This is a genomic window from Mesorhizobium sp. WSM4808, from assembly GCF_055811675.1.
This window is the reverse complement of sequence record NZ_JBVVQX010000008.1, coordinates 196,212-310,724: the sequence shown is the minus strand read 5'-3', so window position 1 is coordinate 310,724 and position 114,513 is coordinate 196,212. Positions and strand designations below refer to the sequence as shown.

Annotated in this window: 104 protein-coding genes, 1 tRNA gene and 3 pseudogenes (1 of these 108 cut by a window edge); 69 read left to right on the top strand and 39 right to left on the bottom strand. The window is 62.1% G+C overall.

All coding sequences use genetic code 11. The features are described 5' to 3' along the window. Positions 1-1,064, top strand: partial view of an acetoacetate--CoA ligase gene (locus AC0L2U_RS17270; protein ID WP_473602308.1) — the 3' portion only. Its footprint begins 895 nt before the window's first position; only the last 1,064 of its 1,959 coding nucleotides appear in the window; its start codon lies beyond the left edge, outside the window; its stop codon occupies positions 1,062-1,064. A 327-nt stretch (positions 1,065-1,391) separates the two neighbouring features. On the opposite strand, the gene AC0L2U_RS17265 is transcribed toward AC0L2U_RS17270, so the two are convergent. Continuing rightward, the gene (locus AC0L2U_RS17265; protein ID WP_127807872.1) at positions 1,392-5,156 is read right to left on the bottom strand and encodes a PAS domain S-box protein; all 3,765 of its coding nucleotides are present in this window, start codon (positions 5,154-5,156) and stop codon (positions 1,392-1,394) included. A gap of 248 nt (positions 5,157-5,404) precedes the next feature. Here AC0L2U_RS17265 and AC0L2U_RS17260 point away from each other — a divergent pair, with 248 nt between their 5' ends. The 7 genes and pseudogenes from AC0L2U_RS17260 (at position 5,405) to AC0L2U_RS17230 (ending at position 13,099) form a co-directional block, all read left to right on the top strand. Further along, on the top strand, positions 5,405-5,863 hold the full coding sequence (locus tag AC0L2U_RS17260; RefSeq protein ID WP_127327947.1) for a phasin: 459 nt from the start codon (positions 5,405-5,407) through the stop codon (positions 5,861-5,863). A gap of 370 nt (positions 5,864-6,233) precedes the next feature. After that, positions 6,234-6,310 (top strand) — tRNA-His (locus tag AC0L2U_RS17255). A gap of 167 nt (positions 6,311-6,477) precedes the next feature. Further along, a complete protein-coding gene (locus tag AC0L2U_RS17250) occupies positions 6,478-6,936 on the top strand; it encodes a hypothetical protein (protein ID WP_245481801.1) in 459 nt (152 codons plus the stop codon). Continuing rightward, a complete protein-coding gene (locus tag AC0L2U_RS17245; RefSeq protein WP_245481800.1) occupies positions 6,915-7,724 on the top strand; it encodes a site-specific integrase in 810 nt (269 codons plus the stop codon). Before AC0L2U_RS17250 ends, AC0L2U_RS17245 begins: the two co-directional genes overlap by 22 nt. Positions 7,725-8,224: 500 nt before the next feature. Continuing rightward, positions 8,225-8,603: pseudogene (gene dnaE2, locus AC0L2U_RS17240) on the top strand (error-prone DNA polymerase); the annotation flags it as partial. Between the two features lie 226 nt (positions 8,604-8,829). After that, positions 8,830-10,416 (top strand): FAD-dependent oxidoreductase, encoded by a 1,587-nt coding sequence (locus tag AC0L2U_RS17235; RefSeq protein WP_127395383.1) that lies wholly within the window; start codon positions 8,830-8,832, stop codon positions 10,414-10,416. Positions 10,417-12,343: 1,927 nt separating this feature from the next. Beyond that, positions 12,344-13,099: pseudogene (locus AC0L2U_RS17230) on the top strand (endonuclease/exonuclease/phosphatase family protein). Positions 13,100-13,822: 723 nt separating this feature from the next. On the opposite strand, the gene AC0L2U_RS17225 reads toward AC0L2U_RS17230, so the two are convergent. Further along, positions 13,823-14,683 carry an ATP-dependent DNA ligase gene (locus tag AC0L2U_RS17225; RefSeq protein WP_292693839.1) on the bottom strand — a complete coding sequence of 287 codons (861 nt, stop codon included), beginning with the start codon at positions 14,681-14,683 and terminating at the stop codon, positions 13,823-13,825. Positions 14,684-14,724: 41 nt separating this feature from the next. Here AC0L2U_RS17225 and AC0L2U_RS17220 point away from each other — a divergent pair, with 41 nt between their 5' ends. Next, positions 14,725-14,994, top strand: a complete 270-nt coding sequence (locus AC0L2U_RS17220) for a hypothetical protein (RefSeq protein ID WP_245481799.1) — start codon at positions 14,725-14,727, stop codon at positions 14,992-14,994. Here AC0L2U_RS17220 and AC0L2U_RS17215 read toward each other — a convergent pair. The 5 genes from AC0L2U_RS17215 to AC0L2U_RS17195 all read right to left on the bottom strand — a co-directional run bounded on the left by AC0L2U_RS17215 (position 14,919) and on the right by AC0L2U_RS17195 (position 17,716). Next, positions 14,919-15,143 carry a KTSC domain-containing protein gene (locus tag AC0L2U_RS17215; protein ID WP_189525991.1) on the bottom strand — a complete coding sequence of 75 codons (225 nt, stop codon included), beginning with the start codon at positions 15,141-15,143 and terminating at the stop codon, positions 14,919-14,921. The two genes, AC0L2U_RS17220 and AC0L2U_RS17215, sit on opposite strands and share 76 nt — an antisense overlap. A 692-nt stretch (positions 15,144-15,835) precedes the next feature. Then, the gene (locus tag AC0L2U_RS17210) at positions 15,836-16,024 is read right to left on the bottom strand and encodes a hypothetical protein (RefSeq protein WP_236383367.1); all 189 of its coding nucleotides are present in this window, start codon (positions 16,022-16,024) and stop codon (positions 15,836-15,838) included. Then, positions 16,024-16,164 carry an entericidin A/B family lipoprotein gene (locus AC0L2U_RS17205; RefSeq protein WP_127395386.1) on the bottom strand — a complete coding sequence of 47 codons (141 nt, stop codon included), beginning with the start codon at positions 16,162-16,164 and terminating at the stop codon, positions 16,024-16,026. Before AC0L2U_RS17205 ends, AC0L2U_RS17210 begins: the two co-directional genes overlap by 1 nt. A gap of 929 nt (positions 16,165-17,093) precedes the next feature. Next, positions 17,094-17,291: a hypothetical protein gene (locus AC0L2U_RS17200; RefSeq protein WP_127266529.1), complete on the bottom strand. Its 198-nt coding sequence runs from the start codon at positions 17,289-17,291 to the stop codon at positions 17,094-17,096. A 230-nt stretch (positions 17,292-17,521) separates the two neighbouring features. Continuing rightward, positions 17,522-17,716: a hypothetical protein gene (locus tag AC0L2U_RS17195; protein ID WP_245481798.1), complete on the bottom strand. Its 195-nt coding sequence runs from the start codon at positions 17,714-17,716 to the stop codon at positions 17,522-17,524. 935 nt (positions 17,717-18,651) lie between these two features. On the opposite strand from AC0L2U_RS17195, the gene AC0L2U_RS17190 reads away from it, so the two are divergent. The 3 genes from AC0L2U_RS17190 to AC0L2U_RS17180 are packed head-to-tail and all read left to right on the top strand — an operon-like array spanning position 18,652 to position 24,114. Beyond that, complete coding sequence (locus tag AC0L2U_RS17190; protein ID WP_127807866.1) at positions 18,652-19,416, top strand: ImuA family protein; 765 nt, start codon at positions 18,652-18,654, stop codon at positions 19,414-19,416. Beyond that, positions 19,328-20,851, top strand: coding sequence for a Y-family DNA polymerase (locus tag AC0L2U_RS17185; protein ID WP_127395389.1), 1,524 nt, complete (start codon positions 19,328-19,330; stop codon positions 20,849-20,851). Before AC0L2U_RS17190 ends, AC0L2U_RS17185 begins: the two co-directional genes overlap by 89 nt. Next, complete coding sequence (locus AC0L2U_RS17180; RefSeq protein WP_473602306.1) at positions 20,848-24,114, top strand: error-prone DNA polymerase; 3,267 nt, start codon at positions 20,848-20,850, stop codon at positions 24,112-24,114. The genes AC0L2U_RS17185 and AC0L2U_RS17180 overlap by 4 nt, the downstream gene beginning before the upstream one ends. Positions 24,115-24,177: 63 nt before the next feature. Here the strand turns inward: AC0L2U_RS17180 and AC0L2U_RS17175 are convergent, their stop codons facing one another. From AC0L2U_RS17175 to AC0L2U_RS17165, 3 genes are all read right to left on the bottom strand, one after another. After that, entirely contained in the window at positions 24,178-25,053 is an 876-nt protein-coding gene (locus AC0L2U_RS17175; RefSeq protein ID WP_473602305.1) for an alpha/beta fold hydrolase, read from the bottom strand. Between the two features lie 148 nt (positions 25,054-25,201). Continuing rightward, positions 25,202-25,912 carry a hypothetical protein gene (locus AC0L2U_RS17170; RefSeq protein WP_473602303.1) on the bottom strand — a complete coding sequence of 237 codons (711 nt, stop codon included), beginning with the start codon at positions 25,910-25,912 and terminating at the stop codon, positions 25,202-25,204. A gap of 5 nt (positions 25,913-25,917) precedes the next feature. Then, on the bottom strand, positions 25,918-26,511 hold the full coding sequence (locus AC0L2U_RS17165; protein ID WP_473602302.1) for an SOS response-associated peptidase: 594 nt from the start codon (positions 26,509-26,511) through the stop codon (positions 25,918-25,920). A gap of 476 nt (positions 26,512-26,987) precedes the next feature. Between AC0L2U_RS17165 and AC0L2U_RS17160 the strand changes: the two genes are divergently transcribed. Beyond that, complete coding sequence (locus AC0L2U_RS17160; protein ID WP_473602300.1) at positions 26,988-27,953, top strand: ArdC family protein; 966 nt, start codon at positions 26,988-26,990, stop codon at positions 27,951-27,953. An 81-nt stretch (positions 27,954-28,034) separates the two neighbouring features. Here the strand turns inward: AC0L2U_RS17160 and AC0L2U_RS17155 are convergent, their stop codons facing one another. After that, positions 28,035-28,253 carry a hypothetical protein gene (locus AC0L2U_RS17155; protein ID WP_245486552.1) on the bottom strand — a complete coding sequence of 73 codons (219 nt, stop codon included), beginning with the start codon at positions 28,251-28,253 and terminating at the stop codon, positions 28,035-28,037. Here AC0L2U_RS17155 and AC0L2U_RS17150 point away from each other — a divergent pair. The 5 genes from AC0L2U_RS17150 (at position 28,152) to AC0L2U_RS17130 (ending at position 37,494) form a co-directional block, all read left to right on the top strand. Further along, a complete protein-coding gene (locus AC0L2U_RS17150) occupies positions 28,152-30,212 on the top strand; it encodes a ParB/RepB/Spo0J family partition protein (protein ID WP_473602314.1) in 2,061 nt (686 codons plus the stop codon). The genes AC0L2U_RS17155 and AC0L2U_RS17150 overlap by 102 nt on opposite strands. 163 nt (positions 30,213-30,375) lie before the next feature. Continuing rightward, complete coding sequence (locus AC0L2U_RS17145; protein ID WP_473602299.1) at positions 30,376-34,665, top strand: strawberry notch-like NTP hydrolase domain-containing protein; 4,290 nt, start codon at positions 30,376-30,378, stop codon at positions 34,663-34,665. Next, a complete protein-coding gene (locus tag AC0L2U_RS17140; protein ID WP_473602298.1) occupies positions 34,665-35,726 on the top strand; it encodes a DUF7146 domain-containing protein in 1,062 nt (353 codons plus the stop codon). The genes AC0L2U_RS17145 and AC0L2U_RS17140 overlap by 1 nt, the downstream gene beginning before the upstream one ends. A 339-nt stretch (positions 35,727-36,065) precedes the next feature. Further along, positions 36,066-36,995 (top strand): DUF2493 domain-containing protein, encoded by a 930-nt coding sequence (locus AC0L2U_RS17135; protein ID WP_473602313.1) that lies wholly within the window; start codon positions 36,066-36,068, stop codon positions 36,993-36,995. A 331-nt stretch (positions 36,996-37,326) separates the two neighbouring features. Continuing rightward, positions 37,327-37,494, top strand: a complete 168-nt coding sequence (locus AC0L2U_RS17130; protein ID WP_473602296.1) for a hypothetical protein — start codon at positions 37,327-37,329, stop codon at positions 37,492-37,494. Between the two features lie 133 nt (positions 37,495-37,627). On the opposite strand, the gene AC0L2U_RS17125 is transcribed toward AC0L2U_RS17130, so the two are convergent. After that, complete coding sequence (locus tag AC0L2U_RS17125) at positions 37,628-38,068, bottom strand: Lrp/AsnC family transcriptional regulator (RefSeq protein WP_127327909.1); 441 nt, start codon at positions 38,066-38,068, stop codon at positions 37,628-37,630. 129 nt (positions 38,069-38,197) lie between these two features. Here AC0L2U_RS17125 and rocF point away from each other — a divergent pair, with 129 nt between their 5' ends. The 16 genes from rocF (at position 38,198) to AC0L2U_RS17045 (ending at position 51,325) form a co-directional block, all read left to right on the top strand. Next, positions 38,198-39,133: an arginase gene (rocF, locus tag AC0L2U_RS17120; protein ID WP_473602295.1), complete on the top strand. Its 936-nt coding sequence runs from the start codon at positions 38,198-38,200 to the stop codon at positions 39,131-39,133. Further along, a complete protein-coding gene (locus tag AC0L2U_RS17115) occupies positions 39,130-40,188 on the top strand; it encodes an ornithine cyclodeaminase (RefSeq protein WP_473602294.1) in 1,059 nt (352 codons plus the stop codon). Before rocF ends, AC0L2U_RS17115 begins: the two co-directional genes overlap by 4 nt. 638 nt (positions 40,189-40,826) lie before the next feature. Beyond that, on the top strand, positions 40,827-41,153 hold the full coding sequence (locus AC0L2U_RS17110; protein WP_473602293.1) for a DUF736 domain-containing protein: 327 nt from the start codon (positions 40,827-40,829) through the stop codon (positions 41,151-41,153). A 177-nt stretch (positions 41,154-41,330) separates the two neighbouring features. Continuing rightward, complete coding sequence (locus AC0L2U_RS17105; RefSeq protein WP_127327903.1) at positions 41,331-41,591, top strand: DNA -binding domain-containing protein; 261 nt, start codon at positions 41,331-41,333, stop codon at positions 41,589-41,591. Positions 41,592-41,722: 131 nt separating this feature from the next. Beyond that, positions 41,723-41,971, top strand: coding sequence for a transcriptional regulator domain-containing protein (locus tag AC0L2U_RS17100; protein WP_127327901.1), 249 nt, complete (start codon positions 41,723-41,725; stop codon positions 41,969-41,971). After that, positions 41,943-42,488 carry a DUF2285 domain-containing protein gene (locus tag AC0L2U_RS17095; RefSeq protein ID WP_245486550.1) on the top strand — a complete coding sequence of 182 codons (546 nt, stop codon included), beginning with the start codon at positions 41,943-41,945 and terminating at the stop codon, positions 42,486-42,488. The genes AC0L2U_RS17100 and AC0L2U_RS17095 overlap by 29 nt, the downstream gene beginning before the upstream one ends. Before the next feature lie 141 nt (positions 42,489-42,629). After that, on the top strand, positions 42,630-42,911 hold the full coding sequence (locus AC0L2U_RS17090; RefSeq protein ID WP_127327897.1) for a helix-turn-helix transcriptional regulator: 282 nt from the start codon (positions 42,630-42,632) through the stop codon (positions 42,909-42,911). A gap of 18 nt (positions 42,912-42,929) precedes the next feature. Continuing rightward, a complete protein-coding gene (locus AC0L2U_RS17085; RefSeq protein WP_473602291.1) occupies positions 42,930-44,090 on the top strand; it encodes a replication initiator protein A in 1,161 nt (386 codons plus the stop codon). After that, on the top strand, positions 44,087-44,383 hold the full coding sequence (locus AC0L2U_RS17080; RefSeq protein WP_128287994.1) for a hypothetical protein: 297 nt from the start codon (positions 44,087-44,089) through the stop codon (positions 44,381-44,383). Before AC0L2U_RS17085 ends, AC0L2U_RS17080 begins: the two co-directional genes overlap by 4 nt. A gap of 232 nt (positions 44,384-44,615) precedes the next feature. After that, a complete protein-coding gene (locus AC0L2U_RS17075) occupies positions 44,616-45,137 on the top strand; it encodes a DUF2840 domain-containing protein (protein ID WP_473602290.1) in 522 nt (173 codons plus the stop codon). Beyond that, positions 45,134-45,679 carry a S26 family signal peptidase gene (locus AC0L2U_RS17070; protein WP_473602289.1) on the top strand — a complete coding sequence of 182 codons (546 nt, stop codon included), beginning with the start codon at positions 45,134-45,136 and terminating at the stop codon, positions 45,677-45,679. Before AC0L2U_RS17075 ends, AC0L2U_RS17070 begins: the two co-directional genes overlap by 4 nt. A gap of 67 nt (positions 45,680-45,746) precedes the next feature. Then, entirely contained in the window at positions 45,747-46,082 is a 336-nt protein-coding gene (locus tag AC0L2U_RS17065) for a DUF736 domain-containing protein (RefSeq protein ID WP_128287992.1), read from the top strand. Positions 46,083-46,085: 3 nt separating this feature from the next. Continuing rightward, entirely contained in the window at positions 46,086-46,859 is a 774-nt protein-coding gene (locus tag AC0L2U_RS17060; protein WP_128288005.1) for a lytic transglycosylase domain-containing protein, read from the top strand. A 244-nt stretch (positions 46,860-47,103) separates the two neighbouring features. Then, complete coding sequence (locus AC0L2U_RS17055) at positions 47,104-48,843, top strand: relaxase/mobilization nuclease domain-containing protein (RefSeq protein WP_473602287.1); 1,740 nt, start codon at positions 47,104-47,106, stop codon at positions 48,841-48,843. Positions 48,844-48,870: 27 nt separating this feature from the next. Then, positions 48,871-50,862, top strand: coding sequence for a conjugal transfer protein TraG (locus AC0L2U_RS17050; protein WP_473602286.1), 1,992 nt, complete (start codon positions 48,871-48,873; stop codon positions 50,860-50,862). Positions 50,863-50,869: 7 nt separating this feature from the next. Beyond that, the gene (locus AC0L2U_RS17045) at positions 50,870-51,325 is read left to right on the top strand and encodes a CopG family transcriptional regulator (RefSeq protein ID WP_128287989.1); all 456 of its coding nucleotides are present in this window, start codon (positions 50,870-50,872) and stop codon (positions 51,323-51,325) included. Between the two features lie 59 nt (positions 51,326-51,384). On the opposite strand, the gene AC0L2U_RS17040 is transcribed toward AC0L2U_RS17045, so the two are convergent. Together AC0L2U_RS17040 and AC0L2U_RS17035 are read right to left on the bottom strand one after the other, a co-directional pair. Continuing rightward, complete coding sequence (locus AC0L2U_RS17040) at positions 51,385-52,617, bottom strand: type II toxin-antitoxin system HipA family toxin (protein ID WP_128287988.1); 1,233 nt, start codon at positions 52,615-52,617, stop codon at positions 51,385-51,387. After that, positions 52,610-53,194 (bottom strand): helix-turn-helix domain-containing protein, encoded by a 585-nt coding sequence (locus AC0L2U_RS17035; protein WP_128287987.1) that lies wholly within the window; start codon positions 53,192-53,194, stop codon positions 52,610-52,612. Before AC0L2U_RS17035 ends, AC0L2U_RS17040 begins: the two co-directional genes overlap by 8 nt. A gap of 398 nt (positions 53,195-53,592) precedes the next feature. On the opposite strand from AC0L2U_RS17035, the gene trbB reads away from it, so the two are divergent. Genes trbB through AC0L2U_RS16980 form a run of 11 tightly spaced genes read left to right on the top strand, consistent with a single transcriptional unit; the run spans position 53,593 to position 63,516 of the window. Continuing rightward, a complete protein-coding gene (trbB, locus tag AC0L2U_RS17030) occupies positions 53,593-54,594 on the top strand; it encodes a P-type conjugative transfer ATPase TrbB (protein WP_128287986.1) in 1,002 nt (333 codons plus the stop codon). Positions 54,595-54,645: 51 nt separating this feature from the next. Then, on the top strand, positions 54,646-54,939 hold the full coding sequence (locus tag AC0L2U_RS17025; RefSeq protein ID WP_245486551.1) for a TrbC/VirB2 family type IV secretion system protein: 294 nt from the start codon (positions 54,646-54,648) through the stop codon (positions 54,937-54,939). Between the two features lie 29 nt (positions 54,940-54,968). Next, positions 54,969-55,235, top strand: a complete 267-nt coding sequence (locus AC0L2U_RS17020) for a VirB3 family type IV secretion system protein (RefSeq protein ID WP_128287984.1) — start codon at positions 54,969-54,971, stop codon at positions 55,233-55,235. A gap of 14 nt (positions 55,236-55,249) precedes the next feature. After that, entirely contained in the window at positions 55,250-57,703 is a 2,454-nt protein-coding gene (gene trbE / locus AC0L2U_RS17015) for a conjugal transfer protein TrbE (RefSeq protein WP_128287983.1), read from the top strand. After that, entirely contained in the window at positions 57,700-58,458 is a 759-nt protein-coding gene (trbJ, locus tag AC0L2U_RS17010; protein WP_473602284.1) for a P-type conjugative transfer protein TrbJ, read from the top strand. The genes trbE and trbJ overlap by 4 nt, the downstream gene beginning before the upstream one ends. Before the next feature lie 10 nt (positions 58,459-58,468). After that, the gene (gene trbK-alt / locus AC0L2U_RS17005; protein WP_128287981.1) at positions 58,469-58,864 is read left to right on the top strand and encodes a putative entry exclusion protein TrbK-alt; all 396 of its coding nucleotides are present in this window, start codon (positions 58,469-58,471) and stop codon (positions 58,862-58,864) included. 1 nt (position 58,865) lies between these two features. Next, positions 58,866-60,227 carry a P-type conjugative transfer protein TrbL gene (gene trbL, locus AC0L2U_RS17000; RefSeq protein WP_473602282.1) on the top strand — a complete coding sequence of 454 codons (1,362 nt, stop codon included), beginning with the start codon at positions 58,866-58,868 and terminating at the stop codon, positions 60,225-60,227. A 2-nt stretch (positions 60,228-60,229) separates the two neighbouring features. After that, complete coding sequence (gene trbF, locus AC0L2U_RS16995; RefSeq protein ID WP_128287979.1) at positions 60,230-60,913, top strand: conjugal transfer protein TrbF; 684 nt, start codon at positions 60,230-60,232, stop codon at positions 60,911-60,913. After that, complete coding sequence (gene trbG / locus AC0L2U_RS16990; protein ID WP_245486549.1) at positions 60,910-62,049, top strand: P-type conjugative transfer protein TrbG; 1,140 nt, start codon at positions 60,910-60,912, stop codon at positions 62,047-62,049. Before trbF ends, trbG begins: the two co-directional genes overlap by 4 nt. After that, a complete protein-coding gene (locus AC0L2U_RS16985) occupies positions 62,046-63,290 on the top strand; it encodes a TraB/TrbI/VirB10 family type IV secretion system protein (RefSeq protein WP_128287978.1) in 1,245 nt (414 codons plus the stop codon). The genes trbG and AC0L2U_RS16985 overlap by 4 nt, the downstream gene beginning before the upstream one ends. A 1-nt stretch (position 63,291) precedes the next feature. Beyond that, complete coding sequence (locus AC0L2U_RS16980) at positions 63,292-63,516, top strand: DUF2274 domain-containing protein (RefSeq protein ID WP_128287977.1); 225 nt, start codon at positions 63,292-63,294, stop codon at positions 63,514-63,516. 89 nt (positions 63,517-63,605) lie between these two features. Here the strand turns inward: AC0L2U_RS16980 and AC0L2U_RS16975 are convergent, their stop codons facing one another. Continuing rightward, positions 63,606-64,187, bottom strand: a complete 582-nt coding sequence (locus tag AC0L2U_RS16975; RefSeq protein ID WP_473602281.1) for a LysR family substrate-binding domain-containing protein — start codon at positions 64,185-64,187, stop codon at positions 63,606-63,608. A gap of 62 nt (positions 64,188-64,249) precedes the next feature. On the opposite strand from AC0L2U_RS16975, the gene AC0L2U_RS16970 reads away from it, so the two are divergent. The 4 genes from AC0L2U_RS16970 (at position 64,250) to dhaL (AC0L2U_RS16955) (ending at position 68,895) form a co-directional block, all read left to right on the top strand. Beyond that, positions 64,250-65,230 carry a dihydroxyacetone kinase subunit DhaK gene (locus AC0L2U_RS16970; RefSeq protein WP_473602312.1) on the top strand — a complete coding sequence of 327 codons (981 nt, stop codon included), beginning with the start codon at positions 64,250-64,252 and terminating at the stop codon, positions 65,228-65,230. Between the two features lie 11 nt (positions 65,231-65,241). Further along, the gene (dhaL, locus tag AC0L2U_RS16965) at positions 65,242-65,904 is read left to right on the top strand and encodes a dihydroxyacetone kinase subunit DhaL (RefSeq protein WP_292336085.1); all 663 of its coding nucleotides are present in this window, start codon (positions 65,242-65,244) and stop codon (positions 65,902-65,904) included. A gap of 179 nt (positions 65,905-66,083) precedes the next feature. Beyond that, positions 66,084-68,180 carry a bifunctional sugar-binding transcriptional regulator/dihydroxyacetone kinase subunit DhaK gene (locus AC0L2U_RS16960; RefSeq protein ID WP_473602279.1) on the top strand — a complete coding sequence of 699 codons (2,097 nt, stop codon included), beginning with the start codon at positions 66,084-66,086 and terminating at the stop codon, positions 68,178-68,180. Positions 68,181-68,241: 61 nt separating this feature from the next. Next, entirely contained in the window at positions 68,242-68,895 is a 654-nt protein-coding gene (dhaL, locus tag AC0L2U_RS16955) for a dihydroxyacetone kinase subunit DhaL (RefSeq protein ID WP_473602278.1), read from the top strand. 173 nt (positions 68,896-69,068) lie between these two features. On the opposite strand, the gene AC0L2U_RS16950 is transcribed toward dhaL (AC0L2U_RS16955), so the two are convergent. Together AC0L2U_RS16950 and AC0L2U_RS16945 are read right to left on the bottom strand one after the other, a co-directional pair. Beyond that, positions 69,069-69,227, bottom strand: coding sequence for a hypothetical protein (locus AC0L2U_RS16950; protein WP_292336083.1), 159 nt, complete (start codon positions 69,225-69,227; stop codon positions 69,069-69,071). Next, positions 69,224-69,565 carry a 3-keto-5-aminohexanoate cleavage protein gene (locus tag AC0L2U_RS16945; protein ID WP_473602277.1) on the bottom strand — a complete coding sequence of 114 codons (342 nt, stop codon included), beginning with the start codon at positions 69,563-69,565 and terminating at the stop codon, positions 69,224-69,226. The genes AC0L2U_RS16950 and AC0L2U_RS16945 overlap by 4 nt, the downstream gene beginning before the upstream one ends. 223 nt (positions 69,566-69,788) lie before the next feature. On the opposite strand from AC0L2U_RS16945, the gene nanR reads away from it, so the two are divergent. The 10 genes and pseudogenes from nanR to AC0L2U_RS16895 form a co-directional block, all read left to right on the top strand. After that, a complete protein-coding gene (nanR, locus tag AC0L2U_RS16940) occupies positions 69,789-70,496 on the top strand; it encodes a transcriptional regulator NanR (RefSeq protein ID WP_473602275.1) in 708 nt (235 codons plus the stop codon). An 11-nt stretch (positions 70,497-70,507) separates the two neighbouring features. Continuing rightward, positions 70,508-70,801 carry a putative quinol monooxygenase gene (locus tag AC0L2U_RS16935; RefSeq protein WP_473602273.1) on the top strand — a complete coding sequence of 98 codons (294 nt, stop codon included), beginning with the start codon at positions 70,508-70,510 and terminating at the stop codon, positions 70,799-70,801. A 48-nt stretch (positions 70,802-70,849) separates the two neighbouring features. Further along, the gene (locus tag AC0L2U_RS16930; RefSeq protein WP_473602272.1) at positions 70,850-71,626 is read left to right on the top strand and encodes an HpcH/HpaI aldolase family protein; all 777 of its coding nucleotides are present in this window, start codon (positions 70,850-70,852) and stop codon (positions 71,624-71,626) included. Between the two features lie 13 nt (positions 71,627-71,639). Next, entirely contained in the window at positions 71,640-72,692 is a 1,053-nt protein-coding gene (locus AC0L2U_RS16925; protein ID WP_473602271.1) for an NAD(P)-dependent oxidoreductase, read from the top strand. 119 nt (positions 72,693-72,811) lie between these two features. Next, entirely contained in the window at positions 72,812-74,467 is a 1,656-nt protein-coding gene (locus AC0L2U_RS16920; protein ID WP_127807859.1) for an extracellular solute-binding protein, read from the top strand. An 88-nt stretch (positions 74,468-74,555) separates the two neighbouring features. Further along, positions 74,556-75,497, top strand: coding sequence for a carbohydrate ABC transporter permease (locus AC0L2U_RS16915; protein WP_127380542.1), 942 nt, complete (start codon positions 74,556-74,558; stop codon positions 75,495-75,497). A gap of 41 nt (positions 75,498-75,538) precedes the next feature. Beyond that, complete coding sequence (locus AC0L2U_RS16910; protein WP_473602270.1) at positions 75,539-76,345, top strand: carbohydrate ABC transporter permease; 807 nt, start codon at positions 75,539-75,541, stop codon at positions 76,343-76,345. 12 nt (positions 76,346-76,357) lie between these two features. Then, positions 76,358-77,452 (top strand): ABC transporter ATP-binding protein, encoded by a 1,095-nt coding sequence (locus tag AC0L2U_RS16905; protein ID WP_127380543.1) that lies wholly within the window; start codon positions 76,358-76,360, stop codon positions 77,450-77,452. Continuing rightward, positions 77,449-79,425 carry a D-apionate lactonase family protein gene (locus AC0L2U_RS16900; RefSeq protein ID WP_473602268.1) on the top strand — a complete coding sequence of 659 codons (1,977 nt, stop codon included), beginning with the start codon at positions 77,449-77,451 and terminating at the stop codon, positions 79,423-79,425. Before AC0L2U_RS16905 ends, AC0L2U_RS16900 begins: the two co-directional genes overlap by 4 nt. 27 nt (positions 79,426-79,452) lie before the next feature. Next, a pseudogene (locus AC0L2U_RS16895) lies at positions 79,453-79,542 on the top strand (SAM-dependent methyltransferase); the annotation flags it as partial. A 376-nt stretch (positions 79,543-79,918) separates the two neighbouring features. Here AC0L2U_RS16895 and AC0L2U_RS16890 read toward each other — a convergent pair. The 12 genes from AC0L2U_RS16890 to AC0L2U_RS16835 all read right to left on the bottom strand — a co-directional run bounded on the left by AC0L2U_RS16890 (position 79,919) and on the right by AC0L2U_RS16835 (position 95,325). Then, positions 79,919-80,449 carry a GNAT family N-acetyltransferase gene (locus AC0L2U_RS16890; RefSeq protein ID WP_164895687.1) on the bottom strand — a complete coding sequence of 177 codons (531 nt, stop codon included), beginning with the start codon at positions 80,447-80,449 and terminating at the stop codon, positions 79,919-79,921. A gap of 1,133 nt (positions 80,450-81,582) precedes the next feature. Continuing rightward, complete coding sequence (locus tag AC0L2U_RS16885) at positions 81,583-83,097, bottom strand: SRPBCC family protein (protein ID WP_128288984.1); 1,515 nt, start codon at positions 83,095-83,097, stop codon at positions 81,583-81,585. 9 nt (positions 83,098-83,106) lie between these two features. Beyond that, entirely contained in the window at positions 83,107-83,544 is a 438-nt protein-coding gene (locus AC0L2U_RS16880) for an SRPBCC family protein (RefSeq protein WP_128288985.1), read from the bottom strand. Between the two features lie 17 nt (positions 83,545-83,561). After that, entirely contained in the window at positions 83,562-85,751 is a 2,190-nt protein-coding gene (locus AC0L2U_RS16875) for a flotillin domain-containing protein (RefSeq protein ID WP_473602266.1), read from the bottom strand. Positions 85,752-85,832: 81 nt separating this feature from the next. After that, the gene (locus tag AC0L2U_RS16870; protein ID WP_473602265.1) at positions 85,833-88,040 is read right to left on the bottom strand and encodes a Tm-1-like ATP-binding domain-containing protein; all 2,208 of its coding nucleotides are present in this window, start codon (positions 88,038-88,040) and stop codon (positions 85,833-85,835) included. Continuing rightward, positions 88,033-88,803, bottom strand: coding sequence for an ABC transporter ATP-binding protein (locus AC0L2U_RS16865; protein WP_128288993.1), 771 nt, complete (start codon positions 88,801-88,803; stop codon positions 88,033-88,035). The genes AC0L2U_RS16870 and AC0L2U_RS16865 overlap by 8 nt, the downstream gene beginning before the upstream one ends. Before the next feature lie 41 nt (positions 88,804-88,844). Next, entirely contained in the window at positions 88,845-90,086 is a 1,242-nt protein-coding gene (locus AC0L2U_RS16860; protein WP_206622055.1) for an ABC transporter substrate-binding protein, read from the bottom strand. 55 nt (positions 90,087-90,141) lie between these two features. Then, a complete protein-coding gene (locus tag AC0L2U_RS16855) occupies positions 90,142-91,170 on the bottom strand; it encodes a branched-chain amino acid ABC transporter permease (protein ID WP_127395525.1) in 1,029 nt (342 codons plus the stop codon). After that, positions 91,167-92,216, bottom strand: coding sequence for a branched-chain amino acid ABC transporter permease (locus tag AC0L2U_RS16850; RefSeq protein WP_128288989.1), 1,050 nt, complete (start codon positions 92,214-92,216; stop codon positions 91,167-91,169). The genes AC0L2U_RS16855 and AC0L2U_RS16850 overlap by 4 nt, the downstream gene beginning before the upstream one ends. Beyond that, on the bottom strand, positions 92,213-93,541 hold the full coding sequence (locus tag AC0L2U_RS16845; protein ID WP_292701745.1) for a metal-dependent hydrolase family protein: 1,329 nt from the start codon (positions 93,539-93,541) through the stop codon (positions 92,213-92,215). The genes AC0L2U_RS16850 and AC0L2U_RS16845 overlap by 4 nt, the downstream gene beginning before the upstream one ends. Positions 93,542-93,592: 51 nt before the next feature. Beyond that, on the bottom strand, positions 93,593-94,372 hold the full coding sequence (locus AC0L2U_RS16840; RefSeq protein ID WP_128288991.1) for an alpha/beta fold hydrolase: 780 nt from the start codon (positions 94,370-94,372) through the stop codon (positions 93,593-93,595). Then, positions 94,369-95,325: a fumarylacetoacetate hydrolase family protein gene (locus tag AC0L2U_RS16835; protein ID WP_245481794.1), complete on the bottom strand. Its 957-nt coding sequence runs from the start codon at positions 95,323-95,325 to the stop codon at positions 94,369-94,371. Before AC0L2U_RS16835 ends, AC0L2U_RS16840 begins: the two co-directional genes overlap by 4 nt. A 123-nt stretch (positions 95,326-95,448) precedes the next feature. Between AC0L2U_RS16835 and AC0L2U_RS16830 the strand changes: the two genes are divergently transcribed. Together AC0L2U_RS16830 and AC0L2U_RS16825 are read left to right on the top strand one after the other, a co-directional pair. After that, a complete protein-coding gene (locus AC0L2U_RS16830) occupies positions 95,449-96,120 on the top strand; it encodes a FadR/GntR family transcriptional regulator (protein WP_127807849.1) in 672 nt (223 codons plus the stop codon). Next, positions 96,117-97,070, top strand: a complete 954-nt coding sequence (locus AC0L2U_RS16825; RefSeq protein WP_473602263.1) for a LysR family transcriptional regulator — start codon at positions 96,117-96,119, stop codon at positions 97,068-97,070. Before AC0L2U_RS16830 ends, AC0L2U_RS16825 begins: the two co-directional genes overlap by 4 nt. A gap of 245 nt (positions 97,071-97,315) precedes the next feature. Here AC0L2U_RS16825 and AC0L2U_RS16820 read toward each other — a convergent pair whose 3' ends face one another. From AC0L2U_RS16820 to AC0L2U_RS16810, 3 genes are all read right to left on the bottom strand, one after another. Next, the gene (locus AC0L2U_RS16820) at positions 97,316-97,519 is read right to left on the bottom strand and encodes a hypothetical protein (RefSeq protein ID WP_473602262.1); all 204 of its coding nucleotides are present in this window, start codon (positions 97,517-97,519) and stop codon (positions 97,316-97,318) included. Positions 97,520-97,671: 152 nt separating this feature from the next. Then, a complete protein-coding gene (locus AC0L2U_RS16815; RefSeq protein WP_473602260.1) occupies positions 97,672-97,905 on the bottom strand; it encodes a hypothetical protein in 234 nt (77 codons plus the stop codon). A 1,133-nt stretch (positions 97,906-99,038) separates the two neighbouring features. Then, a complete protein-coding gene (locus AC0L2U_RS16810; RefSeq protein ID WP_348639556.1) occupies positions 99,039-99,842 on the bottom strand; it encodes an ATP-dependent DNA ligase in 804 nt (267 codons plus the stop codon). A 181-nt stretch (positions 99,843-100,023) separates the two neighbouring features. Between AC0L2U_RS16810 and AC0L2U_RS16805 the strand changes: the two genes are divergently transcribed. Together AC0L2U_RS16805 and AC0L2U_RS16800 are read left to right on the top strand one after the other, a co-directional pair. Further along, positions 100,024-100,164, top strand: a complete 141-nt coding sequence (locus AC0L2U_RS16805) for a hypothetical protein (RefSeq protein WP_164895841.1) — start codon at positions 100,024-100,026, stop codon at positions 100,162-100,164. 134 nt (positions 100,165-100,298) lie between these two features. Continuing rightward, positions 100,299-100,487 (top strand): DUF3606 domain-containing protein, encoded by a 189-nt coding sequence (locus AC0L2U_RS16800; protein ID WP_127321696.1) that lies wholly within the window; start codon positions 100,299-100,301, stop codon positions 100,485-100,487. Between the two features lie 154 nt (positions 100,488-100,641). Here the strand turns inward: AC0L2U_RS16800 and AC0L2U_RS16795 are convergent, their stop codons facing one another. After that, the gene (locus AC0L2U_RS16795) at positions 100,642-100,944 is read right to left on the bottom strand and encodes a hypothetical protein (protein WP_128290261.1); all 303 of its coding nucleotides are present in this window, start codon (positions 100,942-100,944) and stop codon (positions 100,642-100,644) included. Positions 100,945-101,822: 878 nt separating this feature from the next. After that, positions 101,823-102,629 (bottom strand): DUF2243 domain-containing protein, encoded by an 807-nt coding sequence (locus tag AC0L2U_RS16790; RefSeq protein ID WP_473602258.1) that lies wholly within the window; start codon positions 102,627-102,629, stop codon positions 101,823-101,825. Between the two features lie 332 nt (positions 102,630-102,961). Between AC0L2U_RS16790 and ctaD the strand changes: the two genes are divergently transcribed. Beyond that, entirely contained in the window at positions 102,962-104,620 is a 1,659-nt protein-coding gene (gene ctaD / locus AC0L2U_RS16785) for a cytochrome c oxidase subunit I (RefSeq protein WP_473602311.1), read from the top strand. A 75-nt stretch (positions 104,621-104,695) separates the two neighbouring features. Here the strand turns inward: ctaD and sdhD are convergent, their stop codons facing one another. Next, entirely contained in the window at positions 104,696-105,085 is a 390-nt protein-coding gene (gene sdhD / locus AC0L2U_RS16780; RefSeq protein ID WP_473602257.1) for a succinate dehydrogenase, hydrophobic membrane anchor protein, read from the bottom strand. A 663-nt stretch (positions 105,086-105,748) separates the two neighbouring features. On the opposite strand from sdhD, the gene cphA reads away from it, so the two are divergent. From cphA to AC0L2U_RS16755, 5 genes are all read left to right on the top strand, one after another. Further along, positions 105,749-108,529: a cyanophycin synthetase gene (gene cphA / locus AC0L2U_RS16775; protein ID WP_473602256.1), complete on the top strand. Its 2,781-nt coding sequence runs from the start codon at positions 105,749-105,751 to the stop codon at positions 108,527-108,529. Then, the gene (locus tag AC0L2U_RS16770; protein ID WP_473602254.1) at positions 108,529-109,431 is read left to right on the top strand and encodes an isoaspartyl peptidase/L-asparaginase family protein; all 903 of its coding nucleotides are present in this window, start codon (positions 108,529-108,531) and stop codon (positions 109,429-109,431) included. Before cphA ends, AC0L2U_RS16770 begins: the two co-directional genes overlap by 1 nt. Next, positions 109,428-109,700, top strand: a complete 273-nt coding sequence (locus AC0L2U_RS16765) for a hypothetical protein (protein ID WP_473602253.1) — start codon at positions 109,428-109,430, stop codon at positions 109,698-109,700. Before AC0L2U_RS16770 ends, AC0L2U_RS16765 begins: the two co-directional genes overlap by 4 nt. Positions 109,701-109,714: 14 nt before the next feature. Further along, positions 109,715-110,251: a cyanophycinase gene (locus AC0L2U_RS16760; RefSeq protein WP_473602251.1), complete on the top strand. Its 537-nt coding sequence runs from the start codon at positions 109,715-109,717 to the stop codon at positions 110,249-110,251. A gap of 125 nt (positions 110,252-110,376) precedes the next feature. Beyond that, positions 110,377-111,366 carry an alpha/beta fold hydrolase gene (locus tag AC0L2U_RS16755; RefSeq protein ID WP_473602250.1) on the top strand — a complete coding sequence of 330 codons (990 nt, stop codon included), beginning with the start codon at positions 110,377-110,379 and terminating at the stop codon, positions 111,364-111,366. Between the two features lie 309 nt (positions 111,367-111,675). Here the strand turns inward: AC0L2U_RS16755 and AC0L2U_RS16750 are convergent, their stop codons facing one another. The 4 genes from AC0L2U_RS16750 to AC0L2U_RS16735 all read right to left on the bottom strand — a co-directional run. After that, entirely contained in the window at positions 111,676-112,158 is a 483-nt protein-coding gene (locus AC0L2U_RS16750; RefSeq protein ID WP_473602249.1) for a DUF2269 family protein, read from the bottom strand. Continuing rightward, a complete protein-coding gene (locus AC0L2U_RS16745; RefSeq protein ID WP_473602247.1) occupies positions 112,158-113,441 on the bottom strand; it encodes an SDR family oxidoreductase in 1,284 nt (427 codons plus the stop codon). The genes AC0L2U_RS16750 and AC0L2U_RS16745 overlap by 1 nt, the downstream gene beginning before the upstream one ends. Positions 113,442-113,844: 403 nt before the next feature. After that, positions 113,845-113,979 carry a hypothetical protein gene (locus AC0L2U_RS16740; RefSeq protein WP_473602246.1) on the bottom strand — a complete coding sequence of 45 codons (135 nt, stop codon included), beginning with the start codon at positions 113,977-113,979 and terminating at the stop codon, positions 113,845-113,847. After that, positions 113,940-114,513 (bottom strand): ATP-dependent Clp protease proteolytic subunit (locus tag AC0L2U_RS16735; protein WP_473602244.1); only part of this gene is annotated, 574 nt, incomplete at its 5' end. The genes AC0L2U_RS16740 and AC0L2U_RS16735, both read right to left, overlap by 40 nt.

Below are 114,513 nucleotides of genomic sequence, written 5' to 3'. Positions count from 1 at the left end.
GGCTGCATGCCGGTCTCACCGATGGCGACCGCTTCTTCTACTTCACCACCTGCGGCTGGATGATGTGGAACTGGCTGGTGTCGGGGCTCGCTTCGGGGGCCACGTTGCTGCTCTATGACGGTTCGCCCTTCTACCCCGACGGCAATGTGCTGTTCGATTTCGCCGATGCCGAGAAGATGACGTTCCTCGGCACCTCGGCCAAGTTCATCGATTCCGTGCGCAAGGCCGGCCTCAAGCCGATCCGCACGCATGATCTGGCCACGGTGCGGGCAATCTCCTCCACCGGCTCGCCGCTGTCGCCGGAAGATTTCCGCTTCGTTTATGACGGCATCAAGAAGGACGTGCATCTGGCCTCGGTCTCCGGCGGCACCGACATCGTCTCCTGCTTCGTGCTCGGCGTGCCGACGCAGCCTGTCTGGACCGGCGAGATCCAGGGACCCGGCCTTGGCCTTGCGGTCGATGTCTGGGACGATGACGGCAGGCCGGTCCGGCAGGAGAAGGGCGAGTTGGTCTGCACCAAGGCTTTTCCGGCGATGCCGATCGGCTTCTGGAACGACCCCGAGGGCAAGAAGTACCGGGCGGCCTATTTCGAGCGCTTCGACAATGTCTGGTGTCACGGCGATTTCGCCGAATGGACCGCGCATGGCGGCCTGATCATCCATGGCCGCTCCGACGCCACGCTCAACCCGGGCGGCGTGCGCATCGGCACGGCGGAGATCTACAACCAGGTCGAACAGATGCCGGAGATTCTGGAAGCACTGTGCATCGGCCAGGACTTCGACAACGACGTGCGCGTCGTCCTGTTCGTGCGCCTGGCCGCCGGCGCGCAGCTCGACGAAAATCTGGAAAAACGCATCCGCGCCAAGATCCGCAGTGGCGCCAGTCCCCGCCATGTCCCGGCCAGGATCGTTGCCGTGTCGGATATTCCCCGCACCAAGTCGGGTAAGATCACCGAACTCGCGGTGCGCGACGTGGTGCACGGCCGCGCCATCAAGAACAAGGAAGCGCTCGCCAACCCGGAAGCGCTCGACCTGTTCAAGAACCTGCCGCAGCTGGCCGAGTAGCTGCTACTGCATGTCGCTCAAAAGTGGTCCGGTTTTGAGACAACGACATGCATGAAAAAGGCCTTTCCGGCATGGTTAACGAAATATCTCGCTAGAATTTACCTAGATTTCATGAGTGGTACACATTCGTAAATTTTCCGGCACTCCGGTAAGGAGTTGTTAAGGTCCGGCGTCGATAGTCGCAGGTAACTTGAGGGAGAAATCCCGTTCCTCAGCCCCGAGGATCCGAATTCGCTCAAGCCCCCGTTGTGACAGCAATCCCATCTCTTAAGGCGCCCTTTGGGCGCCTTTTCTTTTTATCGGGACCGAACCGCGGAGAGGGCTGATCTATTCCGCGAGCACACGGGTCGACGGAAAAGCGACCTCGACCAGAGTGCCTTCGCCCGGTGTCGAATTGATGGTGAACCGGGCACGGTTGGCTTCCACCATCGCTTTGGTCAACGGCAGTCCAAGCCCGGTACCGTCACCGCGTCCGCGCTTCAGCGCGTTGATCTGCTTGAACGGCTTTAGCGCCTGCTCGATCTCGGCATGGCTCATGCCGATGCCGGTGTCGCGCACCCGCATGACGACGTCGCCCGACGTCTCATAGGCGGTCGAGACGATCACCTGGCCGCCGGCCTGGGTGTAACGGATGGCATTCGACAGGATGTTGAGCGCGATCTGGCGCACGCTGCGCAGGTCCGCCACCACTTCCGGCAGCCGCGAAGCGAAGCTGGAGCGGATGATGACCCGTTCGCGGTTGGCCTGCGGCTGCATCATCGCCACCGTCTCGGCCAGCGTGTCGTTGAGCGACACCGCTTCATAGGCCATCTCCTGCTGGCCGGCCTCGATCTTGGAGATGTCGAGCAGGTCGTTGACCAGATCGAGCACATGATTGCCCGAGCGGTTGATATCGCGCAGATAGTCGCGGTAGCGATCGTTGGCGACAGGTCCGAACTTCTCGTCGACCATCAATTCCGAAAAACCGATGATGGCATTGAGCGGGGTGCGGATCTCGTGGCTGATGCGGGCCAGGAAATCGGTCTTCTGCGAGGACGCGCGCTCGGCCACCGCACGTGCCTGCGTCAAGTCCTCTTCGGCCCGCTTCCACTGCGTGATGTCGCGAACGACGGCGCAGAAGCCGCTGTCGTTGGGCAGCCGACCGATGGTCATGAACAGCGGAATGAAGCGGCCTTGCGACTCGCGCCCGATCACCTCGCGGCCGTCGTTCATGACACTCGCCACGCCGGGCTCGGACAGTCCGTTGAGATAGTCGCGCGCCGCGCGCTGGCTTTCGATCGCAAACAGCGAGGCGAACGGCTTGCCGGTCACATCGTCGCTGTCGAAGCCGAACAGCGCTTCCGCAGGCCGGCTGATCGATCGGATGGTGCCGTCACGGCCGATCAACACGACGCCGTCGGTGGCGGTGTCGATAATGGTGCGCATCTCGGCGATGCGCGCCTTGAGTTCGGAAATATCCGGCTGCGTCTGCTCGTCGCCAACCACATGCAGGCTCGCCGGCGCATCATCCTCGCCGGAGCGTCGCACGACCAGCATCAGCGCCTTGCCGTCGCGCCAGGGGACCGAGCGCAAAATGGCCTCGATCGGGAATTCCTGTCCGTCACGCGTTTTCAGCCGCAGCGCGCGATCGGTGCCGTCGGAAACGCCGTCGTCGGCATAGGGGTCGGCAAACAACGCGCCGAGGCCGCCGGCATCCGCCAGATCGTCAAGCGCCTCGTAACCCGTCAGGCTGAGGAATTCCTCATTCGCATAGTGCAACCGGTCCCCGGAATGGATGAGCAGCGGCACGGGCAGCTTGCCGAGCAGCGACGTGTCCGGAGCCTTGTGTTCATCTCCGGCGGAAAACGCCGACGGCACGAACCCTTCGGCCTTGAGCGGCGGAACCTGCAGGCGAGGGCGCTCGAGGGGTATTTCCGCAGAGTCGCCTGCGGTTTCCTCGCCAACCGTCTGCTCGTCGGGCGACGCGGCTTCCTCGTCGGGCTGCGCCCAATCCTCATTGTCTTCGGCATCGCGAAAATCCGCCGACGTCATGCTGTCGTCATCGAGGCTATCATGTGTCGCGTCAGTGGCTTCAGGCTCTTCGCCGGGCGAAACGGCAGCTGTGTTCTCTGGTTCCGCCGCCACGGGGCCACGTTCGTCATCTTGGCCGGCATAGTCGAGCAACGAGCCCGTCACATTCACCCCCGAGCGGGCGTCACGAGGGGCTTCGTCCGCGTGACCGTCAAGCCGTGCCAGATCCCGCTCGTCTTCGGCATCGACATCGGATGCCTCGACCGGTTCGTTCTCTGGCCCTGACGCAGGGATGCCGTCGGTGCGCATCGGGTCGTCGGACGCATTGACCGGAGCCTCGGTCTCCGCTGCCGATGCCTCCACAGTCTCGGTCTCTGGCGGCCCGACCGGAGCGCTATCCTTCTTCAGCCGCTCGCCGATTTCGCGGAACGCGCTGCGTTCCAGGGTCGACAGGCCCTTGTCGTTGGCAGGCTGGCGATGTTCGGCGAGCCGGATCACCTTATCGGCAAAGCGCCGCTCCTGTTTCGGCACGATGGTCAACGCCGGCACCTCGCCCTTGAACGGATCCGATGCCTGCGTGTCCTCGGTCTTGGGCTCTTCGGCGTTCGGCTGTTCGGGCGCGGGTTGGATGATTTGCGGTTCCGGCGTTGCCGGCGCCTGGCTATTGGGCACCAGCGCCATGCCGATGGCCTCCGGATCGACGACCGCGTCGCTGGCGCGGGCGACGCCGAAGCCGCGGAAACCCTCGAAGGCGCGGCTGCGGCCATAGACAGGCAGCGCCGCCAGGTCGACCGGTATCTTCAGATCGGTGCCGACGACCGGCCACAGCACGGAGCGCCCGGACCAGGTATCGCGCCGTTCGAGGAGCCCTGATATCTCGCCGGAGGGGTCGAGGCCGAATGTAGCGGCGACATCCCTGAAGCGGCGGCCGATCACGTCGGCCGCCGGCTTGCCAACGATGTCGGCGAATTCCGGCGACAGCGCGCTGAACTTGCCTTCGGCATCGGTGCGCCAGACGAAACGCACCGGCGCCGCTGCGCGGTCTATCGCCGAGACGGTCGTCGGCGTGGCCGTGGACTGGACTTCCAGGGCGGCCGGCTCTTGAGGCGCTTCAGGTCCGGACGCGGCAGGTCGCGGCGCCTGTTGCCCTCCGTCTTCGCCGGCGTTGAAGTACCAATGGTCGTGCTGCGCGGGCATGCGCTCTGCTGCCGGCCGATCGCTGTTGGCCGCCGTCGGCGCCTGTCCGATCGCATCGGCGATCTCATGCTGCTGCGATGCGGCGATGTCGCCGGCCGGCTGCGAGGCGCTCGGTTCGTCGGCCGGTGCCTCGCGACCCTGTTCCGGCTGGGAAGCCGCGTCGCCAGCAGGTGCCGTCTCGGCAATGGTTTGCGTAGGATGTTCGCCCGCAGGGGCTGTGTCGTCGAGCTGGTCCTCGTCGATCACCACCAGCAGATGCCGCTCCTCGGTCAATCTTGCCAGCCCTGCCGGGTAGGAGGCCGTGCCGCCGGGGACAAGGCGCTTGACGATGCGGTCGCTCTCGGCTGCGACGTCGGCGACCAGTGCCGCCAGCGTCTCCGGGAGGATGCCCAGTGCCGAAAATCCTTCCGAGGCCGCCTCGACGTTGCCCCCGGCATCGACAAAGGCGATGAAATGACCATCCTCGGTGAGGCCGCTAATGGCGCGCGCGGCGATTTCGCCGGCACTGCGTGACCCGGTCTGAGCCGCCGGCACTGCCAGCATGATCGCCTTTTCGGCGTCCGGCATGGTCACCGCACTGGCCAGGAAGCCGACGGCGCGGCTGGTCATGCCGGTCGCCAGCCGCACCATGATGGCGCGGTCACTGCCAATCTCGGGAAATCCGCTGGTCGCCATGATCTGGCGCCTGGCGATCACGGGCAACTGCGCCGAGGCGCCGATGATCGCCTCGATGTCGGGATAACCGAACATCGCGGCTCCTGGCCCGTTGGCCCAGATCACCTGCTCCAGATCCGCCGACAGGATCGCGATCGCGTCGCCTGCCGCAAAGCGCTGGCGGACCGCGTCGAGCACGGCGACATCGAGGAAGGAATATTCGGACGGCATGCGCTTGGCGGACCTCACGGAGCGGCGATTTTGCAGTTAACGCTTTGTTAATAAAAGCCGGAGGCGCGAAGGTCCACAAGCCAGAACGTGCAAAGGCTTGAATCTGGGCTCTTGGTTAACGGCCCAAAAGAAATTTATGGTGCACTGCAACAAAGATATTGCAACGCACAAAATTTGCCTTTATATTGCCATCATACAGGAACGAGACGGCTTTCTGTCAAAGCCGCTGCCGCTGAAAAGGATGGAAAATGTCCAGGACCAAGACCGCCGAGACGATCGAAAACGTTGAATTCCCGAGCTTCGACGCTTCCAAGGCCACCGACCAGATGCGCGCCTTCGCCGAAAAGGGCGTTGAGCAGTCGAAAGAGGCCTATGCCAAGCTGAAGACCGGCGCCGAGGAGACCCAGAAGGCTCTGGAGTCGACCTACGAGACCGCCAAGACCGTTTCCAACGACCTGTCGCTCAAGACCATCTCCGCTTTGCGTGCCAATGCCGAGGCCGGCTTTTCCCACCTCGAAGCCCTGATCGGCGCCAAGTCGCTGTCGGAAGTCGTCGAGCTGCAGACCGCCTTCCTGCGCAAGCGCGTCGAATCGACCGTCGAGCAGGCCAAGGACTTCCAGGCCGTTGCCTCCAAGGCGGCCGAGGACGTCTCCAAGCCGATCAAGACCGCCTTCGAGAAGGCGATGAAGGAAATCAAGGTTGCCTAACATTTGCGCATGATCTGAAGATGCAACAAAAGGTCGCATTTTCTTAAAAACGATCAGGTGTATGATAGCAGCCATCAAGGAATACCCGGTGAGTGGAACCTCCTCCCTCTGCTCCCCGGGGTGACCAGCCAGCACCTCCTCCCGCTGGCTCGTAACAGGAAAAGGCCGGCACCTCCTCCCGCCGGCCTTTTTCTTTGTCCGTCGCCCGGCCCTTGCCTGCGCCTTCTTGCTGGGCAAATGCCGCGTCGATGTGGGGAAGTGACCTTTGCTTTCCAAAAGCCTTGAATTAGAATCCATAAGCCCGTAAGGACGCATCGCCGAACGACAGAGCGGGCGGATGAGTTTCTGTTTCGATCCGCTCAGGCAACGTGCCGTTGTAGCTCAGATGGTTAGAGCGCCGGATTGTGGATCCGGAGGTCGCTGGTTCGATCCCAGCCAACGGTACCACTGGATTTTCCGCTAAATCATTGAGTCTGTTATAGAATTTGTAACATCTGGGGATCGGTCTTGCGGCTATTTCCTATTTTGTGTTACATATTGTGCAACGGAGAGGCGATCATTTCCATTACTACCGTCGTCTGCCCAGAGAGGTCAGGGACCTCGACGAGCGTCGCGTGTTCGTGCGCCGCGCCCTCGACACCGCAGACCGGATAAAGGCGCGCACCGCCCGAGATCTCCATGAGGCTGCTGACAATGCTTTATGGGCTTCGTTGATGCTGGGTGAAAATCCACAGGCGGCGCGTATCCGATACCAACAAGCCATCAAGCGCGCCGAGTCCTTGGGATTCGTCTATCGACCGCTCGCCGAGATCCTGGTCGCCGAGCCCCTCGATACCATCCTGCAGCGGGTAGAGAGCACGATAGGCGAGCCTGCCAAATCACCATCTGTCGATGCGGTCGGCGGGGCGGTCGCTCGCCCTGACGACAAGATATCGGAAGCGCTGAAGCTATACTTCAACGAGATTGCCCGCGACGAAATCCGCACAAAAAGCCCTGACCAGAAGAAGCGCTGGAAAGCAAAGCGCGAAATGAGGTCGAGGTGTTTATCGGCATGGTCGGCGACAAGCCTATGAGCGAGATAACGCGCGACGACGCGCGAGTGGTACACAAATATTGGCTGGATCGAATTGCGCCTGAGAAAGGGAGAGCAGACCGTTCAGCGTCGACAGGCAACCGAAACATGGGCAATCTTCGGACCCTCTACGCCGACTACTTTCGCCATCTAGGTTTCCCCGAACAGAAGAATCCGTTCGCCGATCTGTCATTCGCCGACAAGTCGAAACGCAGTCGACCGCCGTTCCCGACCGACTGGATTCGCGACAAGATATTTGCGCCTGGCGCGCTTGCGACACTCAATGATGAGGCGAGGGGAATCGTGCTTGCCTTCGCTGAGACAGGAGCCCGGCCGAGCGAACTCGCGAACCTGCATACCGGTGTCATCCATGTTGACCACGAGGTGCCGCACATTTCAGTCGAGCCGCGTGACGATCCCGACGATCCACGAGAGATCAAGACCGCCTCGTCGGTGCGCAAGATACCGCTGGTCGGCGTGGCGCTTGAGGTGTTCAAAAAGCACCCCAACGGCTTCCCGCGGTACAAGGATCGCGAGGCGTCGCTGTCAGCCCTGCTCAACAAGCACTTCAAGAGCTACAATTTGTTCCCGACTGACAATCACACTGTCTATTCACTGCGCCATTCATTCGAAGACCGCATGAAGAACGGTAGGCTGGACGAGGAGCTTCGGCGCATGCTGATGGGCCACACGATCGACCGTCCGAAATACGGCGAGGGCGGCGACATGAAGATGTGGCAAGAGGAACTTATGAAGATCGTGTTGCCGTTCGATCCTGGGATCGTATGACACGCTGGCGCACTGCGGCGAGGCGTTCCTCCTTCGCTCGATAATCCTGCAGGGCGCGTTCAAGATAGTCGTACAGCGGGAGCCATATCTCGCCTTGGTCGTCGCGCCCGACGATTATCTCGGCCACGCGATCGAGCGCTCGCTCAATCCGGTGCACGGTGATTGGTTGAAGCGTGGGCGAATATCGCCTCAATGCTTCGCCTTTCTGCAAGACCAGAAATGTACCGTGCCTAATGCGTAGGCGGACTTTCTTGGCGCAGTGAAGGGCCTGCGTTCGGCTCGGGGTGTAGTCGGCGGCTGCGGCGTGCAAATGGGACAGGCTCTTTGCCCATCGGGGATTGGTACGGGAGAGCGCTACCGCCTTTCCCCGCATTCGGAAGACTTGCGGCATCTTCTACGATGTAGGGCGTGATGGACTGTCTTGCTGCTGCAAAACCGAAAAGGCAACGCCGGCCCGAAGCCGAGCAGGTCAGCCGTCTTTTTCCAGTCTACGCGCCGTATTTTTGGCCGTGAACTCGATCGTTCGTATCGCCCGCAGCCAGGACATTCTGTGCCAGGGCCGCGGCTCGGCCGCCAATTCCGCCGTGTGTTACGTGCTCGGCATCACCTCCATTGATCCCGAACGCAGCAATCTCCTGTTCGAAGGTTGAGCAACGAGCGGCGCGAGATCGTCATGCAATGGGTACCAAGGGTACCATCCGCGATGCGGGAAAGGCGCTCGGATTGCCCGAGACATGACCAGACTTCTGTCCTCGCAGATTTGGGGCCATGTCGAAGCCGTCCACGCGCAGCGAGCCACAGGGCTGAATCTGAATCTCGATGATCGGCGGCTGCGGCTTTCCCGGTGGCTTCGTCCTGAGCCATGATCGGCTCGACGAACCCCCTGGGAGCGAGCGCCCGACATCGTCAGGCTCCTTAAACGACCTCTTGTCGCGGCCAACGAGACGCTTTGTCCTAGCCGATGTCGGCCCTCACGATCTGCGACGGTCTACCCCGTTGGTAGTCCCATTTCCGCGCAAGGGAGCAAACAATTTGGATTCGTTTGCACATTTCGGATCAAAATGCAGTTCCGACCGTTAGACGCGCAGCCAGGTTGGAGGCAGCGATGAACGTCAGTGACGAAGCCACGAAATCTTTTTGGATGAAGGACACGGAGTTGCCCTCGGCCCCGCAACTGGAACAGGATGTGCGATGCGATGTGGCGGTGGTGGGGGCGGGCATGGCCGGCGTTTCTATTGCCTACGAACTTGCGCTGGCGGGACAGTCAGTGGTGCTGGTTGACAGGGGGCGGCTGCTCGGTGGGATGACTTGCCGCACGACCGCCCACTTGGCCCCGATCTGCGACGACGGCCTAAGCGAACTCGTCAAAATCCGCGGCGAGGATCTCGCTCGAGGTTTTCAAGAGAGCCAGCAAGCCGCTGTCGACCGGATCGAGGAACACGTCAGCGATCTTGAAATAGACTGCGACTTTCGTCGGCTCGACGGATTTCTTTTTCCCGCAGCCTGGATGGACGAAAATGAAGCCACCAAGCAATGTGATGAAGAGTATGAAGCGGCTGGCAAGGTTGGTGCAATCGCAGACCACGGCCGCGGCGTTCCGTTGAAAGGCCATGAGGCGGCGCCGGTGCTACGCTATCCCGATCAGGCCACGTTTCACCCACTGAAATATCTTCGTGCCCTGCTTGACGATTTCCGGGAGCGCGGAGGCAAGGCTTTTGCCGAAAGTGCCGTCACCGAGATCGAGGAGGGTGAACAGATCCGCCTTCGCGTCGAAGGGGGCGCAACCATCACAGCCGATAACGCCGTGTTTGCCACAAACTCGCCGGTCAATACGGTGGTGGCCATCCACAGCAAGATGGCGCCCTATCGGACCTATGCGATGGCATTCGAGCTGCCCAAAGCAACTCTTCCGGACGCGCTCTATTGGGATATGGACGATCCCTACTACTACGTTCGTCTCCAACCCGGGGAGGGTGACATCGACTATCTAATTGCGGGCGGTCGTGATCATAAATCTGGCGAAGCCGATGACGGCTCGGCGCGTTTCGATGCATTGGACGCCTGGATCCGCGCCCTTGTCCCGGAACTGGGCGAGGAAGCAGCGCGTTGGTCTGGCCAGGTTCTCGACACGATCGATTATTGCGGATTCATCGGCCGCAATCCTTGCAGCAAGAACGTCTTTATCGCTACCGGGGATTCAGGACAAGGAATCACCCACGGAGCGTTGGCTGGCCTGCTCATCCGGGACCTTGTCGTCGGTGGGTCCAGTGTGTGGGAGGAGGTTTATGCCCCCGATCGCAAGCCTCCCTTGGCATTGGCGAACTACGTTAGCGAGAATCTGACGGCGTTGAAGAATTTCGCGGAGTATCTGTTGCCCGGCGAGATCAAATCAGCCGCCGATCTGGAACCCGGTCAGGGCGGTATTCTCCGCGATGGTTTGAGAAAACTCGCCGTGTGCCGTGACCAAAACGGTGGAATGCACATGCATTCCGCCAGTTGCACGCATCTCGGCTGCATCGTCCATTGGAATTCGACCGAGCAGTGCTGGGACTGCCCCTGCCATGGCTCCCAGTTCGCGCCGGATGGAGCCGTTCTCAACGGTCCCGCCATCCGTCCTTTGTCGCGCCGGACCGGAACCGCCTCAGATTGGTCCAAGAGATCACACGCACAATCCCACAGCGGCGCAGACTGAAACTCCCGGTCCGGTCTTGAACACCAACATTTCAACCGGCGGGGCGCTTTCCCACCTGGACACACTTCATCGTTCAAAATATCTCGCTGAACGCGAGGATCGCGAACGCGACGACGGTGTCGCGCTAGACCAATGCCATCGGCATGTAACGGATGATTACCCTGTCTTGCCGGAAACGGCGCTCCAGTTCGGAGCGGCGGGCGCACCAATCGGACAAGTCGGCTTCTTCCGCCATGACCTCGAAGATGACAATTTCATCGATGGCGGAGTCGGCACCCTTTCGCCACAACCCCTCTGCTGGCGCCTGAAGGTAGTGACGCCATCGAACCGGGCAGCCAGCTCTTCCTTGACCCGATCGAAAGCTTCCCGCTCAAATGGCCGGCCGTCATTGTCCGCGCGAGGAAGCAGGATTTGGAAGAGGTGCATGGCGACTTCTCACTGAAAAGCATCCAACGGCCTTCATGGCGCCCCGTTCCTTCCGGGATAGCTCGGCCGGAGTGACACTGGTGAAGCTGACGCTTGAGCGGGGGCCGAATGACGCTCTGTCGAAACTCACGCCCATGATTCAACGCGGGTGACATCGTGCTGCCGTAAACCTGCCTGAAGTCCGCTCGACGGACAGCCCCGATTAGCGACCTTCGTGGCAGCCGCACGGCCGGATGCGAGCGTCACATCTGCCAGCTGCGACTTCGCCTAATACGCTCTCGACTGCGGGCTTTTCGACGCGCAACTCTAAGCTCGGCAAGTGTTGGCCACCACCAACCCCTCAGGCGTTCGGTCGGTCCAGCGGCCACCCTTGCGGGCCATGTCCTTACAAGTTCGCCCAGCGTAGCCGAGCGCCATCTGCCCCAAACCAACTCGCCGTTCGAAGCCATTGCGTGAGGATAAAGGGCAGTTGCGTCTGATGGCACGACCACTTCACCGGAAATGTCAGTGAAGACGACGACCCCGTAGAGCTCGGTTGCGACAGCGCGACCCAGGCGAGGTTGATCGTGAGTTGGCAACGGATAGCGGTGACGCCGGCGTTCAGCAGCCAGTTGGCGCGAGGTTCTGTAGGCTTCAGTATTTCTGGCGTCCACACGTCGCCGTTTCCTTTCCTCCGGCTCGGCATTGCGAGCAGCTTTTTCGATGCTTGGCCACCGGCGCCGGAGTTCGTCATATGAGCGAAATGGAACTCTCCAGGCCCGCAATTCGTCGTCCCAACCCGACCACGGGACGGCGCGCAACTCTTCAAGCACTGTCCTCGAGTAGGGCGTACGAATGCGCAGGTCGTCCGCGATCTCCAGATATTGGCTCGATATTGGATCGAAGGCGAACGCATCTCGTCCCTTGCTGTCCTCGTGGGGCGTCCGTAGCGCTGCCTCTTGCGCTAGCCAGCGTTCAATCCGCCGGGCTGCCGTCGTGCCGGGTACGAACCAGCTCTTGCGCTCGTCACTCCATCTTGCGCGCGGAAAAGCTTGCTGAAACCGCTCGACGGCCATTCGATCGAAGGAAAAGCGGGCTTCGGCGCCACTTGCCTCCTGCTTCTGCGGCCCGGGACGTGGGTTGTGATCCATTGGAATGCATCGTTCGCGTTTTGTCGCAGGGAACGCAGTGACGGCCCTAAAGGTTCATCGGCCTCGCAAGCCTCCGGACCCCTGAACCGATGCCAAATGCCAAAGCTGTAGTGAAACTTTCCCCCCGTCCCGCGGTTAAGGAGCTGAGAGGACTACACCGTCTAAATCGAAACGAGAGATCGGCTGCGGGCGAGCCTCCCCAAAAGGGTCGGTCGCGTGCCAGAAGAGGGGAGGGCGCAGGAGGTGAAACATGGCATCGAGACACATCGGTCGCCAGCCCGGGCACGAGATATGCGCCGGTATGGAAAAGGAGCGGCGGTTATTGGCGAGGCTGCCTGCAAGACTGACAACCCCGCCGCCGGCATAATGCAATGACCCGCATCGCGACCTTTAATTTGAATGGCGTGAACGGTCGCCTGCCGGTGCTCATCAGATGGCTAGGTCAGACCAACTATGACATCGTATGCCTTCAGGAATTGAAGACCTCGGATGAGAAATTTCCCGCCGAAGCCATCAGGAACGCCGGTTACGGTGCCGTCTGGCATGGGCAGAAGTCTTATAACGGTCGTCCGAGGGAAAGAGCCGCTGGAGCGTCGGCGTGGCCTCCCGGGTGATCCTGACGATACTCACAGCCGGTATATCGAGGCGGAGGTGGATGGGAGATCGGCTGTCTGTACCTGCCCAACGGCAATCCAGCGCCTGGCCCGAAATTCGATCGTCTGATCAGTTACAGCCAGGTATTGCTCAGGGAAGTATCCCCGTGCGTTCTGTGCGGCGACTATAATGTCGTGCCGCCGCCGATCGATGCCGCGGTGCCAGGACGTTGGCTAGGCGACGCGGTCTACTTTCCGGAGAGCCGGCAAGCTTACGCCGAAATGCTTGGTTATGGCTGGATCGATGGTGTCCGCCGTATCCATCCGGAGAAGGGCATCTATACGTATTGGAACTTTTCGTATCGTGGCGGTTTCGACAGGAGTTCCGGCCTGCGCATGGACCATCTCCTCGTCACCCCGTCACTTTCGTCCAGGTTACGTGATGCCGGGGTGGACGCTGATTTGCGCGGCTGGGAAAAACCGAGTGATCATGCGCCAGCCCGGATAGAGCTCAACCTACCCGGCCGTCATTGAAGGGTGCCGTTGTTCGCCATGATGCCGGGCTTTCGCTAGTTGCAAAGCTGGTCTCTGCACTGACCTGAGGAACATGCATCTGCAGTCGAAGTTCGGGATGTGCTTGGTGAGGACGACTCCCTCCTTGAAACGACCAAGCTCGGGTGCGAGGGCCCGCCTCTGGTTCCGAGACCCGGTGGCGGGCCTATGCAATGCCAGCAAGCGTTAAGTTTTTTCTGCAGGCCTGGAACCTGTTTCTGAAATCGAAGTTGGGTTTGCAGCTTGGCTCCCCGGGCCAGGTCTCAAAGCAAGGCCCGCCGCTGTTTGTGTCCTCAGTGGCGGGCCTACTTCGTTTCCGCTCAACGCTACATTGCGCTTGACTAAAGCAACGATCATCCACGCAATCTCACATGGCATCGGTCCATGGCCAGGTCGGCACGATCATTTTTTGGGTGACGGTGACCACGCCGACCAGTTGGTCACAAGGAGTGACCAAACGACGAGACCTATAGCTACGGGCACAACGGCAATCCAGCAACAAAGCACGATGTGTCTAGGCTGCTCGTAGCCTCCGCGATTTGTCACGTCGGGCGTCATGATTTTTCCTCCTGATCGCCGCAGCGTCGCAGTGCGACGAGCCGGTGAAATTGCCCAAGACATGACGCCGACGTGCAGATGTCGGCACAACGCCAGCCACACGGTTCTGTTCCGCAACGTGGGCACTCATTGCCAGCAGCCCAAGAATTATTCCTCCCGGTAGTCCAGCAGCTTCGCATGGCGAAGCTGCTCCTCGCCCTTTAGAAACCGCACGCGACCGACCAGACCAGGCTTGAGCCATTCGGCCTTTTCTTTCTTTAGACCGATCGGCACTGGTCCCCCGACCTTCCCTTGCACGCGATCCCATAGTCGCTGACGCTTGTCGGCTTTAAAGGCAACGAACGCGCCGCCAGCATAGCGACCCTTGTCGGCCATGAGCACCATCGCGGGCTTTCCGGCCTCGCGCTGCACGCCAATGATGTCCATTTCCTTTTCGGCATAGCACTTGATCTTGCGCCAGTTCATCGTCGGCCCGCTGCGGTAGACGCTATCCTTGCGCTTTGAGACCATGCCCTCCAGCCCTGCCCTGTCGACTAGGTGATAAACCGCATCGCCAGTGCCGGGCATAGCTTTGCTGGCCTGAATGCGGCCGACGGCTGGTATCAATGCCTGCAGGATCTCGCGGCGGTCTTCCACCGGCATGTTGCGCAGATCGTGCCCGTTCAGGTGCAGGAGATCGAACGCCACCAAATACAGGTCGCGCGACGGCTTACGGCGGGTAACGGCTGATTGCAGGGCGTGGAAGTCGGACCGTCCGGCCTCGTCGACCGTGATAGTCTCGCCATCGATGATGAAACTTTCGGCCTCGATCGCCTCCGCCTCTCCGGCAAGTTCGATGTAGCGGCCGGTCCAGTCGTAACCATTCTTGGTGAACAGCCGGATTCCGTTTTCATCCTTGATAATTTGGGTGCGATACCCGTCGAATTTGATCTCATGGAGCCATTCGTCGCCCTGCGGTGGCGTGTCGACCAGCTCGGGCTCCATGGGCTTGATGAACTTCAGAGGCATGCGCCGACTCGCATAGTGCGATTCAATTAGCGCGCGCTAAAATGGTTCCGGAACATTTTAGACGAATTGAATGTTTGACAGTTATGACGAAGCTATCCGACCTTGGACCGCCGATTCCCGGCAAGCAGCACGGCGGCGAGCCTGCCGACGAGCGCAACAATTTTATGACCTGTCCGGTGTGCGGCCAGCAGTTCGACATGCGCGACTTCCGCCAGGTCGCTTGGCACAATCTGCCTCAGCATGAGCCGCTGGAGCCGGAGCTTGCCACAGGCCGGAACGCGAAATGGTTGCGGATGCGATCGTTGAAATAGCGGCCCTTGGCAAAGGCAGTTTTAAAATCGGCGTAGGTATCAGGCGGCACGTCCAGAAAGTCGTACTGCCTGCCGCCCGCTACAAACCACACCGATAGAACCCTGGTGTCCGGATTGTATTCGAACCTGCGTATCGAGGTTGACGGCATGGTGCACCAGATGCTGCTAGTGAGCGACCCGCGAGATGGCCCGCCCACTGAGGAAGCGGGAGCGGGCCGAGCACGGCTGTACGCCCGTGGCCATCATCGCCTCCACGGAAGGGGCGGTGACAGAATTTCAACTCCCATTGGATTGCGGCGTTCCACACATAAACGAAAAGGCCCGCCACCTCTCGGCAGCGGGCAGTGTAGGTCGCTAGGAAACCCAGCGGTAACTAAAGTACACCCCGTCTCGCCAAAAGGGAAATGTTAGATATCTCTAATGTATGATTCGGACCCCGGGGGCTGACCGTGGCGTATCAAATCCGAGAATATCTTGCGGGCCAGGTGATAGCGGAATACCGGGCTGAGGCCCCGACATCCTATTGCGCCGCCGCACAGGCAACGAAAAGGCCACTGACGCTCCACCGATCCGGAAACTACTTTCTTGAGGTGACCGACGAGAGCAATGGCCGAGTGTTCGCCTACCAATACGCCGACTTGCTCTACTGAGTGGGTCTGAGTAGCGGCTGCTGCTCGCCTCCGGGTCAAAAACCCGCCGCCCCATTCATAGCAGCGGCGGGCCGTGCCTAGGGATAGTTGGACTAGACGGTGTGTTGATTCACCCCTGATGGATGGCTGAGGTGCAAAACCATGCAACCACAAACCCCGATACGCGACAGAAAGCCGTCGCAACGTCAACTTTACTCAAGCCGGAATTCAACCGCATGCTTGTCGGCCTCACTAATAAGGCCGCTGTCCATGGCGGCTTCGAACGCCTTGGTGAAATACTGATCATCGGAAGCCTCGTGATTCTGCTGCGCAAGATCGATCGGCAGAGCTCCGATCACGCGGCCCGTTGTCTTCTCGATGACCGTGACGGTCCTCTGCATCAGGGTTTATTGACCGTGTCGTCGACTGCGTTGGCCGTCGATTTGACGTCCCTGCCGACGCCTCGGACGGTGTTGGCGCAGGCCGCAAGGGCCAAGGCACAGGCAAGAATGACAATCGGTGTGATGCGTAGCAGTCTCATGGACGGGTTCTCCTATTTGTGGTTATCAAGTCCGCTTTGCCGTATCGCACCTGTAACCGCCATCACCTTGTTGTGGGCGGCCGCTTCATCTGCGGTGTCAAAGGGCGTTGCGATGGTCGTCCCATCCAGAGCCAGTATTCACAGCCAGGAACGGAAGGCCGATCAGCGGTGGTGCGTAGACAACGTACGCTGGGCGGGCATTCTTCATCGCCCATGTAGCACCCTTTGTCGGTCAGGACCTAATCCACGCCCTGAAGACCAAAAAGCCCGCCAGCCGGAGCCAGCGGGCTTCCAGTGGTCAAAGACCTGCTCAGGTCGCAGAAAGACCCGACTCGATGACTTGCGCCGTGATTGAGGAAAGAATTCCCCGCTTGGTCAGGACTGGCTTTTCATAGGCTTTTTTCATAGCTGTTCCTCCCTTTTCACACACCGAAACTGCTTTGGGGCAATTAACTTGTCAAGCTGATGCTAAAATGGCCGCCAGTGACGCACGCCACGCGTCGCGATCGTCGCAGAGAAGACGGAGAATGATCCGGTGCGAACCAGCGGGCGAAGAACTTCGGTCGCGTTGGACGGCAAACGGGCAATCCAGATTGACGGCTGTCCTGTCGAAATTGGTCGACCAAGACTTAGCCGGCCCTCCCAAATCCGGGGAACGATGTTAACGGGAGAGCGCACATGGCCGGGCCCACCTACCGCCGGCATGCAGCGTGAGCAAGTCGTGATCGATCGCAGCGGCAGTCCGTCAACCCGGCGCCGCGAGTCGTGCGCGAGAGCACTGGCTTCCGAGCGTTTCCTCCAGCCGAGCCAGTCGGCGACTGACAACGGATTTGCGACGCCCAGCCGACCCGCCACACGATGCCTGGTCCCTGCGTGATCTCCCGAAGGTCCTGGCTTCGGCTTCTCTGATCTGGCACATCGTCGGACACTCAGCGCGTCTTGCCGGAGCGAAGATGCATCTCGATCTTGTTGATGGCCTTGGTGAGGATATCGACTGCCTGCAGATTCACTGCGAAGTCGAAGTTCCCTTGCGCCGTTTCGAATATCAGAACGCCGACCTTGGTCTCGTCGTCGCTCATCATGCCTGTTCCAATGCCGGTCGGCATATAGGGTGGTTTTTCTGACATTGTTCTCTCCTCGGGTGCGGTGTGGGCTGGTCAGGTTTTTAGCCATCCAGCGTGCGACCTGGAGTGGCCAAGCACGATCGATCGACGTTGGCCGTGTAACCCGTTCACCGCTAATCGAAATGCATCGACTGGCCGCGCATCATCGCCAGGGTCAGTGCGATCCGCAATTCTTCACCGTCTTCGCTGGCTGCAGGATCGAAAACGTGGGCATCGTAGGGGTCCTGGTCAATCTAGATCGTCCAGTCCTTGAGTGCCTTGCGAGCCATTTCTTCCACCTGGGCGAGGTTGCTGGTGAAGAAGGGGATACGGTCGCCATTTTCCGAAAGCGGCTCGACCTGATCCAGCGTCGGCCGCTCGGGCACCCAACCAAGAACGAAGGCAATATCGAAATCGATCTGGCGGTCCGGCCCGGTCGTGGTCTCCACCGGGTGACAACATCGGGATAGAGCTGTTTGCGCGCCGGCCACGTGTCCGGGAGCGCCTCGGCCTGCAATCTCGTTCGGGGCACGTCGATCAGCTCCATGATCTGATGGCCCGGAACTTTATCCTCCGGCCAGCCCGCACAACATGCAGTCGTCGCAGCCTCGTCGGCTTCCATCCAGACCGAAGCAGCCTGGTCCTCGTCCTCGGTTGGCTGGTCGTCTTCCGGGAAGCCCTTGATATCCCAGCCTTCCAACGCGAACAAACCTTCCGCGCCTTGCAAAGCCGTAATGCCGGCGCGCGAGAAGACTGCTTCGGCTGCCGCGATCCCGCGTGCCAGTTCCTCGGGCGTTGCACCTTCAATGTTCAAGCGAAGTTCACGGTTCGCCTCCAGTATCAATCACCAACAGTGAACAAAATAAGAACAAAGGTGTCAATAGACTCCTGATGGTTTGGAAAAATGGTTTTTTTCCAATTGGATAGGGAGATCTGGCAATCGTTTGAGGCTTCGTGCTCAATCCCAACGCAACTGCATTCATGGCCGATGCTACACGCGGACCACCGCGGACGGGGACAGTCGGTCCCGCGTCCCGTCCTGCGGCCGGCGCTATGCTGACGCTCCTACGGCTGTCCTGTTAACCGCCCGCGGCGGGGGCGAATTTCCTCCGTCCCGCGCGCGACAATGTCCGCAATTGCGGACGCGCGCAGGACTGCGGTTTATACGCCGTTTTTCCTTGGGCGCCGCCAGCCGCCGGCGCGAACATCCCAACAGGACAGGTGGCTTCGACGCCTCGTCCTGCTGGCAAACGGTTCTGTCGATGCCACCGGGCGGTCGCCACAAACATTTCTTCCGCAGCGCCACCTCGCCATCCCATTGACTCTTCATTAGGAAGGGAACAAATGAGGAACATTCCGCCACCATGTCGCGTTCAGGGGACAGATGAGTGCATCGACGCCTAACGCTGCTATTTCCGATCTGCGAGATCGCATTGCGCGTCTCGAAGGCGGTAACGCGCGCAAAAGAGCGGTGCTCCCATTCGGTATCTCCTCGATCGACAGTCATCTGCCAGGCGGGGGCGTGGCGCTTGGCGCACTTCATGAAGTTGCCGGCGGCGGCAATGGTGCAATCGATGGCGCTGCCGCGTCGCTTTTTGCTGCAGGCATTGCGGCCAGGACGCAAGGCAAGGTGCTGTGGTGCGTGACGCGCCAGGATCTGTTTGCACCGGCAATCGCACAGGTCGGACTGCATCCCGACCGGGTGATCTATGTCGAAGCCGGTGACGACAAATCCTTGCTCGCCTGCTTCGAGGAAGGCCTGCGGCATGTCGGACTTGGGGCTGTGGTCGCGGAAGTGGCGCGCCTGTCCATGACTGCCTCGCGCCGGTTGCAACTGGCATCGGAAGGCTCCGGCGCGATCGGCATCGCGATCCGCCGCTGGCGCCGCCAGACCGAAGCCGCCGATTTCGGGCAGCCGACGGCGTCCGTCACCCGCTGGCGGGTTTCCGTGCTGCCGTCGCGACCGCTGCCTGTGCCCGGCGTTGGCCGGGCGCGATGGCAACTTGAACTGATCCGGTCTCGTGGAGGGGAAACACTCGATATCGAAGTGGAGGCTTGTGATGCAAAGGGTCGTCTCGCTGTTCCTTCCAAGCTGGTCGACCGACCGGCTCAGAAGGAAATTGGGCGACGTCTCGCCGCCACCGGATAAGCCTTTGGTGCTGGTCGGGCGGCACGGTAATCGTCGCCTGGTGACTGCGGTGGATCGCGCGGCAACAGAAGCGGGCCTGCGCGTCGGAATGCCCGCGACGAAGGCACAGGCCCTCGTCCAGGGGCTGGCGGTCATGGATGCCGAACCTGAAGCAGACGCGCAGGCATTGGATCGGTTGGCCCTGTGGGCTTTGCGGCGGTACGCGCCGATTGTCGCAGCAGATCCTCCCGACGGATTGGTGATGGATACCACGGGCGCCGATCATCTTCATGGCGGTGAACGCTTGATGCTCGCCGATATGGTCGAACGTCTCGGCAAGGTCGGCTTCTCGGCGCGCGCAGCCATAGCGGATAGCTGGGGTGCTGCTCATGCCTTTGCGCGATATGTCAGGCAAGCCGTGAGCGTGGTCGCGGTCAACGCAACCTGCGATGCGATCCTTCCTCTGCCCATCGCAGCATTGCGTTTGCCCGATGAGATCGTCAGCGGTCTGCGGGTTTTGGGCTTCGACAGGGTGGGTGAGCTTCTGCAGCAGCCGCGCGCCCCACTGGCGCTGCGCTTCGGGCCGGAACTCGGCCGCCGGCTTGACCAGGCTGCTGGACGTCTCGCCGAGCCGATAGAGCCAGTGCGGCCGGTCGATGTGGTCGAGGTAAGGCGCGCCTTTGGCGAGCCCATCAGTGCGGCCGAGACAATCGCGCGCTATGTCGGCAAGCTTGTTCAGGCGCTGTGTGTCGGGCTGGAGACCAAAGGGTTCGGCGCCCGGCGGCTTGACCTGCTGCTCTACCGCGTCGACAACCGCGTCGAAGCCATTCGCGTCGGCACGGCCTTGCCTGTCCGTGATGTGAAGCGGCTGACGCGGCTGCTCTGCGACAAGATCGAGACGGTCGATCCGGGCTTCGGCATCGAGCTGATGCGGTTGTCCGCGCCCTTGGCAGAATCACTCGCTCCCAGGCAGACCGTTTCGTCGCTGATCGAGCAACGGGATGCAGACATCTCGGATTTGATCGACACACTCGGCAACCGTGTCGGTGAGGAAAAGCTCTATCGGTTTACCCCGGTTGCCAGCGATGTGCCCGAGCGATCTTTCCGGCGTGTAGCCGCTGCATCGGCTGAGACCGGCGACGCATGGCCAGACCATTGGCCGCGTCCGGCTCGCTTGTTTACCGTGCCGGAGCCGATCGAGGCCATTGCGCTGCTACCGGACCATCCGCCGGCGAGCTTCACCTGGAAAGGCATCCGTCGACGGATCAAGCGCGCCGATGGACCTGAGCGGGTTTTCGGCGAATGGTGGAAGCGCGACGCCGAGCTAACTGCCGTGCGCGACTATTTCCAGGTCGAGGACGAAGCCGGCGAGCGGTTCTGGATTTATCGCGCAGGCGATGGCGAGGATGCCGCAACCGGCTCGCATCGCTGGTTCCTGCACGGCATCTTCGGATGAACGCGTGCTATGTCGAGCTGCAATGCACCTCGCATTTTTCCTTTCTGCGGGGCGCGAGTTCCTGTGAGGAACTGTTCGCGCAAGCAGCCAGCATGGGAATGCCCGCCCTTGCCATCTGTGATCGCAACAGTCTGGCCGGCATTGTCCGCGCCCACGAGGCTGCAAAGGCAACCGGCGTCAGGCTGATCGTCGGCTGCCGGCTGGATCTGGTGGAAGAGATTTCCATCCTGGTCTACCCGACCGATCGCCCGGCCTACTCGCGGCTGTGCCGCTTGCTGTCGCTGGGCAAGAAGCGTGGCGGCAAGGCAAAATGCGTGCTTCATTGGGCTGACGTTGTCGCCTATGGCGAGGGCCTCCTTGCAGTGCTCGTGCCCGACCAGGCAGATGACACATGCCCACTCTGGCGGCGCCGGCTGCGCGACGCATTTGGCGATCGCGCCTATATGGCGCTGACGTTGCGGCGCCGTCCCAACGAGGCGCTGCGGCTGCACGATCTGGCCAATCTTGCCGGACAGGCCAACGTGCCAACGGTTGTCACCAATGATGTCCTGTTCCACGAACCGTCACGGCGCATCCTGCAGGACGTCGTCACCTGCATCCGGCACAATGTGACAATCGATGATGCCGGGTTTCGGCGCGAGCGGCACGCCGACCGCTACCTGAAGCGGCCCGATGAAATGGCACGGCTGTTCAGCCGCTATCCCGAAGCGCTAGCGCGGACGATCGAGATCGCCGAGCGCTGCCGGTTCTCATTGGACGAGCTTGCCTATCAATATCCCGAGGAGCGGATGCTGCCGGGTCTGACACCGCAGCAAGCTCTGGAGAAACTCACCTGGGAGGGCGCGACGGAGCGCTTTCCCGAGGGCGTGCCGGACAAGGTCGTTGGCACGCTCAGGCACGAGTTGCAGCTCATTGAGAAGCTGCAATACGCGCCGTATTTTCTGACGGTCAACTCGATCGTTCGCTTTGCCCGCAGCCAGGGCATTCTCTGCCAGGGCAGGGGATCAGCAGCCAACAGCGCCGTCTGCTATGTGCTCGGCATCACCTCGATCGATCCCGACCGCAATGACCTGCTGTTCGAACGCTTCGTCTCGGAGGAGCGGCGTGAGCCGCCTGACATCGATGTCGACTTCGAGCATGAGCGTCGGGAAATCGTCATGCAATGGGTGTTCGAAACCTATGGCCGCGAACACGCCGCGCTCTGCTCGACGGTCATCCGCTATCGCTCGAAGGGCGCCTTGCGCGATGTCGGCAAGGCGCTTGGACTGCCCGAAGACCTCATCAAGATGCTGTCCTCGCAAGTGTGGGGCTGGTCGGACGAAGGCGTCCAGCCGAAACATGCCGAGGAACTGAACCTCAATCTCGGCGACCGTCGCCTGCGTCTGGCGCTGGACTTGGCCAGGCAGTTGATCGGCGCGCCGCGGCATTTGTCGCAACATCCGGGCGGCTTCGTCCTGACTCGCGACAGGCTCGACGATCTGGTGCCGATCGAGCCAGCCGCGATGAAGGATCGTCAGGTTATCGAATGGGACAAGGACGACATCGACGCGTTGAAGTTCATGAAGGTGGACGTGCTGGCGCTCGGCATGCTGTCCTGCATGAAGCGCGGTTTCGATCTGCTGGCCGAGCACAAGGGCATCACTCTCGATCTCGCGACGATCCCTGCCGAGGATCCACGCACCTATGCAATGATCCGCAAGGCCGACACGCTCGGCACCTTCCAGATCGAATCCCGCGCCCAGATGTCGATGCTGCCGCGCATCAAACCCCGTACTTTCTACGATCTTGTCATCGAGGTTGCGATTGTTCGGCCAGGCCCGATCCAGGGCGACATGGTGCACCCCTATCTGCGCCGGCGCGAAGGCAAGGAAGACGTCGTCTATCCCAAGCCTGAGCTCGAAAAGGTGCTTGGAAAGACGCTGGGCGTGCCGCTATTCCAGGAGCAGGCGATGCGGGTGGCGATTGAATGCGCCGGCTTCACGCCAGGCGAAGCGGATCAACTGCGCCGCGCCATGGCGACCTTCAAGCACACCGGTGGCGTTTCCAGCTTCGGCGCCAAGCTGATCGGCGGCATGGTGAAGAACGGCTACGAGCGCGAGTTCGCCGAAAAGACCTTCAAGCAGCTCGAAGGCTTTGGCAGCTATGGCTTTCCCGAAAGCCATGCCGCCAGCTTCGCCCTGATCGCCTACGCCTCGTCCTGGATGAAATGCCATCACCCCGATGTCTTCTGCGCCGCTCTTCTCAATGCTCAGCCGATGGGCTTCTACGCGCCGGCGCAGATCGTTCGCGATGCACGTGACCATGGTGTCGAGGTGCGCCCTGTCTGCATCAACGCGTCGCGTTGGGATTGCACGCTCGAGCCCACCGCCGATGACGGTCGGTTCGCTGTCCGGCTTGGTCTGCGCATGGTCCGGGGTCTTGCCAACGCCGATGCTGCGACCATCGTCATCGCACGCGCAGACCAGCCCTTTGCGTCGGTGGATGACCTCCGGCACCGTGCCGGTGTTCCTGCTGCCTCTCTGGTTGAACTTGCCCAGGCTGACGCTTTCCAACCATCCCTATTGCTGGCGAGGCGTGAGGCCCTGTGGGCGATCAAGGCACTGCGCGACGAACCGCTGCCACTGTTTGCCGCGGCTTCCGGCCGCGAGCAGCGGACGGTATCGGAGATCCAGGAGCCCCTTGTCGCGCTGCGTGCGATGACCGCCGGCGGCGAAGTGGTCGAGGACTATGGACATGTTGGACTGACCCTGCGCGACCATCCTGTTTCCTTCCTGCGCGCCGACCTGGGGCGCAAGCGCATCGTCTCGTGTCGTGAGGCCATGCAGGCGCGCGACGGACACTGGCTGGAGGCGGCTGGCCTCGTGCTGGTCCGCCAACGACCTGGCTCGGCCAAGGGCGTCATGTTCATCACGATCGAGGATGAGACCGGCATCGCCAATCTGGTGGTGTGGGTCAAGGTCTTCGAAAAATATCGTCGGGTCGTGCTCGGCGCCGGCATGATTGGCGTTTATGGTCGCATCCAAAGGGAAGGCGAGGTGGTCCATCTCGTCGCTCATCGGCTGAGCGATCTCTCAGGCGAGCTGGCCTGCGTCGGCGATCGGCAGTCTGCCTTTCCCCTGCCGCATGGGCGCGGCGACGAATTCCATCATGGCAGCCCGACGCCCGATCCGCGCGGCATGCCGAAGGGGCCGAGGCCCCGGAACATTATCGATCCCCATCTGCACATCGACCAGATCAAGGTGAAGACACGGGATTTCAAATAGCGCGGTGCAAGAACGGGTCTGCCGAACAATGGCTGGGTTCGTCGATACACATGAGCGGATCGCTCAATCGGTGCTTCTGTCATTTTTCAGAAAGGCCTTGAACGCTGCTGCGAGAGCGGCGGGATTTTCTTCGGCGACATGGTGCCCGCTCCTGATTCCGTAGCCCCCCACGTCGTCGGCCCAGTGCTTCCAGATGGCAACCGGATCGCCATAAATCTGTTCCAAATCATCGTCGATTGACCAAAGACAGAGCATCGGACAGCGCACCTTCCTGCCGGCCTCTCGATCTTCGCGGTCGTGGCGATGGTCGATCCTTATGCCAGCGCGGTAGTCTTCGACCATGCCATGGACGATGGCGGGATCGTGGATGAATGAAACCAATTCGTCATAGGCATCGTGTCCCATCTCATCTGGCCGCAAGTCACTATACCATGCCATCGGGTCTGCCAGGATGGCCCGTTCCGGCTTCTCGGGTTGAGCAAAGAAGAACCAGTGGTACCAATCGCGGGCAAAGTTCCAGTCGGCCCGTTCCAGATGCTCGATAACTGGCAACCCATCCACGGCAATCAGCTTTCGCACCAGGTCGGGATGGTCCATCGCCATTCTGAAAGCGACCAGACTTCCACGATCATGCCCGGCGACGAAGAAAGCGTGGTGGCCCAACCTTTCCATCACCTCCACCAGCGCCGAAGCCTTTGCCCGCTTGGACGAGAACCTGCTCTCGGGGTCATCGGCCGGTGCGTAGGAGCGACCGAAGCCCGGAAGGTCGGGGCACACGATCCTGAAATCTGCTGACAGCAAGTCCGCGACCTGGCCCCACGTCATATGCGCGCGAAGATGGCCATGGATCAGAAGCAGAGGCGGCCCAGATCCGCCATGCCGAAGCCTTATCGGCCCGCCCTCGGTTTCCGCCATTTCAAGCGCGAAGTTTTCGAACATCGGCCATCCTCAGGAAACGGGCTGTTGTCGGCTTTAAGAACTCCTTGAGCATGGAATGGTTCGGGGCAAATCGCGACTGCAGATCGTTTCTCCCGGTTAGCTTTCGCTCAGGGTCCATTCTGGACGCGCGAATGGCTACAAGGCGGATCTAACGGAGCAGGCCCTCCTCGTCGAACGCGTCCCAGCCCTTCAACTTAGGCCGGGGAGCGTCATCTCTGGGGTTATTCCCGGAACCGCGAACCTTCTCGCTACCCTTTCCCGCCCGCGTCAGGGCAGCCTTGCCGGCGCCACGTCGCCTGTTCTCCGTAACTTGCTGCGCGTCTTCTTCGCGCCAAAGGCTTGGCAGATCACGATCAAGGATGTCCTCGATGTGCTTGGGATCGAACACGTGGAAGGTGACGGCCTTGGATCGACCGCGCATCTTCACGGTGCGGGTGCCAATGCTTTGCAGCCGTCCGTCTTTCAGCCACTTGTGACGCTCACGCGAAGAAATTGCGAGGATGTCCTCGGCCTCGCGCGGCAGGACCGGGAGTACTTCGATGGTTTCCAGGGTCTTGGCGATCTTGTTCGAGGCGGCCTCGAACTCTTCGGCATCGTCTTCGCGCATCCGCAAGGCTATGCGACCAGTCTCGGCTTTGACGTACTTCCTCACCGCCCATGGCAGGCGGGCACGTATTTCACGCTCGATACCTTTCATGCGCACCGACGAGCCAAGCGTCGCTGATGGCGGAAGTGGCCACTCGGCAATCAGTGACAACGAGGTGCTGACGCTTTGGCGAGAGCCGCGATCCCGAGGGGCCGCAATTGCCGAAGCGATGCCGCCAAGAATCTTCCGTGTTTGCGCAAAACGCACCGGCATCTGAGCTAGTCGCTTCCTTGTCGCACGGTTTCTACCGCCAGCGACCCGGCCGGCAGGGCCTTCAACAGCTCCACCTCGGGTTTCGTGAGGTAGATCCATGCCGCCCAATCGTCCGGGCGCAGAACCACAATCTGGCGATTGTGGATGGGCGCCACGTCCGGGCCGGGTTCCGTCGTCAGCATAGCGAATGTCGGTGGCTTGTTGCCTTCGCCATCGCGCCACAGGCCGGCGATCGCCATGAACGAGGCGCCGTTGAGTGTGAAGCGATGCTTAGCCTTTGGAGACTTCTTTCCGGTGAATTCGAAGAAAGCCGACGCCGGAATAAGGCAGCGCTTGCTGTTGGAGAAGTTCCGTCCTTCCGAGCGGAAGTTGAAGATCGGCCCGCCTTTGGGCCCGGAGGGCGGAAAGGCAAAGGTCATGCGCGTGAGTTCGATCGTGTCGCCGGCGGCGCGCATGATCGGGGCGGGATCACTGATGCGGATGTCATCCGCCTGCGGCAAATCCAGTTCGGTTTGATGGGTGGGAATGTCGAGCGCCAGCAATTGCAGCATCCTGCAATATTCGGCCCAGGCGATATGCTGCTCATAGTCGTTGCACATGGCTGCCCACGCTTTCAGTCAGTTGATGACTTACAACAAATAACGCGGCTTGGCTGCGGCGCCACCATCCGGAGATTTTCCGCTATGCCCGAAATCTCGCGATCTGCTTGAGCATCGCGCGGATTGTCGGTGCTGACATCGCCGTGGCTCACAATGATGCGCTCAAGGTCAGGCTCATCAGACCATCTGCGGAAAGCGGCGCCCAGCGCCTGGCCGTCCTTACCACTTGGCAACACGCGGCATGCTGGGCCGGTCGACGCCAAAGCCAAGCGCACGCGCCATAATGTGGGCACCAATTTGCGACGGTCTTCACCCTACGGGCTTCCATGCCTGACGTGAGATCGGCCACGCCGATGCTACTTCCTGCCGCCGCTGGGTACCGAGACGGGTCGATGAGAGTGAGAGTGCAGACCGGGTTGCCGTGACGGGTTGAAGGTCGGGAGAGAGGCTCCTGGCGCCCGTCGCGGAGAACCGCGATGCCCAGAAACACCGCTAGCGCCCGTTCCGGCAACGACCGGCCAGGCCTCTATACGGAAATCACCGACAAGATCATCGCCGAGTTGGAAGCCGGACGCATTCCATGGGTGCAGCCCTGGGGCACGGCGGCGGCAAAGGCGCCGCTCGCCATGCCGGAAAACGCGTCGACCCACCGTCGCTACTCCGGCATCAACATTCTGATCCTGTGGGGCGCGGTCATCGAGCACGGTTTCACCGGACAGAGCTGGCTGACATTCCGCCAGGCGCTCGGGCTCGGCGGCAACGTCAGGAACGGAGAACATGGCACGACCATCGTCTATGCCGACCGCTTCGTGCCCGACGATGAGCGCAACCGAGCCCGCGAGAGCGGGCACGAAGCACAGCCGGTCCCATTCCTCAAACGCTTCACAGTCTTCAACGCCGATCAATGCGAGAACCTTCCGGAGGACGTCGCCGCCGTCGCACCACCACCTCCGCCGGGCATGATCGAACCGCAAGCAGAGGCGCTGATCCGGGCCACCGGCGCGGATTTTCGGATCGGAGGCAGCCGCGCCTTCTACAGCCCTGCGAGCGACTTCGTGCAGGTCCCGCCGCCAGCCGCCTATTTCGAACCCATCAACTGGCACCGTACCGCGTTCCATGAACTGGGGCATTGGTCGGGTCATTCCTCCCGCCTCGGCCGTGATATGGCCGGTTCCCTCGGCTCGAAATCCTACGCGCGGGAGGAACTGGTGGCTGAGATGGCAGGGGCCTTTGTCTGCGCTTCTCTCGCCATCGTCCCGACGGTTCGGCATGCCGACTACATCGGCTCGTGGCTGGCCGTCCTTCGCGAGGATAATCGCGCCATTGTCCGTGCCGCCAGCGCCGCCTCGAAGGCCGCCGAATTCATCCTCGGCTTCCAGCCTGGCGTGGATCAGCAAGCGGCCGCGGCAGCAGCAGCGAATGACAAACGGGAGGCGGCGTGATGGCCACGCCGAACCGGAGTCGGACCGCGCTTCGCCGGCTTCCCGGTTCGGTGGCAGGAGAGTGAGAGGGGTGCCGGTATTTCATGACGGGTTTGGGTCGAGAGAGAGGCTCTCGGCGTCCGTCGCGGAGAAAACACCATGGCTACTGCCGTTCAAAAGATCACCTTGTCGTCCTCGCGCGACATCCCCTTCAACAAGTTGGTGCTCGCCCAGAGCAACGTCCGGCGCATCAAGGCCGGCGTCTCGATCGAGGATCTGGCGGCTTCGATCGCCCGCCGGGGCCTGATCCAGAGCCTCCATGTTCGTCCCCTGCTCGATGCCGGCGGCGAAGAGACAGGCATATTCGAGGTGCCGGCCGGCGGCCGCCGCTACCGCGCTCTCGAAATGCTCGTGAACCAGAAGCGGCTTGCCAGGACCGCACCCGTTCCTTGTGTGATGGGCACCAACGCTGTCCTGGCGGAGGAAGTTTCGCTGGCCGAGAACATCGATCGCGCCCCACTTCATCCATTGGATGCCTATCGCGCGTTCAAGGACATGCGCGACAAGGGCATGTCGGAGGAGGAGATTGCCGCCGCTTTCTTCATCTCCGTCACCATCGTCAAGCAGCGCCTCAAGCTGACCGCCGTGTCGCCGGCGCTGCTCGATGTCTATGCCGACGCCGGAATGACGATCGCTCAGCTCGAAGCGTTCTCGGTCAGTGACGATCACGCAAGACAGGAGCAAGTGTGGGAGGCGATCAAGAACAGCTGGTCGAAAGAGCCATACCAGATTCGCCGCATGTTGACGGAGAACACTGTCCGCGCTTCCGACAAGCGTTCCGTGTTCGTTGGGCTCGATGCCTATGAGGCAGCTGGCGGCCAGGTGCTGCGGGACCTCTTCCAGTCGGATGACGGCGGATGGCTCCAAGACGCGCTGCTGCTCGACCGTCTTGTCACCGAAAAGCTCCAGCTCATGGCTGATGAAATTGCCAATGAGGGCTGGAAGTGGATCGAAGTCGCGGTGAGCTTTCCCTACGGCGCCGCGAACGGCTTGCGTGAACTCCACGGCACGCCCGTTGACTTGACCGACGAGGAGCAGGCAACGCTCGGGGCGCTGCGTGACGAGTTCGATAAGCTGCAGGCGGAATACGAAGAGGCGGACGAGTTGCCCGATGAGATCGACCAGCGGTTCGGCGAGCTTGAAGCCGCCATTCGTGCGCTGGAGGCGCGCCCAGTCCACTTCGATCCGGAAGACATTGCAAGAGCGGGTGTCTTTCTCAGCGTTGACGCCGATGGATCGCTTCTCGTCGAGCGTGGCTATGTGAAGCCGGAGGACGAAGCTGCCGTTGCGCCCGATGGCGAGAGTGACTTCGGGGCCGAGGGAACCGACGATAGGGCGACGGCGGGGTCGATCCAGCGGGCGGTAATTACCATCGGCGGCCAGCCAGCTCAGGCGCAGGATGATGAGGAGGATGGCATCAAGCCCTTGCCGGATCGCCTGATCATGGAACTGACCGCCGAGCGCACGCTGGCGCTACGCGACAAGCTCGCGAACGATCCGGCGATCGCCTACCTTGCCGTGCTCCACAAGCTCGTGCGCGATGTGTTTTCTCGCTACAGATCACAGGGTGTCGCGATGGAAGTCTCTGTCCGCGGCACGGTTTTCTCGGCCCAATCTGCCGAGCTTCGCGACACGCCTTACGCGCACGCGATCGAAGTCCGCCACGCGGCCTGGGAAACCCGTTTGCCTGGGGGGGTCGACGACCTCTGGGATGCGCTTGCGGCGCTTACTGACGACGAGCGAGCCGCGCTTTTTGCCCATTGTGCATCCTTCGGCGTGAACGCCCTTTATGAAAAGGCCGATCGCTATGGGAACGGCGCTATCTCGGCACATGGCGTGCAGGAGCGTCTCACTGAGGCCGATCACCTGGCCCGGGTAGTCGGCCTCGACATGGTCGATGCCGGTTGGCGGCCGACGGTCGGCAACTATCTCGGGCGCGTCACCAAGGCACGTATTATCGAGGCCGTTCGCGAGGGTGAAGGCGAGAGCGCCGCCCAGCTTATCGACCACCTCAAGAAGGACGACATGGCCAAAGAGGCGGAGCGGCTGCTGGCCGACAGTGGCTGGCTGCCCGAACCGCTGCGGCTCATCGACCTCGATGCCGAGGGCGCGTCAAACGCGGACGAGGCAGACAAAGCGCTGCCCGATTTTCTCGCCGGTGACGACGAAGACAGTCGGGGCGACGAGAAGAGTGAGCAGCAACTCGACGCCGCGGAATAGCCTCGGCTTCGCGGATGATCTGGCTGCCCGGCACTCGCAAGAGCGCCGGGCCTTTTTGTGTGCGGTGGTCAGAGTGAGAGGGCGGCCGCGACGGGTTTGAGCCCGTCCGGTCAGAGAGAGCGCCGGAGGGCTTTCCCGTGTCGCTCTCCGAAGGACCTTCCCGATGAACATTTCGTTCCCGACAGCCACCGCCGACCCCGCCGCGGCAATCCACGCGGCAGCGCTGCTTCTGCTTCCCCATCTCGAACGGGGTCAACGCATCGACATAGCTCTTCTGCGCGGGGCGATGGAAGCGTCGTTTGGAGCGTCCGACGCAAGTGGCGCTTGGGATTGGAAGACCGCCTATGATGCATGCGAGGCAGCAACCGTCCTCTTCCTGCGCAAATACGGAAAATCACTTCTGCGCAAAGCCGGATCTCAGGCTCGCGCCTTGCCGCTTTTTGGCAGGATCGCTGGCCTACTGCCCACGCAGACGCGCCGCTCCGAGGAAAGTCAGGCGTTGCAGCAGTTCTCGACGCCGATCCCGTTGGGCCTCGCGGCTGTTACTGCGGCGGCCATCACCCCCGTCGATCGCGTTCTGGAGCCATCCGCCGGCACCGGTCTGCTCGCCATCCTCGCCGAGATCGCCGGCGGCTCGCTCGTCCTCAACGAACTTGCCGAGATCCGCGCCGGCCTGCTGTCCAGCCTCTTTCCGGCGGGCGCGGTGACCCGGTTCGACGCCGCACAGATCGATGACCATATCGATCCGGCGATCATGCCGACTGTCGTGCTGATGAATCCGCCTTTTTCCGTCCTCGCCAATGTGCAGGGTCGCGTCTCTGACGCAGCTTGTCGCCACATCGCCTCGGCGCTCGCCCGGCTTGCCGACGGTGGTCGCCTGGTCACCATCAGCAGCGCGAATTTCGCACCGGAGGCACCCGCCTGGCGTAACGCTTTCATCCGTCTGCAGGAGCATGGCCGCGTCGTCTTCACGGCGGCTATCGAGGGCTCTGTCTACGCCAGGCATGGCACAACGATCGAGACGCGCCTGACGGTCATCGACAAGCTGCCGGCCAATGATCCTTCTGTCTTTCCGGTCTCTCCCGGTCTTGCCCCGGACGTTGCAACGCTGCTCAGTTGGATAGAAGGACATCTTCCGGCAAGGTTGCCGGTCGCCGACACGGTAAAGGTCGCTCCCCTTGTTGCGATACCGCGCCCCGTGCGCGGCTGTCTCGATCGCTCTATCGCTACGCCTGCTCGGCCGGCGCCTTCCGAACCGGCCGGCGTTGAACTGCTGTATGAAACGATCGACTGGGCACCCGACGAGAGAGTGCGGCTGACTGACGCGATATATGAGCATTACAGGTTGCAAACGATCCGTATTCCAGGCTCCCAAGCGCATCCGACCAGACTCGTCCAATCCACCGCGATGGCGTCCGTCGCGCCGCCAAAGCCCAGCTATCGACCAACGCTTCCCGTCGATATCCTGACGTCACTCTCCGATGCTCAGCTTGAAACCCTGATCCTCGCCGGCGACGCCCATTCGGGCTTTCTCGCCGGGTCATGGACGGTCGACGATACGTTCGATATCGTCAAAGCCGCACCCGAGGACGCGGAAGGGGCGGTGCGCTTCCGACGCGGGTTTTTCATCGGGGACGGCACGGGCGTCGGCAAGGGCCGAGAGTCCGCCAGTATGGTCCTCGACAACTGGCTGCAAGGCCGCCGCAAGGCCGTATGGATCTCCAAGTCGGGCAAGCTGCTTGAGGATGCGCAGCGCGACTGGTCGGCCCTCGGGATGGAGCGCCTGCTGGTCACTCCACTGTCGCGGTTCCCGCAGGGCCGTCCTATCACTCTGGCGGAAGGCATCCTGTTTACAACCTATGCCACGCTGCGTTCCGACGACCGTGGCGAGAAGGTTTCGCGGGTCAAGCAGATCGTCGAATGGTTGGGCACCGATTTCGATGGTGTGGTCATTTTCGACGAGGCGCACGCGATGCAGAACGCCGGCGGCGGCAAGGGAGAACGCGGGGATGTCGCGCCCTCGCAGCAGGGCCGCGCCGGCCTGCGTCTGCAGCACGCACTGCCGAGCGCGCGTGTCATGTATGTCTCCGCGACCGGCGCGACCACGGTCGGCAATCTGGCCTATGCGCAACGGCTCGGCCTGTGGGGTGGCGAAGATTTTCCGTTCTCGACCCGGGCGGAGTTCCTCGAGGCGATAGAGGCGGGTGGCGTGGCAGCCATGGAGGTGCTCGCCCGTGATCTGCGGGCGCTCGGACTTTATACAGCTCGTTCGCTCTCCTTCGACGGCGTCGAGTATGAAGTGCTCGAGCACGAACTGACGCCAGAGCAGCGGCGCATCTACGATGCCTATGCTGGCGCCTTCGCCATCATTCACAACCATCTCGATGCGGCCATGCAGGCGGCGAACATCACGGGCGATAGCGGCACGCTGAACCGCCAGGCGAGGTCAGCCGCGCGCTCGGCCTTCGAGAGCGCCAAGCAGCGCTTCTTTGGTCACCTGCTGACATCGATGAAGACGCCAACGCTGATCCGCTCGATCGAGCAGGATCTCGATGCCGGTCATTGCGCGGTCATCCAGATCGTTTCCACAGGCGAAGCGCTGATGGAGCGGCGGCTGGCAGAGATACCGACGCAGGAATGGAACGATATCCGCGTCGACATCACACCGCGCGAATATGTGCTCGACTACCTCGCCCATTCCTTCCCGGTCCAGCTCTATGAGCCCTTCACGGATTCCGAGGGCAACCTGTCATCCAGGCCGGTCTATCGTGACGGGCAGCCCGTCGAAAGCCGCGAGGCGGTCGCGCGTCGCACGGCGCTGATCGAAAAGCTTGCCAGCCTGCCGCCGGTCCCCGGCGCGCTTGACCAGATCATCCAGCGCTTCGGTACGGAAATGGTGGCGGAGGTGACGGGGCGGTCGCGGCGCATTGTGCGGAAGGGAGACCGATTGATGGTCGAGAGCCGCGCGGCCTCCGCAAATCTTGCCGAGACGCAAGCCTTCATGGATGATGTGAAACGTGTTCTCGTCTTTAGTGATGCCGGCGGGACGGGACGCAGTTACCACGCCGACTTGTCGGCGCGGAACACGCGGTTGCGCGTCCACTATCTGCTCGAGCCCGGTTGGAAGGCGGATACCGCCATTCAGGGTCTTGGCCGCACACACCGGACCAATCAGGCGCAGCCCCCGCTGTTTCGGCCGATCGCGACCAATGTGAAGGCGGAGAAGCGTTTCCTCTCCACCATAGCGCGCCGCCTCGACACCCTGGGCGCGATCACGCGCGGGCAGCGCCAGACCGGTGGGCATGGCCTGTTTCGGCCAGAGGACAATCTGGAATCGCACTATGCGCGCGCTGCCTTGCGCCAGCTCTATCTGCTGGTCGCCCGCGGCAAGGTCGAAGGGTGCTCGTTGCAGCGGTTCGAGGAGATGACCGGCCTGAAGCTGATGGACGATAGCGGCATCAAGGATGAGCTGCCGCCGATCACCACATTCCTCAATCGACTGCTCGCACTCACCATCGACCTGCAGGACATCCTGTTCGCGGTCTTCGAGCAGTTGCTTACCGCCAAGGTGGAAGGCGCCATCGCGGCTGGCGTCTATGACGTCGGGCTGGAAACGATGCAGGCCGAGAGCTTCGTCATCACCGGGCGGCGCACGATCTACACCCATCCGGGCACCGGCGCCGAAACCCAGCTCCTCACCATCGCGCAGCGCCAGCGCAATCGACCCATGTCAGTCGAGGAGGCTGTCGCCCATCTCGCCGAGTCACATGCCGTTCTCCTCATCAACGAACGGTCAGGGCGCGCAGCAGTGAAACTGCCGGCACCCTCGTTCATGCTCGATGACGGTGAGATCGAGCGACGGGTCCGCCTGATCCGGCCAATGGAGCAACATCATGCCTCTTTGCGCATGATGGAGGAGAGCCACTGGGGCAACGCGGATCGCGACGCTTTCGAGGCGGCGTGGAGCGCCGAGGTTGCCGGCATCCCCGCGTTCACCGATTCGACCATCCACATCGTCGCGGGCTTGCTGCTGCCGATCTGGAAACGGCTACCCAACGAATCGAGCCGCGTCTATCGCCTTCAGACCGATGACAGTGAGCGCATCATCGGTCGCAGGGTTTCGGCGGCCTGGGTCGCTGGCGCACTCGCAATCGGTGTGAGCACTTTGACCGCACAGGATGCCTTCTACGCGTTGATGGATGGCCGCACGACCCTCGACCTTGCTGAAGGCCTTCACCTGCGCCGCGTCCGCATCATGGGCGCCAATCGAATCGAGCTTTCGGGCTTCACCGACGCTATGCGCGAGCGGCTCTCGGCGGACGGGCTGTTCCACGAGATCATATCGTGGAAATTGCGCATGTTCGTCCCCATCGACGCGACGGGACCTGCGGTGCTTGCCACGGTTCTTGAGCGCTATCCTGTGCTGCGCGTCAGTGAGAGGGAGGCAGCATGATGTTCCCTCACAATGCTTCCGAACTGGCACACCGTCTTGCCCGACAGGCCGAAGCGGTGTGCCGCCGCTATCTCTCCAATGGCCACCGCGAAGGCCGGTACTGGCTGGTTGGCGATGTTCGCAATTCGCCTGGGCGGTCAATGTTTGTCCGCCTTGAGGGTCCGGATTCGGGTAAAGGCGCGGCAGGCAAGTGGACGGATGCCGCCACCGGCGAGCACGGCGATCTGCTCGACGTCATCGGGGAATATCTTGGCACGGCGGCCTTCAAGGACGTCGCCGATGAGGCGCGCAGCTTTTTGTCCATGCCCCAGCCAACTCCAGATAAGACTGAACGCAGACGACGATCGGCTGCCGCCCCTTGCGGCTCTGCCGAAGCGGCCAGGCGGCTGGTCTCCATGTCGCACGCGATGTCAGGCACGCCCGTCGAGACATACTTGCGCGCACGCGGGATCACAGCCTTGCACGAAACAGCCTCTCTTCGCTTTCATCCGCGCTGCTACTACCGTCCCGACGAATCCGGGCCGACCGAAACCTGGCCCGCAATGATCGCGGCTGTGACCGACCTCAACGGCAAGCTCACCGGCGCCCACCGCACCTGGCTCGATCCGCGCGGCTTCAGCGAAGCCAATCTCGGCCGAGCTTCGATCGACACGCCGAGGCGAGCCATGGGCGAGTTGCTCGGGCACGCGGTCCGCTTCGGCGTCTGTAGTGACGTGATGGCGGCCGGCGAAGGCATCGAGACGATGTTGTCGCAGCGTTCAGCGCTGCCCTCCTTACCAGTCATCGCAGCCCTGTCGGCGGCACATCTGTCAGCCATCCTGTTTCCTGGCACACTGCGGCGGCTTTACATCGCTCGCGACAATGATCCGGCAGGGGATGGGGCAATGGCGACCCTCATCGAGCGCGCCAGCTCGGTCGGGATCGAAGCGATGGCGCTGACACCGCAGCTCGGCGACTTCAACGAGGATCTGCGCCTGCTTGGTCTGGACGCCGTCAGAGCGTCGTTGCGGGTTCAGCTCGCACCCCAGGACGTCCCCCGTTTCATGCCCCTTGCGGCCTGACCGGAAGGAGGGACGTGATGGCGGCAAGTCGCTGTCGGGTGTCATGCGCATATTGCGTTTCTTCGCGTGGACGTGGGCCGGCCCACGGCCTTCCAGAGGGCGATCGGGCAGCAGGCGGCCCGGACCGGCAATGGCCGCGCCCAGCTATTTTCCGGCGGCCCTTTCCACCCCACGCGGCAGGCCGCGCGGGGACCATCGCGAAACAAAATAGCCGGTCTCGCCATCCTCCACTGGCGTTTCGGCCCTGCGCTGGCGCTGCGGGTGCAAGTCCGGACCGCCCGCTGCCTTCGTCGCCATGAAGCCGCGATGGGCGCGGCCGATCCGCCGAAGGAAACAATCATGGGCGACCCGGACGATACCCACTTCGAACCGCAACCCGCATCATCTCCGACCGACCACGTCCTCCAGGAACTCCAGCTCTACGGCTACCGTCGTTTCGAAGACGAACCCGATCCGCGTCCGCTTCCCGAGGCCCAGGTCATCGCAGCCAGCACCGCCGACATCTTCGATGCCCTCGTCGTGGCGATGGCCGACACGCGCCTCGAACCCGATCTTGAGGAGTTGCTTTGGGGTACGGTCAACCTCTTCCATCGCGCATGCAGCCGAATCGAGCGCGAACTCGACGAAAACGAGGTCTCGCAGCAGCGCCTGCAGCGCGAACAGGACGGGTCAGAGGTCAAGTCCGTTGAACTCGAACGGCTCACCGCCCAAGGTCAGACGCTGCTCGAACGCCGCGGTGCCTTCGAACTGATGCGCGATCAGGCCGCCGAGCACTTCGAGCGTCACACGCATTCGATCTGGCGACCGCGTTCAGGCTCGGTCGTCAACCATCGCAATCTCACCGCGGCAATGATTGACAGCCGCGATTTCCTTGCCGCCAGGAAGTACGCCGATAGCCACGCACTTCTTCCTGCCGGGCCAAAGGTCGCGTTCACCGGCGGGCTCGACTTCAATGACCATCGCCTGATCTGGGCCAAGCTTGACCAGGTCCATGCCAAGCACCCGGACATGGTTCTTCTTCATGGTGGTTCACCGAAGGGAGCCGAGTTGATCGCGGCAAAATGGGCTCACCATCGCAAGGTGCCGCAGATTGCCTTCAAGCCCGACTGGACCAGGCACGCCAAGGCCGCTCCCTTCAAGCGCAACGATGTAATGCTCGAGGCACTGCCGATCGGCGTCATTCACTTTCCTGGCACGGGCATTCAGGACAACCTCGCCGACAAGGCCCGCCAGCTTGGCATCCCGGTCATGAAGTTCGGCGCCGCATGACGGCCACACAATGCCATGCTCGTCGGCGGAGTTCGTCCCAAGCGGCGTCTGACCCAGCGACTCCTGGCGGGTTTGCGATGAAGGCGCAGGCAGGGTGTCAAGCTCGAGGATTCATCGGCTTCTGAAATCGGAAGCACGACCCATCACTGCGTTATCGGCGCAATTCCTTGATCCGGTCCGAGGCCCTGATGCCATCAACCCATGAAGGGTCGGACAACGCGAAGCGTGCCGCCGTTTCGGCTTCGCCTCAACGGAGATTGCGGCCCTCGGCCGGACGCATCGGGCGCCTGTCACGCGGGGATGGTCCCCGCTTCCAACAGGAGCCGGAAAGATGTCCCTCGCAGAAGCAAACGCTTTCGCCTTCAGCCTCGCCACCAGCATGATGGTCAGCATCCTCATTTTCCGAGCCGGGGACGGAACGGTCGCCGTCGTACCGGCAGATGAGTATGACGGAGACGCTTGCGATATTGTCGCGGAAATGGACCCCTACGCCGAATGAACCGACGCCGGATTTGTCGGCGAGCAGCGAGGCGCGTCGAGATCGGGCGCGCCTCGTACTGATTGTGCTGTGGCGACTGCACCGACGCTCAAGGGTACGGCGTCGCGAGACCGAGCCGGAAATCCCGAACGCGCTATGTCAGTCGTGCCCGGGTCGTGCGCGGCGTCGCCAGGAGAAGGCTGGTTTCGCTGCCGGTTATGCCAGCTATGAGGCGTATCCGGCGCAGCACCGCGTCAAAATCGGTCAGCGAGGCCGTACCGAGTTCGACCACCAGGTCCCAGCGGCCATTGGTGGTGTGAATGGTCGAGACCTCGGCCAGACCGCCGAGCGCGCGGACCACGCGGTCGGCGGCATGGCCTTCGATCTCGATCATCATCACGCCGCGTATTCTCTGGTCGACGGCGTCGGCGCGCAGCACCACGGTGTAACCGATGATCTCGCCGGATTTTTCCAGCTTCTCCATCCGCGCCCTGACCGTCGCGCGCGACACGCCGAGATCGACCGCGAGATCTGAGATGCTGCGCCGGGCGTCGTGCCTGAGCAGCGTGACCAGCCTTTCATCGAGAGCATCCATGATTGTTCCATTTCGATCAAAGTGGTTGCTCAACATGATAGAGTAGTCTTCTCGAAATGCCAATTTTCCCTGTTCAAACCGCCGCAGCATGATGATTCATTCCTTCGATCAATCGTAAGGGCAAAAGAAATGCGCTGCAGGATCGTTGGCGCGCCGGTGCAGGACGGCGCGGGCAGGATGGGATGCGAGATGGGGCCGAGCGCGCTGCGCACGGCAGGGCTTGTCTCGGTGCTGTCGGAACTCGGCCATGAGGTCGAGGACTGGGGCGCGGTGCAGCCGGCTGCGGCGCGCCCTGTCGTCCACGGCAATCTCGCGCTGAAAGCCCTGCCGGAGATTTCCGCCTGGACGGCAGCGATCGCCGAGACCGCCTATGCGGCTTCGAAAGACGCCATGCCGATCTTCCTGGGCGGCGACCACGCAATATCGGCCGGCACGGTGTCGGGCATAGCGCGCCGGGCCGCCGAGCGCGGCCGGCCGCTCTTCGTGCTGTGGCTCGACGCCCATCCCGATTTCCACTCGCTCGACACAACCGTCAGCGGCAATCTGCACGGCGTGCCGCTTGCCTATGCCAGCGGTCGGCCGGGTTTCAACGGCTATTTACCGGACCTGCCCGTCGCCGTCGATCCGGCCCGCATCTGCGTGATGGGCTTGCGCAGCGTCGATCCGGCCGAGCGCCGGGCGCTGAACGAAGCCGGCGTGACCGTGCATGACATGCGCACCATCGACGAGCACGGCATCGCGCCCTTGCTGCGCGCCTTCCTCGCCCTTGTCGAAGAGGCCACCGGCCTGCTGCATGTCAGCCTCGACGTCGATTTCCTCGACCCCTCGATCGCACCAGCCGTCGGCACCACCGTGCCCGGCGGCGCAACCTTCCGCGAGGCGCACCTGGTGATGGAGATGCTGTCCGACAGCGGGCTGGTCTCCAGCCTCGACCTGGTCGAGCTCAACCCGTTCCTCGACGAGCGCGGCCGCACCGCCACGCTGATGGTCGACCTGGCCGCCAGCCTGATGGGCCGGCGCATAATGGACCGCCCCACCCGCAGCCATTCCGGAAGCATTGCATGACCCAGCCATCGCGCCTTGCCATCGTTCCCTTCGTCAGCGTCGACCGCATGATGAAGCTGGTGCTGACCATCGGCGTCGAGCGGTTCCTGACCGAACTCGCCGCCTATATCGAGGAGGATTTCCGTCGCTGGGAACTGTTCGACAAGACGCCGCGCATCGCCTCGCACAGCCATGACGGCGTCATCGAGCTGATGCCGACCAGCGACGGCCGCTTCTACGGCTTCAAATACGTCAACGGCCACCCGAAGAACATGCGCGAGGGCCGCCAGACCGTCACCGCCTTCGGCGTGCTCGCCGATGTCGGCTCCGGCTATCCGATGCTGCTCACCGAAATGACGATCCTGACGGCGCTGCGCACCGCGGCCACCTCCGCTGTCGCCGCCAAATACCTGGCGCCCAAGGGTTCGCGCTCCATGGCCATTATTGGCAATGGCGCCCAGTCCGAATTCCAGGCCGTCGCCTTCAAGGCGCTGCTCGGCGTCGACCGGCTGCGGCTCTACGACATCGATCGGTCAGCTTCCGAGAAATGCGCCCGCAACCTCGCCGGCAAGGGTTTTGACATCACCATCTGCACGACGGGCCAGGATGCTGTCGAAGGCGTCGACATCATCACCACAGTGACCGCCGACAAGCAGTGCGCCACCATCCTGACCGACAACATGGTCGGCTCCGGCGTGCACATCAACGCGGTCGGCGGCGACTGCCCCGGGAAAACCGAGCTGCACCGCGACATCCTGCTGCGCTCCGACATCTTCGTCGAATTTCCACCGCAGACGCGCATCGAGGGCGAGATCCAGCAGCTCGACGCCGACCATCCGGTGACAGAGCTGTGGCAGGTGATGACCGGCCAGGCAGAGGGCCGCAGGACTGCGGAGCAGATCACGCTGTTCGATTCCGTCGGCTTCGCGACGGAAGATTTCTCCGCACTCCGCTATGTCCGCGACCAGCTCCAGGCCACCGGCCTCTATGAGGAGCTCGACCTGCTCGCCGATCCCGACGAGCCGCGCGACCTCTTCGGCATGCTGATTAGGGCAGCACTGCAGCCGGCTGCCTGAAGAAAGGCAGCGTCCTTTAAATGAGATAGGCGCTCAAGCGTGGTCCCATGGCCTCGGCGTCTTTCCAACTCGAGGACACCGCCAGACAGGACACCGATAACCCCACGGCCATCATCGCCAAGGCGGCAAAGTCGAGCGGTGGTGCGCGATTGAGTTTGATATCAGAGCTCCGGCTTGATTGGAGGCTTGCCTACCGCCGAGGTGAGCGGAGCACACCTGAAGTCAATCAAACGCATGGCACGTCAGTCCATCGCGAGTTCGGGAATGCGACAATGCGTGCCAGAGGCTGAGCAGGATTTCGTTCGATTGTGAAACATCGTCGGACAAGAAGGGCTGCGGGTTGCCGCGTTCTCCTTCATCCATTCCTGTCGTGACGAGCACACCGAAGCGGTCTCATCGATGGGTGTTTCTGGTCTGAAGGTCGGCTTCGCCTCGATCGCCTGTGACGCAACGGCGCTTCGCGACTTTCTTCCCCTGTCGGCTGCGCCGTCATTCCTAGCGGCACAACAAAGTCGCTCCAGCGCCATCCTCCGCTTCGCTTCGGCCCATGGGTGCGCCCTCGATCGCCTCCGACCTCTCGACCACCATCGAGACCGCAATGGTGCGGCTCGAAACAATCAGGATCAAGGAGAACTATCATGGCTACCATCGGCACCTTCAAGAAGTCCGGCAACGAAGGATTCACCGGTGAAATCGTCACCCTCAGCGTCCAGGCCAAGAACGTGCGCATCGTCCCAGACACACGCGCCACTGGCGAAAACGCTCCCAGCCATCGGGTGCTGGTCGGCCGCGCCGAGATCGGCGCCGCCTGGTCCAAGCGCTCCAACGAGGGCCGCGACTATCTCGGTCTCAAGCTCGACGATCCGAGCTTCAACGCCCCGATCTACGCCAACCTCTTCGACGACGAGGAAGGAGAGGGCTTCTCGCTCATCTGGTCCCGCCCGAATGCGCGGCGGGGTGACTGAGGACCCGCGAAGGCCCCGGCCAGAAGGCCGGGGCCTTCTTTCGCGGCCGGCCGCTTCATCCACTCAAGCCGAAGCGATGCCGAAACCGCATCGCCTGATGCTGATCAGCCACCCTCCGTCAGTGCTGTTGTTTCTATAAAATGCAGGTTTTCACTCTGGTGAAGAGGAGGGCAAGCGATGATCGAGCCATTTGATGACACCGCGCCGACCGGTGAAGAACTCACCGAGTACGATCGGGAACACGTTAAACTTTATGCTCGCCTGTTGGACGCCGCCGACGACGGCGCCGACTGGCGCGAGGTGGTCGAAATTGTCTTCGGCATTGATCTGACGAGGGAGCCACAACGCGCCCGGCGCATCCATGACAGCCATCTGGCGCGAGCGCGCTGGATGGCGCGAGCTGGCTACCGTCATCTTTTGCGTCAACCCGGCAACTAGCCCCAGCCGCTGTCGTCCCGGGTGATGCCGAAGCGGCATCACCCGATGCCCGGCGAGGGTCTTCCGCCGATCGGTGCAACCCGGAATTGTTTTGAAGCGGGGGCTACGCGTTTCTTGCGAGGAGCTCTTCGATGAGGCCGGATACGTCACATTGGCGAGACAATGCCAGCTATGATTATTTCGATGCATTGCCCATCGAAGGGCTCGCCTGGGAGTGTCTGCGGCGTCACGAACCCTATCAACGGCACTATCAAGCACTTCTGACCGCAAGAGCCGAAAAAGCCCCCTTCCACCCTGAGGCACAGCGGCAGTGGGGGTTGCGATTTCCCAGCGACGCCGGATTTGTCCGCCTTGGCGCAAGACGTTTTCTGGTCGCCTGACGTCGATCCAGCTGTGGTTTCTCTCGTGCCGGCGCCGGAATTCCTGTCGTCCTTGCGATCGGCGCCGTTGACCGGCGTGGGCGCGAGCCGCGATAGCGTTGAAGGACGCCACACCGTCCATAATGCAGGTGTCGCCACTCAACTTCTCCTTCTGCCCGGTAGCGAGCCGCACGGCCCTTTGGCGGCGTTGATTCCCTTGGATGCAGAAACGTTGGGACGGATCGAAGCCCTTACCCGTTTCTGGCGTGCCTGGCAGGGGCGCCCAGCACCTTCGGACACGCGGATGACCCCGCAGCAACGCCGCCGCTTCCGGCTGATGATACAGGCCGCTGACGGCCGCTCGAATGGCGCGAGCTATCGCGACATTGCCGTGGCTCTTTACGGGTATAAGCGCGTCGCCGCTGATCCTTGGAAAACCTCCGCGCTGCGCGACGCGGTGATCGGTCTCGTCGAAGGCGCCACCGGCATGATTGGTGGCGGTTATTTGCAAATCCTGCGTCATCGCCGTCGATCCTAGCGGGTCTGCCCGCGCAAAGAGGGGTGGCGTTTTAGCCCCCCTCAACTTCCCCATCCCCGGCGAAGCCTACTCTCCGCCACCGTGGTCTCCGTTCCCCGCTGAACGCCAGCGGCCGTCCAAAACCCCACGGAGGCCCGATCCATGCGACCCGATATCACCGTCTTGCCGCCACGCTTCCTGCGCACCAAGGAAGCCGCGGATTTCCTCAGCCTGTCCGCCCGCACCCTCGAAAAGCACCGTACCTATGGCACTGGTCCTGGCTACCGAAAGCTCGGCGGCCGTGTCGTCTATGCCGTCGATGATCTTCAGGCCTGGGCCGAACGCGGCGCCGTCACCTCTACATCCGATCCGCGTGGCTCGGTCCTGCCGGCCAAGCGTCACACAACGACGCCGCCGGCGCATGGCGGACGATACGCACGCTGACCGCGCGCGGATTTCCAAATGGTGGCGCGAAACCAATCCCTTTCGGAGCGCGGGCAGCTCGACCTTTTCCGGGCGCTGCCTGGCGACTTCGCCCCTCGAGACGCGCAGGATCTCATGGCCTATCCGTTCTTCTCCCTTTCCAAGACGCATCGCACCACCCCGATCGATTTTGCCGCCGGCAACGTCTCGATCCGGGTCGAAGCCGTACCCGATCATGGCATGGCGACCATCTGGGACGCCGACATCCTGATCTGGGCCGCGAGCCAGATCGTCGAGGCGCGGGACACCGGGCTTCGCACCTCGCGCCTGATGGCCGCAACGCCCTATGAGATTCTCACCTTCGTCGGCCGCGGCAAGAGCCTGCGCGACTATCAGCGCCTGAAGGCGGGGCTTGATCGGCTGCAGTCAACCACCGTCTCGACGACCATCCGTCAGCCGGCCGAAGGCCGGCGTCACCGCTTCTCATGGATCAATGAGTGGCAGGAGCGCATCGATCGTCATGGCAGACCCGCGGGGATTGAATTGATCGTCCCCGACTGGTTCTACCAGGCAGTCCTCGATGACGCGCTGGTGCTGACGATCGATCGCGCCTATTTCGACCGGACTGGCGGTCTCGAGCGCTGGCTCTATAGGCTGGTGCGCAAGCATGGTGGGCGCCAGCGCGACGGCTGGCGTTTCGACTTCCGTCACCTTCACGAGAAATCCGGCAGCCTGTCGCCCCACAAGCGCTTTGCCTTCGAGCTTCGCGACATCATCCGCCGCCAGCCGCTGCCCGGCTACACGCTTGCGCTGGAAGTGGAGATTGGCGGCCGGGCGCTGCTCGCCTTCGAGCGGATCGGCTCCTGTGGAAGGCCTGTGGACGGCCTCGTGCCATCAGGGACCGGAACTATCGTGCCATCGGGAACCGCGGGCTCGTGCTATCAGGAACCCAGACAGGCTCTAACCTGTAGAAAGCAAAACCGAAATCACGCGTCTAACTTAGACTCTAACCCAGATTCTAACCTTGAAGCGCGCGCGCGTGGTGTGCAAAGGCTCATCCGACGGGCCAGCGACGCACTCAGCACAGGCACCGACAAGACCCCGAATGCGCCATCGCTTTCTGACGGCAGCAACACGGCAACCAGCGTCTCCGAAGTTCCGAATCCACCTCTAGATACGCCCATCGGAGGCATCCGATGATTGTCGGGCTCCTCAATCGGAAGAGCCGTGTCGGCAAGGCGACTTTGACGCTCCTCCTCGTCGGCGAATTGGCCGGCAAGGGAAATCTTGTCGCGCTGCTCGCCGCCCTCGTGCTGCTCAAGTGCAACCGTCTCCGTTCCATGGATTGGCTTTGGCCGAGCTTCTGGCCCGTCTCCGCGAAGCATACGTCTGCCGGCCCGAGCGGCGCGCGTTTCGTACTCGATGGCGACAGTACCGCAGCGCGAGAGACCGCCGCACCCGCGGGCGAGATCGAGGGATCGCGCGATGAGTGAGTGGTCCCGAAAGCATTGCCTTGCATCGCGGCCGTCAGGTCCGGATACGCGGATCAAGTCCGCCGTCGGCGCGTTGGGGACCGTCGATCAGTCTGCCTTCGTCGTGCGCCCGACCACCGGCATGACGCCGCGGGGGCGCGACCGCATCGCCGCTTGTCCAGCACGACGTCATCGCCGCCGAGACGCTTCGCGAGATGCTTGCGCGAATTCCCGCAACATCAGGAGAACCCTCATGACTGGCATCGCGGCTCCTCGCATGCGTGCCGCGTTCCCGGCCACGCACCACGCTCCCGACGATCTCGTTCATGTCGAACTGACCTGGATCGAGAAGAGACAAGAGAACTGGATACGGTTCGGTACCCACGCTCTGGAACAAATCGTTGATCGTCGCCGGCGCATCTTGTCCTATCGCCCCGGCGCGGTCTTCGCGTTCGTTCGCTGGGCCGCGAACGACTTCGGAACAATGATCTCACGCATCGATATCGTGCGTGCTGTCGCACGTGGCGAAGCCTATCAGACACTGCCCTTCGTGCGCCCCGGCGGCGACATCCTTCTGAAGGTCGAGAGCTGGCCCAAGGTCGAACGCGTGCTGCAGGCGATCGACGCCATCCAGCGCCTCGACGTCGAGCCTGAGTTGGTATCGCACGATCATTGGCGGCACATCCACAACCGGATAACCGCCGGGCACGCGCCGCGCAGCTACACACTCGATCAACACCGCGCCTTCCTGCTGCGCAAGAGGACCGAACCGTGACGCGCGCCGGGATATTTCTCGCTAGCGTTCTCGCAACCATGGGCGTCGGCTATCCCGGCCTCGCTTCGATGCCCACGAAGCTCATCTGGAATGCGTCAGCCAGCGCGCCGATCGGTTTCTACACCATCGAGTTCCACGGACCCTTCGAGGTCACCGATCTTGTGGCCGTCGATGCGCCCGAGCCACTCGCCGCGCTCCTCGCTAATCGCGGCTATCTGCCGGCGGGCGTGCCACTCTTGAAGCACATCCTTGGCGTTTCCGGGCAAATTGTCTGTCGCTCGAACCTCACCATCACCGTCGACGGCGTCAAGGCGGGGGTGGCGCTCGAACGTGATCGGGCCGGCCGTGACCTGCCGGTCTGGCAGGGCTGCCGCCGCATCTCGACGGGGGAAGTCTTCCTGATGAACTGGCAGGTCCGCGACAGCCTCGACGGACGTTACTTCGGCCTCATCTCCACCAGCCGGATCATCGGCCGCGCCGTCCCACTTTGGACGGACGAGGGCGGCAACGGCCGCTTCGAATGGCGCGCGCCAACGCGGTGAGCGCGCGACCGGCGGCGCGTCGTGCCGCCAGCCATCATCACCGCACCACTGATAACAGGAGCCTGACATGCAACAGATCGGGGAATTCACGCGCCAGAAGACTGGCTATAGCGGGCGCATCCACACGCTCAGCCTCAACCTGGATATCGCTATCGTAACGGCAGAGGCGAGCGAAACGGAGAATGCGCCTGACTACCGCGTTCACACCGGAAGCGAGGACGGCCCCGAGATCGGCGCCGGCTGGAAACGATCCAGCCAAAAGGCCGGCGAATATGTCTCGATCCAGATCGACGACCCGACGTTCGCGCAGCCGATCCGCGCGAACCTCTTTCGCAATGGCGACGACAAGACGTCCTGGTCGCTGCACTGGGCGCGCCCGCGCGACCGCAGCGAGAAGGAGTGAATGATGCGCGCTCGCCGTCCGTCGACGAGCCATCGCGGTGCGCCCGGGCCGCTTCGCGCTGCCCGGCGCATGGCTCTGCTCCTCCTTTGCGGTCTGTCCGTCGCGACCGTCATGCCGGCGGCGACAGTGGCGCAGGACTTGGCCATCGCGCGATCGTCGCAACGCGACCCCTTTGGTGCGCACATCAGCGAAGCCTCGCAGCGCTTCGGCGTTCCGATCGCGTGGATACGCGCCGTCATGCGCAAGGAGAGTGCTGGCGATGCGCGCGCCGTCTCCAGCGCCGGCGCCCGCGGCTTGATGCAGATCATGCCCGGCACATGGGATGATCTGCGCGCCCGCTGGTCGCTTGGCCGCGATCCGTTCGATCCCCGCGATAACATCCTGGCAGGAACGGCGTATCTGCGCGAACTGCACGATCGCTACGGCTCGCCGGGGTTTCTGGCCGCCTACAACGCGGGTCCTGCGCGCTACGAAGCCTACCTCACCGGCCGTCCTTTACCGGCCGAGACCCGCGCCTATGTCGAGACGCTCGCCCCCCTTATCGGCGGAAGCGAGGGTATGCGCCCTTTCGCAGTCACATCTGTCGAGGCCATTCCCTGGAAGCACGGCGCGCTCTTCGTAGGTCAGCCGGACCGCATCCAAGCTGCCGCCTCCGTAACGGCCGAGCGACCGCCAAATGACGCGAGCTCTGCACCCACCGTGCGCGAGGTCTCCGCCATCGTGCCGCTGTCCGAAGGCCTCTTCGTGGCGCGAGCGGGCAAAGGGATCCAGCCATGAGCGCGTATGGACGTTTTCGCGCAACCGCGAGTTCCAGCGCACCGTGGCGTGGATGGAGGCGGAAGGTGTGCAGAACAACCGGAAGATGGCGAGATAAAAGGCCGCGAGGTGCGGCGTCGGTCGGTTGTGTTGTTTCAATAGCTTATGCAGGACTTCCGCGAGGTGCTAGCAAGCGGCGCACCGCGTCAGAACATCGATTTTCCTGTGATTTCCGCGGCTTGGCACGATGTGCGGGATCTCTAAGATGACTGGCGAGGACGATCTTCGAATTCGCCCAGGCCGCATCCGCTCGCCCAGTGCCCAGCGCGCCAGGCCCTTCATTGCGCAGGCGCTTGCCGCCGCCCAGAAGGCCGGCGCCCGGATCTCTCGCACCGGCCGGATCAATTCGTGCAATCGCTCGACCTTCGGGCGTGGCCGCACGGCGAGCGTGCGTGCCAATCGCCTCCTCACCGGCCGCTCGCGCACCGTGATCATCAAGACACGGCTGGTGCGCCATCACGCGCGCGCAGCGCCGCTTGCTGCCCATCTCACCTATCTGCGCCGCGAAGGCGTTACCCGTGACGGGGAGAAGACAAGGCTGTTCGGGCCGGAAACCGATGCGATGGATGGCGGTGCTTTTGCCGCGCGTTGTGGCGATGATCGGCACCACTTCCGCTTTATCGTCTCACCCGAAGATGCCGTCGACATGGCCGACCTCAAAGCCTTCGCCCGCGACCTGATGGGCCAGATGGAAAAGGACCTCGGCACGAAGCTCGATTGGACCGGCGTCGATCACTGGAACACCGACAACCCGCACCTTCACATCATCTTGCGCGGCCAAACCGATGACGGCCAGGATCTCGTGATCTCACGCGATTACATCAAGGAGGGGATGCGCGCCCGTGCGGCCGATCTTGTCACCCAGGAGCTCGGCCCCCGCACCGATCTCGATATCCGTCGCAATCTGGAGCGCCAGGTCGAAGCCGAACGCTGGACCCAGCTTGACCGGCAGCTTGTTCGCGACGGGCGCGACACAGGCGTCATCGACCTGGCCGCCGCCGCGAACGCCCAGCCCGACGCGTATCACGTGCTGAAGGTCGGGCGGATGCGCAAGCTCGAAACCCTTGGCCTTGCCGAACAGGTCGGCCCGGGCCAGTGGATGATCGACGACAAGGCTGAGGCAACGCTGCGCGAGCTTGGCGAACGCGGCGACATCATCAAGCGGATGCACCGCGCGCTGACAGAACAGGGTATCGAGCGCGGCACGGAGAACTATGTGCTGGCGGCGGAGCGCCTCGACACGCCGATCGTGGGTCGGCTGGTCGACCGCGGCCTCGATGATGAGCTGAAGGGCAGCGCCTACGCCGTGGTCGATGGCACCGACGGCCGCACACATCACATCAGGCTGTCCGATCTCGACGCCGCGGGCGACGGCGCTCCCGGTTCGATCGTCGAGCTGCGCAGGTTCCATGATGTGCAGGGGCACGGGCGCGCAGCACTCGCTGTCCGTTCCGACCTCGATATTGAGCGGCAGGTTACCGCCGCCGGCGCGACCTGGCTTGACCGCCAGAATATCGCCCGCGAGCCGATTGCGTTGTCGGAAGGCGGCTTCGGCGCCGAGGTGCGGCTGGCCATGCAGCGCCGCGCCGACCATCTCGTCGAACAGGGCCTCGGCGAGCGGCATGGCCAACGCACAACCTTCACCCGCAACCTGATCGACACGCTGCGTCGCCGCGAGTTGGAGGCGCTCGGCGAAAAGCTCTCGGTCGACACCGGCCAGCCCTTCAACCGCGCCCGCGGCGGCGAGTACGTCACCGGTTCCTACCGGCAACGCTTCACGCTCGCCTCCGGCCGCTTCGCCCTGATCGATGACGGCCTCGGGTTCCAACTGGTGCCCTGGACGCCGTCCCTGGAAAAGCACCTTGGCCGCCACGTCTCTGGCGTGGCTCGCGATGAAGGCGGCATCGACTGGAGCTTCGGCCGCAACCGTGGGCTCGGCCTCTAACCTCATGTTGAAGAAAGGACTGCTTTTATGTCCGCCACCAAGATCCTCTGGGGCCAGGTCCTCGCCGTCCTGGCGATCGTGCTGATCACGACCTGGGGCGCCACGGAATGGGTGGCCTGGCGCCTGGCATTCCAGCCCGAGCTCGGCAGGCCATGGTTCCATGTCCTGGGCTTTCCGTTTTACCTTCCGCCGTCCTTCTTCTGGTGGTGGTATGGCTTTGATGCCTACGCGCCGTCGATCTTCGTGGAGGGTGCCTTTATCGCGGCTTCCGGTGGTTTCGCCTGCGTCGCCGTCGCCATAGGCATGTCGGTCTGGCGGGCTCGCGAGGCCAAGAAGGTCGAGACCTACGGCTCCGCCCGCTGGGCCGACAAGCAGGAGGTCAAGGCAACTGGCCTTCTCGGCTCCGATGGCGTGGTGCTTGGTCGATATGACGGCGCCTATCTGCGCCACGACGGACCGGAGCACGTGCTGTGCTTTGCGCCGACGCGTTCGGGCAAGGGTGTTGGCCTCGTCGTCCCGTCGCTGCTGACCTGGCCGAGCTCGGCAGTCGTGCATGACATCAAGGGCGAGAACTGGCAGCTCACCGCGGGCTTCCGCGCCAGGCATGGCCGGGTCCTGCTGTTCGATCCGACCAATCCGAAATCCTCCTCCTACAATCCGCTGCTCGAGGTGCGCCGCGGCGAATGGGAAGTCCGTGACGTTCAAAACATCGCTGACATCCTTGTCGATCCCGAAGGCTCGCTCGAGAGGCGAAACCATTGGGAGAAAACCAGCCATGCCCTTCTGGTCGGCGCGATCCTGCATGTTCTCTACGCCGAGCCGGACAAGACGCTCGCCGGCGTTGCCGGCTTCCTCTCCGATCCAAAGCGTCCGATCGAATGGACGCTGTCGGCGATGATGAAAACGGCGCATCTGGGTGAAGCCGGTGCGCACCCGGTGATCGCCAGCGCCGCGCGAGAGCTCTTGAACAAATCTGATAACGAGCGCTCCGGCGTGCTGTCCACCGCCATGTCTTTCCTTGGCCTCTACCGCGATCCTGTCGTGGCCGAGGTCACGCGACGCTGCGATTGGCGCATCACGGATCTTGTCGACGACAAGCATCCAACGACGCTCTACCTCGTCGTTCCGCCGTCCGACATCAACCGGACCAAGCCGCTCATTCGCCTGATCCTCAATCAGATCGGCCGCCGCTTGACCGAAGATCTGCAGGTGAGGGCGCAAGGGCACCGGCTGCTGTTGATGCTCGACGAGTTCCCGGCGCTTGGCCGCCTCGACTTTTTCGAGTCGGCGCTCGCCTTCATGGCCGGCTACGGGCTGAAAAGTTTCCTGATCGCTCAGTCCCTCAACCAGATCGAGAGGGCGTACGGCGCCAACAACTCAATCCTCGACAACTGTCATGTCCGGGTAAGCTTTGCCACCAACGATGAGCGCACCGCCAAACGCGTGTCCGATGCGCTCGGGACAGCGACCGAGATGAGGGCTATGAAGAACTATGCCGGCCACCGGCTGTCGCCGTGGCTCGGTCATCTGATGGTCTCCCGTTCGGAGACGGCTCGCCCGCTGCTCACGCCGGGTGAAGTGATGCAACTGCCGGCCACCGACGAGATTGTCATGGTCTCGGGTGCGCCGCCGATCCGCGCCAAGAAGGCGCGCTATCATGAGGATGCTCGCTTCCGGGAGCGTATCCTGCCGCCGCCGGTGCTGATGGCGGCAGCAGAGGGGAAACCGGACGACTGGACGAAGCTGCCTCTGGCTTTCCGTCCCCAAATTGCCGAAGCGACGTCGATGCGGTCGGGGTCATCCGCCGGGAATGAGGATCCGACGGAGTCCGAGCGTCGTCGGCAACCCGAGCTCAGCCGCGTCGAGCTGGTCGTGAAGTCTTCGCCCGAGAACGAGTTCGAGATCGATCACCTCGACGACGTAGATGACAATGTTGCCCGCAACCGTCGACTGACGCGCCTGATGCAAGGCATTGCGCGGCAGGCATCGCTCGACCCCGATGACGACGTGGACATGTGAGGCTCCGATGGCAAAGGTTCCGCGCAAACAACGTCTTTCGGTCTATCTCGATCCGAGGGTGATGAACCGATTGGTCGAACATGCGGCGCGCCGTGATTTTTCACGGTCTCTCGTCGCCGAGGCGGCCATCGAATCCTTCCTTTCACCCGATGCCGCCGAGCGCCAGGAGGCCGCGATCACCAAGCGGCTAGACCAGCTCGATCGCCGAATGACCCGCCATGAGCGCGATCTCGCAATTGCCGTTGAAACGCTCGCCGTTTTCGTGCGCTTCTGGCTGGCGACAACTCCGGCTTTGCCCGAGCCCGCGGCGCAGGCTGCTCACGCCAAGGCTGGCGAGCGCTACGATGCCTTCGTCACGGCGCTTGGCCGGCGCCTGGCGAAAGGACCGAAGCTGAGGCAAGAAATCAGCGAGGACATCGACGCCGGTTTCGGCACACTCAAGACCGGCGTGCCGGGGCAATGATTAGACGGTCGGATCGCCGTCGCCGCAGATCGGCAGCTCGTCGGCGGCGCGGCCGGTGCTCAGGCCTCGGCGATCAGCGCAAGGTTTTGCAGGTGAGTGTCTATCGCGTCGGCGACGGCGCGCGCCGCCGGAAGCGTCTTCTTCGCCTCGGGCCACTCGTCGCGGAAGCGGGTGACGGTTTCGCGCGCCGTGTCGACGACCAGCTTCTCGGTTAGATGCGCCTTCGCCGCCAGGTAACGGAGCTCGTCAAGGGAGAGCTCGCGCATGCGCTTGGTGCGGGCATATTTGATGGCGGCGAACTCGTCCGGCATATAGGGGATTGTCGATACGAAATCGTAGGCTGGAGCGAGCGCCGCTGTCCGCCGATCGGGATAGATCATCGACCAGTTCTTGAGGTGCATGTCGGCATTGCCAATCAGCGTGTTGAAGACGAGCCGGCGGATGAACTCGGAGGCACCAGTGTCTCCGGCCTCAACGCCAAGCACGGTCGCAATGTTGCGTGCGCTTGCCCGCTTGTATTTGTCGTCCGGCCACACGCCGAACACCTGGGCGAAATCCTCGATATGCACCGGACCGTCACCGGTGCGGTCGAAGCGCCGGATGGCCAGTGCCTGGCCCTTCATGCTGCGCATGCCCTCAGGAAGGCCGTCGATCGCATCGACGTCGAGGAGTTGGACCTCTGGCACGTCCATGCCGAGCCTGGCCGCGAGACTCATCATCGAGAATTCATTCTCGGGGACGCCCTCATAGAGCTGTGAGGGCAGTTTGACGATCCAAGAACCGCCGACGCCGTCGGCGGGGATCGTAAGCCCGCCGCCCTTTCCGGTGTTCCTCACCGCCGAGAACTTCAACTGCACGCCGGCGAGTGAAAATCGCAGGGCATTGCTCCGACGCGCACGGCGTGCTTCCGCGTCGCCCTCGTCCCTCAGGTCTGGCCAGGCTTCTGCGTCCGCCGGCACGATGGTGAGCGCACCAGGAAGATCGCGGCCGAGAACCCAAAGCAGGAAGAATTCGCGCTTTTCGCTCACGCCCGCGCGCTCGGCAAGGTAGGCCCGCAGTGGCCCTTCCGGCAGGAGGTTCGCAAAGAACGGAGGAACCCTGACATTGAACGGTCGGAATTCGGTCAGGAGCTGCCCGTACTGGTCCTTGAACGACAGGCTAAGCGTGGGCCGCTCGGGATCGTCGATATAGGCCTCGTCGAAGGCAAACAGCGTACGATCGCCCGGAATGAGCGTGAGTGTTGCGATCTTCTCGCCATAGAGGCGAACGTCGAGGACAAAAACGTCAGGCATCCTCGCTCTCATCGTCGAGTTGGTATGCAGGGCGGGGCGTGTCGGGGAGCGCGTGGGCGATCCTGTTGCGCAGTGCTCTAAGCTGCTTGGAGGCGCGCTCGAGGGCAGCGGTCGCGCCCGCACCGACCGGCAGCTTCATCAGCTTTTCGGCGATGGCGCGCAGCGTATCGAGATCGGTCTTGCCCAACCGAAAGTTTGCAAGCTCGCGCAGCGTTTGGTCGAGACGCTTGAATTCGCCAGCGTCGGGATGGTCGCGTTGCAGCCTTGCAAGGGCAGCTTGGGCGCGATTGAACACCACGGAGCGCTGGCGGTCTTCGCCGTCAAGCGTTGTGTAAGCATTGCTGACGACGGCTTCGACCGCTGCCAAGGCCTTGCGCGGAACCAGGACCAGTTCGTGGTCGAGCGCTCGTGCGAACTCAACCAGGCTCGAAAGCCTGAGGTCGGTCCCGCCATTTTCAATCTTTGAAATATGGCTTTGCGGAACGCCAATGCGAGCGCTGAGGTCGCGTTGGCTCAACCCGCTTTGCTCGCGTGCGTTGCGGAGCGTTTGGAGAATTTCGTCCGTCGAATAGAGCATTTGATATGCCTCTACATATCGCTTTCAAAATTTATATGCGTAAATATATCATTTGCTGAGGATTTTGGAAAGACCGATATGTAAAAATATATCGCAGTGCTGCGGTGATATGTTGTCATAGATCAGTTCTCCCCGGCCTGTCGAGCCTTGCAGGAGAGACTTGGAGGGGGTCGCTTCGCCAACACGGCACCGACGTTGAGTCGATGCTGCGGCTCCATCGGAACCAAGTCTGGCGCGAAATCCGCAATCCGGGCTGCCGGTCCAAACCGCCGACCGCCTGTATTTGCACGCTAGGCTACGACGCCTCGACAAAGCTGTTGAATCCACTCGAGATGCGGCTCTCTTAATCATCCCCGTTCTGGGGCGTTCATCTTGCCCCGGATCGAAACGGGGACAGCATGGCGACTTCGCAGCACAGTTCAGAAGGCCTCGCGCGCGGCGCACGCATGCTGCGCACAGCGCTCGGACCTGCGATCGCAAGCTATCTCGACGACCCATGCATCGTCGAAGTGATGCTCAATCCCGATGGGCGTTTGTGGATCGACCGCTTGTTGCAGGGGCTCTCCGACACGGGAGAGCGCCTGTCGGCAGCTGATGGCGAGCGCATCGTTCGCCTTGTCGCTCATCATGTCGGTGCCGAAGTCCATGCCGGCGCGCCACGCGTCTCGGCCGAGCTGCCCGAGACGGGGGAGCGGTTCGAGGGGCTTCTTCCTCCCGTCGTCGCGGCGCCCGCCTTCGCGATCCGCAAGCCCGCGGTCGCGATCTTTACCCTTGACGACTATGTCGCGGCCGGGACCATGTCGGCGCGCCAGGCGGACGCGCTGCGCCAGGGTGTTGCCAGCCGCGCCAACATTCTCGTTGCAGGCGGTACATCCACGGGCAAGACCACGCTGATCAATGCGCTGTTGGCCGAAGTGGCTAAAACCGCCGATCGCGTGGTCATCATCGAGGATACGCGCGAGCTGCAATGCGCCGCGCCGAATCTCGTTGCGATGCGAACGAAGGACGGCGTCGCGTCGCTCTCCGATCTCGTTCGTTCGTCGCTGCGCCTGCGCCCCGACCGCATTCCGGTCGGCGAAGTGCGCGGAGCCGAGGCGCTCGAACTGCTCAAGGCCTGGGGCACCGGCCACCCCGGTGGCCTCGGCACGATCCACGCCGGCAGCGCCATTGGCGCGCTGCGACGGATGGAACAGCTTATCCAGGAAGCCGTCGTCACCGTCCCGCGCGCGCTGATCGCCGAGACGATCGACCTGGTTGCCGTCCTTTCCGGGCGCGGCTCCGCGCGCCGGCTGTCCGAACTCGCCCGTGTCGATGGCATTCGCCCGGACGGCGATTACCGGGTCGCGCCAGCCGTCCTCGATGGGGACGACAGGCCGACCTTGCTCATCCCAAAGCCCTGAAGGAGAAAATCCGTGATCCAACGCCTGCGCCTCGCGCGCCATCGTCTTGCCATGACCGCTTCCGTTTCCACCCTCATCCTGGTGATGGCCGCGCCCGCTTATGCCTCCGGCTCGTCGATGCCGTGGGAACAACCGCTGCAACAGATACTCCAGTCGATCGAGGGGCCGGTCGCCAAGATAATGGCGGTGATCATCATTATCGTTACCGGCCTGACGCTCGCCTTCGGCGACACGTCCGGTGGCTTCCGCCGGCTCATCCAGATCGTGTTCGGCCTGTCCATCGCATTCGCTGCGTCGAGCTTCTTCCTGTCGTTCTTCTCGTTCGGCGGCGGAGCGCTGGTCTGATGGCGGGTGGTGTCGAACAGAGCGGGTCAATGCCCGACTATGCCGTGCCGGGCTTCACGGTCCTCGTGCATCGGGCGCTGACCGAGCCGATCCTGCTCGGTGGCGCCCCGCGCGCCATTGCCATCATGAACGGGACGCTCGCCGGCGCCGTGGGGCTGGGATTGCGTCTGTGGCTCGTCGGCATCGCCATCTGGGCGATCGGCCATGTTGCCGCCGTCTGGGCCGCCAAGCGAGATCCGCTTTTCGCCGACGTTGTTCGCCGGCACCTGCGCATCCCTGCGCATCTCACTGTCTGAGCGAGGTCGCGCCGATGATGAATCTTGCCGAATATCGCAATCGTAGCAGCCGGCTCGCCGACTTCCTGCCCTGGGTGGCCTTGGTCGGCGCCGGGGTCGTCCTCAACAAGGACGGCAGCTTCCAGCGGACCGCCCGCTTTCGCGGTCCCGATCTCGACAGCGCGGTGCCGGCCGAACTGGTTGCCGTCGCCGGCCGCCTCAACAATGCCTTCCGCCGTCTCGGCTCCGGCTGGGCGATCTTCGTCGAGGCGCAGCGCCATGCCTCGACCAGCTATCCCGACAGCCGCTTTCCGGATGCGGCCTCCACGCTGGTCGATGCTGAGCGAAAGGCGGGCTTCGAGGAGGCCGGCGCGCATTTCGAGTCCAGCTACTTCCTGACACTCACCTTTCTTGCGCCCGCCGAAGACACCGCGCGCGCGGAAAGCTGGCTCTACGAAGGCCGCGAGAAGAAGGGCCTCGACCCCAACGCGGTGCTGACCGGGTTCACTGACCGCAGCGACCGCGTCCTGCGCCTTGTCGAAGCCTTCATGCCGGAGTGCCGCTGGCTCGATGACGCCGAGACGCTGACTTACCTGCATGGCTGCGTCTCGACCAATCGTCACCGTGTCCGCGTTCCTGAAACGCCGATGTATCTCGACGCCATGCTGGCTGACCAGCCACTGACCGGCGGGCTCGAGCCGCGGCTGGGCGCGTCGCATCTGCGCATTCTCACGGTCACGGGTTTCCCGACCGCGACCACGCCGGGACTGCTCGACGAACTGAACCGGCTGGCGTTTCCGTATCGCTGGTCGACACGCGCGATCCTGCTCGACAAGACCGATGCGACCAGGCTGCTGACAAAGATCCGGCGTCAATGGTTCGCCAAGCGCAAATCAGTCGCGGCGATCCTCAAGGAAGTGATGACCAACGAGGCGTCCGTGCTCGTGGACACCGACGCCGCAAACAAGGCCGCCGACGCCGACATGGCGCTGCAGGAACTCGGCGCCGACTATGCCGGCATGGCCTATGTCACCGCGACGGTGACGGTGTGGGACGACGATCCCGGCATCGCCGGCGAAAAACTACGGCGGGTCGAAAAGGTGATCCAGGGCCGCGATTTCACAGCGATCATCGAAACCATCAACGCCGTCGACGCCTGGCTCGGCAGCCTGCCGGGTCATGTCTATGCCAACGTCCGTCAACCTCCCATCTCCACGCTTAATCTCGCCCACATCATCCCGCTTTCCGCGGTGTGGGCGGGGCCGGAACGCGACGAGCATTTCGCAGCGCCCCCTCTGCTCTTCGGCAAGACCGAAGGCTCGACCCCGTTCCGGCTTTCGCTTCACGTCGGCGACGTCGGCCATACGCTGGTCGTCGGCCCGACCGGCGCCGGCAAGTCGGTGCTGTTGGCACTGATGGCGCTGCAGTTTCGCCGCTATGCAGGCTCACAGGTATTCGCCTTCGATTTCGGCGGCTCGATCCGCACGGCCGCACTCGCCATGGGCGGCGACTGGCATGATCTCGGCGGCGATCTCTCCGATAGGGCGATCGATAGTGTCAGTCTGCAGCCGTTCGCCCGCATTCATGATGTCCCCGAGCGCGCCTGGGCTGCCGACTGGATCGTGGCGATCCTGACGCGCGAGAATGTGACGATCACACCTGAGGTCAAGGAGCATATCTGGACGGCGTTGAGTTCGCTGGCATCCGCCCCCGTCGAGGAGCGCACCATCACCGGTCTGGTCGTGCTGCTGCAATCACATGATCTCAAGCAGGCATTGCGCCCCTATTGCGTTGGGGGTCCCTACGGCCGGTTGCTCGATGCCGAGCGCGAACATCTCGGATCGGGGTCGGTCCAGGCATTCGAAATCGAAGGGCTGATCGGAACAGGTGCCGCGCCCGCGGTCCTGTTCTACCTCTTCCATCGCATCGAAGACCGGCTCGATGGCTCACCAACCCTCCTGATCATCGACGAAGGTTGGCTTGCGCTGGACGATGACGGCTTTGCCGGCCAGCTCCGCGAATGGCTGAAGACGCTGCGCAAGAAGAACGCCAGCGTCATCTTCGCCACGCAGTCGCTCAGCGATATCGACGGCTCGGCGATCGCGCCCGCGATCATCGAGAGCTGCCAGACCCGGCTTCTGCTGCCGAACGAGCGCGCCATCGAGCCGCAGATCACGGCGATCTATCGCCGCTTCGGCCTCAACGACCGGCAGATCGAGATCATCGCGCGGGCGATGCCGAAGCGCGACTACTACTGCCAGTCCCGTCGCGGCAACCGGCTGTTCGAGCTTGGGCTGTCCGATGTAGCGCTCGCGCTCTGCGCAGTATCCGCGAAGACCGACCAGGCCGCGATCGCCCGCATCGTCGCCGAGCATGGTCGCGACGGCTTCCTCGCAGCCTGGCTCAACCACCGTGGCGTCGGCTGGGCGGCTGAACTCATTCCCGCCCTAACCAGCCCAGTCCTCACCAACAAGGAGAAATCCCCATGAAACTGCGCCGTTCCCTTGGCATGCGGCTCGCTGCCGCGCTGCTTGTCGCTCCCGCCGCGCTCTCGCCGATGCTGGCGACGCCGGCACACGCCTTGATCGTCTTCGATCCGTCGAACTATTCGCAAAACGTCCTGACGGCGGCGCGCTCGCTCGAGCAGATCACCAACCAGATCACCTCGCTTCAGAACCAAGCCCAGATGCTCATCAACCAGGCGCGCAATCTCGCAAGTCTGCCGTTCTCCTCGCTGCAACAGCTCCAGCAGTCCGTGCAGCGTACGCAGCAATTGCTCGGCCAAGCGCAGAACGTTGCCTATGATGTCCAGCAGATCGATCAGGCCTTCCAGCAGAAATATGGCAACGTCTCGTTGTCGGCTTCGGATCAGCAACTCGTCACTGAGGCGCGCTCGCGCTGGGGCAACACGGTTGGTGGCCTTCAGGACGCCATGCGTGTGCAGGCGGGCGTCGTCGGCAACATCGACACCAACCGCAGTCAGATGTCGGCGCTGGTCGGGCAGAGCCAGGGTGCGACCGGAGCGCTTCAGGCAACACAGGCCGGCAACCAACTCCTCGCGCTTCAGGCGCAGCAACTTGCCGATCTCACCGCTGTCGTCGCCGCGAATGGTCGGGCGCAGGCGTTGCAATCGGCCGAACAGGCCACCGCCGCCGACCAGGGCCGCGAGCAGCGCCGCCGCTTCCTGACGCAGGGCTCGGGCTACCAGCCCGGCGGTGCGCAGATGTTCTATGGCAAGAACTGAGGCCGGCGCGATGGATGGCAAGATCCTCGCGCGTGTCAGTGCAGTCGTCTTCATCGCAGTCGCTTTGACAGTGACCGCGATCGAGATGAGCAGCAAGGACGTTGAGCCTGATGCCCCGGCGATGCGGGATCGTTCCATCGCGTCACAAGACCCGCTGGCGTCCGAACTGCGCCGCTGCTCCGGGATCGGCGAGGCCGGTCCTCGCGATCCCGGTTGCTTGAAGGCGTGGGCAGACAGCCGGCGCCGGTTTCTCGGTCAACGTGACGCGGCGACCGCGCCTGCTCCGGTAGCGCCGACGACGCTGTTTCCAAATGTGGCGGCGTCGGCCGATCGGAAAGAAGGGGACGGAACGGATATGACCGTTCCCGCGATGCAGGTCGCGCCGCCCCGGCCGGAGGCTCGCTGACATGGGTGGCATGGGCGTCATCGACCATTTCCTCGAAGTCTTCACGCGCTACATCGACAGCGGCTTCGGCCTGCTCGGCGGGGAGGTCGGCTTCATCGCCACAACCCTGATCGTCATCGACGTGACGCTGGCGGCCCTCTTCTGGTCCTGGGGTGCGGACGACGACATCATGGCGCGCCTCGTCAAGAAGACCTTGTTTGTCGGCGTCTTCGCCTATCTCATCTCCAACTGGAACAATCTCGCCCGCGTCGTCTTCGAAAGCTTCGCTGGGCTTGGCCTGAAGGCCTCGGGTACGGGTTTTACCGTCAACGATCTCATGCGCCCGGGCAAGGTGGCGCAGACCGGGCTCGACGCCGGCCGGCCGTTGCTGGACTCGATCTCGAACCTCATGGGCTATTGGTCCTTCTTCGAGAACTTCATCCAGATCGCCTGCATGTTCTTCGCCTGGGCGCTGGTGCTGCTCGCCTTTTTCATCCTCGCGATCCAGCTCTTCGTCACGCTGATCGAGTTCAAGCTGACGACGCTCGCCGGTTTCGTGCTGATTCCCTTTGGTCTGTTCGGCAAATCGGCCTTCATGGCCGAGCGGGTGCTCGGCAACGTCATCTCGTCCGGCATCAAGGTGCTGGTGCTCGCCGTCGTCATCGGCATCGGCTCGACCCTCTTCTCCGAGTTCACCTCGGGATTCGGCGGGACCACGCCGTCGATCGACGACGCCATGGCGATCGTGCTGGCCGCGCTGTCGCTGCTCGGCCTTGGCATCTTTGGACCTGGCATTGCCAACGGTCTCGTCTCCGGCGGTCCGCAACTCGGCGCGGGTGCGGCGGTCGGCACCGGGCTCGCCGCGGGCGGCATGGCAGCAGTGGGCGCAGCGGCCGGCGGCGCCGTCGTGTCCGGAGGCGCGGCTGTCAGCGGCGGTGCTGCAGCGGCGGCTCGTGGCGGTGCCGCGACCGCGGGCAGGGCATCCACAGCCTACAATCTCGGCGCGGCCGGAGAGTCTGGTTTTTCCGGCGTCGCATCCGGGCTCGGCGGTGTCATCAGCGCCGGCGCCCAGGGTGCCATCTCACCGCTCAAGCGGGCGGCCAATAATGCGGCAGGCAGCATGAAGCACAGCTACCAGTCCGGCGCTCGCGCGGCCTTCGGGACGACGGGCGGATCATCCACCGCCGGCACGATCGGCGCGAACGCTGGCGAAGCCGGCTCCGCTCCCGTCGCGTCTTCCACAGCCGAAAGTCAGCCCGCCTGGGCGAAGCGCATGAAGCGCTCGCAACAGATGACCCATGGCGTCCAGGCCGCCGCCCACGCCGTTCGCAGTGGCGACAGCCATGGGGGCGGCTCCTCGATCAACCTCTCTGAAAGAGACTAAGCATGTTCAAACGACCGTCCACGCACTACGGCAGATCCCCACAACCCGAGACGCCCTACCAACGCGCTGCACAGGTCTGGGACGAGCGCATCGGTTCGGCTCGCGTGCAGGCGCGCAATTGGCGTTACATGGCCTTCGGTTGCCTGGCGCTCGCCGCCGGGTTCTCCGCCGCGCTCGTCTGGCAATCCGCCAACGGCTCGATCGTGCCCTGGGTGGTGCAGGTCGATCGTCTGGGCCAGGCGCAGGCTGTCGCCCCAGCGGTCGGCGACTATCAGCCGAACGATCCGCAGATCGCCTTCTACCTGGCGCACTTCATCGAACAGGTGAGGTCGATCCCCGCCGATCCGGTCATCGTGCGGCAGAACTGGCTGCGCGCCTATGACTTCGCGACGCAGGGCGGGGCGCTGGCTCTCAACGACTATGCGCGCGCCAATGACCCGTTCACCAAGGTCGGCAAACAGCAGATCGCCGTCGACGTGTCGTCGGTCATCCGCGCATCCCCAGTGAGCTTCCGCATCGCCTGGGTCGAACGCCGCTATCAGGACGGCTCGCTTGCTTCCACGGAGCGCTGGTCCGCGATCCTTACAATTGTCGTGCAGCCCCCGCGCGACGCCGACGCACTGAGGAAGAACCCGCTCGGCATCTACATCAACGCCATCAACTGGTCGAAGGAGCTTGGACAATGACGCCCGCACTCTTCAAGGCCGCCCACTGGGGGTGTCCAACTTTCCTCATCCACGCAATGCCGGCTTTCCGCAAGATGGCCTTTCCAGCACTGCTGCTTTGCACTTCGGCGCTTGCAGGCTGTGCCACCAGGCAGAAGCCGCCGGAAATTTCCTATGACGATCCCGTCCCGGCCGTGCAGGCCGTCGATCCGCCCCCGCCCGTCAAGGTGGTAGAGCTGTCAAAGCCGCTGCCGCTTCCAGGCCAGTTGAAGCCGGTTGGCAAGGACGCAAAGCCCGAGCCGGAACCGTCCGATCCGACCGCGCGCGTGAACCTGGCCAATGCGGCCGCGCGCATGCAGCCTGTCCGCAACGGGTTCATCAATTCGATGCAGGTCTATCCCTTCGTCGATGGCGCGCTCTATCAGGTCTATGCCTCGCCGGGACAGATCACCGACATCGCGCTCCAGCCCGGCGAGCAGCTCGTCGGCTCCGGCCCCGTCGCCGCCGGTGACACCGTGCGCTGGATCATCGGCGATACCGAGAGCGGTACGGGCGCGACCAGGCAAGTCCACATCCTCGTCAAGCCGACGCGCGCCGAACTCATAACCAATCTCGTCATCAATACCGATCGGCGCACCTATCACCTGGAACTGCGATCGACGCCGTCGACCTATATGGCATCGGTTACCTGGCAGTACCCGCAGGACCAGCTCATTGCCTTGCGCCGTCAGAGCCAAGAGGCCGAAGCGGCACAGCCGGTCTCGACGGGCATCGATATTTCTCGTGTGAATTTCCGCTACGAGGTGACGGGCGATCGCGAACCGTGGCGGCCGTTGCGTGCTTTCGACGATGGCAAACAGGTGTTCATCGAGTTCCCGCGAGGCATCGGCCAGGGCGAGATGCCGCCGCTGTTCGTGGTCGGCCCGGAAGGCGACACGTCGGAGCTGGTGAACTATCGCGTGCGCGGCAACTACATGATCGTAGATCGGCTGTTTGCCGCCGCCGAGTTGCGCTTCGGCGCCGGCAAGAACCAGAAGCGCGTCCGCGTCTCCCGCACCGATGGGGTAAGGAGCAGTCGATTTTCATGGATGCGTGGCCCTGGTGAGACCCCGCCAGCGACGTACCCCCGAACAGACAGGGGAGGGTCGTCATCATGAGCGACAAAATGGGTCCCGGGAAGGAAGAAGGCCCGGGGCCGGCGAATGACGCCTGGCCGGAGGCACCGGTCGAGGATGACGCCCGGCCGTTGACAGGCGAGCCAATCGCGGCCATGCGGCTTCGCGCCGAGCCGCCGCGCGTGACGCGTCTTTCCCGAAAGGCGCTAACCGGCTTGGGGCTCGCCGCAAGCCTCGCTGTCGGCAGTGCGTTGCTCTACGCGCTGCAGAACCGTCAACAAGGCCAAGGGCAGGAGCTGTATTCAACCGACAATCGTTCGACGCCCGATGGGCTCGCCGGCCTGCCAAAGGACTATGCAGGCGTTCCGAAGCTTGGCCCACCGCTTCCCGGTGATCTCGGCCGCCCGATCCTCAACGCGCAGAATGGCGGCCCCACGCCATCGACAAGCCCCGTCGGACCGGACCCCGAGCAGCAGCGCCGGGAACAGGAGCTGGAAGCGGCGAGGACCGCGCGTCTGTTCGCGTCCACGCAAACGCGGCCCGCAAGTGACGCGACGCTCGCTCGAGCCACGACCGAAACCATGCCACGACCCGATCTCGCCAGCCTTGGCCTCGCGCCGCAGCCAGCGACGCCCTCGGCGCAGGATCGGCAGCTCGCCTTCCTCGATCAGCCGCCGGACAAGCGTACCGTCTCGCCTGACCGCGTCGCGCCGCCGGCCTCCAAGAACGTCCTGCAGGCGGGCGCCGTCATCGCAGCCGCCCTCATCACCGGCATTCGTTCCGACCTGCCGGGTCAGATTACCGCGCAGGTGACGGAGAATGTCTATGACAGCCCCACCGGCCACATCCTGCTTATTCCGCAGGGGACGCGCCTCGTCGGCCAGTATGACAATGGTGTCGGCTTCGGCCAGCGTCGCGTGTTGCTGGTCTGGACCAGGCTGATTTTTCCAGACGGCCGCTCCATCGTGCTGGAACGTGAGCCCGGGGCGGATGCCGAGGGCTATGCTGGTCTTGAGGATGGCGTCGACTATCATTGGGGCGAGCTGTTCAAGGCTGCAGCACTTTCCACGGTTCTGAGCATCGGCGCGCAGGCAGGCTCATCAGGCCAGGAGAGCGACATCGTGCGCGCCCTGCGCCAAGGGGCTTCCGACAGCATCAGCCAGGCAGGCCAGCAGATCGTCCAGCGGCAGCTCAACATAGCGCCGACGCTCACCATCCGACCGGGATTCCCGGTACGCGTCATCGTCACGCACGACCTCGTGCTCGAACCTTATGGAGGCTGAAATGACCAAGCTGAAACTGGGGCCAATCGCCGACGACAAACCTGTCAAGGTCATGGTGGAACTCCCAGCGGCATTGCATCGTGACTTGACAGCCTATGCCGAGATCCTCGGCCGCGAGGCGGGGCAACGACCCGCCGATGCGCCGCGCCTCATCGTCGCGATGCTGGAGCGATTCATGGCGACGGATCGGGGCTTCTCCAGGGCAAAGCGTTCTGAGGGTGGTTAAGGCCGGCCGACTGAATTCGAATGGGGTCAGTCCATCCATGGAGGGAATCGCACTGGAGGTTTCCTATTTTCGCATTGACTTGGGTGGGCCTAGCTCGTCGCAGTCACCATGTTGCTTGCAGTTCCAACCAGCCTCAGGAGCGCACGCTTCGGATTCGATTCCAGCCACACTGCCTTGATCGAACTGGTGCTGCTCTGTCCACTGATGGGCTTCCACACCGTGGCGTCTATGGCGACTGTCCCGGCAAATCCTTCGCCCGCCAAAGTCACACCTTGACCGAGTTGGACCCTGAGGATGACAGTTGCATCGCTAGCGCGACATATTTGAATGGTGGGGCCACCATCCGAGGCGATCTTTTCGAGCAAAACCGGATCCTGCGGCGATCCGACTGGTATCAGCAGACACGTATCTGCAAGATCCGCCCATGTGACTGCCGGCCTTTCGGCGAGCGGATGGCCAACGGGTAGGAGAACGAACAAGCGCTCCTGCGCAACTATTTCGCTGCGGCATAAGCTGGCGTTCTCAAGCCCGTGCGTGAAGACGATGTCGACGCGCCGGCGGCGTATTGCCGCCAGGCACTGTTCGTGTGGAATGTCCTCGATGGCCACGCTCACGTCCGGATGCAAGCTGCGAAAACGATCTATGAGGCGCACAACGAATGCACGACCCATTTGGGCACAAAATCCTATCCTGACCGTTTTGGCATCCTGGTGGCCTCGACCGCCGCCGGTTTATCAACAATCCAGACGAGGTCGTCGAGGATACGGTTAAGGGCTTCGTCAAGGCACATGCCGATATCGTCAGGCTTGGCGTCAATCCTCGTGTCATCGTCGCCCGTCATGCGCCAGTCAGCGGTAAGGTCGGTGTGATCACCGGCGGCGGCTCCGGCCACGAGCCCGCCTTCATCGGCTACACAGGACGCAACATGCTGGATGCGGTCGCGGTCGGCGAGCTGTTTTCGTCACCGACTGCAAAGAGCTTCTTCGACGCCGCGCGGGAGGCGGATGGCGGCAAGGGTGTCGTCTGCCTCTATGGCAACTATGCCGGCGACAACATGAATGTGAAGATGGCCATTAAGCTCGCCGCCAAGGAAGGCATCGAGATCGCAACCGTCGTTGCCAACGACGATGTGTGTTCGGCGGGACCGGACGAGCGCGACAAGCGCCGAGGCGTTGCCGGCGAGATCTTCATGTGGAAGTGCGCCGGCGCCAAGGCCGCGGAAGGTGCCGATCTCGCGGACGTGCAGGCAGTGGCGCAAAGGGCGATCGACAACTGCCGCTCGATTGGTGTTGGCCTTGGCCCTTGTACGCTGCCCGCCGTGGGGCACCCCAACTTCTCGATCGAGCCGGGCACCATGGAGGTCGGCATCGGTCATCACGGTGAACCGGGTGTGCGGGTCGAACCGCTGCAGCCCGCGGCCGAGATCGCGCGGGAGATGGTCAAGATCGTCCTCGACGATCATGATCTCGCAGCCGGAACGGAAGTCGCGGTCCTCGTGTCCGGCCTCGGCGCAACGCCGGTCAACGAGCTCTACATCCTCAACGACACCATCGAACAGGAGATCACCGGACGCGGGCTGAGCATCCGCCAGACCTATATCGGCAACTATTTCACCTCGCTGGAGATGGTCGGCGCCACACTCACGGTCATGGCGCTCGACCCCGAATTGAAAAGGCTGCTGGATGTGGACGTCGATTGTCCCGCAAGGTTCTAGGAGACGGACGAATGCAGCACTTTGACAACGCTTCCGCTGGCGATATCGTTCTTTCGCTGGCCGACCGGATCATCGAAAACCGAGCCTATCTGAGCGAGATTGACGGCAAGATTGGTGACGGCGACCACGGCGTCAACATGGCTAAGGGCTTCGGCATGGCCGCGGAGAGGATCAGGGGCACCGACATGTCGCTGGCCACGGCCTTCGATACGCTGGGAACCGTGCTTATGACCGAAATCGGTGGTTCCATGGGTCCGCTCTATGGCGTCATGTTCACGCAATTTGCCGAAACGATCGAAAAGTCACCGTCGATCGATGCGAAGACTTTCAGCACCATGCTCACCAATGGTCTCGACGGCATCCAGGCCATCGGGTCGGCCAAGGTTGGCGACAAGACGCTTCTCGACACGCTCGTCCCGGCGATAGACGCCTTCGACAACGCCAACGCCGATGGAAAGCCTTTCCCGGAAGCGCTGGATGCGCTGGTTATCGCGGCCGAAAAGGGCCGCGATGGCACAAAGGACCTTGTGGCAAGGATCGGACGGGCCAGCCGCCTGGGTGCGCGCTCGCTCGGCGTCGTTGATGCCGGCGCCACATCCTGCGCGCTGATCCTGAAAGCCCTGGCGCTCGGTGCCAAGCAGAAACTGCAGCTGTCTGCCACAGCGAGCCACTGAATTACGGATATGCTCCTCCCGAGCAATGGCTCCCGGCTGATCTTCCAGCCGGGAGCTCAGCTAGCTCCGAATTTCATTGAGCTGGAACAGGCTTCAATGGCCGATCGGAGCAATATTGAGAGTTCGCCCGTTTGCGCTCATCTTGAGGATCGATTTCGGATTCGGGGAAACCAGGCAGCATGACCGTCAAGCCACCATCGGCGCGCAAGAACGGGACGGCGCGGGCGGGAGCCGAGGCAGGCACCGAGCCCATCCCGCTGCGCTACGGTGACGATCCCTATGTCTGGGCCTGTTGGCTCTACTACGAAGATCGCATGACGCAGGGCGATATCGCCGAGATCATGGGCATTTCGCGGGCGACGGTGAACAGTTATCTGGCCGATGCCCGCGCCCGCGGTATCGTCAACATTTCCCTCGAGCCGTCACGGCTGAGCTCGCTCTCCATCGCCCAGGAACTCAAGCGCCATTTCGGGTTGCACGATTGTCTGGTCTTGCCAAGCGACGACAATACCCGTCCGCTGATCGATCGGCTTGGCGGGGCCGCGGCGCAGGCCCTTGCCAAGCTTTTGAAATCCGGGGACACGCTTGCCGTTGCCTGGGGGAGGACCGTATTGACAATCGGGGAGCAGGCCTCTGTGCCCGGCCTCCAGGACGTCACCATCGTCCAGGCAACGGGGGGCACGCGTGCGAGTTTTGCCTACACGCCGGAACTCTGCGCGGCCGCCATCGCCGGCGCCGTGGGCGGGAAGCTGATCAACATCACCGCACCAGCAGTTGTTTCGACGTCCGAGGTCCGCGACATGCTGTTGCGCGAGACGCTGATCGAAAGCCAGTTCGAGGCGCTTGCCAAAGCCAACAAGGCGCTTTTCGGCATCTCTTCCCTGCGCCCCAATTCGACGATCCACACCAGCGGCTTCTTTGAATCGGTTTCACTTCAACAGTACCTCGCCAAGGATGCCGTGGGGGTCGTTGCCGGCCGCTTCATCGACGGACAGGGCAATCCGGTGGCCGGCCCGCTCGACGACCGCACGATCGGTATATCGCTCGACAGGCTGAAGGCCATTGGTTTGCGCATCGCGGTCGCCGGCGGTTTCGACAAGGTGCCGGCGATCCTTGCCGCGCTGCGCGGCGGCTACGTCAACGTGCTCATCACCGACGCTGCCACGGGCCGCGGCATTCTGAATGCCGACGGCGTGACGGAGCTCGACCAGAAGCTCTCGCAACGTCCAAGGCTCGACAACGCCGTGGCTTTGCCCAGCAACTTCCGCACCCATGTCAAGAAGTTCCTCAACGATCCCGACGATGTCGTTGAGGAAATGCTTGACGGCGTGGTGAAGGCCCACGCCGCTTACATCGAGCCGATAAAGGGTTCGCATCGTGCTCTCGTTGCCCGTGCGGGGCCGAGGCCTGGGAAGGTGGGGCTGGTGATCGGCGGCGGCACGGGGCATGAGCCCTGCTTTCTCGGCTATGTCGGAAAGGGGCTCGCCGATGCCGTGGCCGTCGGCAACATCTTTTCGTCACCGCCTCCCGGCACGATCTTCCAGTGCGCCAGTGCCGCGTCGGGCGGGCAAGGCGTGCTCTTCGTCTACGGCAACTATGCCGGCGACGTGATGAATTTCGAAATGGCGGCCGAGATAGCGGCGGAAAAAAACATCGAGGTTCGCACGGTGGTGACGACAGACGACATCGCCTCGTCCCCGATCGAGGACAGGGAGGGCCGCCGTGGCGTTGCCGGCAACTTCTTCATCTTCAAGATCGCCGGTGCCGCCTGCGACCGTGGCTTGTCGCTCGATAAATGCGAGGCCGTGACGCGCAAGGCCAATGCACGAACATTCACCATGGGCGTCGCGCTGGAGCCTTGCTCCATGCCGCAGACCCGTCGCCACAATTTCGAGATCGGTCCCGACGACATCGAGATCGGCATGGGCATCCACGGCGAGCCTGGTGTCATCCGCGATAGGATGATGAGCGCCGACGCGATCACGGACCGGATCATGGACCGCATCTTTTCGGAAATGAGGCCGGCAGCGGGCGACCGTGTCGCCGTGCTGATCAATTCATTCGGTGCCACGCCGCTGATGGAACTTTATATCCTATTCAGGCGTGTCGCGCAGCGATTGAGCGCCAAGGACATCACCATAGAGGCGAACTGGGTCGGGCATTATTGCACGTCGCTCGACATGGTCGGTGCGTCGATAACGATCTTGCACCTCGACAACGAGTTGACGGAAATGTTGCATCACCCTTGCGATACGGCTGTCCTGCGGGTCGGCTGAGTTTCTTAGAAGCATGCGCCGATACGATGGGCCGCATCCTGCTTGAACTGGGAGGAACACGATGGCGGACAATGCGGCGCGACGCCTGAGCAGGATGTTCTATCGCATCTCCATTGCGATCGAGGCGGGGAAGGATCACCTCTCGGATCTGGATGGCGCCATCGGCGACGCAGACCATGGCATCACCATGTCACTCGGCTTCCTGGCGGTCAACGCGGAGCTGGCCAAGCTCGACCTCGACCACATGCTTGCGTCGGAAATCTTCTCCGCTGCCGCATCGGCCTTTCTCGATGCCGTCGGCGCCTCCACGGGGCCGCTTTATGCGACGGCGTTTCGAAGAGCGGCACAAGCCCTGAAACAGGATGAACGGCTTTCAGCCGCCGGCCAGGCCGCCATCATCGAAGCCATCACGACCGGCATCAAGGAGCGCGGCAAAGGGCAGCGCGGCGACAAGACCATGCTGGATGCCTGGATTCCCGCAACGGAAGCAGCCGTCAATGCATGTGCCCGCGCTGCCGGAAGCCGGGAGATGTGGAACAGCATCCTGCAGGCTGCGGAAGCCGGTGCAAATTCGACACGATCCATGGTCGCCGCCCGCGGAAGGGCGGCCCGGCTTGGGGAGCGATCCCTGGGGCACATGGACCCGGGAGCGGCCTCGGCCGTCATCATCCTGCGCGCGATGAAAGACACCTTTGGTGGAGACGGTGCGAAGTAGCGAGGGCTGGCAGAGGGAAGCTCGGGCGCCGCCCACTTCGGAATTTGGATGTCCCTGAGCGAAGCATCAGTGCGACGAAGAGCGCCGCCACCTAGATGAGCATCGTGTTAAAGCCACTCGAATGTGGCCAAGCACCACTTCGCCGATCTCGCTTTTGTCGGTGTTCTTCAACGTCAGCGCGAAGGCCCACGTTCTCGGGCGTCATGTGCGGGCAGAGCGACATAGTTCTGGAACAGCATGGCGAGATCGCGCGACTTCGCCGCAGCGTCGTTAATGCCCCTGCCTTCGAGCGCGATCTCGCCGGCGCTGATGTCTTCAAGTCCGGCAATCATCTGAACAAAGTCGACTCGCCGCAGCCGGGCGGGCCGACCAGGATGACGAATTCACCTGACCCAATGTCGACCGACACGCCATGAATAATTCGGACCGTGCCATAGGCTTTCTCAAAACCTGATGCGGTCTTGTCGCTGCCCTTCAGCCTCACGATCAGCCACTCGGCGGTGGATTTCGCCAATTGGCCCTTGCCGATCCACAGCCAGTCCTCCAGTCCAACGCGTACATTGCCGCCCGGTGCGATCGCCTGGGGTGGCGATCGCAGCGGCTGCGACCGGCGCCCAGCACCGACCAATGGCGATCCTGTTCGAACCGGCGGGTCGGCGGTGCGCTTCATATGCGCCACGTCCTCGGGATGAGTGCCGATGCCACTGTGTGCCGAACACGCTCTGTACGAAGAACGGTGCGTTGACCAGGCCCGCTCGACGGATGGCGAGTGTAGAAATTGCCGATGTGGTAGCACTCGATTTCGAAACGCGTGCCGTTCTCCGCGCAGAAGCCTCGTTGACAGAGGCGCTCTGGGGCCATAGCGTATCTGACTGGTATAACAGGTATGCCACATGATCGGAGTTCTGATCAAACAGCGGAAGCTCTCGGACGAGGTTGCCGCGCATCTAGAGAGGCTGATCCGAAAGGGAGAGCTGGCCGAAGCCGACCGGCTCCCATCCGAACGGGAACTGATGCGGCAGTTCGGGGTCGGGCGCCCTTCAATCCGCGAGGCCCTGCTGCATCTGAGCAAGATGGGCCTTGTCGAGGTGAAATCCGGCGAGCGCGCCCGCGTCACTCGGCCAACTCCCCAATTCGTGATCGACGCCCTCTCGGGGCCGGCGCGGCACATGATTTCGGCGCCGGGCGGGATTCATGACTTCCAGTGCGCGCGTTTGTTTTTCGAAGTCGGGCTTGCCCGCAACGCCGCCATCAATGCCACGCCAGAGGATATCGAAAGCCTCGAGGAGGCGCTCGAAATCAACCGGCAGTCGATCGGGGACCTGACGCGCTTCGAGCGCACCGACGTCGACTTCCACTACGTGCTGGCGGTGATCACCCGCAATCGAATCTTCACAGCTATCCACGCGGCGTTGGCCGAATGGCTGCTCGAACAGCGGCGCACGACTTTGGCCAAAGGTGAAGACCGCAAGGCCTATGAGGCTCATCGCGAAATCTTTGACGCCGTCGCAGCGCGCGATCCAGACGCCTCCGAAGCGGCTATGCGCAGGCATCTGGAATATGTGTCCAGGCGCTATCTGGAAATTGCAGGTGCCAAGTGATGAGGGGCTTCGTGGTCTGGGTCGATTTCCGCCTCAAGCCGGGTGCCCGGGGCAGATTCCGCGAGCTTGTCGACGCCAATGCGACCGCGTCGATTCGCAGCGAAACCGGTTGCCGTCGCTTTGATGTGACGCAGGCGCGCGACGAGCCTGACCGGGTCCTGCTCTACGAGATTTACGACAGCGAAGCGGCATTCGAGCACCACTGCCGCACCGCTCATTTCGACGAATTCAACACGCAGAGCGCGCCGCTCGTCGTCACCAAGCTGGTGACGACCTGCGATCTCGTTCTTGAGGCCACGCATTGAAGGCAACATAGGCAGATCGGCCCTTTGGGGCGAACGGGAGGGTAGTGCATGTTAGAGCCAAGTCTCAAGGCGTTAGCCTCTCACAGGCGGGTCAAGCTCGGTACGCTTGTCGCCGAATTCGCCACGCCGGGAATTGGTCACATCCTGAAGTCCGCTGGTTGCGATTTCGTCTTTTTCGACATGGAGCATTCGGGATTCAGCTTGGAAACGCTGAAGAGCGCGATCCGCTATTTCGAGGCAGCCGATCTGCCGGTTATGGTGCGCGTGCCGTCGCAGGACTACCATTTCCTTGCCCGCGCGATGGACATGGGCGCTGAAGGGCTGATCGCACCGATGGTGAGTTCGGTCGAAGAGGCGCAACACATCATCAAATCCATGAAATACCATCCTGCCGGCGCCCGCGGCGTGGCGCTGCAGATCGCTCACGACCGCTACCGTCCGGGTTCGGTCGCTGACAAATTCGAGGCCGCCAACAAGCGCTCGACGTTCATCTGCCTGATCGAGACCGCCGACGGCGTCAAGAACATCGACGGCATCGCGGGACTGGACGGGGTCGATTGTCTGTGGGTCGGACATTTCGATCTGTCCGTCTCGCTCGGCATTCCGGGCGACTTCGCCCACCCCACTTTCACCGCTGCAATGGCCAAAATCGTTGCAGCCGCCAAGAAGCACAACAAATCGCTTGGACGCCTGGTGCCCAACGTCGCGCAGGGACACGACTTCTACGCACAAGGCTTCGATTTCATTTGTTATTCGGGCGACGTTTGGGTCTTGCACGACGCGATGGCTGACGCGGTTTCCAAAATCCGGGCCGGGTGCCAATAGAGCGGAGGAGACGATGGACAGCGTGAAATTCAGGGTGGCGCTTTCGGGTGATTTCCGTAAGCCGGACGGCTCGCCGACCTATCCAGATTTCGATCTGGAGCCGCTGCGCAATGCGGTGGGCGTCGAGATGGTGTTCCTGGAATCGAACAGTCCGCTTCGCGCCGACCAACTTGAGGATTTCGATGCGCTGATCCTTCTCGCCCATCGCTTCGATTCCACGAGTGTGCCCAGGAGCGGCCGCCTGGCCGTCGTTGCCCGCTTCGGGGTCGGCTACGACACTGTCGATGTTGAGGCCTGCACCGCCGCCGGCATTGCCTTGGTCATCACGCCCGATGGCGTGCGACGGCCCGTCGCCGTATCCGTCATCACCTTCATGCTGGCACTGACCGGCAAACTGCTGACAAAGGACGCGCTCACCCGCAAGGGACCTCATGGCTTCCAGGAGCGCTCGGAACATATGGGCGTCGGGCTCGTCGGGCGTACGCTTGGGTCGCTGGGCATCGGCAACATCGGCGCCGAGGTCTTCCGCTTGGCGAGGCCCTTTGACATGCAATTCATTGCCCATGACCCGTTCGCTGACAAGAGGGTTGCTGCCGACCTGGGCGTCGAACTGGTCGGGCTGGAGGACCTGTTTCGCCGCGCCGACGTGCTGTCGGTGAGTTGCCCGCTGTCGCCGCAGACCCACCACATCGTCAATGCTGAGCGGATCGCCCTGATGAAGCCGACAGCTTACCTGATCAACACCGCGCGCGGCCCGATCGTCGACCAGAAAGCGCTGACACAAGCGCTGCAGGCGCGCCGCATCGCGGGGGCCGGTCTCGACGTGCTCGAGCAGGAGCCTCCCGATGCAGACGATGCGATCCTCAAACTCGACAATGTCATCCTGGCGCCGCACGCGCTTTGCTGGACCGACCAGTGCTTTGCCGGCAACGGTGCCGCCGACGTCAAGGCGGTGATCGAGGTGCAGCACGGTCGCGAGCCGCGCGGCGTGGTCAATCGCGAGGTGCTTTCGAGCGAGCTGTGGAAGACCAGGCTGTCGGGGCTCGCGGCCCGCTTCGGAACCTAGGAGGACGCTGATTTTTTGGTGCGCCGCCGCGGCCCCCTTGCGGCGACTTTACGGGAGGAATGCTCGACCGCCGCGCCCGCGGACGAGTGAGGCAAATGGAAACGGGAGGACCAAGCACTATGAACGATCGTGACAAACGTGACTTTCAGGCAGGTCTCGAAGCAGAGGTCGACGCCTTCATGCGCGGCGAAACTACCCGCCGAACTTTCATAACCCGCTTCGGTCAGATGACCGGCATGTTGGCTGCGTCTGGCCCGATGCTGGGGATGATGACCGATTGGGCGGTGGCGCAGCAGACGCTGGAACTGGCGGACGCCACCTCGCCGCTCGGCCAAGCGCAGGCTGCAGCCCTGAAAGCATCGAAGGAAGGCCCGGCGGACGGTTCCGCCTTTCGCGCGGTGGAGGCCGCCAAGGCGCATTCGGGCGTCACCCTCAACATGACCTACGAGGCTGGCCTGCAGGCACTCGATCCGCGCAATTTCAGTGGGCCGATGTGGGAGCAGCTTACCGGGATGAAGTCGAATGTCGTCGAACTGTCGAACCCGGACCAGTACTCCAAGGCGGTCGCCGAGCACATCGCCGGCTCAGGTGCCTATGACGTCCTCGACGTCTCGCCGGCCTGGACACCATCGCTTGCCGATGGCGGCGTCATCGCACCTCTCGACGACTACATCGCCAAATACATGAACCCGGCAGACCTCGAGGACTACCACCCTCTGTACAAGGCGCTGCCAACCTACAAGGGCAAGATCTGGGGGTTCTTCGACGACGGCGACATGTTCGCTCTCTACTACCGCAAGGACATCTTCGAGGATCCGAAGATGATGGAGGCCTACCAGGCAAAGTTCAACGCCAAGCTTGGACCGCCGAAGACTTGGGAGGAATATGCCCAGATCGCCCAGTTCATCACCGACCAGATGGCGCCAAAGGTCTATGGCGCGGGACACTTCCGCAAGGCGGGCAGCCCCGGCAACCAGTTCGACTTCCTGCAGCAGTACCGCGCCAACGGCGGCAAACTGTTCGGCGACGACATGAAGGCGGGCCTAGTTTCGGACGCCGGCGTCAAGACGCTGACCAACATGCTCGCGGCGAACAAGGCCTCGATCCCCGGCAACAACGAGCTCGACGCCGTCTCCCTGTGGGCGGCCTTCCTGACCGGCAAAGTCGCGATGATCTATTCCTGGCCTCCCAGCGGCCGCATGGCGGCGAATTATTCGCAGTCCGCCACGGCGATCAACTTCATCCCCCAGTCCCAGATCGCTGGCAAGGTCGGCTATGCCGTCGTTCCGGGCAATCCGGAACATGCCACCGGCTACAACAAGGCGCTGTCGGCGGACTCGCCCAACCCCGAGGCGGCGTATCTGTTCATGCAATGGATATGCTCGCCACCGGTCTCTCTGGCGCGTTGCATGCTGCCCTATGCGCTACGAGACCCGTACCGCATCTCGCACTTCAAGTCCGAACTCTACGGCGCGCTCTTCCCAAGTGCCAAGGAGTACCTTGCCAATCTCAACAACTCGGCAAATGTTGGTCTGCTCGACCCGATCATGCCAGGCGCGCAGGACTACTTCTTGAGCATCGACCGTATGTGCACCGCGGTGTGGGCTGGTGCGGATCCGAAGGCGTCGCTGGAAACGGCGGCGGCCGAGTGGAACGAGACGACCGACCGACTGGGTGTGGATTCGCAGAAAGGTTTCTACACCGAGTTCCTGAAACTGCCTGGCGCCACCGCCGACAACACGGTGGAAAAACTTGGCATGGCGGTCACCCTCTGAGGGGAGGCAGAGCCTGGAGCAATTGGTGTTGCGGGCGCTTGGCTCGCAACACCTCGCCGAACCGCTAAGCAGCCTTTTGGATACACCGATGCAGCCCACCGCCACGATTCACCGCTTGAAGGCCGCCGGCGCACCGCCCCGGCTATCTGCGTTCGCCCAATGGGCCGACCGCCATTTCAAGTGGCTGCTGGTCGCGCCCGCGGTGCTGCTGATATTGGCGCTGTCGATCTATCCGCTCCTGTTCTCGCTGGTCGTTTCCTTCATCAACTACGACTTCCAGGTGCCGGGCCACGCATTTGTCGGATTGAAGAACTTCGAGCGGGTCGTGTTCGATCCCGTGGCACGTTGGTCACTGTTGCTGACGGCATGGCTGTCGGGCATCAGCGTCGCTATCGAATTCGTGCTCGGTCTCCTGGTGGCGCTGACAATGGTGCGCAGCTTTCCGGGCCGCGGCGTGATCATGTCGATCCTGATCGTGCCGCTGTTCATCAGCCCAGTCATCGTCGGCCAGGCCTGGACGCTGCTTTTGCAGCGGCCTTTCGGACCGACCAACTATATCCTGACGCAATTGCTGGGGCAGGAGGTTACGATCGGCTGGATGACCGAGCGCCCGTGGCTCTATGTCTCGCTCATCATCGCCGATGTCTGGCAGTGGACGCCATTCATGTTCGTCATCCTGCTCGCTGGCCTGACCGCAATTCCTCCCAATCTCTATGAGGCGGCAGAACTCGACGGGGTCAACGCCTGGCAGGTCTTCTGGGCGATCACGCTCCCCCATCTGGGGCCGATGATGCTGCTGGCGCTGACTTTCCGTCTGCTCGACGCCATCCGTATGTTCGATACCATATTCATCATGACAGGCGGCGGCCCGGGAACACAAACGTACACGGCCTCCTATTATCTCTATACCGTCGGCTTCACGCAGTTTCATCTGTCGCAGGCAACGGCCGGAAGTTGGCTGTTCCTGATCTTTACGGCGCTCATCGTGGCGTTGCTGGTACGCCGGCTCTTGAAGGTCGATCCGGTCTGATGGCCGCCGTAGCGCCCGCCCGCCGCAGGAAACGCCGGTCGGTGCCGATCGGGCGAATCCTGCTTTTGGGGTTCTTCCTGGTGTTCGTGCTGTGGCCGCTCTACTGGATGTTCAACACCTCAATCAAGCCCAGCGACGACTACCTCACCGTACCGCCTGTCTGGTTCCCCGCGGAGCCGACGCTTGTCCACTACGAAGCCGCGCTGTTCACCTATCGCGGTCTCGACGGGCTTATCAACAGCTTGGTTATTTCGCTTTCGGCCACGGTGCTTTCGGCACTGTTCGGCACGCTGATGGCCTATAGTCTGGCGCGCTACAACACGGGTGGCCGGCATCTGTCCTTCTGGGTGCTGTCGCAGCGCTTCCTGCCACCTATCGGCATCGTCCTACCGGTATTCCTGATCTACCGCGGCGTCGGGCTATACGACACCCATATCGGGCTGATCATAGCCTACACGGTCTTCACGCTGCCGGTGTCAGTTTGGATGATGTTCGCCTATTTCCGCGGCATGCCGAAGTCGATGGAGGAGGCGGCCCTCGTCGATGGCTGCACGCGATGGGAGGCTTTCTGGCGCGTTGCCGTGCCGCTGGCCGCGCCCGGCATCGTCGCGGCGGCTGTCTTCGCCTTCATTGCCTGCTGGACCGAGTTCTTCTTCGCGCTGATTTTGACAAGCCGAACTGCCTTCACGCTGCCAACGGTCTTCCGCGCCTTCATCGGCTTCCAGGGCGCACAATATGGTGAAGCCGCGGCCCTTGCCATCGTCTCCCTCGTGCCATCGATCGCCCTTGGAGTGCTTGCTCAACGACATCTCGTGCGCGGGCTGACGCTCGGCGCCGTTCGCGGATAGGGAAAGTTAGGCATGGCCGAAGTCAGAATCACCGGCTTGCACAAGCGCTACGGCGCCTTCCATGCGGTGCGCGGTATTGACCTCCACATCCGCGACGGCGAGTTCACCGTTCTGGTTGGTCCGTCCGGCTGCGGCAAGAGCACCCTGTTGAGGACCATCGCCGGACTGGAGGAGAGTTCACAAGGCACGATCGAGATCGGCGGCGAGGTGGTCAATGATTTCAGGCCGCGCGACCGCGACGTGGCAATGGTGTTCCAAGATTATGCGCTCTATCCGCATATGAGCGTGGCCAAGAACATTGGCTTCGGCCTCAAGGCTCGCAAGATGCCGAAGCCAGAGGTGGAGATGCGCGTTGCCGAGGCGGCGCGCATGCTTGGCATCACTCCCTTGCTGGGGCGTTTTCCGCGCCAACTGTCCGGTGGCCAGCGCCAGCGCGTCGCCATCGGCCGCGCCATAGTCCGCAACCCCCGCATCTTTTTGTTCGACGAGCCGCTGTCCAATCTCGACGCACAGCTTCGCGACGAAATGCGCGGCGAGATCAAACGCCTTCACCAGGACATTGCCACAACGATGATCTACGTCACCCATGACCAGATCGAAGCAATGACGTTGGCTGACCGCATCGTGCTGATGCGCGACGGGCTGATAGAGCAGCAGGGCGCGCCACTCGAGTTGTTCGAGCGCCCAGCCTCGACCTTCGTCGCTGGGTTCCTGGGTTCGCCGCGGATGAGCTTCCTGCCAGGCACCCTTGCCTTGGAGGGAAGCACCGCCGCCATCCGGCTCGCGGACGCACTGCTGCCTTTAGCGCCCGGCAGGGGGCTGCAGGGCGTCGCAGACGGACAGAAGGTGCTGCTCGGGTTGAGACCGGAGCACCTCACTCGTGCGCACACTGCCACGCCGGCGCAGGGCACGTTTCGCTATGAGGCAACAATCGACCTGCTGCAGCCGACCGGCTCGCGCAGCTACGCGACATTCCGACTTGCGGGTGCGCCGGTGATGGCGGAGTTGCAGGCGCACGACGTCAGCCGTCCTGGGGAGAAGCTGGCGATCGACATCAACATGAAACGGGCATCGATCTTCGACGCCACGACGGAGCGGGCACTTTGACCTCGACAGCTTCTCTGGCAGTCCGCTTGTGTGGCACCGAACAGCTCGAGGAACCGCTGCGCACACTGCGCGCCGGCTCCCTGTCGCTCGCGTTCGACAATGGGGCGTTGCGTTACATCCGCATTGGGACGATCGAGGTTTTGCGCGGAATCTCGTTCCTTGTACGGGACGAAAACTGGGGAACATGTACCCCCGTTCTCGATGATCTGCGGATCGACGAGAGGCCGGATGCGTTCGCCATTGAATACCGTGGAACATGTGCCGCAACATCGGGCCGCCTGGTTTACCGGGCCCGGATCTCGGGCAGTAGCGATGGCGCACTGTCGTTTGTGGCAGAAGCAGAGCCCGAGACCGACCTTTTGACCAACCGGACCGGCTTCGTCGTGCTGCATCCGATCGCGGCTTTGGCCGGCAAGCCGGTGAGGGTGCTGCATCAGGATGGTCTCGAAAGACCTTCGCTTTTTCCAGACGTTATTGATCCTGAATGTCCGTTTACTGACCTGCGCGCGTTGTCGCATGAGATCGCGCCTGGGATCTGGGCCACCTGCACCATGGATGGTGATGCCTTTGAGATGGAGGACCAACGCAACTGGTCTGATGCCTCCTATAAGACCTATGTTCGTCCCCTGCGTCGCCCGTGGCCCTACAGACTGCCCAAGGGTGAGAAATTCACGCAGGCCGTCCGGCTTCATGTGTCGGGGACGCTTTGTAGGGGGACGTCTGAAAACCCCAACCCACCGATCAACGTGACAATTGGCGGACCGGCCGGCCGAGTGCCTCGCATTGGCGTCGGCGTCGCCGCCGGGGAAGCCAGGCACGCCCTTGAAACCTCCGATCTAATTCGGCAATTGGCTCCGCAGTGGATGGTCTGCCAGGTCGATCTCCGTCTCGGCCACGGTCACGATGAACTTGAACGCTACGCAGCGCTGACCCGGTTGATCGGGGCAAGCGTCGTACTGGAGATCATAACCAGGGGAACGCTGGATCCGTTCGGCGAGTTGAAGCCGGTCGCGGACGCTGTCCGTCGCCTAGGCCTCGCTCCAGAGGCTGTCTGCGTCTTTCCGGCGCAGGACATGAAATCGGTACAGCCGGGAGCAACATGGCCGGCGATGCCAAGCTTCCACGAAAACTACTCCGCGGCGCGCCGGGCTTTCCCGGGTGTAACGCTGGGCGGCGGCATGGCCGCGTACTTCACCGAGCTCAATCGCAAGCGCCCGCCAGGAGAGGCGCTCGACTACGCGACCTTCACCACCTGTCCAAGCGTGCACGCTGCAGACGATGTGTCGGTGATGGAGACGCTTGAAGTCATTCCCCATCTGATCCGCTCTGCCCGTGCCTTCATGGGCGAACGCTTGCCGCTGCGTGTGGGCCCCAGTCAACTCGGCTGCCGCGAGAACCCTTACGGAGCCTCCACGGCGCAGAACGAAGCGAACGGTCGCGTCTGCCTCACCCGCATCGATCCTCGCCAGCGCGGGCTGTTCAATGCGGCCTGGATCGTCGGCTATTTCGCGGCCTGCGCTCGCGAGGGCATCGAAGCCGTCGCCTTCGGTGACTTCACCGGCCCATTTGGTTTCGTCTACAGGAGAGGCAATTTCGCGCAGCCGTGGTTCGACCAACAGGATGGCCCAATGGTGTATCCCGCTTTCCATATCATGGCAGGCCTATCAAAGCTCGGTGGCGCCAGTCTGCTGTCGGTGGGAACTTCCGGAATTGACAGCATCGCGGCGATCGCCGCCGAAAAAGACGGGAGCACGACGCTTTGGCTTTCTAACCTTACTGCCAAGAGGCAATCCGTGCGGCTTTCGGGTATGCCGGTCGGCGCGCGCATTTGTCTTCTTTCTGCCGACCATTTCGAGCGGGCGGCCGCCGATCCGAACTTCATGGGAGGGTTCGGACGACAGTTGGATGAGCAATTAATTCTGGACGCCTACGCCGTGGCGCGGGTCGATCTGCACGGTTCGTCTGCGACTTAGCCCCGCGTAGGTGGATTGAGGCGTTGATCGCCCGACGCTTCGCAGCAAAAACCGCTGAAGCCGGGCTCGGCCAAGGTTTCGCTGAAGACTATACTGGAAAGTCCGGAAGGGCGCTGATCCACATTACTAAATAGCTGCTAAAAACAAAAGTAGCATAACATGCAGACTGGTACGTCTGGAATTATCTGGCCATTTCACGGGTTTACCACTCCGGAATTATGGGATCGCTTGTGGAAGAACCGGTCGACCGGCCGTGGAACGATTTTTTGGCCCATCGGTCAATCTGACGCCAGGCGGCCACCAGGGCGCCGGTCCGACTTTCTGCCGATCAGCCCCAAACGCCCGCTGACCGGCCCGCCTACCTGATCGTCATCACGACGCACGAAACGGACACGAGTAGCGGCAAAACGAACGGGCTCCGCGAAGTGCACCTGTAGCCCTTTTGTTCGGATAGCTGGTAACGGGGTCAAAAGGGGGTTGGCTACTGCGCCATTCAGTAGGTCGGCACGTCCTGACGAGACTGGGGCAAGGCAATCTCGCCAGGGCGTACCATCACATAATCCTCGAAATGATAAGGGCCCATCTGCACAGGCTCCAAACTCTCGACGGTGAAGCCTTGCGACTTGTAGAACGCGATGGCTGTCTCATTGCGATCGCTTACGTAGAGGGCCTGCGGGTGCTGCCTCCCGTAATGGTCTCTGATCGTCGCGATAAGCTGCTTTCCCAGCCCCATGCCCCGAACGGACGGCAGCAGGTAAAGCTTTTTGATCCACAGCCGCCCGTCTTTCAAGTAGGCCGACGCATAGCCAATATCTTTCCCGTCAACCGAGGCGATCCAGTACAGGTGGCCTCGCTCGCGCATGTCCGCGCCAAGCGTGTTAAGCGAATACATGTCCGCTACCATTGGTGGGATCAGGTCGGCGCCGATCAACGGCGCATAGTGCGCTGGCCAGATGATCAGAGCCAGATCCCGGACCCGGTTCAGACCTGCCGCGTCGATCTGTGTAATATCGGCGTTCGCCACGTGCCCAACCCCTGTGAAATCCATTGCCCCGGCTGAACATTACGCAATGCAAACGCGTTCGCAAGGCAGTGTTCATAGAGGGCGGCCGGCGCCAAGGGTTGGGAGTTATGGGTCTCGACGCCGGCCAAGCGGACGCTCAGGCCCGCCGCCTATCCTAAATGGCCGATTCGTGGGCGTGCCGTTATGGTGCGATCGCGGCAGGGAACCCCGTTGACCAATGCTTGCGCCACTCCAATTCCCGCAGACGATCAAGCCTACAGAATTCGCTGACTGTCCTAGTTTAATTCTCCGGCCGGGGCGCTCAGCGAGAGCGAATGCCTGCAGGTTCCTGACCTTGACGGTTTCCTGATCCGCATTGGCAATAATCGAGTAGAACGCCGCTCTGGCGATATCCTTGTTGGCCGTTTTGGGATGCTCTTTCGAGCAGCCTTGAAGAGTGCTTGGGCGACATCTCCGGCGTGACCATCTCGTAAGGGTTTCGCTAATCGCACGCGTCTCACTCGCCTTCAAGACAAGTTCCTCTGCCCAGGCGCGCTGCCACCACATCAATGACCAATGCTTTGAGCCAACAAATATAGGTCTCAATATGTGAAAAGCCCCACCGGCAGGGAGCTGAGGGGGCTTGCCCTAGGAGGAGGTCGCGCTTTGGCGTTCATGCTCACCACCGGAAAGTTACGACGACAATGTGGCAACGGATGTCTGTTTCGGGCGCGGTTCGGCGAAATTTCCGCCAGCGTCCCGGATTCTCGCGGCGGTCCGGGCTCTTCTCGCGCGGCTTCTCACACTTCGCGCGCTATCGAACCGCAAGTCCAAGCACCTGGCTGGGCGCTCGGGACGGCCCAGCACGAGCGCTCAGGAAACTCTCGTTGCATTCCTGCTGGGCGCTGCGGCCGGTGCTGTTGCGGTCGCCGATGATGAGCTGCGGCATACCTTCATCACCTGGTTGCGCGTCAATGTGAAATACCGATTTTCACTCTGTTGGGGCCTCGACGCTTTTTTGCTGGCCGGAGCGCTGACTAGAAGGAGAGGTGAACGGCGGCCTTGCGCCTAATAAAGGTCGTCAAAGCCCAACTCGACGTTCGTCAGAAGCGGACCTTGAGAGCGCCTGCAGAAGGCACCGGGGGGCAGTACTATCACACCCTCAGCACAAGTGCCCCGGTTGTCCTCCTAGCCTCGAGGTCGCGATGAGCGTCGGCAGCCCGTGCCAGATCATATTGCCTGGGCGCGCCGATCTTGATCACACCTTGGCGCAAAGCTGCGAAAAACCGGTTGATGTGAGGACCAAGCTTTTCGGGGCTGTCCGTGTAATGGGCGTAGTTCGGACGGGAAATGGTGATCGACTTCGAAGAGAACCTACCGATGTCCCAATTTCCCACAGGTCCCGAGGCCTGACCGAAACTGACGAGATGGCCACGGATACCCAATGCGGCCAACGATCCACCGAACGTGTCATTGCCGACGGCGTCATAGGCGACATCTGCGCCCTTGCCTTCGGTCAAACGCATGACGGCCTCGGCGAAATTCTCTCTGGAGTAGACGATCACGTGATGGGCGCCGAGGCGTTCCACGATCCGGGCCTTGTCGTCGCTCGAGACGGTGGCGATCACCGTCGCGCCGAGATGGCGTGCCCATTGCATCAGCAACTGGCCGACCCCGCCAGCTGCCGCATGGATGAGCACGAAGGACCCGGGCTTCACGGGATAGACGTCGTGGAGCAGCAAGCTCGCGGTAATGCCTTTCAACAGACCTGCCGCGGCAGTTTCATCGGCAATATCGTCCGACAAGTGAACCAAAAGGTCCGGTGCCATGTTGCGTCGTTCGCAGTATGAGCCGACCGGCGGGCATGCGTAAGCAATCCGGTCGCCGACTGAAAAGCCCGAAACTTCGGGGCCGACCGCTGCAATGACGCCTGCGGCCTCCATGCCTGGAACGCCTGGCGGCTGCAGGAGATCGAAATAGCCGGTCCTGCAATAGACGTCGATGAAGTTGACCCCAATGAATGTGTGACGGATCTGGACCTCGCCACGCGATGGCGGCGCCAAGCCGATCTCCGCAAGCCGCAGAACCTCCGGTCCTCCGTGTCGCTCGACGAGGATTGCCTTGGTCCGTGTGCCCTGGGCGCTGGCTCCAGGCGGCTCCAGCTGGCGCATCTCGGGGATCAACCGCGCCACTGGTTGCTCTGACGTGGTCCTGGTTGGTCCGGCAACCGGCCTTCCGTTCAAGAGCCGGCGAACGGATTCAAAACCGGCTTGGTAGATGTCTTCGGTGACCAGCTTGACCAGTTCATCACGGCGATGCGCCGGCGGATGGAACTCCGAGGACCATTCCCAGAAGGTGGCGTTGCCGTCAGTCACCGGCTTCAGCCGGATCGACGCGACATACCCCATCAACGGCAACGGCGCTTCCAGCAGACAATAGCTCAGCCGCCGGTCCTTGTCGGACAAGGCCAGGAGTTGTTCGCGCAGCTCGCTGCCATCCATAAGCCTGAAATGACGCACCGCGCTGATCGCATCGGCCGCATCACCGCCCTCGATCTCGCTGAAGGAGATTGCCGGATGCCAGCGTTCATGACCGTTGAAATCGCGCAGAACAGACCAGACGTCCTCGACAGGCGCGTTGATGATCGTACTCTGGCAAACCTTGACCATTCGTCGATGTCAGCGCGCGAAGCGCTGTTTGAGCGCTGTGAAGGCGCTCTGGAATACGCCCGTGCCGATCTGCTGCACCAATGCGCTTTCCCGGTCGGGTGCACAGTCGAACTCGGCCTGCCACTCGGCGAACGTCATGTTGCCGTCGGTGACAGGGGTCAGGGAGAGTGTGGCTATGTAGTTCTCGACTTCCATCGGGCTCTCCAGCATCGCATAGCTGCAGGAGAGGTCGTAGTCAGACAGAGCCAGCAGTTTCTCCCGAATCCGGCCGCCGTCCTTCAGCGTGAAATTGCGAATGCAGCCGATCTGGTCCGGATGCGCGTTCTGTTCGATGCGGCTCTCCGCTACGAACGGCGTCCAGCTTGGCAAGCCATTGAAGCTTCGGACAAGTTTCCAGACTTCCACAGCTGGCGCATTGATCGTCGACGACACATAGATCTTCGGCATTGGGTGACCCTACGGCTTCACTGGTCGCGATCGTCATCGTCGGTTTCCTTGCCGCTCTTTGCTTTGCCTTTCTTGTCGCGGCTGAGGCTGGCTATGTCCTTGGCGTCTCGCAAAACGTCCGTCATGCGGCCGAGCGATCCGCCCTCGATGCCGATCTCCTTCATCAGATTGTCGATCATCGGCGCCTGCACCCTGTAACGCAGCGCTGAATCGATGACCTCGTCGGTGACGTTGCGGCTGCCGCCCTGGCCACCGTTGATGCCCTCGACATGCAGGATCTTGATGCCTTCGATCTTCTCCATCGGCTTGACGCTCTCGCGGATGATGCCTTCCATATGGTCCAGCAACTTGCCGCGCAGGCGCCCGGCGCGGGCTTCATCGGAAAGCAGATTCTCGGCCTCGTTGAGCTGCCTGTGACCTGCGGCATCGACCTCGTAGCGCTGGGCTGCGGCCAGCGCATGAATCTTCTGCGCTTCCGCCGAAGCGACAGCAGCGATCTTCTGCGCTTCCGCCAGGCTCTTGGCCGCCTTCATCTCGGCGTCGGCGGCCGAGGTGATGCGCAGGGCATCGCGCTCGGCTTCCCGGGCGGCGCCGATGAGATCGGTCAGCTTGCGGCGCTCGGCAATCTCGCGCTCACGGGCGGTGAAGGCCTGTTCCTCTGCCTGAATGGCCTTTGCACGAACGGCTTCCGATGCGGCGATCGCGGACGAACGCTCCTGTGTTTTCTTGGCGATGTCGATAGCCTTCTGGATCTCGGAGATCTCGATCTTCTGGTCGCGATCGACACCGAGCTGGCGCATGTCGCGATCCTTGATCAAGCGGGCCTCCTCAATGCCGCGCTCGGTGGTGATGCGGGCGCGTTCCACCTCTTCGCCGGCAGAAATCTCGGCTTCCTCGAACGCTTGGCGCTTTGCAATTTGCAGTGCTTCGAGGTGACGCTCGCGGGCAATCCTCACCTCGTCAATGGCGCGCTCCTGCGCGATGCGCGCGGTTTCCGTCGCCTGGTTTTCGACGATCTCCGCGCGGCGCTTTTCAGCCTCTGCCTTCGTGACCTCCAGCGCCTTCTCCGCCAACGCGATCTGGCGCTCAAGCTCCGCGATCTCGAGCACCTTCTTGCGCTCGATCTCCAGTCCGCTCTGCGCACCTTCGCGCTCGATGCGAGCCTTTTCCAGGGCCAATTCCAGGGCGATCTGTTCACGCTCTGTCAGTTCGCGCATTTTCATCTCGGTCTCGTCGAGGGACCGCCGGCGGGCGATTTCACGGCGCTGCGTGTCCTCTTCGCTCTTGATGCGCTCCTCGGTGATGTTTCGTTCCTGATTGAGGCGCGATTTCTCGACGGCTTCGCGCGATGACAGCTGCGCCTGTTCGGATTCCTGGTCGCGGAGCGCGCGCTCGATGGCCAACTCAGAACGCTGCGAGGCACGGCGGATTTCGACCTCCCGTTCCTGTTCAAGCCGCGCATATTCGGTGTCACGGTCGATCTCGAGCACCTTGCGCTGCGTATCGAGGTTCTGGTTGCGGATATCGACGAGGGTGCGCTGTTCAATCTCGTTGCGCATCCGGCGGCGAGTTTCGATGGATTCCGTCAGTTGCGTCAGACCCTCGGCATCGAAAGCGTTGGACGGATCGAAATACTCAAGGCTGGTCTGGTCGAGGTCGACGATAGCGACACTCTCAAGTTCGAGGCCGTTTGCGGCTAGCGATTCGGAGGCAAGCGTGCGCACCTTGGCCGCATAGTCGCCGCGCAACTCGTGCATTTCCTCCAGGCTCATCTGCGCAGCGATCGTGCGCATGGCGCCGGCGAATTTTCCCTCAAGCAATTCGCGCAGGCTTTCCGGCTGCAATGTGCGCCGACCAAGTGTCTGCGCGGCAGTGGCGACCAATTCGCGACTTGCTCCGACGCGCACGAAGAATTCCGCGATCAGGTCGACCCGCATCCGGTTCTTGGTGATCAACGCATGAGCGTCTTCGCGACGCACCTCGATGCGCAGCACGTTCATGTTGACGGGCGTTATTTCGTGCAGGACAGGTATGACGAAAGCGCCGCCATTGACGACCACTTTCTCGCCCATGAAACCGGTTCGCACGAACGCAGTTTCCTTGGTGGAGCGGCGATACAGCCATCGCAGGATATAGACAGCAATCACAACGATGATCGCTGCGACGATCAACCACAAAAGGAACGTGCCAAAAGTCTGCGCGGCCATTTTTCTACCCTCCCAAACAGGATGCGATCGACCGAAGCCGACCGGCTTGATTTTCTTGAAGCTGTCGAACTGCAGATCGGGTCATGCGCGCCTCTGCAGTTTCGGTCCGATTGCATGGAATGCAGTGATCACCGCATCGATGAATGGCGCATCGTTGATGTTGGATCGGACCCGCTGAACCACACGCAGTGAGGTCTGGCGCACGGTTTTCTGGATCGCCTCGAACAGCGCATTGTCGGCTTCCGGATCGTGGAATGGCTGGCCGGGTGCGTCGAGCATCGAGACGCCGCCTTCGGGCAGGAGAAAGCGCACAGGCCCGTTCATGGAATTCAGCCGCGCGCCGATCCATTCGCCGAACTGCCTGTTTTCGTCCCTGGTGGTACGCATCAGGGTGACGTTGGGATTGTGGACGACGAACTTCCGGCTTTTGAATTTCTCCGGAACACCGTCCCGCGGACCGAAATTGACCATGTCCAGCGCGCCGGTGGATCCGACATAGGGCAAGCCCGTGCGTATCGCCGCACCGAAGCGATCATCGCTTGCCGGGAACACGCCGCCGACCACCATATCGGCTATTTCCGTCGTGGTCAGGTCGATGAAGGCCGACAGCATTCGGGAATCGGCGAGGTTCTCCATGGCCCGGCCACCAATGCCTGTCGCGTGGAAAACCAGGCAGTCATAATCCGCTTCCAACCGTTTGGTCACGGCTTGCACTGCGGGCGTGGTGACGCCAAACATGGTGATGCCGACAGCCGGACGTGCCAGCTTTCGTTTGGCCTCCCAGGCTTCGCCGGAAGGCAACTGTGCGACCATACCCGCCATAGCGTGCGCAGCGTTGCCCAGGACGGCCTCGGTGATCGAGTTGAGGCCCTGAACATCTGCGACCGAGTGGAACATCATGATATCGGCGCCACCGACATATTTGCCGACGTCGCCGGCTGCGACAGTGGACACCATCAGTTTGGGGATGCCTACCGGCAGGGCGCGCATACCGGCGGTGGCCATAGTCGTTCCACCTGAGCCGCCGGCTGAAATCACACCGCCGAGGCGTGGCTCGCGTTCGATCCAGCGGGCAAAGGCCTCGGCCATTGCCGCGACCGAGCTACCGCGGTCATTCGAAAACACCGCCGCCGATCCTCGCGCATGCATGCCTGCGACCTGCATAGCGGGAACGTCCGCGCTCGACGGTCTTCCCGAGGTGGAGAGGTCGACTGTGCGAACGGGGATCCCCAGCGATTTCAGACGATCGGCCACGAACCGCAGTTCCTTCGCCTTCGTGTCGAACGTTCCGGCGACAAGAACGGTGCGGCCGATCCGCTCGGCGAAGGGGATGGCGAAGACCTTTTTCAGTTCGTCTCGAGGATTGTGTTTTTCGACTGCCGCTTGGCGCATGGCTGCAACCGGCACGTTCCACCGGTTTGGCAGCTCAGTGACCGGACGAAAGACCCCATTCTGAACCACCGGCTCTGTGCGTGTGCCTGCCCGATCAATGCGGTAGACCTCCGCCAGTTGCTCTTGCGCTTCGGCAATCGCGGCTGGAGAAACAGCAGGTTCATCGGAGTGGCGGCCAACGCCGAGCAGGCGTTGCTGCAAGTCGCGATCGGCAGCAAGAGCCGAGGCTTCCATGACCCGGTTGATGCGCCCGTTGACCATGATCGCGACGCGGTCCGACACCGCCGTTGCAACACCGATATTCTGTTCGATGACGAGGATCGCCATCTCGCCTTCTTCCGCCAGGCTGACGAGCATGCGCTCGACCTGTTCGACAATGACCGGCGCCAGCCCCTCGGTCGGCTCATCCATGACCAGCAGTTTAGGGTCGCTCAGCAGCGCACGCGAAATGGCCAGCATCTGCTGCTCGCCACCCGACAGTTGAGAGCCGCCATTGCTCTTGCGTTCCGCCAGGCGCGGAAAGGTCTGGTAGACACGCTCGACCGTCCAGTTGGCGTCGCGTTTCGACGACATCCGCAAATGCTCATCCACGGACAGGCTTGGCCAGACTCGCCTGCCTTGCGGGACGTAGCCGACGCCGAGGCGGTGGATCTCGTGCGGTTCGAGCGATGATATCTCTCGACCGTTGACTCGAATGGAACCGGATTGTGCGCGCTTCAGGCCAGTGATGGTGTTGCACAGTGTCGTCTTGCCCATGCCATTGCGGCCGACGACCGACAACACGCCGGTTTCCAAAGTCAGCGAGACGCCCTGCAGCGCATGACTTTGGCCATAGTAGACCTGAAGGTCCTCGATCTTGAGAACTGCCTTGCCTGAGGAAGCGGCGCGCTCAGCCATGCTTGCCTCCAAGGTAGATTTCCTGGACCTCAGGATCGGCCTCGATCTCCTGGGGCGTGCCTTCCTTGAACAGTCGGCCATTGTGCATCATCGAGACATATTCGGAGACACGAAGCGCCACGTCGAGATCATGCTCGATGATGACATAGCCGATGTGCTTGGGAAGGCCGTTCAGGATCGCAACCAGATCACGGCGCTCTGTCGGCGACAGACCGGCTGCGGGTTCGTCGAACAGTATGAAACGCGGTGCGCCGGCGAGCGCCAGAGCGATCTCCAGCTGTCTTTGCTGACCATGGCTTAGCGTCGCCACCAACGCGTCGCGGTCGCCGTCCAGATGCACGGCGTGGAGGATCGACTCGGCCTGAACCCTGTTGACGTCATTCAACCGCGGCCGAAGCAATGAGAACCGGCGGCGCGACACTCCACGGCACGCCAGGAAGATCGAATCCAGAACCGACAGCCCCTTGAACAGCTGCGAAATCTGGTAGGTCCGCCGCAAGCCACGCCTGATGCGTTCATGTGGGGGCAGATCGGTTATGTCTTCGCCGAAGAAACGGATGCGCCCGGCGGTTGGCAAGAAGTCGCCGGTCACCGCGTTGAAAAGCGTCGTCTTGCCCGCGCCGTTGGAGCCGAGGACCGCGCGCCGTTCACCGGCCGCGATCTTCATATTGATGCCGGAGAGCGCCACCAGAGCACCGAAGTGACGCGCGACGCCGTCCAGTTCCAGTGCGTAAGCACCGGTTCCTTGCAGACGGGAAGCCATGTCATTCTCGGCCACTGGCGCGCGCTCCTGCGTTCGACCGATTATGGGCAGCTCGGATTGTCGCGGCTCACCGCGCCCAGCGCCGTGAAGTCCGCTTCAGCGATGCCGAGTGTCTGGTTTACCTGCGGAACCACTTTGATCAGCTTGTTCAACAGCGTCCCGTCTTCGTTTTCAGTCACCTCCGTCAGGAAGATGTCGGCAATCGCATTGCGGTTCTTGTCGAGCGAAACCTTGCCCGTCGGTGTCTCGAAAGACAGCGACGAAAGGGTTTCGCGGAGCTTCGCACCGCCATCCGACACATCGCCACCGACCTTGTCGAGGCCAAGCAGCGCGGCTTTCATGTTGATGTAGTAGGCATGGGCAAACAGCGACGGCGACGGGAATGCACCTGGCTGCTTTTTGTAAGCCTCGACAAACTTGGTCCAGGAAGGGGTGTCATTTGTATCGGCCGTCGGACCGGCCGAAGGCGTTCCAACGAGCACGTCCCGCAGCTTGCCCTTGGCCGTGAGCACCGTCTGATCGACCGTGATCGAGCCTCCGACTAGCGGGGCTGCACCGCCGGACTGTTGGTATTGAGTGAGGAAGTTGACGGCATCTGCACCGCCGAGTGCCACATAGATTGCGTCGACATTGTCGGGGATGGCAGCGATGACCGATGAGAAATCCTTGTTGCCGATCGGCACCCAGGACTTCGATGGCACGTGCCCGCCTGCCTTGCAGAACTCGGCCATGAAGCCGAACACCTGCGTGTAGGGGAAGGAGTAGTCCTCCGCCACGGTCGCAACGTTCTTGTAGCCTTTGTCCTTGTAGGCGTAGGTGCCGAGGCCTGCCATCCATTGCGCGCCATCGGTTCCAAAACGGAAGAAGTTCGGCGCGGGATCCCGGAAAGTCGTGTCCTGGGCAGCAGAGGCGCCATTCAGGAACGTGACCGTCGGTTGGGTCTTGGCGTAGTCCTTGACGGCCAGACCTTCGTCGCCGGAAAGCGGACCGATCAGGACCTTGACGCCATCCTGTTCGACCAGCTTGCGGGCTGCGCGCACCGCACTGTCGGGCGACGCATCGGACGATCCCTTGACGATCTCGATTTTTTTGCCGGCCACGGTGCCGGCGACCTCTTCCACGGCAGTCATTGCGCCGCGCTCGCTATCTTCGCCAAGCACCGTGAAGGGCCCTTCGAAGGTCGCAAGCAGACCAATCTTGATGGTGTCGTCAGCAGCGAGAGCCAAGGACGGAGCGGTCAGTCCGCTCGCCAATGCCAAAGCCAGTAATGTGCGTCTGTGCATCTTCATTATTTCCTCCCTTGATTGACAGAGTTATGCAGTTCATTCCGCCCGGCCGTCACAGGCCGGGGCGCAAGGACTCCTGAGAAAAGTTGGGCTTGAACTTTGCCCACAACCCAAGAATTCCGTCTGGTGAAATGAAAACGATCACCAGGAAGACCAGGCCGATCAGCGTGTTGAAACGCTCGGCCCCGACGAGATCGATCGCGAACGTCTGCATCAGGACGACGACGAGGGCGCCAAGGAACGGCCCGATCGGATGCCGCAGGCCGCCAATGACAGCGATGATCAGAACATCGATTGCAGCGTCCACACCTATGGTGCCGGGCGAGACGCGGCCGTTGAACCAGACCAGGAGCACACCGGCCAAGCCACCTATGATGCCGGCTAGGAACCAGGCGAACACCTTGTGCGCGGTGACGTTGAAGCCCAGAGCGCGCATCCGGCGCGGATTGTCACGGATCGCCTGCAGGGTCAGCCCGAACGTTGACCTGGAGCCGTAGAGGATCGCGGCATAGGCGAGCACCGAGAACCCAAGGCACAGGTAATAGAACGCCTTCGGATCGCGCCAGTTCACGCCCCAGAAAGCTGGGGCGCGTATGCCGGCATAGCCCGAATGACCATTGAAGATCGCGTAGTTCTGCTGCGCGAAGTAGAAGGTGGCGGTGGCAATCGCCAGCGTGATCATGATAGTGTAGATGCCTTCGGTGCGGACCGATATCCATCCGATCAGGGACGAGGCGATCGCCGCGATCAGGATCGCAACCGGGGCTGCAATCCACCACGGCCAGCCAAAGCCAAGAAGATGGCTGTTGTTGTCGCCGAAGATCGCGATGCAATAGGCAGCGATGCCGGCAACGGTGATCTGAGCCAGGCTGACCATGCCGCCGTAGCCGGCGAGCATCATCAACGACAGCCCAAGCATGCCAAAGATCAAGGAGTAGCCGCCGATCTGCGTCAGGAAGAAATCCGACGCCACCAACGGATACAGAACCAGCGCGATGCCGAGGAGAATGTGGCCCGCGCCAATTTTGTCCAGCCAGTTTGGCTGGGTTGCGACGGGCGTGGATTGGAGGCTTATGGTCATCGTGATTTGCCCATGATGCCTTGCGGCCGGATCGCAAGTGTCACGACCATGATGATGAAGGTCAGCACGACGCCATAGGTCGGGAAGTAGACGAGGCCGAGTTGCTCGGCCAGACCAATGAGAAGCGCGCCTATGGCTGCGCCTGATATCGAGCCCATCCCGCCAACGATGACAACCACGAGCGAGGCCAGCAGGTAACGAATGTCTTCGCCCGGCGCGACGGACAGCGCCGATCCGCCAACGACGCCGGCAAAGCCGGCAAGTCCGGCGCCGACCGCAAAGACGATGGCAAAGACCGCATGCACGTTGACGCCGGACGCCGAGAGCATCGCGCGGTCGTCGACGCCGGCGCGGATCATCATGCCGATGCGGGTCTTGTTCAGCATCAGCCACAGGCCGATGCCAATGACGATGGCGGCGGCCAGCACGGCGATCCGATAGAATGGGTAAGTAAGAAAGACCGATGCGCCGTTGGATCGGACTGCCGTTATGACCGGCAAGGTCACTGCACCGTCCAGCCATTCCGGCACAGCGATCTGGTAAGTGCCGCCGGCCCAGACGGCAAGCATCAGGTCGGCAGCGACAATGGAGATGCCGATGCTGACCAGGGTTTGTCTGAGATCGTCACCCTCCAGGCGACGGAAGACGACGACCTGCATGACGACACCGATCACCGCCAGCACGATGAAGCCGGCGGCGACCCCCAGCAACCAGTAGCCGGTGCGGTCCGCCACTTCGTAACCGATGTAGGCGCCGAGCAGATAGAGCGAGCCATGCGCCAGGTTGACGTTGCGCATGAGGCCGAAGATCAAAGTGAAACCGCTGGCAACCAGAAAGTAGAGGCCTGCCAGGGTGATGCCGTTGAGCACGGCGCTGACGAAGGCTTTCTTCGATATCAGGATCGCGTTGAGCCAATCCGGCCAGACGGCGAAAACCAGCCATGCGACGAGCGCGGCGACCAGGAGCCAGAAAAGGCCCCACGCCTGCCGGCGCGACACGCCGCCGCCCGAAATCCCGGACGAAGATGGCCGGTCCAGGATGCTCATGCCGTCAGTCGCCGGCGCTGTTCGTTGATGCGCGGTGCCTTGTGGAATTTACCGTCCTTCATGATGGCAAGGATGCGGTTCTTGTCCTGGAGAATTCGGACGTCTGATATCGGATCGCCGTCGATCAGCAGGAGGTCGGCGAGATAGCCTTCCTTGATCATGCCGAGCTCGTCGCCCATACACATAATCTGGCCGCCATATTTGGTTCCGGCCTGGATCGCCTCCATCGGCGAGAAGCCAAGCATCTCGACAAATGTCTGAATATCCTTGGCGTTGGTGCCTTGGGGTGTCCACGCAAAACCATAGTCGCCGCCGATGCAGACGCGGATGCCGCGCCGGTGCATCTTCTTCATGGTGTCGATGCACATTTCGAGCTCGCGCTCATATTCGAGCGAAAGTGGCGAGCCCGGCTTGATGCCCCATTGCTCGGCATGGCGAGCAGTGTTTATGAGCCAGGCAATGCCGGGCGCAACGAAGTGCTTGTCCTTGGCTGCTTCAAGCATGTCGAGTGCCTCTTCGTCGGCGAAAGAGGCATGGTAGATGTTCTGGATGCCGTGCCTGATGCACTGCTTGACCGATCCGGATGAGCGCGCGTGTGCCGACAACACCTTGTTGCGGCAGCGTGCCTCCGAGGCTGCCATGGCGACCTCCTCTTCGGACATCGGTGTCTCTTCGGCGCCCATGCCGGTGATGCTTTCACCGGACAGGTTGAGCTTGATCGAGTCGACGCCGTATTTGATCAGCTGGCGCACGGTGCGCCGGATTTCTTCCGGCCCCGAGACGACGATGCCGAGGTTGAGACCTTCATGCGGGATATGGGATGGCGACGAATCTCCGAGGCCTCCCACCGTGGTGATCTCGGGTCCAGCTGCAAGGTAGCGCGGGCCAGGAAACCGTCCCTGATTGATGAACTTCTTGCACACGACATCCAGCCTGGGCTTGGCTGCCGCAGCACCTCGGCCGGCTGTAAAGCCCGCGTCCAGCACGAGCTTGGCCATTTCCATGGTGACCAGCATATGCTCTTCGATTTCCATCATCTGGATCGGGTCGATGCCGGGCGCATTGTTCCAGGACAGGTGCAAATGGGCATCGATCATGCCGGGCATCAGCGTCGCGCCCATGCCGTCGATGACCGTCGCACCGCCACCATATGACGGTGACGATGATGAGCCAAAACGTGACGAACCCTTGGTGATCTGCTTGATGCGGTTGCCCTGCACCAGCACTTCCCCGGTGTAGGGATACTCACCCGTCGCGTCGAGCACGCGCACATTGGTGAAGAGCGTGCCGCCCGAACTGTTTCCGTTCCAGCTGTCTTCTGCCATCTTATCCTCCCACAACTTTCGAACGCGCAGTTTTACGCGCTGTTCAGGTCCTCACCTATCAACGCGTCGCAAAAAATCGGCGAGCTTCTGGCTGCTTTCGCGGGGGCACTCAATGGTAGCCCAGTGTCCGCACCGATCGAGCGACGAGATTACGGCTCCCTTGATCCCATCGGCAAGCGCCTGACCGACGCTCATCGGATTGACCGTGTCGGCGTCGCCGGTAACCAACAGGGTAGGGGCCGCAATGCGCCTGGGGTCGACCGCCACCGCCTTCGCCAGTGCCTCGCAAGTGCGCGCATAGGACTCCGGATCCTGACGTGTTATCGACTCGCGCACGAAGGCGATTGCCGCAAGCGACGTCTCCCTTGTATGCGCCGACAGCGCATTGGCGACGATCTGATCGGCAATGTCGGCAATGCCGCCGGACCTGGCCAGTTGGGCTCGCTTGGCGAGGCCCAGCCGTGTCGCTTCGGCAGGTTCGGCCAAGGCGCCGAACAATGCCAGCGAAGCGACCAGCGCAGGATGTTTGGCAGCGATCTGCTGACAGACGATGGTGCCCATCGAATGGCCGATGAAATGTGCCCGCGTCACGCCCATGCCGTCCATAGCACGGACAACGGCCTCGCTCATAATTTCCATCGTCAGAGGCTCGAACGGCCTTGGCGAGCGCCCCGAGCCAGGCAAATCGAGCCGGACCACACGATATCCAGAAAGTGCGGCCATCTGAGGCTGGAACATATTTGACGTTCCGCCGAGGCCATGGATCATCACCACCGGCATCCCTTCGCCGGTGACCTCGGCAACGATCGGTCCGATCGTCACGGTCGTCATTGCGCACGCTCCGCGAAGCGGTTCTCCAGAGACCCAATGCCGTCGATCTCGACGCGCACAACGTCGCCGGCCTTCAGGTATCTCGGCGGGTCAAACCCGATACCGACTCCCGCTGGTGTGCCCGTCGCAATGATATCGCCCGGGTTCAGTGTGATGCCTTGCGAGAGCGTCGAGATGATCGTCGGGATATCGAAAATGAGCAGCGAAATCTTCGAGTTCTGGCGCAGGTCGTCATTGACGAAACAGCGGACCGAAGCACTATCGAGGTCGAGTTCATCCTTGGTTATGGCCCAAGGCCCCATGGGGCAAAAAGTGTCCTGGGACTTGCCTATCAGCCACTGACTGTATTTGCCCTGCAAATCGCGGGCGGTGACGTCGTTGACGATCGTGTAGCCCCAAACGTGATCGTAAGCGTGTTCCTTTGAAATTCCACGCCCACCCTTGCCGATGATGACGGCAAGCTCTGCCTCATAGTCGATGGAAGTCGATACAGAGGAGTCGATCAACACATTGGTGTTGGTCGGTATCACCGACTCTGGAACCTTGGTGAAGATAATCGGGTGCTTGGGGATGGTCCCTGCGGCCGCGCTTGAATCAAATCCGCTGCGGGAAAATTCGTGCGCGTGCTCGTGATAATTCTTGCCGACGCAGAAAATGTTGCGAGCCGGCAGCGGGATTGGCGCTTCGATCTCGACCTGTGCAAGCGGGATCGGCGAAAGCGTGCGCGGCATCCCGGCACCGTTGCGGCGGATCAGCGCCAGAAGACCGGTCTGTGCCTGTTCGACAGGTAGATCGAAAGGCGAAACGGTCTGCTTCTCGAGATCGACGATGCCGACGCGACGCTCTCCGGCGATCGCGAATGTCGCAATTTTCATGCCTCTCTCCCTGAACCTTTTATGAGCCAATATGTGGCCTTTGAAGACACGATAGCCACGATTGGTTGGGCTTGGCAATGGGCTGAGTGCAGAATCTTTGCATATCTGATGAAAACGCCTATCTAAGGGCTCGAACTACTAGACCGGACACCCAATGACTGATAGTATTGGTCCACGATTGGATCAGATAGAAGTTTTGATATGCCGAAGCTCGTTGCGAACGATATTGCCTTGATGCTCAAGAAGCGGATTTCATCCGGCGAATGGCTTGAGGACGGGCGGATGCCTCCTGAGCGTGATCTGGCGGTCGAGTTTGGGGTGGCGCGCAACACAGTGCGGCGCGCCGTCGGTTTCCTGGAAGGTGATGGAACGGTTGTTCGCCACGTCGGTCGTGGGACATTTCTAACCGCGACAAATCCCTTGTCGATTGCATCGACGGTGGCGCGGATGGAGGGCACCAGCCCGGCTGATATGATGGAAATCAGGCAATTGCTGGAACCAACTGCCGCGGCTTTTGCCGCAACCAATGCAAGTGCGGCAGACCTCAACGCTGTTCGCGAAGCTCACAAGACCGCTTGCGAGTCGCAAGACATGCCCACCTTCGAGCATTGGGACGCGGAATTCCATCACCGTTTGTTCGCATGCTGCCGCAATGATTTTTTGAAGGAAATCCACAATCTCATGCGTGCGATCCGAAACCAGTCGCCCTGGTTCGAGATGAAAAAGCGGTCATTCTCCGAAGAGCGCCGCCAAGTGTATTGCGAGGAACATCAGGCGCTTCTAGATGCATTGCTCCGTCGCGATCCCGATGGCGCCAAGACAGCGATGCTGGTTCATCTCAGGACCGTCGAGAAGAACCTTCTGGGACGTTGAAGTCGGCCAAAGTCAGCGTGCCTGGCCATTCGATTGTCTCCTCGACCCCTCAGTCTGTGTTACGGGCCGGTTCGACAAGGCGAGCAGCGGCAGCCCTCGGGATAAGCCAGCCGGCTGTCAGTCAACATGTGAAGCAACTCGAGACCACGCTCGGCATCACCCTCTTCAAGCGATTAGCCAACCGCATCGTCCCCTTGCAGGAAGCCTGGGAGCTCCCGCGAAGCGTTGAACTTGCCCTGACGTCCCTGGATCGGCTGGAAGCGTCAATCTTCGCGATGAAGAACGAGGAGAAGCAAAGGATTGCGATTGCCGCACCTTCTGTTTTCGGTTTCGTGACCTTGCCCAAGGTGGTGGCGATTATCCACGCAAAGACCGCTTCGAACGTCCGGTCAATTTCTGGAAGCTACGACCAGATCGGCGAGCATATCTTGGCCGGTCGCGCGGATCTGGGGATCTCGAGATTGCCGCTGGACCCACGTCTGTTTGAATGGGCGCCGCTCGGGTCGGCGCGCAACGTGTGCATCTTTCATCCCGACCACCGCTTTTCACAACAGACCTGTATCCAGGCGCACGACCTGGCTGGCGAAACGATCGTCGATATCGATCCCCAGTTCGCCGCCCACCAGATGAACTTCAATGCGTTGCGCTTCGCCGGCGTTGAGCCGAACATACTGGTGGAATTCGACTGCAACGGTCACGAGGCCGGATACGTTTCGGCTGGCCTAGGCATTTCCATAACCAATGAAATCATTGCGCGTGAATACGAAGCGTTTAACCTCGAAGCAAAACCGGTGGAACCGTCAGCTCTTTATCATTACGTCGCGATTTGGCAGAAGGGCAGGACCTTTTCGAATGCTCTGAGCGTGTCGCTCGAGGCGATTATCGCGGCCTTTTCCACCGCTCCTGCGAAGGATGAGATTTCTCAGAGGGCGGCTAGAGAACGACGCTAGGCAGCCGGCGCGGCGCCTGCGGCCGCACTGGGAACTCAAGCCGTTTCCAAAACGCCTTGGAATTGAGCGAGTTGCTTTGGAAAATGATGAGCGAGGTAGCGTACCAGTTTGGGGGTATCCATCAGCCGGTTGAGGTGTCCTCGTACCGCTACAAGTTCGAGGCCCCACGAACCAATGTGCTCAGCGGAGTTTCGAAATTCCTGGCTCAACTCGGCCTGGCAGGGGCTGCCCGCATTCGTGACCGGCTAAGCCACTTCCTGGCTGATGTCGGGGTGACTAACGGCTTGGAAGTGCGGCAGCGTCGCCTTTTGAAAAGTATGAGCTCGAGGCAGCCATTTCATACGGTTCCTGGCCGCATCAACCAGTTCCTCCTCGCGGGTAAGGCCGTTCATAAAGAGCTTTAGCAGGTGAGAAGCCGCTTCTTCGGCATCGGGCGAAGTAAGCGGCAATTTGCTCTCGTCGCACACAGTCCGGCAAATGCGAGACAACATTTCAATCTCGCACGGACCAAGGCAGTGACCAGGGTACAACATAAATTTTCCTCCATACGGCTGTGGTCAAAACTGACCACCCACCGTGTCACTGGAACCACTTTACCGGACTAGCCTACGGACTGGGCCTGCCAGTGGTTCAACCTGGCGCGCATCAAGACCATCAGCACAGTCTCGTCTTTGATGCCTGTTTGAAACAGTCGGACCAACTCTGAGGCGAGTTCCCCGGCCTCACCGGAAGTGGTTAGAATCTCGTGTTCCTCACAAAGCTGCGAGAATACAATCCTCAGCGTGCCCAGTTCCTCGGGGAAAATAGGTTGCTCGCCGCCGATGGGGAAATTCATATGAACGTCCTTTGAATAATGCTGATCTTGAGTGCTGAAGAATGGCTCCAAAGCCAGCAACGGTCATTATCATTTGCGTACAAGGAGGCGCTTGGTAAAAATCGTACAAATTTCTTTGGAGGCGCCGGCGTGTGTTCCGAGACGCCAGCGCACGCTAGGATGGGCCGGAAACTGCACTACCTTAAACGGCCTCTATCTCTACCGACTTAAGAATGCTGTTCGTCATGATTTTTGGCGATGGATGATCCCTTCGATGACTCTCGCCTCGGCATCGCATTCCGCCGCCCGGGCGGCCATGTGCCAAGCTGTGTCGTTCCCGAGCGGCTTGACTTTTGCCGTCCGTATCTGGAACTCAGCTCTGGCGCGCCCTGAGAAGGCAAGCAACTGCCCACGGAGAATGCGGAACAGGCTCCTTGCAGTCTCATCCAAGTGCAAGGATAACTCGTGGAAACACCCTAGCAGAGGCCCGTCACTGATTTCCCTGAAGTCCAGTGACGGGCCTACTTCGTCAGACGTCGGCTAGCGCTAAATCTTTCTCGTAGGGCTGGAACAAGCATCCGCAATTGAAGTTGGAAATGTGCTTGGTTGAGATGTCCCCTCCTCAAGTCCAAGCTCTGGTGCAAGGCCCGTCGCTGTCCGTGTCCTTCAGCGGCGGGCTTCCTTCGTCAGACGCTCGACGGTCTCAATGATCGCGTTGGCCAGAGCTTCGCTCGGTTGCCACAGGGGCATCGGTTCCATGTGTCAAAGGTGAGGTCGGCACGATCAAGTTACCACGCACCGGTAACGGTGAGCGTGCCGATCTCATCTGGGGCTAAATGACCAGGCCTGCAAGCTACTGGCAGAATGAAAGCGCAGCAATTAATCCTGTTGGCCTAGACTGCCCGTCAGGCCATTCCGCGATAGCACCATAGGCATGAGAGTCGGGGATATATTAGCTTGAGCTTGCGGCGGCCCACCTCCGCCCGCCCGGCCGGCGCCTAACGTCCCAACAAACCCGCCACAGGCGCCGGCCACCCCTCGCACCGGTCGCTTCCCGAGATGTGCATTGTGGGCGATGCGTCGCCGCGTCGGCCCGTCATGCCTTTGCCTCCCGGATCGCCCGCAGCGTGGCGTGGCGTAGTTTATTTTCGCGCTTAAGGGTCTTTCACGCGTCCGACAAGGCCAGGTTTGATCCATTCGGCGTCGGGCTTGTCGGCGCCCCTCGGTGGCGCGCCTTTCCCCTCTTGCACCTTGGCATAGAGGCGTTCCCGCATGGCTTTGGTCAGGGCGATGTTTGCCGAGCCGACGTAGCGGCGTTCCGCATCGCGGGTTGCCATCAAGGCGAGTGGAGCCGAACCGGGCGTTCGCTGCACGCCTGCAACTTCAAAGTCGACTTCTTCGTAGCATTTCGTTTTCACCCAGGCTTCGGTGTCGCCTGACCGATAGCTGCTCTCTTCCCGCTTCGACACCATGCCCTCTAGGCCAATCCGATCAACCGCGGCATAAAAGTCAGCCCCGCCGCCATGCACATGGTGGCTGTACTGGATCACGCCTTTAGCGGTGCCGACGAGTTCGAGCAGCTTTTCCCGACGTGCCAGCAACGGTTCGCGACGCAGATCGATGCCGTCATGGTGCAGCAGATCGAAGGCAACGAAGATGATCCGATCCGGCGCCCATCGCATCTCCGACCGCAGCGAATGGAAATCCGACACGCCTTTCTCGTTAAGGACGATTGCCTCGCCGTCGATGATTGCCGACTTCGGAATGGTTGCCGCCGCCTCGACAATCGTCTTGTACGTCGATGACCAGTCGTAGCCCCTTCGCGTGATCGCTCTGGCCTTGCCGTCCTCAACAATCACCTGGGTACGATAGCCGTCATATTTGATTTCGTGAATCCAGTTGTCCCCTGTCGGCGGCACCTCGACAAGCGTGGGGAACATCGGCCGGATGAACTTCAACATACGCAAACTCGGACTGACCGAATTTAAATTAGAATAGGCTAAAATAGTTGCAAAGGAATGCACCAGGCACTTGGGCAGGTGTTCATGCCACACCCGTTTCGGCCGGCGTCAGGGAACGATTCCGTCCTCCCTGTGTTTCAATCTCATGACAAACATCCCGAAACGCCAGGGAATCGCGATGGAGGCCGAAGTCGCCAGTGCCAAGCAACGCCTGGAACGGGCCGAGCTCGCGATTCAGCGCTCGAAAGAGATGGTGGCTCAAAACATTGAGCGTTCCGGCAGGATACGGCGTTTGGTCGAGGCCGCCATACAAGATTGATAGACTCTCGAGCAACAAAGGAACCCGTGCAGGCAGAATCAAGCCGGCGCAGGCCAACTCTGCGACAAGCGCTGGCCCGTCCTTACGTGGAACCCGGCGCTACTTTCGCTGTTCTCCTCTCAGGAGGAACAACCATGCCAGATGACAAAAGCAAGCGCGATTTTCGTGACCGCGACCGCGTATCGGGCGACGAGGAATACGAGGTCGGCTATCTCGCCAGCAAATTCCAGCTTACCATCCCTGAAGTCCGGGAACTTATCAAAAAGCACGGCAACGACCGTGAGACGCTGGAGCGCGAAGCGAAAGCACTAGGCAGTCGATGACGAGCTAACGTAGCCAATCCCAAGGCTAAACCGCTCGTATCGTGCGAAAGACCCGCCGTGCTGGCCTTGCACGACGGGCTATATGTGCGGCTACATCCTAGGAATCGACCGCTTGTACCAACCTGATACAGGGGCAAAGGTTCCGAAAGCGCGCTCAGCAGCCGTCCGTGGTCTTTTTCATCTGGCCAGGAGCGGCCGAGTTAGCGTCTGTATCCTGCTGGCCTGGCGCGGCCTGCTTGGCGCTGCCAGTTTGCTGACCAGGAGCGCAGTCCTTGGCGGAGTTCGAGTTCGTTCCACTCGTGGTGGTCGAATCCGTGCCCTGGTCGGTCGTAGTGCTCGGCATGGTCTTGGTTGTCGTCGTGGATGACCCGCCAGTACCGGTGGTGTTGCTCGATTGGGCAAAGGCCAACCCAGTTGACAGTGCCACAATGGCGGACGCGAAAAGTAGCTGTTTCATGATCAACTCCATGTTTGAATGTCCTTGGGCACCTAACTTCGCATTGAAGCGGCGGTTCCAACGAATGGGGTCCGAGAATCGCCCAGCACATGACGCAAAAAGCCCGCCGGCCGGAGCCAGCGGGCAGTTCTCATGGGGGAAAGCACCGGGAGCAGTGCGACGACCAAAGTTCGACAGGGCAGTTTTGTTCCACCGTCAGTGAACTGGCTTCGAACTTTCCGACACCGATGCACTGACCGAAATCCTGGCAGAGCTGGCCCGTTCTGGGGCTGGCTCCCGTCTCGATCTGATATGCACGGTCTGCGATGCCAAAGGGCAGCGAAATCCAGCAATTCAGGGTAGCATTACGGGTTCCTGAGAACCGGGACGTGATGCTTCACCGGCCAACCTGCCATTGAAAAACCCGCCACTGAGGGAGCAGTAACGGGCCTTCCGGTGTTATCCACGGCCAGGGAAACCGAGAGCGATCCAAACTTCATTTTCGGAGCCATGTTGCAGTGGGTCCGCCCCTACTGGCGGGCAGAGGCGGACCCGGCCAAGGCTTGGGGCCTCGGCCCGGCAGCGGGGGACGCTGCCGCCGGTTCCAACCTGCCGCGACATATCAGGTTCCACTAATGCACTAAAAAGCCCGCCACCTTTCAGCAGCGGGCTTCCAAGCTGCAATTCTCTTGATTAATCGATGATCCCGGAGACCCCGGATGAACTGGGCGATGCCGTCACCGACGACAGCCGCTCACTTTTGGTGAATGCGGGCTTCTGATAGCTCTTCTTCTTCGATCTAATTTGCCAATCCGCAATGTGCCACTCTTTGCCTTCGACCAGGCGTGGCAATCGGCCGACAAAAAGCCCGCCACCTTCCGGAAGCGGGCCAGGATGCCTCACTGCTGGCCGGAGCGACTGCTCGCACCAGCGGCATCGGTCCAGGCGAGGCATCCGGCAATGACAGGCGTTGTGCCGACGACCAGGGCGCCGCGCGCGTGCAGGGTCATCAACCCGCGCCATGAGACTCTATCGACGGCCCAGATGGTGCCGCTGGCGTCGACCCACTTGAGGTCGGCGTCGGCGGCTTGAACCGCCTGCATCATCCCGGCCGGTTCCATCCCAGCTCGAAAGACGATGACGGAAGTGGTGGCACCGTTGAAGAGCGGGCCGGCACCCGCAGTCAGTCCTGCAAGCAGGACGATGCTGGTCAGAGCCGCCGAGGCACCGCGTGCCGGTCCACCGCGGTTGGGCAGCACCAGCACCAACAGCAGCGGCACGATTCCGAAGATAACCAGCCACCCAATATCCCAGGCGAGCGGCATGTCGCTGTTCATCTTGATCCGATGCAGGCCGAGCAGCCAATGGAACACAATGGCGTCCACCAGATGCCAGACGCCGAACCCGATGAAGGCTAGCCGAAGGATCTCGGTCGTCGTTCCGGCCCGCCCGCCTGCTGCCCTCGCCGCCACCAGTAGCACCGTGCCGGCAACGGCGAACACGTACATGAACAAGTGGAAGAGGCCGTCGGCCATGATCTGGAAGCGCAGGTCGGAACCCGCCGGGTCGGCGAGGCCCGAGAGAAGATGATGCCATTGCAGAATCTGGTGCAGGACGATGCCGTCGAAGAAACCGCCCAGGGCGAAGCCGAGCAGAAGCCAGCCGACTCTCGTTCTCGGATCGAGTTTCGCGGTGATGGTGTCCATATCAGGACGACTCCGCCGAAGCCGGAGAGCCAAGTCTGGTTAGCAACTCCAGGTGCATCGCCCTGTCCGCCGTCGGGTCGTGGAGATCATGACGGGCCTCGATCCAGAAGGCCGTAATCAGCCCGCCGACCACTGTCGTCAGAACCAAAGTCCCAGCAATGACTGCCAGCATGGAATGTCGATCCTTCAACCGCGCAGGGACAGGCCGCGCCCGACCCGAACCTCGGCTTCTGCCGTATGTTCCCTCGCGTCGGGCGTTCTGGGGAGGGAACAATCAACTGACATCATGGTTCGGATGCCCTGTTGGCGGATGGCTGAAGCGGAGAACGCTCATGAGTGAATATTCGGCGGCGGCTCCGAGCAGCCGCGACGACCACAAGCCGCGGGGCATCACCCGCTGGCTGTTTTCGACAAACCACAAGGATATCGGAACCCTCTACCTGATCTTCGCCTTCTTCGCGGGGGTCATCGGCATGCTCTTGTCGGTGGGCATGCGAATTGAACTGCAGCAACCCGGGATCCAGGTTTTCCCCGGGTTGGCATCGATGATCTACGGCTACCAAGGCGACGCGGCCATAGATGCCGGCAAGCAACTTTATAACGTGTTCACCACGGCGCACGCGCTGATCATGATCTTCTTCACCGTCATGCCCGCCCTGATCGGTGGATTCGCCAACTGGATGGTTCCGATCATGATCGGCGCCCCGGACATGGCCTTCCCACGCATGAACAACGTCTCGTTCTGGCTGCTGCCGCCTGCGTTGATGCTGCTTCTGTTGTCGATCTTCATGCCCAGTGTCCCCGGCGGCTACGGTCCCGGGACCGGCTGGTTCCTCTACCCGCCCCTTTCAACCTCCGGCCATCCCGGTCCTTCCGTTGATCTGGTCATTCTTTCTCTGCACATCGCGGGAGCCTCTTCGATATTAGGCGCCATCAATTTCATCACCACAATCTTCAATATGCGCTCGCCAGGGATGACATTGCATAAAATGCCTCTGTTCGTGTGGTCGATCCTCATCACCGGATTCCTGCTGCTGCTGGCCCTGCCTGTCCTGGCAGGGGCCATCACGATGCTCCTGACCGATAGAAATTTCGGCACGACATTCTTCGCGCCGGACGGCGGCGGCGATCCTATCCTGTACCAGCATCTCTTCTGGTTTTTCGGCCATCCGGAAGTCTACATCATGATCTTGCCGGCCTTCGGCATCGTGAGCCAGGTGATCTCGACATTTTCGCGAAAGCCGATCTTCGGCTATCTGGGGATGGTCTACGCGATCGTCGCGATCGGAGCGATCGGCTTCGTCGTCTGGGCCCACCATATGTACACCAGCGGAATAGGGCTGGACACGCAGCGCTATTTCACCTTCGCCACGATGGTGATCGCGGTGCCGACTGGGATCAAGGTGTTCTCCTGGATCGCGACCATGTGGGGTGGTTCTCTTAGCCTGCGCACCCCGATGCTGTGGGCGCTCGGCTTCATATTCCTGTTCACTGTCGGAGGCGTGACCGGCGTACAGCTTGCAAATGCCAGCCTAGACCGCCAATTGCACGACACCTACTATGTCGTCGCACACTTCCACTACATTCTCTCGTTGGGTGCGATCTTCGGCATCTTCGCGGGCTGGTATTACTGGTTTCCGAAGATGACAGGTTATTTGTACAATCCGCTTTTGGCTGGAATCCATTTCTGGACGACCTTCGTCGGTGTGAATCTCGTCTTCTTCCCCCACCACTTTCTCGGGATGGCCGGCATGCCACGTCGCTATATCGACTATCCCGACGCTGTTGCCGGATGGAACATGGTCTCCTCCTTTGGATCGTATCTGTCGGCCGCGAGTGTCCTGATTTTCCTTGCCGGCATCGTGGAGGCTTTCCACCGGCGAAGGGCCGCCGGCATGAACCCTTGGGGGCCGGGAGCCACCACATTGGAATGGGAATTGACCTCTCCGCCGCCTTTCCATCAATGGGACAGGCTGCCGAAAATAGAATGAAGACGGCTCGCCGTGCGCGACAGATAACGGGATCGGCGCTGAGTTGGAACCGCGCCGCGCTGTTCGTGAATCCGCCTATCGGAAGCTGATCACCAGCACGGCGAAAAAGCTGGCGAGGGCTACTGTCCAGCAAAACAACCAGTTGGCGATCAGCAGGACAGATTTCAGCACGGTGGCGTGGCAGTAGTCTTCGATGATCGATTGCATGCCCAGCCGCATGTGGACGCAGTTCACCAGAATGAAGGCGATGAGGGCGGGTGCGACATAGATCGATCCGACTGCGCGGATGACGACATCTCGAGGCTCTCCGATCAGCCTTATAACGACCGCGACGATGTAAATGACGAGGATCAAAAGTGCAGCAGATGTCAGTCGTTCCAGCATGAACGTTTCGGTTCCGTGTTTCGCCGACCCAAGGCCCCGCACTCGAGCTAACGGAGTTCTGATCGAGTGTCTGTCAGCCATCTTGCTTCCCCTAACTCACCTGGTTACCCGTATCTCAAGCTGTTGCTGTCCAATGCCCGGGCTCGCGTCACGGATGGATAGTGCGCAAGCACGTTCTCCAGTTTGGCAAGGCGAGCTTTTTGGGTGGTGGGCTCGTATCCTGAACGCCATCCATTCTTCCTGGGTCTGCCAGCTTTCCACAACTCGCTTTCAAGGAGCGAGATGCTGAGGCGGGCGGCGTCTTTGACCAGCGCTGCCTTTACCAATTTCCGACTCTGCATGGCTGTAGTTCCGGTGTGCGAGGGTGGCGCCAAACACAGTGCATTTGAAAATGTTCCCTAGTTGCCGCCCGGCGTATAAAATTCAAACGCCTCGATGCTGGCCTCAAAGCGGTCGCCACGAGCCCGAGCCGGGCGCCCGGCACTCGGCAGCTGGGATCTCTGCACAGTCCGGTAGGTCGGGGGTTGCCTTCAATGGGCCGCGGCGTGCCGGGCTACGCTTAGGAACAAGCAGGCGCAATGCTTGGCCCGCCCCTTGCGGCAGGTAAGATGACCAGAATCTGTTCTTTGGCCAACATATGTTAAAAGCGCTTTTGTTTCTCGATCGGGCAAAAAGATTTGCGTTTCGTAGCCGGGAACTTATCGATCCTCAAGAAGTTTGCGGGGCTAGTCAGGAGAACGGACTATGTCGGGCAACGAAATTCATCAAGACGCCGCGCGTTTTCGCACCAGCATCCGTGTCGTGGACGCCCGCGTGTTCCGCGGACCTCATCTTTACAGCATGACGCCAATGGTCCGGATCCAGATCGACCTCGGAGCCCTTGAAGCGTTCCCGACAGACAAGCTGCCCGGGTTTACCGATGACATCGTTCGCCTGTTGCCCGGCCTTGCGGGCCATGGCTGCAGCTATGGCGTCGCCGGCGGGTTCGTCCGCCGTATGCAGGAAGGAACCTGGCTCGGCCACGTCGTGGAGCACGTCGCCCTGGAACTGCAGAGCATGCTGGGCCACCCGGTGACACGAGGAAAGACACGTTCGGTCAAAGGCAGTCCGGGCACTTACAACGTCATGTTCGCCTACAATGATGAGGTTGTGGGGCTGCTCGCCGGACGAGTTGCGCTCGAGTTGGTGGATAGTCTCCTGCCGGGCAATCTGCATGGCCTCGAGGGGCTCGACGAGATTGCCGAAATGGAAGGGCCATTCGATTTCGCGGTGAGGCTGCAGCAGCTCAAGGCTCGCGCCGCCGAGCGTGCCTTGGGCCCCACGACCGCCTCTCTGGTGCGCGAGGCCGAGAGACGGGGGATTCCCGCGGCGCGGCTCGATGACAGCAGCCTGGTGCTGCTCGGCCAAGGCAAGCATCAGAAGCGCATCCGCGCCAGTTGCACCGACCTCACTTCTGAGATCGCGACCGAAATCGCCTCCGACAAGGACCTGACAAAATTCCTGCTGCAGCAGGCCGGGCTGCCGGTCCCCAGCGGGGAACTGGTGCGATCGGCGCAGGACGCTGTCGCGGCAGCGGCACGGCTCGGATACCCTGTGGTCACCAAACCACTGGACGGCAATCATGGAAGCGGCGTCAACATCGGCCTCGCAACAGAGGACGAAGTCCGCTGGGGCTTCGAACAGGCGCGAGAACACAGTCGCAGCGTGATCGTCGAGCAGCACTTCGTCGGCTCGGACCACAGGATCCTGGTGATCGGAGGAAAGGTGGTGGCGCTTGCCGAGAGGGTCCCGGCACATGTCGTCGGCGATGGCCGGAGCTCTGTCGCCGAACTCGTCGAGCAGACGAACCGCGACCCGCGACGGGGAGAGGGCCATTCTTCGGTGCTGACCCGCATCGAGATCGACGAATGTGTCCAGCATTTCCTGTCAAAGTCGCAGCTCACGCTTTCGAGCGTTCCAGCGCCGGGTCAAATGGTGCTCCTGCGACCCACCGCTAATCTGTCGACCGGCGGGACGGCAACCGACCGGACTGATGAAATCCATCCGGAAAACGCGCTGATCGCCAGGCGGGCGGCACAGATCGTCGGTCTCGACATCGCGGGGATCGACTTCGTCTGTCCTGACATTTCGCGGCCGGTCAGCGAGACCAGCGGCGGCATCATAGAGGTGAATGCCGGTCCCGGGTTTCGCATGCATCTCGAACCGTCCTCGGGCCGCGCCCGCAATGTCGCACGGCCGGTGCTCGATCTGCTCTTCAAGGGTGGCAAGGACGGCCGCATTCCATTCTTCGCGATCACAGGGACAAACGGCAAGTCGACCACCGCCAGAATGCTGTCGCACATTCTGCATGCGAATGGTGCAACAGTCGGGCTCACCTCGACCACCGGCGTCTACCTGAACGGCGAGCGGATCATGACAGGCGATTGCTCGGGTCCGCAAAGCGCTAGGATCGTGCTGCGCGAGCCAGGTGTCGATGTCGCTGTGCTGGAATGTGCACGCGGCGGCATCCTGCGCGAAGGCCTTGCATTCGACGCGTGCGACATTGGCGCGGTGCTGAACGTCCATGGCGATCATCTGGGGCTGAGAGGCATCGACACTATCGAGGACCTGGCGGAAGTGAAGTCGGTGGTCGTCGAGTCGGTCCGCCGCAGCGGGTGGAGCATCCTCAACGCCGACGACATTCACACCTCCGCGATGTCGCGCGACGCCGGGGGCAGGATCTGCTACTTCTCGCTGGCGAACAGGAGCGACTGGCCCGATTTCCTGTGCAGCCACGTGGCGGAAGGCGGCCGCGCCGTGACGCGGGAGCGCAGCAGGGACGGTTGGGACATCGTCATCCACGAGGATGGGGAGTCGATGTTCCTGATGGACGTCGACGAAATTCCCGCGACCTTCGAGGGGTCCGCTGAATTCAACGTCGCCAACAGCTTGGCGTTCGTTGCGATGGCACATTGCCACGACGTACCTGCGGCAACTATCCGCGCTGCATTGGCCGAGTTCACCACCTCGTTCGAGCATTCTCCCGGTCGCCTCAACGTCTTCGACGGGCATGGTTTCCGCACGATCGTTGACTACGCGCACAATCCCGAGGGGTTGAAGGCGCTGGGAAAGCTCGTTTCCCATATGAAGCGCGGGTATCAGCGCACGATCGGCCTTGTCGCCATACCGGGCGACCGCCGCGATTGCGACATACGCGAGATGGGGGCGGTGGCTTCGCGAATATTCGACGTCATCGTCTTCAAGGAGGATGAACATGAACTGCGCGGCCGAGCCCCCGGAACGATCGCCGGCTTGCTGCGGGAAGGCGCCTTGAACGCCGGCTGCGCTCCAGGGCGCATACAAGCCGTCTGTCCCGAAAAAGAGGCTGTCGAAGTGTGTCTCCAGCTTGCTCGGGAGAAAGACCTTGTCGTGCTCACCGTCGACGACGTCGAGGCGGTCTGGAGCCAGGTGACCGGGTTTGAGGGCGCGGCACCTTCTCGGCGAGGGCCCGATCAGACCCATATTCGCCATCTGAGGGCTGGCTGATGTGGTCGCTCATCCTGCACGGCGGCGCCAAGGAGATCGATCCAGAAGAGGAGGAGGCGCATCGCAACGGGTGCATCAAGGCGCTTGAGGCCGGTCGCGCCGTCCTGGCCGGCGGCGGAACTGCAGTCGATGCGGTGGACGCCGCCGGTCGTGTCCTCGAGACGGACCCGACGTTCAATGCAGGATATGGCAGTGCCCTCAATTCGGACGGCGAGGTCGAAATGTGCGCAGGCATCATGGAGGGCAAGGACTTCAATGTGGGCGCCGTCGCTGTGATCAAGGGCGTGCGCCATCCCATCAGTGTCGCCAAGGCCATGCTGCATGAGGAGCCAATCCTGCTGGCGTCGGACGGCGCCAGGCGTTTCGCCGCCGATAAACAACTGGAGCTTTGCGATCCGGCTGACTTGGTCACGCCGCAGCAACGCGGTTTCGCCAGCAAGTCGGAGGCGAAGGATACAATCGGTGTCGTTGCCCTTGACCAGTATGGGGATCTCGCCGTGGGCACTTCCACCGGGGGACTGGACGGCAGCGCTCCGGGCAGAGTGGGCGATTCTCCGCAACCCGGTTGCGGCTACTACGCCGACAACCAATTGGGCGCCGTGGCCTTTTCGGGAGACGGCGAGCATATCGCGCGAAAGGCTCTCGCCGCTCGCGTCATGCAGGCGCTTTCCGCGCGGCGCGCACTTTCCGCCGGACGGGCAGCTATGGCGGGCGTGGAGGAGGTGCTGGAGCCCTCCCTCAGGGAGGTTGAGGCGATCGGCGGTGAAGCGGGAGCCATCGTGCTTACCCCAACCGGGAAGTCCGGGTGGGCGCACAACAGCCGGGAGTTTGCAGTCGCGTTCATGACCAGCGAGGACAACCATCCGCATGTCTTCCTGCGCAAGAAAGACGAGGGCAGATGACCGACAAGAAGAAAAGGCGCCCCTCCAATGGCAAAGCCGGAACGCTTGTCATCATCGGTGGCCACGAGGACCATGACGGCGATCGCGTCATATTGAAGGAGGTCGCCAGCCTGGTTCCGAACGGCCGCCTGGTGCTTGCCACCATCGCGTCGCATGAGCCGGATGGCTATCTCGAGAAGTATCAGAAGTCCTTCGGCGAGTTGGGCATCAAGGAAGTCGTCGAGCTCTACGTCAACGACCGTCTCGAGGCGGCTCATGAAAAAAAATAAGCGCGCTCGCAAACGTGAGCGCTGTGTTCTCCTCCGGTGGCGACCAGCTCCGCATCACCAGCCAGATCGGCGACACCCCCATCGACGAGCGGGTGCACGAAATCTATGAAGCCGGAGGCATAATTGCCGGCACCTCCGCGGGCGCGTCGGTCATGAGCGATACCATGATGGTGAAGGGGCCGAACGCTGCGTCCTTTCGGATCGGCCATATTCGCATGGCGCCGGGGTTGGGCCTGCTGCCGAATGTCATCATCGACCAGCACTTTGCGGAGCGGGGCCGCATCGGGCGGCTCATCGGAGCGGTGTCGCAGAACCCACGGGTCCTGGGCATCGGCATTGATGAAGACACGGCGATCGTGGTGAATGGCGAGATGTTCAAGGTCATCGGCAGCGGCGCTGTCTATCTGGTTGATGCAGCCGGCGTCACGCATTCCAACATCGCGGAAGGTGAACCTGATGCCGCCCTTTCCATCCATGATTTGAGGGTTCACGTGCTGAGCTCCGGCGATGCCTTCGATCTCGCGATGCGACGCCCGGTCGGGGTTCCGTGAGGCTTTGACACCCGGATGGCAAAGCTACGGCGGGACTGGCTAACCGAGTTGGCGACGCCGATGCCGATGCGCAACCGCGACGCGCTCAACGATGGCCACCGTGCAGACCCAGCGCAGGAGTCAGTATGTTTTCAAACCGGATAAAGCTCGCCACGCTGTTTGCGGCTGCCGCCCTCTCGCTGGCGGCATACAATAACGCACGCGCCAGGAAGGCCTTGGCTCCCCGTTTGAAGGGACGCACTCTGAGGATCGATGGGGTGGACCTGAGTATCATCGAGAAAGGCAGCGGGCCTCCTTTGCTCCTGTTGCATGGCAATGGCTCGGTTGCGGAGGATTTTGCGGTCAGCGGCGTGCTCGACCTGGCGAGTGCCAAGCATCGGGTCCTCGCCTTCGACCGGCCAGGCTTCGGCGGAAGCTCGCGACCGGCTCGAAAGCGCTGGTCGGCGTGCGAGCAGGCCGATCTCTTCCACGAGGCCGCCGCCAAACTAGGCATTCACAAATACCTCGTGCTCGGACATTCCTGGGGCGCTTGGATCGCGCTGGAGATGGCCCGCAGGCACGCTCCCTCGGTCGCCGGCCTGGTCCTCGTCTCTGGATATTACTATCCCTCACCGAGGCTGGATCTCGCTCTTGCAGCACTACCGGCCGTACCGCTGATGGGCTCGGCATTCCGTCACACCTTGCTGCCGCTCGCAGTAAGGCTCGGCTGGCCGTCGACCATGCGAAAGATATTCCGGCCTGGGCCGATCTCGAACGTTTTTTCGGTGAGCACAAAGGAGGTCGCCAGCCGCCCCTCTCAGTTGCGCTCAGTCTGTGTGGAGACAGCCCTGATGCTCGGCGCGGCGCTGTTCACGAAGCCTTGCTATCGGGACATCGACGTGCCGACCGGAATCGTCGCTGGAGCAGGGGACAGGCTGTTCGACGCTCGGCGTGAAGCGGAACGCTTGCATGCCGAAATTTATGGATCACTGATAGAAATAATCCCGAATTCCGGGCACATGGCTCACCACAGTGACCCGCAGGCGGTGCTCCGAATGATCGACAAGGTCACCTGTATGCCTCGTCCACCAAAAGACGGAGGCAGCAGCGACGCGCTCTCGCCAGCTGCGCGCTGACATCATCGATCAGGGCAGCCTGCGGTTTGTCGTGTTGGCAGGGCAGGGCAGGGGTACTTGCGCGGAGCCGGTTCGCCGGGTGCCCGCAGGCTGAGAGCCTACAAAAGATTCCGATTTCTCCCGACACCAACCCGCCGAACCGCCTCATGAAGCGCCACAGAGGTGCTCGGGCGATGAGCGGGGACCTGTGCAACCATTGCCACCCAATATGCAAGAACGGAACGAGGCAGTCTGCGGCTGGCGTCCATCGCCGCCCAACTTGCTAGGCGCAACGGTTGCAGACCGTGACGAGGGAGACGAAGTCCGGTGCTACAAGGCGAACCAATCGATCGAAGGTCGCGAAATCATCAGCCAGAAGATGGCGAGCACAGCCGCGAAGGCAGGAAAGCCGAACGCGAACCAGAGCCGAAACAAGGTGTTATAGCGCTGTGGTGGAGGTTGCTTCGCTGCCGCGGCCTGCATAGCGAGATTGCGCATCTGGATCTGCATCCACACGACTGGAAGCCAGAACAGGCCGGTGATGAGGTAGAGCAGGATCGAAAGCACAATCCACCCCTCGGTCAGCGAATAGCCGGAATGCCACGCGAGAAACGCACCGGTGACAGGTTGGGCGATGACGGCGGTTGCAGTGAACATGAAATCGGCGATCACGACGACGCGTGCGACCGCCGCGATGGTTGCGGAATTTGCGGTCCGATGGGCGAGCAGCATGAAGAAGGCGATACCGGCGCCAGTGCCCAGCAGCACCGCCGCTCCGACGACATGCAGGAACTTGAGAATGAAGTAGCTCATCAGCGTTCCTCCAGGACTGCCAGCGCGACAAAATGCAGAACAATGATCGGCAGGATCTTCAAGAAAGGGCCGAGCGGCTCGTTCCACAGCTCGGGCCGCAGCATGGTCCCCGCGATCGCATAGAAAAGAGCCACCGCGATCGCCCCGAACAGACCCAGCCGACTGGTCGGTCGCCAGGCGATCAACGCGCCGACCGCCATGTCGGCCAGCGCTCCGGCGATGACCGCCGGTTCCGCCAGCGGACCGATGGCAGTGCCTACCAGCAAGTCGACCCCGCGGCGCCAGCCAGTGGTCAGGGAAATGACACCCGTCATGATCCAGAAGAAGGGCAGGACAGTAAAGATCGCCGGCTTGACGAAATAGAGACGGGCGAACCATCGCTCCTGCACCGTCGCGGGATTGAGCTTTAGCGCTGCTTCGAGGCTGGATGGTTGGATGCCTGTCGCTGCGATCCACGGGTGCGGGTCGCCGACAGCGCCCCGCACGATTTCCTTGGCCGCATTGCTGCGCATCGGCGGGCGCCAGCCGAGCAGAGCCGTCGCATCGCCGATCCGGTACAGGCCGGCCGCGACGCTTCCGGGCAGAGTGAACTCTCCAGCCGGTCTCGACCCGAGCCAGCAGCGGTAGAGGCCAACCACCTTGCTCATCGGCAGCGCTTCAGGTCCGGCAAGGTCAAGCGCGATGCTCGATGCGCTATCGGGCCGGAGAAAATGCAGGACAGTGGCGATCACGTCGTCCAACTGTACGACCTGAAGCCGACCCGTGCTGGGCATCACCGGCAACAGCGGCAATGCGGCCAGTCCGCGAAACAGCGCACTGGCGCCGAACGCCGGCCGGCCCAGCACGACCGACGGGCGCAGGATGACCCAGTCCAAATCGCGCGCCATCAACGCCTGGTCGCCAGCCAGCTTGGTGGCCGAGAAGGCGGACGGCTGCAGCCGATCGACCCCGATTGCCGAGAAGTGAATGACTTTTCTCACGCCCGCCTGCTCACAGGCGGCAAAGAGTGCCGATGCGCCGCCCGCATGCACACCGCCAGTGCTTTCTTGCGTGCTGTCCTGCAGCACGCCGGCGCAGTTAACGACCGCATCGATACCTAACAGATGCGGGCTCCAGTCCTGCGTCCGCGCCTTTGCCATGTCGAGCAAGACAGGCGGCAAGCCTGTGAAGGGCGCGGTGCCGGCACGATGCAGCACGCGAACGATTTCATATCCATCGGCGGCCAGGCGCGCGCAAAGCGAAGTTCCGATCAGACCCGACGCGCCGGTGACGAGAACCCTCATCCCGCGTGCCCTAACTGGGACGGCAGGCGCGCCTCGACCTGTCTGGACGCGGAGCCGGACGACGCCACAAAGCTGTCTTCGCAGCCCGGCCACTCGATCGGGCGGTCCGAGACCTGGTCGCCCAGGTGAGGGCTGATTGAAGCAAGCGTCCGCGCGGCGCTGGAAGCAACTGCGCCCAGAGCTCCCATCATTGTTCGCGCGGCCTTGTCCTGGAGCAAAGGCGCCGAGCGCGGACTCGGGTTGGTTGTTCCTCTGGTGCCCATCATCGGGTGCTCATCCTAAGCTGCCACGCTGTTCCTGCAAAACTTTGCTCGGCAAGTCTGAAAACTGTCAAGTCTGAAGGGTGGCAAGTCCGAGTTGGCAAAGCCAAACGGTTCGGGCTTTGCACAACCGACCAATCGGCCTAGCCAAGCACTTCGGCGACGAGCCCCAACCGACACGCGTCCTCGGCATGGATATAGCAATTGTTGGTGGCGCGCCGGTAGAGTTCTTCGGCGGTCAGCGAGCTTCCGTTGACCAGTTCCCTGAAGCCTTCCATTTCGAGCTGCTCGGCGGTTTCGAGCAAGGCGAGTTCTTCGCGCACGATCTGGATGCAGACCGCATCGGGCCGTTGAGCGCCAGGCTTGTGTCCATGCGCCGCTCATGCACGAGCAGAACCGCGTCTTCCGTCAGGAAGCGGCAATGCCGGTCGAACGCCGCAAAGATGGTCACTCCCGCCGAGTAGACCTGCGTCTTGCCGACACAATAGGCGCGTCGCCCTGAATGCAGGCGGAACAGGCGGATTTCGAGTGCGATGCGACGCGCGGCATCGGCATCGCCGCCGCTGGTGTTCAACTCCATCAGCATGTCCTGGCCGCTGCGACGAACTTCTTCCAGCCGTCCGAGGAAGAAAGTCACCGTATTCTGGCCAATGGGCCCGTTGATGGAGATGTTCGGCTCGAAGAGCAGCCGTGCCAGCTCAGGAGCCGGGTCGGTGGGTGTGGTGGGGGCCCCGGGGGGGCCGGGGTGGGGGGGGGTGATGTTGTTGGTGTGCGCGCACCAAGAAAAACGGGACCCGAAGGGGGGGAGAGGA

Coding starts and splice junctions, on each gene's coding strand:
- AC0L2U_RS16740 (WP_473602246.1), bottom strand. CDS start 113,979: ATGGAAGGCTTCAGGGAACTGGTCAACGGAAGCTCGCTGACCGCCGAA.
- trbF (WP_128287979.1), top strand. CDS start 60,230: ATGTTCAAACGACCGTCCACGCACTACGGCAGATCCCCACAACCCGAG.
- AC0L2U_RS16805 (WP_164895841.1), top strand. CDS start 100,024: ATGGAGGCCGAAGTCGCCAGTGCCAAGCAACGCCTGGAACGGGCCGAG.
- AC0L2U_RS17080 (WP_128287994.1), top strand. CDS start 44,087: ATGATTGTCGGGCTCCTCAATCGGAAGAGCCGTGTCGGCAAGGCGACT.
- AC0L2U_RS17220 (WP_245481799.1), top strand. CDS start 14,725: ATGGTTCCGGAACATTTTAGACGAATTGAATGTTTGACAGTTATGACG.
- AC0L2U_RS17110 (WP_473602293.1), top strand. CDS start 40,827: ATGGCTACCATCGGCACCTTCAAGAAGTCCGGCAACGAAGGATTCACC.
- AC0L2U_RS17245 (WP_245481800.1), top strand. CDS start 6,915: ATGGTCGGCGACAAGCCTATGAGCGAGATAACGCGCGACGACGCGCGA.
- AC0L2U_RS16915 (WP_127380542.1), top strand. CDS start 74,556: ATGCAGCCCACCGCCACGATTCACCGCTTGAAGGCCGCCGGCGCACCG.
- AC0L2U_RS16875 (WP_473602266.1), bottom strand. CDS start 85,751: ATGGCCGCGCAGACTTTTGGCACGTTCCTTTTGTGGTTGATCGTCGCA.
- AC0L2U_RS17190 (WP_127807866.1), top strand. CDS start 18,652: ATGAGTGCATCGACGCCTAACGCTGCTATTTCCGATCTGCGAGATCGC.
- AC0L2U_RS17050 (WP_473602286.1), top strand. CDS start 48,871: ATGTCCGCCACCAAGATCCTCTGGGGCCAGGTCCTCGCCGTCCTGGCG.
- AC0L2U_RS16850 (WP_128288989.1), bottom strand. CDS start 92,216: ATGAGCATCCTGGACCGGCCATCTTCGTCCGGGATTTCGGGCGGCGGC.
- AC0L2U_RS16815 (WP_473602260.1), bottom strand. CDS start 97,905: ATGAATTTCCCCATCGGCGGCGAGCAACCTATTTTCCCCGAGGAACTG.
- sdhD (WP_473602257.1), bottom strand. CDS start 105,085: ATGGCTGACAGACACTCGATCAGAACTCCGTTAGCTCGAGTGCGGGGC.
- AC0L2U_RS16870 (WP_473602265.1), bottom strand. CDS start 88,040: ATGGCTGAGCGCGCCGCTTCCTCAGGCAAGGCAGTTCTCAAGATCGAG.
- trbB (WP_128287986.1), top strand. CDS start 53,593: ATGGCGACTTCGCAGCACAGTTCAGAAGGCCTCGCGCGCGGCGCACGC.
- AC0L2U_RS16980 (WP_128287977.1), top strand. CDS start 63,292: ATGACCAAGCTGAAACTGGGGCCAATCGCCGACGACAAACCTGTCAAG.
- AC0L2U_RS16880 (WP_128288985.1), bottom strand. CDS start 83,544: ATGCCGAAGATCTATGTGTCGTCGACGATCAATGCGCCAGCTGTGGAA.
- AC0L2U_RS17090 (WP_127327897.1), top strand. CDS start 42,630: ATGCGACCCGATATCACCGTCTTGCCGCCACGCTTCCTGCGCACCAAG.
- AC0L2U_RS17140 (WP_473602298.1), top strand. CDS start 34,665: ATGTTCCCTCACAATGCTTCCGAACTGGCACACCGTCTTGCCCGACAG.
- AC0L2U_RS17180 (WP_473602306.1), top strand. CDS start 20,848: ATGAACGCGTGCTATGTCGAGCTGCAATGCACCTCGCATTTTTCCTTT.
- AC0L2U_RS16790 (WP_473602258.1), bottom strand. CDS start 102,629: ATGGACACCATCACCGCGAAACTCGATCCGAGAACGAGAGTCGGCTGG.
- AC0L2U_RS17125 (WP_127327909.1), bottom strand. CDS start 38,068: ATGGATGCTCTCGATGAAAGGCTGGTCACGCTGCTCAGGCACGACGCC.
- AC0L2U_RS17035 (WP_128287987.1), bottom strand. CDS start 53,194: ATGCTCTATTCGACGGACGAAATTCTCCAAACGCTCCGCAACGCACGC.
- AC0L2U_RS16920 (WP_127807859.1), top strand. CDS start 72,812: ATGAACGATCGTGACAAACGTGACTTTCAGGCAGGTCTCGAAGCAGAG.
- AC0L2U_RS16855 (WP_127395525.1), bottom strand. CDS start 91,170: ATGACCATAAGCCTCCAATCCACGCCCGTCGCAACCCAGCCAAACTGG.
- AC0L2U_RS17185 (WP_127395389.1), top strand. CDS start 19,328: ATGCAAAGGGTCGTCTCGCTGTTCCTTCCAAGCTGGTCGACCGACCGG.
- AC0L2U_RS17020 (WP_128287984.1), top strand. CDS start 54,969: ATGCCCGACTATGCCGTGCCGGGCTTCACGGTCCTCGTGCATCGGGCG.
- AC0L2U_RS16975 (WP_473602281.1), bottom strand. CDS start 64,187: ATGGGTCGTGCATTCGTTGTGCGCCTCATAGATCGTTTTCGCAGCTTG.
- AC0L2U_RS16755 (WP_473602250.1), top strand. CDS start 110,377: ATGTTTTCAAACCGGATAAAGCTCGCCACGCTGTTTGCGGCTGCCGCC.
- AC0L2U_RS17075 (WP_473602290.1), top strand. CDS start 44,616: ATGACTGGCATCGCGGCTCCTCGCATGCGTGCCGCGTTCCCGGCCACG.
- AC0L2U_RS16885 (WP_128288984.1), bottom strand. CDS start 83,097: ATGGTCAAGGTTTGCCAGAGTACGATCATCAACGCGCCTGTCGAGGAC.
- AC0L2U_RS17065 (WP_128287992.1), top strand. CDS start 45,747: ATGCAACAGATCGGGGAATTCACGCGCCAGAAGACTGGCTATAGCGGG.
- AC0L2U_RS17135 (WP_473602313.1), top strand. CDS start 36,066: ATGGGCGACCCGGACGATACCCACTTCGAACCGCAACCCGCATCATCT.
- dhaL (WP_292336085.1), top strand. CDS start 65,242: ATGCAGCACTTTGACAACGCTTCCGCTGGCGATATCGTTCTTTCGCTG.
- AC0L2U_RS17115 (WP_473602294.1), top strand. CDS start 39,130: ATGACCCAGCCATCGCGCCTTGCCATCGTTCCCTTCGTCAGCGTCGAC.
- trbL (WP_473602282.1), top strand. CDS start 58,866: ATGGGTGGCATGGGCGTCATCGACCATTTCCTCGAAGTCTTCACGCGC.
- AC0L2U_RS17165 (WP_473602302.1), bottom strand. CDS start 26,511: ATGTGCAACGACTATGAGCAGCATATCGCCTGGGCCGAATATTGCAGG.
- AC0L2U_RS16845 (WP_292701745.1), bottom strand. CDS start 93,541: ATGGCAGAAGACAGCTGGAACGGAAACAGTTCGGGCGGCACGCTCTTC.
- trbK-alt (WP_128287981.1), top strand. CDS start 58,469: ATGGATGGCAAGATCCTCGCGCGTGTCAGTGCAGTCGTCTTCATCGCA.
- AC0L2U_RS17160 (WP_473602300.1), top strand. CDS start 26,988: ATGCCCAGAAACACCGCTAGCGCCCGTTCCGGCAACGACCGGCCAGGC.
- AC0L2U_RS17060 (WP_128288005.1), top strand. CDS start 46,086: ATGCGCGCTCGCCGTCCGTCGACGAGCCATCGCGGTGCGCCCGGGCCG.
- AC0L2U_RS16865 (WP_128288993.1), bottom strand. CDS start 88,803: ATGGCTTCCCGTCTGCAAGGAACCGGTGCTTACGCACTGGAACTGGAC.
- dhaL (WP_473602278.1), top strand. CDS start 68,242: ATGGCGGACAATGCGGCGCGACGCCTGAGCAGGATGTTCTATCGCATC.
- AC0L2U_RS17085 (WP_473602291.1), top strand. CDS start 42,930: ATGGTGGCGCGAAACCAATCCCTTTCGGAGCGCGGGCAGCTCGACCTT.
- AC0L2U_RS17055 (WP_473602287.1), top strand. CDS start 47,104: ATGACTGGCGAGGACGATCTTCGAATTCGCCCAGGCCGCATCCGCTCG.
- AC0L2U_RS17100 (WP_127327901.1), top strand. CDS start 41,723: ATGAGGCCGGATACGTCACATTGGCGAGACAATGCCAGCTATGATTAT.
- AC0L2U_RS17210 (WP_236383367.1), bottom strand. CDS start 16,024: ATGCAGAGGACCGTCACGGTCATCGAGAAGACAACGGGCCGCGTGATC.
- AC0L2U_RS16960 (WP_473602279.1), top strand. CDS start 66,084: ATGACCGTCAAGCCACCATCGGCGCGCAAGAACGGGACGGCGCGGGCG.
- AC0L2U_RS16950 (WP_292336083.1), bottom strand. CDS start 69,227: ATGATTGCCGGACTTGAAGACATCAGCGCCGGCGAGATCGCGCTCGAA.
- AC0L2U_RS17045 (WP_128287989.1), top strand. CDS start 50,870: ATGGCAAAGGTTCCGCGCAAACAACGTCTTTCGGTCTATCTCGATCCG.
- AC0L2U_RS17200 (WP_127266529.1), bottom strand. CDS start 17,291: ATGTCAGAAAAACCACCCTATATGCCGACCGGCATTGGAACAGGCATG.
- AC0L2U_RS17260 (WP_127327947.1), top strand. CDS start 5,405: ATGTCCAGGACCAAGACCGCCGAGACGATCGAAAACGTTGAATTCCCG.
- AC0L2U_RS17235 (WP_127395383.1), top strand. CDS start 8,830: ATGAACGTCAGTGACGAAGCCACGAAATCTTTTTGGATGAAGGACACG.
- AC0L2U_RS17105 (WP_127327903.1), top strand. CDS start 41,331: ATGATCGAGCCATTTGATGACACCGCGCCGACCGGTGAAGAACTCACC.
- AC0L2U_RS16800 (WP_127321696.1), top strand. CDS start 100,299: ATGCCAGATGACAAAAGCAAGCGCGATTTTCGTGACCGCGACCGCGTA.
- trbJ (WP_473602284.1), top strand. CDS start 57,700: ATGAAACTGCGCCGTTCCCTTGGCATGCGGCTCGCTGCCGCGCTGCTT.
- AC0L2U_RS16860 (WP_206622055.1), bottom strand. CDS start 90,086: ATGCACAGACGCACATTACTGGCTTTGGCATTGGCGAGCGGACTGACC.
- trbG (WP_245486549.1), top strand. CDS start 60,910: ATGACGCCCGCACTCTTCAAGGCCGCCCACTGGGGGTGTCCAACTTTC.
- AC0L2U_RS16770 (WP_473602254.1), top strand. CDS start 108,529: ATGTGGTCGCTCATCCTGCACGGCGGCGCCAAGGAGATCGATCCAGAA.
- AC0L2U_RS17145 (WP_473602299.1), top strand. CDS start 30,376: ATGAACATTTCGTTCCCGACAGCCACCGCCGACCCCGCCGCGGCAATC.
- rocF (WP_473602295.1), top strand. CDS start 38,198: ATGCGCTGCAGGATCGTTGGCGCGCCGGTGCAGGACGGCGCGGGCAGG.
- AC0L2U_RS16945 (WP_473602277.1), bottom strand. CDS start 69,565: ATGAAGCGCACCGCCGACCCGCCGGTTCGAACAGGATCGCCATTGGTC.
- AC0L2U_RS17025 (WP_245486551.1), top strand. CDS start 54,646: ATGACCGCTTCCGTTTCCACCCTCATCCTGGTGATGGCCGCGCCCGCT.
- AC0L2U_RS16765 (WP_473602253.1), top strand. CDS start 109,428: ATGACCGACAAGAAGAAAAGGCGCCCCTCCAATGGCAAAGCCGGAACG.
- AC0L2U_RS16985 (WP_128287978.1), top strand. CDS start 62,046: ATGAGCGACAAAATGGGTCCCGGGAAGGAAGAAGGCCCGGGGCCGGCG.
- AC0L2U_RS17215 (WP_189525991.1), bottom strand. CDS start 15,143: ATGCCGTCAACCTCGATACGCAGGTTCGAATACAATCCGGACACCAGG.
- AC0L2U_RS16745 (WP_473602247.1), bottom strand. CDS start 113,441: ATGAGGGTTCTCGTCACCGGCGCGTCGGGTCTGATCGGAACTTCGCTT.
- AC0L2U_RS16905 (WP_127380543.1), top strand. CDS start 76,358: ATGGCCGAAGTCAGAATCACCGGCTTGCACAAGCGCTACGGCGCCTTC.
- AC0L2U_RS16795 (WP_128290261.1), bottom strand. CDS start 100,944: ATGAAACAGCTACTTTTCGCGTCCGCCATTGTGGCACTGTCAACTGGG.
- AC0L2U_RS16925 (WP_473602271.1), top strand. CDS start 71,640: ATGGACAGCGTGAAATTCAGGGTGGCGCTTTCGGGTGATTTCCGTAAG.
- AC0L2U_RS17130 (WP_473602296.1), top strand. CDS start 37,327: ATGTCCCTCGCAGAAGCAAACGCTTTCGCCTTCAGCCTCGCCACCAGC.
- nanR (WP_473602275.1), top strand. CDS start 69,789: ATGATCGGAGTTCTGATCAAACAGCGGAAGCTCTCGGACGAGGTTGCC.
- AC0L2U_RS16830 (WP_127807849.1), top strand. CDS start 95,449: ATGCCGAAGCTCGTTGCGAACGATATTGCCTTGATGCTCAAGAAGCGG.
- AC0L2U_RS17205 (WP_127395386.1), bottom strand. CDS start 16,164: ATGAGACTGCTACGCATCACACCGATTGTCATTCTTGCCTGTGCCTTG.
- trbE (WP_128287983.1), top strand. CDS start 55,250: ATGATGAATCTTGCCGAATATCGCAATCGTAGCAGCCGGCTCGCCGAC.
- AC0L2U_RS16750 (WP_473602249.1), bottom strand. CDS start 112,158: ATGAGCTACTTCATTCTCAAGTTCCTGCATGTCGTCGGAGCGGCGGTG.
- AC0L2U_RS17170 (WP_473602303.1), bottom strand. CDS start 25,912: ATGCCGGTGCGTTTTGCGCAAACACGGAAGATTCTTGGCGGCATCGCT.
- cphA (WP_473602256.1), top strand. CDS start 105,749: ATGTCGGGCAACGAAATTCATCAAGACGCCGCGCGTTTTCGCACCAGC.
- AC0L2U_RS16840 (WP_128288991.1), bottom strand. CDS start 94,372: ATGACGACCGTGACGATCGGACCGATCGTTGCCGAGGTCACCGGCGAA.
- AC0L2U_RS17225 (WP_292693839.1), bottom strand. CDS start 14,683: ATGCCTCTGAAGTTCATCAAGCCCATGGAGCCCGAGCTGGTCGACACG.
- AC0L2U_RS16930 (WP_473602272.1), top strand. CDS start 70,850: ATGTTAGAGCCAAGTCTCAAGGCGTTAGCCTCTCACAGGCGGGTCAAG.
- ctaD (WP_473602311.1), top strand. CDS start 102,962: ATGAGTGAATATTCGGCGGCGGCTCCGAGCAGCCGCGACGACCACAAG.
- AC0L2U_RS17175 (WP_473602305.1), bottom strand. CDS start 25,053: ATGTTCGAAAACTTCGCGCTTGAAATGGCGGAAACCGAGGGCGGGCCG.
- AC0L2U_RS17265 (WP_127807872.1), bottom strand. CDS start 5,156: ATGCCGTCCGAATATTCCTTCCTCGATGTCGCCGTGCTCGACGCGGTC.
- AC0L2U_RS17155 (WP_245486552.1), bottom strand. CDS start 28,253: ATGGAGGCTCTGGATCAGGCCCCGGCGGGCGATCGAAGCCGCCAGATC.
- AC0L2U_RS17040 (WP_128287988.1), bottom strand. CDS start 52,617: ATGCCTGACGTTTTTGTCCTCGACGTTCGCCTCTATGGCGAGAAGATC.